Source organism: Corynebacterium glaucum (genome assembly GCF_002287505.1).
Taxonomy (GTDB): Bacteria; Actinomycetota; Actinomycetes; order Mycobacteriales; family Mycobacteriaceae; genus Corynebacterium; species Corynebacterium glaucum.
The window spans coordinates 2377525-2490682 of record NZ_CP019688.1; the positions used below are offsets into that span (position 1 = coordinate 2377525).

Sequence of the window (113158 nt, forward strand, 5' to 3'; positions counted from 1 at the left end):
CCACGATGCAGGGCAACCTGGTGGCCTCCGAATCCATGATGGCGCAGCTAGCACGCATGGAAGACCGCGGCACCGCAAACAACGAGCAGTCTGCGCTAGCGAAGGCATTCACCTCGAAGCTCATGCGCGAGACCGTTGCACTGGGTCGGGAAGTCATGGGCGGCAACGGCCTGATCTCGGACTACCGCATGGCCAAGATCTTCAACGACGCTGAAGCCATCTACTCCTACGAAGGCACCTTCGACATCAACCAGCTCATCGTTGGGCGCGCGCTCACCGGCGAGTCCGCGTTCGTGTGAGGAGCTGCCATCCATGACACATTCAACGGCACACTCAGCACCATTGGCTGGCATCCGAGTCCTTGACTTGTCCCGCGTGCTGGCTGGCCCCTTCTGCGGAATGCTCCTGGCCGACCTCGGCGCGGAAGTGATCAAGGTGGAGTCACCCTGGGGCGACGACTCACGCCAATTCGGACCCTTTGTCGATGGCACTTCAGCCTATTACCGCCTGTTCAACCGTTCGAAGAAGGGCATCACGCTTGACTTTAAGAAGGACGAAGACAAGGAGGTACTGCGAGAACTGGTCCGACGCGCAGACGTGGTTGTGGAAAACTTCCGCCCAGGTGTCCTTGAAAAACTTGGGCTCGGCCCTGCGACGCTCCTCGAGCTCAACCCCAACCTTGTTGTCACCAGCATCTCGGGTTTTGGACAGACCGGAACGATGGCCAAGGAGCCCGCCTACGATCTTGTCGCCCAGGCCATGAGCGGGCTTATGTCCATCACGGGTTGGCCCAGCGGCAAGCCAACCAGGGTAGGTATTTCCCTCGGTGACCTCATCCCCGGGCTCTACGCGGCACTCGGCACCGTCTCCGCCTTGTACCAACGCAACAACACCGGTAAAGGCCAGCACATCGACTTGGCTATGTACGACTCGCTCATTTCCGTCATGGAGTCTGTCGGCATGCGCGCGCTGTACGACGACACGCCGCCCACCCGCATCGGCAACGACCACGGCCTTTCCGCGCCATTTTCCACTTACGCGACCAAGGACGGAGACGTAGTCATCGCGATTACGACCAATCGGCTGTTCGAGCGGCTCGCAGCCGCTCTGGGAATGCCCGAGCTCGCTACCGATTACCGCTTCGCCGAACCTCTAGACCGCTCTGAGAACCGGGTTGCGCTGCGCGAACTGATCGAAGAAGCCCTCAGTACAAAAACAATGGACGAGACCATCGCGCTTTTCGGTGAACACGGAGTTCCCACCGCGAGGGTATATGAGCTCGACGACGCCCTGGCAAGCCCGTTGGCAACAGAGCGTGGCGTGGTTGTAGAGGAGCCTGACGGATTCCGCACCCTGGCCTCCCCCCTCAAGCTCGAGGGGATGGGGCTGCCTCATCCGGCCCCAAGTCTGGGGGCGAACAATGACGAAATTGATTCCTGGCTTAGCGAGGATCCCCGCACTCGATTGGAGGACCGTGATGAGTGAAAACACCGACAGCCGCGTGAGGGGAATTTCACGGCGCATCGACTTTGAGAATCTGGCAGCTGTCCCCTCTCCGCCCCAACCGCACCCGACAACGGATCCCGGTGAGCCGAGCCATAAATGGCGGTTCTTTGTCTACAGCGGCATTGGCATCTTCGCATTTTTCGTGCCGTTCACCATCGGCGAGAAGAACACCATTTTGCTGGATCATATTGTTGGCCTGCTGCAATCCTCTCTCGAAACAGCTCTTCCATACATTTCGCTGTTCATGATTGCGGCGGGCGCTGTCTACCAGTTCATCTCGGGCAGGTGGAAAGAGGACTTTGCCCGCGGAGTGTTCGCGTTTCTCAGCGCGCTCGCCGTGCTGCTCTGCGCAATGCTGGTGTTTGGTTTTGGTCCAGCCTTCCTTTTCGAAGACCGCCTGGGGCCGTTCATTCTGAACAAGTTGGTCATCCCGGTGGGCCTGCTAATCCCGGTAGGCGCAGTCTTCCTCGGGCTCCTCGTGGGCTTCGGCCTCATGGAATTCATCGGAGTCTTGGTGCAGCGATTCATGCGGCCGGTGTATCACACCCCAGGCAAGTCAGCCGTTGATGCAGTGGCATCGTTCCTCGGCTCATACTCGCTCGGACTTTTGATCACCAACCGTGTCTACCGGTCCGGCGGATACACAGGCAAAGAGGCAGCAATCATCGCCGCAGGCTTTTCGACGGCCTCTGCCACCTTCATGGTCGTCGTCGCCAGAACCCTCGATCTGATGCACATCTGGGGCGTGTACTTCGGCGTCACCCTGATTGTGTGCTTCTTGGTGTCAGCCGTTATCGTCCGTATCCCACCGCTGAGCACCATTCCGGATGACTACTACCCGGGAGTAACTCCGCAGCCGGAGGAGCGCGCTGAGGGCAACATCTTTGCCGCGGCATGGAAAGAAGCAAAGGCTTTCCTGGCCCAGTCCGAATCGTTGGCAACAACGATCTGGCGCAACTTCAAAGACGGCGTGTTGATGACCATCCAGGTGATCCCAGGCATCATGGCTGTCGGCATCATCGGTCTGGCGCTCGCCTTCTACACACCGGTATTCAGAATCCTGGGCCTCGCGTTTTATCCACTGGCCTGGATCATGCAGATCCCTGATCCCGGGCTTGCATCCGAAGCGTTTGCCATCGGACTTTCGGAGCTGTTCTTGCCAGCCACCTTGGTTGCCGGCAACGAATCCGAAATTCTGCGCTTCACCGTCGGAGTGGTTTCGATCAGTCAGGTGTTCTTCTTTTCCTCGATGATCCCGGCGGTGCTGGCCACCGACATCCCTCTGAGCATTGGGAAGATGGTTGTGATCTGGTTCGAGCGCGTGGTGCTCTCCGTGATCCTGACCGTGCCGATTGCGTACCTGATCTTTTAGCGATGCAGCTTTTCGACGCCCACTTCCACATCATCTCCCCCGACCATCCGCTGGTCGAGAACAACGGGTTCATGCCCGAGCCTTATCCGGTCGCCGATTACCGCGCCGCCACCGAAATATTGGCTGAGCGCGGCTACGAGGTCCGCGGCGGAGCCATCGTCTCCGGCTCGTTCCAGGCATTCGACCAGGGCTATCTCACCGAGGGGCTTTCAATGCTTGGCGACGGCTACGTCGGCGTCACCCAGCTGCCCGCCGACGTGCCTGATTCCCAAGTGCTCGAACTCGACGCCGCGGGTGTGCGGGCGGTGCGCTTCAACTTCAAGCGTGGCGGATCCGCCGGTGTCGAAGACTTGGAGTTGCTGGCTCACCGCGTCTACGACCTCGCGGGCTGGCACACCGAGCTCTACGTCGACTCCCGAGAGCTGGACGAGCTCGCACCTGTTCTTGCACGCCTTCCTCGGATCAGCATCGGTCACCTCGGTATGCACCAGGACGGCCTCGACGCGATGCTGCGCCTCGTTGAACGCGGCGCAATGGTGAAAGCGACTGGTTTTGGGCGGGTGGAACTCGACCCGGCAAAGACTATGGCCGCCGTGCTGCGTGTGAACCCGGGGGCGTTGATGGTGGGCACCGACGTGCCGTCGACACGCGCGAAGCGCCCGTTTGAGATCTCGGACCTGGACCTGATCGCGCAAACCGTGACCGATGCACTCGGCGCGCACGCGGTAGAAGATGTGTTCTGGAACAACGCGGCGCGCTGGTATCTGCATCGAACCTAGCAGCTCGCGCCGCCTGCTCCCTCTGGAAGCCGCGTCACCCAGCGCCGCTGCCAGGGGGTTTCTACTGCCCTGGGGTGGTAGTTTTCGCGTATGTACTTAATAGCAGCGCGGGGCTCGATGCCGTCGAGGACGGCCAGTACCGCCAGCGCCGTGCCCGTGCGGCCGATGCCGCCGCGGCAAGCCACTTCGACCCGTTCAGCAGCTGAGCGCTTCCACGCCTCAGTAAGCGAGGCATAAGCGTCGGGGCGGGAACTCGGGATCCAGAAGTCAGCCCACTGAATCCAACGCGAGTCCCACGGAGTATCCCGGGGAGGGCGGAAGGAAAGGTAAATACCCAGCTCGGGATCGCGCTGCAATGGTCGCGGTTTGCTCAATGCGCGGCCGAGCACCACACGGCCTGAAGGCAAAACAACCGCACCCGGGGCGGTGTGGTCCCAGGTGCGGTTGTTCATCATGCAGTAGAGCGTCCGGTTACGGTGTGACTGCGGTGCTTCCGCCCGCAGAGCCAGTGCCGTTGGTGGTGACCACGGAACCCTCAACACCAGGCCAAGTGCCAGCCTCGATCATTTCGCGCTTGCGCTCCTCCCAGAACTCGGCGTTCTTGATGCCCAGTGCCTCCGGATCGAACTGCGGTTCCAGCCCCGCCTTCTTCTGGCGACGGTAGTCCCACAGGCACTTCATTGCCGGTACCTGGAGGAATAGGATGGCCACGATGTTGAGCCACGCGGTCGCGCCCACGCCGATGTCACCCAGTGCCCAAGCAGTGCCCGGAGTGGAGGTCGCACCGACAAATACAGCGACAACGATGAGCACACGCAGGATCCAGATGATTGCGCGGCGAGCGGTCTCGTTCTTTACCCAGCGGTTGAGATAGGTGAAGTTCACCTCTGCCAGGTAGTAGTACGCCAGTACGGTGGTGAAAGCGAAGAACATGATTGCCAGTGCCACGAAGCTCGGGCCAAGACCGCCCGCGAGCGTGTTCAGACCCTCCTGCACAAAGCCCGGACCGACCGGGGTATCTCCAGGCAGCGAGCCCTCATAGAGCACCGCTCCGTCCTCGGACTGTCCTTCAAACACGCGGTACATGTCGGTAGAGATGATGATGAACGCGGTCGCCGAGCAGACAAACAAGGTGTCCACGTACACCGCGAAGGACTGCGCGAAGCCCTGCTTCGCCGGGTGGGAAACCTCGGCTGCGGACTGGGGGCCGGTGCCCTGGCCAGACTCGTTGGAGTAGATGCCGCGCTTAACACCCCACATGATCGCCGCGCCAAGCATGCCGGAGAAGATCGCCTCCTGGTCGAATGCGGAGCGGAAGATCAGGCCGAAGACCTCCGGGATCTGCGAGAAGTTCATGAACAGGACAACAAGCGCGATCAGGATGTAGATGCCAGCCATGAACGGCACAACCAGGGATGCAAAGGTCGCGATGCGCTTCACACCACCAATGATGATCACGCCGAGCAGCACGGCCATGATCGCGGCGGAAATCCAGGTCTCGATGCCCCAGGCGTTCTGCACCGCAGCTGCCACACCGTTGGCCTGGATGCCAGGCAGGAAGTAGGAGGTCGCAATGATCATGCAGATGGCAAAGAAGATCGCGTACACCAGAGCGAACGGGCGCACCGCAGTGTGCGAGTACGCCTTCTCGATGTAGTACGCCGGGCCGCCGCGGTACTCACCGGTATCGCGGTCCTTTTCCTTGTAAATCTGTGCCAAGGTGCACTCGATGTATGAGGTGGCAGCACCGAGGAACGCCACGATCCACATCCAGAACACCGCACCCGGGCCACCGAACGCGATGGCGGTGGCTACACCGGCGATGTTGCCCACGCCGACGCGGTTGGCCAGCGACATCATCAGCGACTGGAAGGAGGAAATACCCGCCTCGGAAGATTCACCTCTCGAGAGCTGGCGGAGCATGTCTGGCAGGCAGCGCACCTGCATGAACAATGTCACGATGGTGAAGTACACGCCCGCGCCCAAGCAAAGGAACACGAGCCATTGGGACCAGATAATGCCGTTTAGCGTTGAAAGAAAGTCCTCCATAGCGCCTCCTTGAAGTGGCAAGACAAACGGAAACCTGTAGGTCAATAGAGAATCTAGGCCATCGCCGTGTGTCCCGCGTCACTTTCAGCCAAATTTGTTGCTTAGGAAATGGCGGAGGCGACAACTTCTTCGATGAGTCGCGCTGCTGCCTTGGCGGTGCGTGAGTCGATGTCAAAGTCAGGGTTGAGCTCCACCACATCGAGAAGTGCTACTCGCCCGGTTGCCGCCACTGCGGACACCATTGCCAACACGGTTTCCATCGCCACTCCGTAACCAGCTGGAGCGGACACCCCCGGCGCGACTGCTGCGGGCAGTACGTCCAAGTCGATGCTCAGATGGATCGGCAGCGTACTTCTCCCCACGATCTCATCGATCAACTTCGAAGCATCGTGCACCGACAGACCCGCAAGCTCGGTATCCAACACAGTTCGCGCACCGAGCGATTCTGCCGTGTCGAAGAGCACCGCGGTGTTGTTCGGTCGGGAGATTCCCAGCACGGAGTAATCAAATTCTCCCCCGACCAGCTCAGCAATCTGCAGGAACGGGGTGCCTGACGTCGCTCGGTCCGCTTTACGGAGGTCAAAGTGCGCGTCGAAGTTGATCACCTGCATAGGGCCGTGCGCTTCGAAGACTCCCCGGTGGGATGCGAACGAGGTTTCATGCCCGCCGCCGAGAACAATCACCATGTTTGCAGCCTCGGCGAGTTGGCGAACACGATCGCTGAGTTCACGCTGGCCCCCCTCCAAGTCGTCGCCCTGGGTGGTCACGGTTCCTGCGTCGACAAGCAACCGCTCCTCGTGCACCGCTAGACCTCCCAACGCGGTGCGGAGAGCTTCCGGGCCCGCCGCCGCGCCTTGCCGGCCGCCGTTGCGAAGCACCCCCTCGTCGGAGGCGAAGCCAATAAGCGCGACGCCGTCGCGGGGTGTGTCTGACGCGTCGGCGAGTTGAATCACGCTGTGCCAGCGCGCATGCTCCGGGCCGGGGCCGTCATCACGCCCGCTCCATGCTTTAGCTGGGGTGTACAGGGGCGCGCTGACTGTATTCATGCGCCCCAGCCTAGCTGTGTGCGGGTATTGCATACTTGGGTTCATGACTAAGCCGCAGGTACCCGCCGCGCATAATGTGCTGCGGATTCTGACGCTACTGTCAAACACGGACGCGCCAATTTCCGCCACCCGCATTCAGCGCGAGTTGGATTTGCCCCGTTCCACCACGTACCACCTGCTCCACGAGTTGGAGGAGTCCGGTTTCGTGGTTCGCTTGGATAAGCCGGCGACGTACGGCCTGGGGCTGGCGGCATACCAGATGGCGCAGGCATACACCGTTCAGCAGCCGCTTGTGCGAGCGACGTCGAAGGACATGCAACGTATCGCGAAGCTCGCGGGCGGCTCTTCGCACCTATCTAGGCTTGCGGGGTCAGAGATTGTGTACCTCCAGGAAATTCGCGCCCCTGGCACGATGTCACTGTTGACAGAGGTCGGTGTTCGCCTCCCTGCCCTGACCACCGCCTCGGGGCGGACCATGCTTTCCCATCTCCCGGAGGCCGAGCTGCGCACGGTGTTTGACGCTTCGGGCGAGCGGGGGAAGTACCGGGAGCTCAAGGAACTAATTGACACGGCCCGCGACCAGGGCTGGGCTTCGGAGCATCAGGAGGTGTCTCGCGGGCAGGAGTCCATCGCGGTCACCATTGTGGATCACCTCGCCCGCCCCGCCGCAGCACTCGCCGTCACATTCCCCGTCGGTAAGTCCAGGGAGGAAAAATCCAGGCTTATCGACGCACTTACGAACGCCGCGACCCAAATCTCGCAACGATTCTTTGGAAACGGATTAGGTTGACTTCCATGACTGAAATTGCTGACCACATTGTTTCCGTCGGCGTAGGCGCGCTTTCCATCGCCGACGTCGTTGCTGTTGCGCGCTACGGCGCGCAGGTTGAAATTGATTCCGCTGCGATTGAGGAAATGGCCGCCACCCGCGCGCGTGTCGAGGAGCTGGCGAACGACCCCACCCCGGTCTACGGGATCTCCACCGGCTTCGGCGCGTTGGCGCGCCGTCACATCCCCGAAGACATGCGTGCCAAACTGCAGGTCTCATTGATCCGCTCGCACGCCGCGGGCACCGGACCGGAAGTTGAGGAAGAAGTCGTCCGCGCACTCATGCTCCTGCGGCTGTCCACCTTGTGCACGGGGCGCACCGGCGTGCGACCGGTGGTCGCTGAGACGTACGCGGCGGTGCTCAACGCCGGCATCACCCCGGTCGTGCGCGAATACGGCTCACTGGGGTGTTCAGGCGACCTCGCTCCGCTGGCGCACTGCGCACTCGCCTTGATTGGTGAAGGCGAATGCCGCGTTGATGGCGGCCCGATCATGGCATCCGCGGATGCACTCGCAGATGCAGGCATTACTCCGCTGGTGCTGCAGGAGAAGGAAGGACTGGCACTGATCAACGGCACCGATGGCATGCTCGGCATGCTTTGTCTCGCCATCACTGATCTCCGCCAGGCCGCGAAGGTGGCCGATATCGCGGCCGCCATGACGGTAGAAGGCCTCACCGGCACACTCTCGGTGTTTGACGACGATCTTCAGCAGCTACGTCCCCACCCTGGCCAAGCCGCCTCAGCGGCGAACATCCGCACTGTCGCCGCAGACTCTGCGATCCTCGCGGCAGCAGCAGAAGAGTTTAGGGAAAAGCAGGTCCAAGACGCCTACTCGGTGCGTTGCGCACCCCAGGTAGCTGGCGGATTCCGCGACACGCTCACTCACGCGGAGCAGGTCGCGGTGAGGGAGCTCGCCGCCGCGGTGGACAACCCCGTGGTGGCGCTGGATGGGCGTGTCACCTCGAACGGGAACTTCCACGGCGCGCCCGTGGCGTATGTACTCGACTTTCTAGCGATTGTCGTCGCGGATTTGGCGTCGATAAGCGAGCGGCGCACCGACCGTTTTCTAGACACGGCGCGCAACCGTGGGCTGAATGCTTTTCTTGCCGATGACCCGGGAGTGGATTCTGGGCACATGATTGCACAGTATTCGCAGGCCGGAATCGTGCACGAGCTGAAGCGCAACGCGACGCCGGCGTCGGCGGATTCGATCCCGTCTTCGGCGATGCAGGAAGATCACGTCTCCATGGGCTGGGCAGCCGCACGGAAACTGCGTCGCAGTGTGGACGGTCTGCAGCGCGTGCTGGCCGTGGAAGTTCTCACCGCAGCCCGCGCGCTGGATATGCGCGAAGGTGCACCCGCTCCGGGAACTGCCGCTGCGGTGGGTGCGTTGCGCCAGCGGGTTAGCGGCCCCGGCCCGGATCGTTTCCTTGCACCGGAAATTGAGCACACTGTCGAGCTGGTTAAATCGGGAACTTTAGTCACCGCAGTAGAGAATGCGGTGGGGGCGCTGCAGTAAGAGCACGGGTTGAGTCTGGGATCTCAGACTATTCGTCATATCTAACGCTAGATATCGTGCCCTACGCCGCAATATGCTCTCCTATGTAACTCAAGTCACAGGAGGCATTGTCATGAAGTGGCACCCAAAAACCGAACCGAACCCGTTGCCTTACTCTCCGTTCAAGTCCAGCACGGTTCCCCGCCCTATCGGTTGGCTCTCCAGCGTCGACCCCGAGGGGCGCGAAAACATTGCCCCGTACAGCCAGTGGCAGAACCTCACCTTCGATCCGCCGATGGTGATGTTCTCCGCAAACCAATACCCGGATGGGCGTAGAAAGGACACCGTCCTCAACGCGGAGCAAACCGGTTGGTTTGTGTGGAACATGGCGACTTACGACCTGCGTGAGGAGGTGAACAAGTCCGCTATGGCTCTGCCGCACGAGGAAAGTGAGTGGGACCACCTCGAGGTGACCAAAATCTACGCCGATAACTACCCGGTTCCGATGATCGCCGAGAGTCCGATCAAGTTCGAATGCCGTTACAAGACCACTCTGCGCATCCCCGGCAATACACCGGTGGGCACGATTGATCTGGTCGTGGCGGATGTGGAGACGATTCACATCAACGAAGACTTCCTCGACGCGGACGGCAAGATCGGCGTGTTGAAAATCCGCCCTATCGCACGCATGGGCTACTTCGACTACACCGTGGTCACCGAGAAGTTTGAAATGCGAGTACCCGGATCCGATTCGGCAGCCCAGGCAGGCTTGGAAGGCTCGGCATGACAACCGCACAAGTGGGCAGGCCCTCTCCCACTTGGCCGGCTGCGCCACAGCAGTCGCGCGTTCGCGACATGATGGTTGCCAACCTGGGTAACGTGCTGGAGTGGTACGACTGGAACGTTTACACGATCTTCGCACCTATTCTGGCGATCCAGTTTTTCAACCACGACAACCCAACTTCGGCGTTGCTGAGCACCCTCGCAGTGTTCGCGGTCGGCTTTGTCGCTCGTCCCATCGGCGGATTCGTCTTCGGAGCCTACGCCGATCGGGTCGGCCGCAAGCAGGCGTTGGTGGTTGCGATGATGACCACTGCGGTCGGCTCGCTGGTGATTGGTTTTGCTCCCGGGTTTGACGCTGTCGGAGTCTGGGCATCTGTCATTTTGGTGGCCGCCCGCCTCATCCAGGGTCTTGCGCACGGCGGCGAAATGGGCACCGCGGTGACCTACTTGGTGGAGCGTGCACCAGAAGGACGCCGTGCATTCTTCGGCTCAACGTCGTGGACCAGCGTTGTCATCGGCACCATGACGGCAACCATGACCGGTCTGCTCATCAACGCCCTACTGACCGAAGAGCAGGTTGGGGCGTGGGGCTGGCGCATCCCATTCATCATCGGCGGTGTTCTCGGGCTCTACGCCCTGTGGCTGCGGCGCAGCATGTCTGAAACGGACGCGTTCAACACCGAGAAAACCGACGGTGTAGTAGCCGCGACGGGCACTGCACGCACCCAAGACTCCATCTGGTCACACTGGCGCGGCCTGGTGCGCATCTTCCTTATCTCTGCAGGCGGGTCGTTGTTCTTCTATACCTGGTCGATCTATCTGCCCACGCACGTCCAAGTGGTGCACGGCCAATCTGCGAACAGCGCGCTCAGCGCGAGCCTAATCGCAGAGTTCATTTTCTTACTCGCAATCCCCCTGATGGGCATGCTCGGCGACCGCATTGGAAGGAAGCCGATGGTGATGATTGCGGGCACCCTCTTCGTCTTGATCACCATCCCGATCTACCGCTTCCTCGACGGCACTTTCATCACGCAACTGGTTGGCCAAATAGCAGCGCTAGTGTCACTGTCGTTTCTTTTCGGTGTGAACGGGGCAATCTGGACGGAGGCGCTGCCCACTCGCTACCGCGCCGTAGGCGTAGCCACCATGCTTTCTGCCGCAACAGCCATCTTCGGCGGCACGGCGCCCTACCTGAACACGTGGCTGTCTAAAGAGGGCTACGGTCACCTATTCCCCTACTACCTTGTGGCAATGGCAGCAGTCACACTGCTCACCGGTGCCCTGATGAAAGAAACAAAGGATCTCGACCTGAAAGCATAGGCCCAACGGTCATTCACGTCTCGTATCCGAGACGAAAGCGAGCAGAAACGCCCGCTCTTCGTTTTCTCGGTTTCTAACCTTGAACCAACAACCACCACACCCCACGGAAAGGAACCACCATGGCAAAGAACTGGTCTGAGGGCGCGCGCGAGGTGCGCTCCCCGCGCGGCACGGACATCACCGCAAAATCCTGGCAAACTGAAGCGCCGCTGCGCATGCTCCACAACAACCTCGACCCAGAGGTCGCTGAGCGCCCCGATGACCTCGTGGTCTACGGTGGCACCGGCCGCGCCGCGCGGAGCTGGGAGGCGTTCGACGCGATCGTCGATACGCTGCGCGACCTCGAAGCTGACGAGACTCTCCTGGTCCAATCCGGCAAACCGGTCGGCGTGTGGAAGACCAACGAATGGGCACCTCGCGTCCTGATCGCCAACTCTAACCTCGTCGGCGACTGGGCCAACTGGGAGCACTTCCGCGAACTCGAAGACGAAGGCTTGATGATGTACGGCCAGATGACCGCAGGCTCCTGGATTTACATCGCTACCCAGGGCATTCTGCAGGGCACTTACGAGACTTTCGCCGCGGTAGCCAAGAAGCGCTTTGACGGTACGCTTGCCGGCACGTTGACCCTCACCGGCGGCTGCGGCGGCATGGGCGGTGCGCAGCCACTTTCCGTCACTCTCAACGGTGGCGCCTGCCTGATCGTCGATGTCGACGAGGCTCGGCTGAAGCGCCGCCAGGCCAAGCGTTACCTCGATGAAGTCACCACCGACATCGAAGAGGCCATCAAACTGGTCACCGAGGCGAAAGAGGAAAAGCGCGCGCTTTCCGTCGGCCTCGTTGGCAACGCCGCAGACGTCTTCCCTGAGATGCTGCGTCGCCAGCGCGCAGGCGAGTTCACCGTTGATATCGTCACCGACCAAACTTCGGCGCACGACCCGTTGAGCTACCTGCCAACTGAAATCACCTTCAGCGACTGGCACACCGAGGCGGCGGCCGACCCGACCACCTTCACCAAGAAGGCCCGCGAGGCAATGGCCACCCAGGTCCAGGCGATGGTGGAATTCCAAGACGAGGGCGCCGAGGTGTTCGACTACGGCAACTCGATTCGCGACGAAGCCCGTAAGGCCGGCTACAACCGCGCCTTCGAGTTCCCCGGCTTCGTCCCGGCCTACATCCGCCCGCTGTTCTGCGAGGGTCTCGGCCCGTTCCGCTGGGTTGCGCTTTCCGGCGACCCGGAGGACATCAAAGTCACAGACCAGGCAATCAAGGAGGCGTTCCCGGACAACGAGCACCTGCACCGCTGGCTCGACGCCGCTGAGGAGTACGTGGAGTTTGAAGGCCTGCCGGCGCGTATTTGCTGGCTCGGTTACGGCGAGCGCGCCAAGGCCGGCGTGATCTTCAACAACCTGGTCAAGGAAGGCAAGGTCAAGGCACCAATCGTTATTGGCCGAGACCACCTGGACTCCGGTTCGGTGGCCTCGCCGTACCGTGAGACTGAGTCCATGCTCGATGGCACCGACGCGGTTGCGGACTGGCCGCTGCTCAACGCCATGACCGCCGTTGCCGGCGGCGCTACCTGGGTGTCCATTCACCACGGCGGTGGCGTGGGCATGGGCCGCTCCATCCACACCGGCCAGGTAACGGTGGCTGATGGCACCGAGATCGCCGAGGCGAAGCTCAAGGCTGTCTTGACCAATGATCCGGGCATGGGTGTGATCCGCCACGTTGACTCCGGCTACTCTCGCGCGTGGGAAGTGGCACAGGAGCGCGACGTGCGCATCCCGATGGCATTCCAGGCCCGCGACTAACAACTGCTACCCGCGCTGAAAGGCAATTATGCACACCCTCATCACCGGCATCTCCGAGCTCCGCACCGTCTCTGAGCTTGGAACGATCAAAGACGCCTCTTTGCTCATCGACGGCGGCGTGATCGCTTGGGTCGGCCCCGCCGAGGAAATACCCGCCGGGGCGGACGCTGCAGAGCGTGTCGATGTGGGTGGGCGCGCGGTGTTACCGGGATGGGTCGACTCGCATACTCACATGGTGTTCGACGGCAACCGCGCCGAAGAGTTCGAGGCGCGCATGGCCGGCGAATCTTACGCGGCGGGCGGCATCGCTGTGACGATGGAGGCGACCCGCTCGGCAGGTGCTGCGCGACTTGACCAGCTGCTCGCGGAGCGTGTCGCTGCGGGCCGTGCAGGCGGGACAACCACGTTCGAGACGAAAACGGGCTACGGGCTCAACGTGGAATCCGAGTTGGAGGCCGCGCGCGTGGCTTCGCGCCACGTTGATGACGTGACGTTCCTCGGCGCTCATCTCGTGCCGCCAGGTGCGGAAGTCGAGGCGTACGTGGACGAGGTCGTCGGCCCCATGCTTGACGCGGTGAAGGAACATGTCCAGTGGATCGACGTGTTCTGCGAGCGCGGTGCGTTCAACGATGAGCAATCCCGGCGGGTCCTCGAAGCCGGCAAGGCTGCGGGCCTCGGAGTGCGGGTACACGGCAACCAGCTCGGTGAAGGTCCCGGTGTCAGGCTCGCGGTGGAGATGGGCGCAGCCAGCGTGGACCACGTGAACTACTTGTCTGATGAAGATTTTGAGTTGCTGGCGGGTTCACAGACCGTCGCCACGCTTTTGCCCGCGTGCGACCTTTCAACCCGAGAGCAACTCGCACCGGGCCGACGGCTGATCGATGCTGGGGCGACCGTAGCGATTGCCTCGAACCTGAACCCCGGCACGAGCTTCACCAGTTCAATGAACTTCTGCGTGACCACCGCGGTGTTGCAACAACACCTCACGCTCGACGAGGCCATTGGGGCAGCGACCACCGGTGGTGCCAAGGCTTTGCGACGCCACAACGTGGGCGAAGGCAAAGACCCGCAGGGCCGCCCCGCGAAAGGCACGCTGGTTCCCGGCGCGGCCGCAGACCTGCACATCCTGGATGCGGAAAACGCGATCAATCTCGCCTACCGGCCCGGCATGCCCATCACCTGGCAAACCTGGGTGGCCGGTGAGCGGGTGTACGGCTAGGCCTCGACGATAATCCCACAGACGCGTTTGAGTTGTTGCAGTGCGTCGACGTGCATCTGAGCCGTCGGAGCAGAGCATGCGTCCGCAAGCACACTGATGCGGTACCCGAGATCCGCACCGGTTACCGCAGTCTCGATGATCGCGTGGGCAGTGGAGAAGCCCACCAGCTCAAGCTCGTCGATCCTCATCGCCTGCAGTACCGAGTCAAGTTCGGTCCCGGCGAACGCATCCACCCCGAACTTGTCGGTCACCACATCACCGTCGATCAAGCCGCAGCCATCAGCGATCTGTGCAGCCCCATCCGGGCCACCGTCCGAACCGTCTTGGCGAAGGAAACGCACCCAGATGATCGGCACATTGCCGGCACGGAACTGCGCAACCCGGCGCGCTATCGCGCTGATCAGCTCAGCTCGCGAGAGCGGCCCACCGGCAAGGTCGAGGATCCAATCTTGAGCGTCGATGACGACGAGACAGGAAGACATCGGTTCTCAGCGCTGACCTAGTACCGGGACTCGACCGGCTCCGGCAGCGAGGTGATCGTTTCCATCTCCTCGCTCGTGAGGCGGATGGTGCCCGCGTCACGGTTCGACTCAATGTGGCTGAGGCTGCGGCTGCCAGGGATCACGGCCGTCGACTGGCTGAGACCGAGCACCCATGCCAGGGCAATTTGCGACGTAGCGACCCCGCGCTGGTTAGCAATCCGCTCGAGCGCTTCAACGATCTGCGCATTCCGCTCCTGCGCATCAGGGGTGAACCTGGGCATCCACGTCCGGAAATCACCCTCCATGAGTTTCGAGGTATCCAGCTTGCCCGTGAGGTATCCCCGTCCCAACGGTGAAAAAGCCACAAGCGTCGCACCATGTTTTTCGCACCAATCCAGGACACTCAGCGGCTCGGCGCCTTCCTTCGCCTCCTGAGGTTTGAGAGGGTCCCGGGTCCACACGGAGAGTTCGGACTGCACCGCGGCGATTTGAGCGACCTCGGCGGCCGCGGCGAGTTGCTCTACCGTGGCCTCACTGACACCGATGTGGCGGATCTTTCCGGCTTGCTGCGCCTCCGCGAGCACCTGCACCTGCTCTTGCACGGGGACCTCGGAATCTAACCGGTGCAAGTAGTACAGGTCGATGTGGTCTCGATTGAGTCGGCGCAGCGACTGCTCGAGCGCGTCCGTCAGATGTGCACGCGTGCCGTCGACGTGCATGGACAACGGTTCAACGCTGTCGACGACGATGCCGCCCTTCGACGCCACAAACGCGTCCGGACAACCGACAAGCGCTCGACCAACGAGTTCTTCGTTGTGGCCTGCGGCGTACATATCACTGGTGTCGAAGTGTCGCACCCCTGCTTCGTAGGCACGTCGGATTGTCTCGGCGCTCTGGCCGTCGTCAAGCTGCCCTGGCCTGCTGTACCCCCAACTGAAACCCATGCAACCGAGCCCAACCCTGGAACTCGACGGAAACAATCTACCGATGTTCGTGCTCATAGTGACCCCTTTGCTGAGCGCGTCTGTCCGCGGTTATGCGCGCGAGTATAGACCTAAAATGTGGGCCATGAGCTCCGCCGTTGTCAGCCTCATCCACACCATCCTTTTCTCGTTCCTTTCCCTGTTCGGCCTGACCTCGCCGATGTCGAGTGTCCCGGAGCCGTCATCAAGCATTTTGCCCAGCTCGAGCTCGCTCTCGGACATGCGCAACTTCCCCTTCGAAGTGATCAAGCATGAGCGGCATGCGGAGGGCTGGGCGATGGAGTTCCTCCCCGGCACCGACTACCTGCTGATTTCCGATCGCTCCGGCCTGCTGCAGCTGCGCGACCAGACCACCGGCGAGCTGCGCGAGGTAAGCGGAGTGCCGGAGATCTTCCACCAGTCCGAGGCCGGCCTCCACGACGTAGTCGCCGCGCCGAGCTTCACCCAGGACGGTGGCCTGTACGTGTCGTGGGTGCGCCCGCACGACAAAGGTGCGCAGGGTGTTGTGGGTTGCGGCCACCTCGACACCGCCACCGCGCAGCTGAAAGACCTCAAGGTCATCTGGGAGCAGGACCCCGACGAAAGCGACGGTCACTTCTCGCTGCGCATGTTGCTTATCGACGGCTTCTTGTACGTCACGTCCGGCGACCGGCGCGATTTCACCCCAGCGCAAGACGTGCGTACGAACCAGGGCAAGACCCTTCGGTTGAACCTCGATGGAACGCCCGCTGTTGGCAACCCGTTCGCGGGTCAGGGCGGGCGCTCGGCGGAGATCTGGTCGATGGGGCACCGCAACCCGCTTGGCATCGCGGCAGATGAGAGCGGCCGCATCTGGGCCTCCGAGATGGGGCCCAAGGGCGGCGACGAGCTGAACCTGATTGTCGGCGGGGAGAACTACGGTTGGCCGAACGCGTCGATGGGCAGCCACTACGACAACCAGCCGATCCCCGACCACGGGCCCGGCGACGGGTACCAGGCGCCTGCCGCGTACTGGAAACCGGCGATTTCACCTGCCAACCTGATGATTTACACCGGCGAGCTGTTCCCGGAGTGGAAAGGCAATGCGTTCCTCGGCGGGTTGAGCGGCCAGACGATCGTGCGCATGCAGCTGAACGAGGACGGCACCGCCACGCAGCTGGACAAGTGGGACATGGGCCAGCGCATTCGGGCGCTGGAGCAAGCCCCCGACGGTGCCATCTGGGTGATGGAGGACAAGGGCGGGTACCTGCTCGAGCTGCGCCCGCGCTGATTCGTTGCACTTGGCCGGAATGGCAAGGGGCGCCACCCCGGTTGGGATGACACCCTGAGCCTCGCTTTGGTGTGGCGGGCTAGTGACTACAGGTAGTCGTAGTTGATCTCGGTCTCCGGATCGAAGAAGACGGAGCCGCCCTCCATCGGGCGCAGGTAGATGGTGTCGCCCTGATCGATGTCAATGCCGCGCGGCACCTTGACCGTGATGCGGTCACCGCGCACGGCGACCTTGCTGTCCGCCTGTTCCTGACGGCTGCCGTAAACGTAGAGCTCGGAACCGAGGTGCTCCACGATGTCGACGTGCACCGGCAGGCCGTACTGCTCGCCCGCATGATTCACACCAGCGATCTCCCAGTTCTCCGGGCGCACGCCAACAACCACGCGGTCCGTCTTCACCTTGGCCGCAAGCTCACGCGGCATGTAGTAATCCAGCGCGTGATCCTTACCGCCGACAACGCGGCCGTCGATGAACGGCACGTTCTCGATGATCGTCATGGCCGGTGAACCGATGAAGGTGGCCACGAAGGTGTTACCCGGGTTGTTGTACAGGGTGTCCGGGGTGTCTACCTGCTGGAGGATGCCCTTCTTCAGCACGCACACGCGATCGCCCATGGTCATCGCCTCGGTCTGGTCGTGGGTGACGTAGACCGTGGTGGTACCCAGCTCGCGCTGCAGCGCGAGGATTTGCGCGCGGGTGGACACACGCAGCTTCGCGTCCAGGTTGGACAGCGGCTCATCCATGAGGAAGACCTTCGGCTGGCGCACAATTGCACGCCCCATGGCCACGCGCTGGCGCTGACCACCGGACATTGCCGCCGGCTTCTTATCGATGAGGTCCTCGAGATCAAGCATTTTCGCCGCGAAGGCGACACGCTCCTCGATCGTCGCCTTGTCCACCTTGGCGTTCTCAAGCGCGAACGCCATGTTCTGGCGCGCCGTCATGTTCGGGTACAGCGCGTAGGACTGGAACACCATCGCGACATCACGCTCGCGGGGACGGGTTTCCGTCACGTCCTGGCCGTCGATAAGAATCTGCCCCTCATCGACCGGCTCGAGACCTGCGAGCATGCGCAGCGTGGTGGACTTGCCGCAGCCGGACGGGCCGACGAGGACCAGGAACTCGCCGTCTGCGATCTCCAGGTTGACACGGCTCACCGCTGGCGGACGCGCTGGGTCATAAATGCGAGACGCTTGGCGGAACTCAACGGTTGCCATGTGTGACTCCTTTTCTCCTAATCGGACTGGGGCTAGTTCTTCAGGTTCGGGGTGATGTCACGGTCGATGACCTGCTGGGTCTCCTTGTCCAGGTCAGCGAACACCTTCTCCACGTCCTGGCCACCGTTGGTGATCTTGTCCAGGGCGCCACCGATGCGCTTGCCGCCACCCGGCACGAAGACGCGGGCGTAGTCCTGCGGCTTGGTGTTTTCGTTGAGCTGCTTGATCGCGGTCTCAGCGTTCGGGTTCTCATCCAGGAAGGTGCGCTCCTCCGGATCCTCCAACGCGTCCTTGCGCACCGGCATGTAACCGGTCTTCTGGCTGAACATGATGGTGTTCTCGGTGTTGGTGATGAAATCGACGAACTTGATCGCGTTCGACTTGCGGGTGTCGGAGATGCCGTTCGGGATAGCCAGACCAGCGCCACCGGTTGCGGCGGACGGGCCCGGGCCAGGGAGGTAGGTGGTGATGAACGGGATGGTCGCGGAGTCGGTCAGGCCTGCGAGGGAACCGGTCGACTGCAGCAGAGACGATGCGTTGCCGTTGCCGAAAGCGACGGTCGGGTCGGTGCTGATCTCGATGTGGCCCTTGTTCACCTGGTCCTGGAGGAACTTAGCTGCCTCAAGCGTCTTCGGGTCGGAGAAGGACGGCTCCCACTCGTTGGAGTACGCGCCGCCGAATGCCCACACCATGCCCTGGAAGTACCAGTCGAGGTAGTTCGAGCCGTCCGGGATGACCAGTGCCGGGTTACCGGTCTGCTCCTTCAGCTTTGCAGCCCACTCATCGAACTCTTCCCAAGTCTCCGGGCCACGATCTGCCGGCAGGCCAGCAGCAGCCAGATCGTCGGTGTTCCAGTACATCAGGTTGGTGGAGCGGGAGTACGGGGCACCGTAGTGCTTGCCGTTGTACTCGTAGTCCTCGCGCAGGGTGTCAACGTAAGAATCCGGGTCCAGGCCTTCCTTCTCCCACAGCTCATCGAGCGGGGTTGTTGCCTCGTTGAGCGCGAAGTTGAACCAAGTCACGTCAGAAGCGACGATCACGTCCGGCAGGTCAGAGCCTGCAAGCGCTGCGTTGAACTTCTGGGCAAGCTCCTCGTAGGACGAGCCAGCGGTAACCAGCTCGACGGTGAGGTCCGGGTTCTCCTCCTCGAACGCTGCGATCAGCTCAAGCTCAAGGTCGCGGGAGGAACCCGGGTGGTTGGACCAGAAGACGATCTTGTTTTCGTCGCCGCCAGCGTTGCCGCCGCCGTTGCCAGCGTTATCACCGCCGGTGGTGCTGCCGCCAGCGCAAGCGGTCAGGGTCACAGCGGTCAGGGCAGCGACGGTAGCTGCACCGATGCGCTTGCGAAGAGAGTTGGATGCGAACATGGGGGACTCCAATCTTTGGGGGTTAATGAGGGGTGAGGTTGTGGGGTCTCTGGACGGCGGTTAGCCCTTGACCGCGCCAGCGGTCAAGCCCTTAATCATCTGCTTCTGCAGGAGCAGGAACACGATGATCATCGGCAGGGTGGTCAGCACAGTGCCGGCCATCACCGGTGCCCAGTTGGTCAGACCCTCTGCGTCCTGCAGGCGGGTCAAACCGACCGGAAGCGTCGTCGCCGCTGGGGTGTCCGTGATCAGGAACGGCCACAAGTACTCGTTCCATTCGTTGACCACGGTGATCAGGACGAACGCGGACAAGGTCGGCCAAGACATAGGCAGCACCACGCGAAAAAGCTTGGTAAAGAACCCGGCACCATCCATGTCAGCGGCCTCCATGATCTCGCCCGGCAGCGACTGGAAATGGTTACGCATGAGGAAACAACCGAACGCCACACCTGCGAGCGGGATGATCACGCCCTGCCAGGTGTCGCGCCAGCCGAGCGAAGCCGCGAGCGCGTAGTTGGAGATGATGGTGATCTGGTTCGGCACCATCAGCGCCGCGATCACGAGCAGGAACAGCGCGTTGCGGCCCGGGAAGCGCAGGAACGCGAACGCGTAAGCAGACATCACGCCGAGCACCACCTTGATCACCGTGAGGATCAGGGTGATGCCGATCGAGTTGCGCAGGTAGTTCTGGAACCCGGAGGTCTCCCATACGCGTGCGTAGTTGCCCGGCTCGAACGGGTTCGGCCAGAAGGTGATCGGGTCCGAGTACACGTCCTGGTACGTCTTGAAGGATGTGATGACGATGAAGTACAGCGGAACCATGATCAACAGCACGGTGAGCACGAGCGCGAGGTAGCCAAACACCTTCATCCCAGGAGAGCTGTAATCTGCGCCTCCGCCCTTGCGCTTGCGCTGGGCTTCTGAAATGACCGGCTCGCCCTCTGCTTGGCTGCCCGGCACCGGGGGCATATCACGCTCTTCGTGGGTTGCCGCCGACGCAGACACTGCTTTTGGAACCTTGGCGGTCTTTTTGCCCTGAGTAAATTTCGTCGACATTTACTTGTCCAGCCTTTCCTGCAGCTTGATCTGGGCGACGGTGATGATCAGGACAACGATGAACATGATGGTGGCCACAGCGGCGCCGTAACCAGCGCGGTTGTTCACAAAGGTCTCGGTGTAGACCTGGAACACCATGGTGGTGGTGCCGTAGCCGTACGGGCCGCCACGGGTCATGGCGTTGATCACGTCGAAGACCTGGAACGAGTTCAGCAGCACGGTGATCAGCAAGAAGAAAGTTGTGCCGCGCAGCTGCGGCAGCACCACCCGGAAGAAGTGGCGCACCGGCGATGTGCCGTCGATTTCCGACGCCTCGTCCAAGTCCGCGCGACGGCCCTGCAATGCAGCCAGGTAGATCACGAAGACGTAGCCAACGTTCTTCCAGATGTAGGTGACCGTGATCATGAACAGCGCCCAGCCCGACTGCTGGTAGAAGTTCGGCACCTGGATGTTCAGCAGGCCCAGGAAGTACTGGATCAGGCCGTACTTGGGGTCGAATACGAACTGGAAAGCCACACCGATCGCCGCACCGGCGATCACGTACGGCGCGAAGACCATCGAGCGCACCGCGGAGCGACCGATCAGCTTCTGGTCCAGCAGAATGGCCAGGAGCAACCCGATGACCATTGAACCCGCGACTGCGAAGAACGTGAAGATTACGGTGTTCCACACCACGGTCGGCGTTTCCGGCGCTTGGAGCCAATCCGTGTAGTTCTTCAACCCGACGAACGTCATGTTCGGCGAGGAGATGTTCCAGTTGTAGAACGAGATTCGGATGTTATCGATCAGCGGTCGGTAGGTAAACAGAATCAGCAGCGCAAGATTCGGCAGAATCAGCAGGGCTGCGAGGCCAACTTGGTGCCAGTCGATCCGGCCCTTCCGGTTCTTATAGGTTGCTGCATATTCCTCGTAGACCTCCGGTTCCACGGAGACTGCAGGAATCATCGTGCTCATGAGGAATGAAATTAAAGTCCCTGCATGAACAGACGGTGAAATTGGATTTGTATTACAGGGAACTTAACTTTGCCTGATCGTTACATTGGTAAACAACTGTCAAACTCTCGTTGCGATGTCAAGCTTCTTTCCTTTGCGGAAAGTGCGTCCCCGCAAACACCTCAACCGCGACGTGCGGCAGATCGGTGCCGATCAGGCTCGCTCCGTGCTTGCGCAACCACAACATGTCCTTCGGCAAGTTCACCGTCCACACGTAGCTTGGCGCTTCGCCGCCTAGCAGCTCCGGCTCCGCCTTCGCCTGCCACATGGACGGCCCCACGCCACAATTGCCGATCCGCTCAAACGACGCTGCACCTTGGCCGGTCAACAGCGGCTCAGGGTCAAGGAGTAGGAAAGACTGCAACTCCGGCAGCAACTCTTCGAAGCGCTCAATCGCCTCGGCATTAAAAGAAATCAGCTGCACCCGCTCGTCGGCCTCCATCGCGCGCGCACGCAGCACCTCCGCCACGGCCTGTTCCAACCGCTCACCGAAAGGCGACGGGTGCTTCGTCTCAATCAGAATCTTCTTGCCCGGGTGCGCGTCGAGCAGGTCCAGCAGCTCGTCGAGAAGCAAAAGCTCCTGCGGGTCACTCTCCGTGCCAAAGTTGAGCTTCTTAAGCTTATCGACGCTCATTTCAGCGACCTCACCACTACCGTCCGACGTGCGATCCACCGACTGGTCATGGATGACCACGACTTGGCCATCGGCGGTGAGGTTCACATCGCATTCGATGCCGGCGACGCCATCGAGCTTGAGCGCCTCCTCGAATGAGCGGCGGGTGTTCTCGGGGTAGATGCCGTTAAGGCCGCGGTGGGCGATGATGCCGGTGGTGGTGTGTGTGGACATTTTTGCTGCGCTCCCTGGGGTGGTGGAACAACGATGAATATGGCGTACCACCGCTATTCCTACCTTGCCCCGAGCTGTCGCGATACTTATCGTTTTGGCTATGGCCCAGACTGCGGACGACGTTTTGCTGCTCGCCCTGCGTTTTGCGACGGATTCCGGAGAGCGGACAGAACTCGATCAAGCCCTAGAAATGTTTGGGATCAATCGAGCCGAGCTGGAAGCAGAAACCTAGATCGTCACCTGACGGGATTTGATGTTGTCCAGCTGCTTGCGCTCGTCGGCGGAAAGCTGTGCATCGGAGGCGTACTCCGCCTCGATCTTCTCGTTCAGCGTGGTCAGCGCGTCGGCGTAGGAGGCTGCGTCCACGGCCGGGTCGAGGTCCCACACCGGCACGACCACGCCGTGGGTGCGGAAGGCGCCGGCAAACTTGGTGCCTTCTCCCAGGTTCAGCTCCCCGCGGGCGGCGATGCGGGCCAGGGCGGTGAGCATCTGGTTTTCGCTCTCCTCGGGACGCACCCAACGGATGTGCGCCTTACCGCCGCCCGGGTTGACCCACCAGATCGAACCCGGCAGGTCGACCTTGACCTGGGTGGACGGCAGGACCGCCTCGTTGGCGCGGCCCAGGGCCTGGCGGATCTCCGGAGGCACGGTCGCGCCCTCGGCGAACCACCAACCGAAGTCGTTGTGCTCGGTGATCTGCAGATGGGACGAGGCGTCGATAAGCGAATCAAGCTCTGGCTGCGAGCCATCCGCAACCGTGGAGCCCAAGGTCTCTCCTGGCTTGGCCTCGAGCACCCAGTTAAGTGCGTACGCCAGGTCGCGGCCCGGGTTCTGCGAGTGGGATTGCACCTGAAGTGCGACGAAGCGCTCGCCGCCCTCCTCCTCAGCGCGCACCATCGCGGCGCCGGCACCGGGCAGCACCGTGACGATGTTCACCGGCGTGCCCTTGACCTCCACCTGCGCGACGGCGGACGGGACGAACTCCTGCAGCGCGATGAGGTCGGACTCCATGGCCAGGCCGCCGTAGGGGCGGGGATCCTTGGCAAACTGCTCGCGCTCGGCAGCGCGGGCGGCAAGCTTCGCCTCGCGGCGGGTCATGCCCTCGGGCAGCTGGTTCTTTTGCTTCTTCGGTTTCCTAGGTGGCATGCGCTTTAGGCTAGCGCACGCCGTCGACGCCACCTCGACCGCGCTCGAACGTGTCCAGCGCCAAGTTCGGCAGGTCGGTGGCCATCACGTCCACGCCATTCTCTGCGCACCAGAGCATCTCGCGCGGGGTGTTCACGGTCCAGGTGTAGGTTTTCAGCCCCTTGAAGCCCAGCAACTCCTGCTTGGACTGCAGGTGGGAAAGCGCAGGGCCGACGCCGAAGGGTTTCGAAAGCATCGTGTTGCCCGGGTTCCAGGTTCGCTCGCGCAGGTGGAACAAGTAATAGGTCTCCAGCTCCGGCGCTTGTTTGGCAAAGTAGCGCACCGCCGAGTGGCTGAAGGAGACCACGTGCACCCGCTCCGAATCCTGCAGGCGGTTGTAGCGCAGCACGCGCAGCGTCTGTTCATCCACTTCTGGACCGAAGCGGGTGGGGTGCTTGGTCTCTATATAGATGTGCTTGTCGGGATAGTCGGATAAGAGCTCCAACAGCTCGTCGAGAAGCAAAATGTGCTGCGGGTCGTCCTCGGTGCCGGAGTTGAACTCGCGCAGGTCGCGGTAATCCATGGTGGCCACGCGCCCGCGGCCGTTGGTGGTGCGATTCACCGTCGCGTCGTGGAACACCACAAGCTTGCCGTCGCGGGTCAGGCGCACGTCGCACTCAATGCCGTGGATGGGCAGCTTCAGCGCTTCCTCGAACGCGCGCTGCGTGTGCTCCGGGTACAGGCCGGAGAACCCACGGTGAGCGATGATCTGGGTTTGCACTCGTTTGTCCACGACACCCAACGTACAGCTGCCCCCTCGCCCGCTCGATCTTTGCCAGAATGAGCGTGTGCTTTTCGACGACCAGGTACAACCCATGTCCAGCTTCCGCCAGCTGCCATCCCCGTTGGGCGACAAGGCCGCCGAAACGTTCAACGCGGTGCGCAACGCGCGCAGGCGCTACTCGATCGGCCGAGACGGCATCCTCGCTGCTCCCGTGGCGGCGTTGGAAGTGTTCGCGGATCTTACGCCGGGGCTGCGGCTGCGCGGGTTGCAGCGCCTGCCGCAGAGTTTCCGCGTGGGCGCCGTCGGTGCAGAGGTGGCCACCTGGGGTGCGGTCTCGCCCTCGCTCTTGCCGCACAAGTGGTCCACCACCGCGGCGAACACGGCGGTGCTCCAGGGCATCGGCCACGCCGTGACCACCGCGGTGTCGCAGGCAGTGCGCCCCGGCAAGCAGCGCGAGGGCGGCCCGCTGTCCACGCCCGCCCGCCTGGGCATGACGGCCACCACGCTGGGCGTGTACGCGATGGCACTGTACCGCCGCCGTGATCAAGAAGAACTGGTCGAGGTCGAAGGCGAGTACTCGGTGTGGGACACCATCGGCGGCCTTGCGCTGGGTTCGCTCGGCTACGGCGCGATGCTGACGGTCGGCGAAGCGATCCAGTCCTTCATTGACGCGATCAACGCCGTGCTGGGCAAGCGCTTGCCGCCCGTCACCTCCTGGCCGCTGGCCATCGCTGTGGGTGGCGGAGTGATCTTCCTGTTTGCCGACCGGGTTGTCGTGCGCCGCTTTTTCTCCCACGTCTCCCAGAGCGCTCAGGAGCTCGACCGCGCGTTTATGAAGGGTGCAGACCAGCCGGTGGAGCCGCAGCGCTCCGGCTCGCCTGAGTCCAACGTGAACTGGAGCTCCATGGGCCGCCAGGGCCGTGCCACCGTCGCGGGCGGTCCCCGCAAGGCGCAGCTTGCGCGCGTACTCGGAGTCGGCGAGGACGAGGTCAAGGAGCCGATCCGCATCTTCATCGGCCTGCACGGCCTCGACCCGGACGAGTCGCCGGACTTCGACCAAATGGCGCAGGAAGCCGTCGCCGAGATGCACCGCACCGGCGCGTTCGAGCGCAGCCACATCGCCGTCATGTCCGCCGCCGGCACCGGCTGGATCAACGATTTCCACACGTCCGGCTTCGAATTTGTCACCCGCGGCGACAGCGCCATCGTCGCCGTACAGTATTCGTTCCTCCCCTCGGCGTACTCCTACATCGCCGACCACGACTCGCCGGTCCGCTCCTCCCGCGCACTGGTGCGCGCCATCCGGGAGGAGCTTTCGCTTATCGACGAATCAGTGCGCCCGAAACTCTACGTCGGCGGCGAATCGCTCGGCGCCTACGGAGTGTCCGACGTGTTCCGCAGCGTGGAGGAGTTCCTCCAATCCACCACTGGCGGTGTGTTCACCGGAGTGCCAGGTTTCGCCCGCAACCACTCGGAGTTGACCCGCGCACGCGAGGAGGGCTCGCCGCAGCGCCTCCCGCTTGTCGACGGCGGGCGTCATGTCCGTTTCACCGCCCACCCGGACCACATCACGCACGATTTCAAGGGCGACGACTACGCCCACGAATGGGAGTCGCCGCGCTACGTCTTTGCCCAGCACGCTTCGGATCCGGTGGTGTGGTGGGAACCTAGCTTGATCTGGAAGATTCCGGACTGGCTGAAAGAACCCGGCTCGCGCGGCGACGCCGCCCCCGAAGCGCAGAAGCTTGACGTGCTGCAGACGTTGCGCTGGATGCCGCTGATCACGTGGTGGCAGGTCGGGATCGACCAGCTGGCTTCGCAGGATGTGCCGTCCCCGCACGGGCACAATTACCACGACGAGACGGTGGCCTATTGGAATGCAGTGGTCCACGGTGTCAACGGTGTCGACGGTGACGGGGGCTTGAGCGACGCAGAGATGGACCGCGCTGCCGAATGGATCCACAACGACGCGGTGAAGCTGCGCAAGCCCCCGGGCGGCTTTCCGTCCAAGCACGGGTACTAGATGGCTAAACCACGGATGCGCTCGGAGATTTACCGCGACTATTCGTCGCTGGGCATCGCCGCTGTGATCACCACCGCCGCGCTCAACTGGGTGATTCGCACTGGCCGACTCGATTACGAAGTCGCCGGAGCCATCGGTTTCGGGTTGACGTATTACTTGGTCCTGTGGGTGCTCTACATCGGAATTTATGTCTGGTGGACAATCCGCATGCTCCGTCCATGCACCATCGAAGAGCTGCGCGCCTACGCCAGACGCGAGTCTCGCTTGTCCGAAAAACGCTGGGTTCGATGGAGTGGCTCCAAAGGGGCTGCCACGGTCTCGATCACCGCGGCTGGCGCTGCACTGGGTATGGCCGTCATGGTCGCGCGCGTCCCCTGGTCGCGCCACGATCCAATCATGCTGGCGCTCGGCACCCTCGCGGCCGCCGCGTCGTGGGCGTACCTCGTGGTTGTCTACGCCGCCTCCTACGTCGAGCTCGACCTGGGAGGCGACAAGCGTCAATTCCACTTTGCGCACACCGACGAGCCGCTTTTCGACGACTACCTCACCCTGGCCACCACCACCTCCACGATGGGCTCGGCAAGCCCAGCCGTGCCCATCACCCGGGAGGGGTGGAACCGCTTCCGCGCGAACAAGATCGTGGCGTTCGCGTTCAACACCCTGGTAATAGCCGTGGTGGTAGCGATGGTCACGACCGGCCTGATGGCCTAGATCCCGCAGGCAACGCCCGTGGAGTGATGCGGGCAGTAGCCGTTGGGCACCTTGTGCAGGTACTGCTGGTGCTCGTCTTCAGCCAAGTAGTAGTCCACCCCACTTGCGATTTCCGTGGTAGGCGCGCCAAACCCTGCGTCGATAAGCGATTGCCCATACTCCTCAACCCAAACCTTGATGGCTTCCGCTTCCTCGGCTGAGTCTGTGTAGAACGCAGAGCGATACTGGGTGCCGACGTCGTTGCCCTGGCGGTAACCCTGGGTCGGGTCGTGCGCCTCGAGCGCGGCGCGGACCAGCTCCTTGAGTTCGACCTGGGCGGGGTCGTAGACCACCTCGACCAGCTCGACGTGGTTGGTCTGGCCGGAGCAGACCTCGCGGTAGGTGGGGTTCGGGGTGACGCCGCCGCCGTAGCCGACGGACGTCGATTCGACGCCCGGCATCTGCCAGAACATTTTCTCCGCACCCCAGAAGCAGCCGATGCCGATGAGCAGGCGTTTCTGCTCGGACTTCCACGGGCCGGTGATCGGGGCGCCTAAGACGGCGTGCGGGCGGGGGTTGGCTAAGACGGGCTCATCGCGGCCGGGAAGCGCGCGGCCGGGTTCGACGAGTTCAGGTTTCGGTGCGAAAAGGAATCCCATACCAGTGCTAACGCCCGGAAAAGTCGCGGTGTTCCAAATTTCATTACCATGGGGTGCCGTAACTTGATCTCCAACGAAAGGACTCATGATCATGGCTGTTTACGAGCTTCCGGAACTTCCTTACGCATACGACGCGCTGGAGCCGCACATCTCCGCCGAGATTATGGAGCTGCACCACTCCAAGCACCACGCCAACTACGTCAAGGGCGCAAACGCAGCGCTTGAGGCACTCGAGGCGGAGCGGGGCGGCGAGGCAGATGCCGACAAGATCCGTGCGCTGTCCAAGAACCTCGCGTTCAACCTTGGTGGCCACACCAACCACTCCATCTTCTGGAAGAACATGGCACCGAACGCTGGCGGCAACCCGACCGGTGAGATCGCCGCTGCGATCGACCGCGACTTCGGTTCCTTCGAGGCGTTTAAGAAGCACTTCGCCGGTGCAGCCAACTCCCTGCAGGGCTCCGGCTGGGCAGTCCTGGGCTACGACCACATCGCTGGCCGCCTGATCATCCAGCAGATGACCGACCAGCAGGGCAACATCTCCGTTGACTTCACCCCGGTCCTCATGCTGGACATGTGGGAGCACGCGTTCTACCTGCAGTACAAGAACGTCAAGGCTGACTACGTCGACGCTTGGTGGAACGTTGTCAACTGGGACGATGTGAACGAGCGCTACGCAAAGGCAGCAGCGTAAGCCCAGTTCGCTTTCGCTTAACGCTTAACGACGGCGGCGGCACCCGGCCCGGCTTCAACCGCCGGGCCGGGTGTCGTTTCGCGTGGTGGCGGTTTCGCGCCCTCCCGCTCCGCTACTCTCCTGCCCCGCCACTCTCCTGCCCCGCCGCCTATCCGCCCACCCACGCGACCACCCACCGGGCCGCCCGCTTCGCCACCTATCCACTCAGCCAAACCCGGACAATGGTGCCAAACCCGGATAGTTGCACCCCTTTATGCCTGAACTATCAGACATAAACCCTCGTAGATATCCGGGTTTGGCACCATTGTCCGGGTTTGACCAGAGATGGATGTACGAAGAGCGGTTTTTGCGGCGGCACCGGCGGTGCGAGAGCATAGGGACATGAGGAAGGGAACGCCGGAGTACCGCAGGGCGACAATCGCCATGCTGTTCGTCGGGTTGGCTGTCTTCTCTTCGCTGTATGCGACCCAGGCGCTGCTGCCGACGCTGACCATCGAGCTCGGCATTACTCCGTCCGAGGCCGCGTGGACTGTCTCGGCCGCCACTGGCTCACTCGCGATCTGCGTGGTGCCAGCGTCGATCCTGTCTGAGAAGTTCGGCCGTGGGCGGGTGCTCGTCATTTCGGCGGTGGCCGCCACCGCCGTTGGTCTGCTTCTTCCGCTGACTCAGAGCATCGAGCAGATGGTGCTGCTCAGAACGCTGCAAGGAGCGCTTCTGGCGGGGACACCCGCAGTGGCCATGACCTGGCTGTCTGAGGAGCTCGATGAGCGCGACCTGCCCGGCGCGATGGGTCTCTACATCGCCGGCAACACGGTTGGCGGAATCATGGGCCGCATCGTGCCCGCATTCGTGCTGGAGGTAGCCAGCTGGCGGTGGGCACTCGCAGTAGGCACGATGGTCAGCTTCGCGATGGCAGTAGCAACCTGGGTGCTCCTGCCGGAGCAACGCAACTTTCACGCCAAGGACACCATCCGTCCTGCCGCAGAGTTCCGGGCTGTGGCTGGCCACCTGCGCAACCCGCGCCTCGTGGCGCTCGCGGTGACCGCATTTCTGGGCATGGGCGTGTTCGTGTCCATGTACAACTTCTTCGGGTTCCGCGCGGTCAACGATTTTGGATTGCCGCCGTCGCTCGCCGGCCTCGCGTTCCTCATGTACCTCTCCGGCACCTGGTCGAGCGCCCGTGCTGGCTCGTTTGTGAAGCGCTTCGGCCGCGGCCGGGTGGTGCTAGCTGGTGCAGCGCTCATGCTTGTCGGCGCGCTCATCGGGGCGAGCCCAAATCTGTGGGCGACGCTGTTCGGCCTGCTTGTTTTCACCGCAAGCTTCTTCGCAATGCACTCGACGGCGTCCGGCTGGGTGGGCCAGATCGCGGAGCGCGACCGCGCCGAAGCGTCGAGCCTGTACGTGTTCTCCTACTACATGGGCTCGTCAATCCTCGGCGCGGCGACGGGTCGCGCCTTCGAGGCTCTGTCCTGGGGCGGATTCGTTGGAGTGCTCGCCGCGCTTCTGGCAGCGCTCACGGTGATCACGGGCTGGTTGGCCGTGACGGAGAAGCGTCGTCAAGCGTGAAGCTCCGGTAGCCCCGGCGCACCTGCGGTGAGGAGTTCGCGCACGGCGCGGGTGGCGCGGCAATCGTCCTCGTTGTAGCGCAGCAGCATGTCGCGGGCGCGCTGGTCACCGAGGCGGGCCGCGCGGCGCAGGGCGACGGAGCGCTCACCGTCGACGTCGTCGTCCTCCCACTCGAAACCCACCACGGGTCCGAGTACCTTCAGCCCCAGCCCATCGGTACCGACGAGGTGGCGGCGGGCATGCGCGAACACGTCGATCCATTCGTCAGAGCTGATGAACGCGTTCACCTCCGCCGCATCGATGGAGTCGAAGCGCTTCGCAGAGGCCTTCAGCCAGTAGTTCTCGCCACCGGAGGCGTAGCAGTACGCGGCGAACGTCTTCCCGGCCGCGTGGGCCTCGGCGCGCACGCCCATGAGCCAGGTCCAGAACGCGTTGAAGTTCGCCTCTTCAGCGGTCACAGCTGCATCGGCACCGCGCGCGCCAGCACCCCCGCGCCCGCCAGCACCCCCGCGCCCGCCAGCACCCCCGCACCCAGTCGGCGCTTCCAGCTCATCCCAGGTCACACACGCCCGGTAGGTCTGACCGTCGAACGCGCCCCACAGGTACGCCCCTTGGTCCAGGTACGCCTCCATGTCCACGTCGATTTCCACGTCGGCGCGCGGCATCGCAATCTCGCCGGGGCGACGAAGCACCGGCACACCCTCGCGCCACGCGCGGGCGACGGCGCTGGGCTCGCCCACGCCTGCGTCGATAAGCGATTGCACCGTCGCATACCCCCGCTCGCGCCAGGTGTCGCCGCGCCCGCCAGGCAGCACCAGCGAGATGTCGTCGAGCTCCTCCAACCGCGGCTCGCACAGCGGCCAGAACCGGCAGGTCGCACACTGTTTCAGCCGCTTCGGCTCAGTCGGTACCGGCGCTGCGAGCGCGTCCAGCAATGGCGGGATGAAACGGGTGACATCGTCGACATAAGCGCGGGAGCGGTCTTGGCCGATGATGCCTCCGCGCCCCGTCGCTAAGCCGCGCTCGCGCAACAGCAGCTCAGCGAGCGCGAGCCGGTACCCGTCGGTGGTGTGATGGCGCGCTTTCGCGTTCACTACCAGCGGTTTCGACAGCCCGAGCCGGTTTGTGGCCACCATCTCGAGCGTGGCGGTAGGGTGCGGCCGTGCGACGCGATGGTTCGAGATGATGACGGGGGCGTAAGCGTCGTCGACACGCACAAGAACATCGACCTCCGCGACCGTTTCAATCCCTGCGACCGTGCCGCGCAGCGTCGCGTTCGTGATCAGGTGCGCGCGCCGCGCGAGGGCTTGCTCGGTCTCACGCTCGGTGCCAAAAGCAGGGTCCAAGTCAATTCGCACGAATGCTTTTCGACGCCCGTCCCCAACCGCTCGTTCCACCGGCAGCGCATCAAACACAACGGCCCGAGCAGCGTCAATCTGCGGCTGTCGGGCGAGTGCGTCGGGCAACGGCGGGACATCCGGGTGCGCCGCACGCTGACGCATCCGAAACCTGCAGCCGACCAGATCGGACGCACGCACCGTATCCACAATGTCAGCGAGTGTACCTGGGAGCCGGGTACAGTTGTGGGGCGAAGCGAATTTAGCCGAAGTTACCTATGCAACTTGAGGAGCCCGCACCCCATGGGAATTTTGAAGAAGAACCGCCGCCGCAAGAACGTGAAGGCCACCAAGGCCAAGGCCGAGCTGAAGAAAGCTGAGGCACGCGCACGGAAGTTCGCCCGCGACGAGGCGAAGGCTGACCTGCGCACCATGGAACTTCTGGACAAGGCGGAGCAGCGGCTGGTCAAGGAGGAGAAGAAGGCCCTGAAAAGCAAGCGCAAGCACGAGAAGCAGCTTGCGCAGGCGCACCTCAAACGCATCGAGGAGTCCGGCCTGACCAAGAAGAAGGCGAAGCAGTGGACCGGTGCCGCCCGTGCGCTCGTGCCGGTACTGCTGCCGCTGATCTACAAGGCTTGGACCTCCTACCGCCAGGGCGAGCTGGACAACCGTGCCGCAGGCATGGGGCTGACGTCGCAGGATCTTGCCCGCCACTCGGGCCGCGGTGCGGAGCTGAAGGCGCGCATTGAGGCACTGCGGGCAAACGTCGACAACGAATCATCGCTGCCGCGTGGCTTTGCCGACGACGCGCGTGTGCGCCTGGCCGACCTGGATCAGGCAGTGCGCAACGCGGAGCACGCGAGCCCGGAGCAGCAGCGCCTCACCCACAACGCGATCGAGCAGGACCTCACCGACCTCGCTGCGGAGATCCACGCGAAGCAGCGCGGCTAGACGCTCTATTCGCTAGAGCAGCCCGAGTTCGCGAGCGCTGGCCACCGCCGAGGTGCGTGAGCGCACGCCGAGCTTGTCGTAGATGTGCACGAGGTGGCTTTTCACCGTCGCCTCGGAAAGCATGAGCTCGTGGCCAATCTCTCGGTTCGACGAGCCGGCAGCCACCAGCTGCAGCACCTCAAGCTCACGCGGGGTGAGCGAGGTGCGTGGGGTGCGTTCACGAACTTCCAAACGGTCGCGCACCACCGCCGACATCGGCTGCTCCTCCACTTCACCGAGCGCCACGGAGCGCACCGCAGCAACCAGCTCGTCCGGCGGTGCGTCTTTGAGCAGGTAGCCCACCGCACCGGCCTCGATGGCGCCGAGGATGTCCGCGTCCGTGTCGTAGTTGGTCACCACCAGCACTTTCGGTGGGGTCTCCATTGCCGCGTTGATCTCGGCCGTCGCCTGCGCACCCGTCATCACGCGCGCGCCTTCCGCGCCGGCGCCGAAGCGCAGGTCCATCAGCACGACATCCACACCGCCTGCTTGCGCGGTTGCAATCGCGGCTTCGGCGGTGGCGACTTCGCCAACCACCATGATGTCGTCGGCGTCTTCCAGTACGGCGCGTAGGCCGAGGCGCACAATCTCGTGGTCGTCTGCCAGCAACACGCGAATCATGGCTCTATCCTATCTCCGCCTCATCCTTTTGATTGACAGCACCCGCAGGCGACTCGGCGGGCACCTCATCAGGCACCGCCACGGACAACGCCGTCGGCCCACCTGGTGCGGACTCAATCACTAGCTCCCCGCCCAACTCCGCCGCCCGCGAGCGCATCGCGTTTAACCCTAAATGCCCGAGCCCGGACGGTTTGCCCGCCTGCGCAGCAACGTCGAAGCCGACGCCGTTGTCCACCACATCCAGACGCACCCCGTCCGGCTCATATGTCAGCGTCACGCGCACCCGCGATGCCCCAGAGTGCTGCACCGCGTTCGATACCGCCCCCTGCGCAATTCGCAGCAGTCCGGCCTCGGTGCGCATCGGCAATTCAGCGACCTCCCCGTGCGCCTCTACCTCGATGCTCATGTCAGCGGCCTGCGAAAAGTCGTTCGCGATGCGCCCCAGCGCCTCCGACAGCGACGCCTCCCGTAGCCCCGCCGGCGTCAGCGCCGCGATCATCGCCCGCGTCTCCGCCAAGTTATTCGATGCCGCCCGCCGCGCCGCCTCCATTCGCCGCAGCGGCGCCTCCACCTGCTCCTCACCCAACCCAAGCGCCTGCACATCGCGCTCAGCGGCATGCAGCAGCATCTGAATCGACGACAGGTTCTGCGCCACCGTGTCGTGAATCTCGTGCGCGAGCCGTTCGCGTTCCTGAGCCACGCCCGCCTCCCGTTCAGAGTTGGCGAGCTGCTCTCGCGTTGCCAAGAGCTCGTCGATAAGCGCCTCGCGCTCCCTGCTGACCCTGCTGACCGTGGTGAATGCATAGTTCGTGGCCACGACGACCACCGCGGCGAGCGTCGGCCCCATGATGCCGCCGAGCGTGAGCCCCGCGGGTACCTGGAATGCGATCGCCGCGCCGAGCCCGAGCACAACACCGAGCAGCCCGCGCCAATCGTTGAACGCGCGCAGGTAGACGAAAAACAGAATGAACACCCAGTACACGGCCACCGGCGAGATCGTCATATCCGCCACCCACACGGCCGTGAGCCCGACGAGCCAAATCACCCGGTTCCACGCGCCCCACCTCGGCATCTCGACGATCCCGTAGAACAGCAGGAAGGAAAACGCTGTGACCAGCATGATGTGCAGCAGCGCCGAGTTCAGCGGCATCCGCGCAAGCACCCCAAGCGAGACCAGCACCAAGCACACCGACAGCACGGTGATACCCGCGTCCAGCGCCTTGTTGTCGGGGATGTCGGCGGGATCGCGTTCCAGCATCACTAATCTGGAGCTCATGCGCTTGAGACTACTCACCTCACTGGTCGCGGTTTGTGCACTGGCTGCGGGTTGTTCACAGGGCTCAAGCTTGACGACGCCCACGTTATCCCCACCCCCGCAATCCTCGGACCCCCAGGCCGCCCCGGCTGCGCCTGCCGGAGACGGCCTCCCGGTCGATGCCGTTCCGGACACCTCGCGCGATGCTTCGGACACGTGCCCGTACCTGGAACCCCAGTTTGTCGCGGAGACGAACGGGCAGGTGGTCACGGGTGTTGGCATAGATGGGCGTTTTGACCCGCCGGCGTGCCAGTTCTGGTCCTACCCGGAAGAGCCGCAGCTGACGGTTACCGTGCGGCGCATGGACTCCTTCGACGAGGCGATGGCCGTGGTGGATTGGGCCGCGCCGATCGAGCAGACCGCACCGGCAGACGAGCCGGAAGGCTGGGACGGCGGCCGCTTCGGCGGCGGCGAGGTGCCGGGGCGAAGCGGCGCAGGCTATGCGGTGGCCAAGGACAACGTGGCTGTGGTGGTGCTCACTAACCAGGACGAATCCTTCAAAGCGGAGGTGGTCGCGCAGCACGTAATCGCTACGCTGGGGTTGTGAACTCCGCAGCCTCCACCATCAATGTCGCCGCCGTGGTCATCCGCAACGCTGCCGGTGAGGTGCTCTGCGTTCGCAAAGCCACGAGTCCCCGCTTCCAGCTGCCCGGAGGCAAGCCGGAGCCGGGCGAATCGATGGTGGACGCCGCGATCCGCGAAACCCGGGAAGAAATCGGCGTTAACGTTCCGCGCGAATCGCTGAGCTTCCTCGGACGGTTCTCCGCCGAGGCTTCCAACGAGCCGGGACACACCGTGACCTCGGCGGTGTTCACCAGCTCCGTGGTTCCAACCGACCCCGCACCCGCGGCAGAAATTGCCGAGATCGCGTGGATTGACCCATCCGATCCGCAGGGCCACGAACTCGCCCCGCTGCTGGCCACGCGCATCTTCCCGGCGCTCGCACCCCGCGACATCGGGGCGGTGGCTGTGTTCGCTGGCGCGCGCCCCAGCTCCGATACGACGACATCGCAGCTCGCCTTCGAGTTCGGCGCCGCGCTCGCCGAGGCTGGCATCACCTTGGTTTACGGCGGTTCGAAGCTGGGGATGATGGGTGAAGTGGCCCGCGGGGCGTCGTCAAGCAATGGCTCCCTGGTGGGTGTGCTGACCACCCACCTTGCGAACTACGAACTGAAGTTTGATGAGCTGGACCGGCTTGAGGTGGTGGGCACGATGGCCGAGCGCAAGGCGCTGATGAGCCAGCTTGCCGACGCCTTCGTGGTCCTGCCCGGCGGTGTCGGCACCCTAGACGAGCTGTTTGATGAGTGGACGAGCCAGCAGCTGGGGATTCATTCCAAGCCGATCGGGTTGCTGGGCGTGGAGTTTTGGACGCCGTTTCTGACGATGGTGGATCACATGGTCGAGCACGGGTTTGTGCGCGCGACGGACCGCGAGCACCTCATCGTCGCTGATGAGCCGGGGGAACTGCTGGCTGCGCTGCGAGCGTGGGTGCCGCCCGTCCCGCGCTGGATTTAAGGAGAGCCGCAACCTTAAACCGCGACGTCGTTGTAGGGCATTTGCGCGGACACCCAGGGAAACACCACTTCCATCAGCAGGAAGAACACCGCCGCCGCAATGATGAGGGTGAGCAGCCATTTCACCGGCGGCGGGCCGGGCAGAGTGCGCCAGAACAATCCGTAAAGTCCCATACCGTTTCCTAAGTACGCTCCGTCATCGCCGCGGGCAGCGGCCCGCCATCTTCCGTCTTCGGCAGTACCTCAGTGCGCACCGCGTGGATGACCATGCGCTCCGCGTTGGAGAACTGCGGGTGGCACGTGGTCAGTGTGATCAGCCCCTCTGCGCCATCAGCGACCTCCATCGAGGCATCACCCGGAAGCGGGTTGAGCACCTCGACGTCATTCGGCAGGGTGATGTGCCTGCCCTGCACTGCTGCGTAGTCGCCCGCCGCGACGCGCTCGTTCAACGCCTCCGGCAAACACGCCGTCCCCTCAGCGCGCCGCTCCTCCGCCGCAAGACCCATTGGCAGCACCCGGTAGGTCACCCACGACGAACGCGTCTCCACCACAATCGCGTCACACGCATGCAGCGCACCGAGATCGTTGAACGGCGCGCCCTTTCCCACGCGGTGCCCAGCCACTGCGAAGTTGCCAGCTTCGCCGGGCAACTGCGTATCCGGGTAGCGCCCGGGGCCAGCCAAGAGCGTCTTTTCATCCACACCTTCGAGCACGACGAACTGGTAATCCGCGCCGAAGGCTGGGATGAACAGGCGGGCGAAGGCGTCGCCAAGCATTGGTCTTTCTTGCGACCTTGGGTTGGTCCAACCTTCTTCTTGCCACTGACCCTCAAGCCGCGACTGTGCCTCGTCCTGCATCCGGCCTGAAGCGATGTTGGTCCAAAACGACTCGTAAAACGCGAAGAGCAGCAGCAGTGCCCCCGCTGTGACCAGCAGCTCTGCCACAACTTGCCCGATGCGCAGCGGTTCCGTATCGGGCGAGGTCATGGCCTAACATTAACGCACATGCTGGAAATGTTCGTGTACCCGGTCTCTGCCGTGATGAAGTTCTGGCATTGGCTTTTGGCCGAGCAGTTCAATATTCCCGCCAACGCGACATGGATCGCGTCGGTGATCCTGCTGGTGTTCACGGTGCGCGGCATCATCCTCCCGTTCGCGTGGCAGACGTATAAATCCGCGCGCACGACCTACCTCATGCGCCCACACCTGGAGGCGGTGAAGAAGCAGTACGGCGAGTCCGTCACCCCGGAGGAACTTCGCGCGGAGGACGAAGAACGCAAGCGCATTCAGAAGGAGCACGGCTACAACCCGCTTGCCGCGTGCGTGCCGGCGCTGATCCAGATCCCGGTCTTCCTCGGCTTGTACCGCCTGCTGCTCTGGATGGCGGTGCCCGATGCCGCCGGCGGCCGCTCGCTCGGCGTGCTTTCCGAGCCTGAGATCGAGTCCTTCCGTAGCGCCGTCCTCTTCGGCGTCCCGCTGCCCGCCTACGTATCCATGTCGGATGAGCAGTTCGAGTTTCTGGGTACCACGCAGCATGATGTCCGCACCCTCGCCATTCCGCTCATCGCCACCGCGATCGTGCTCACCTCCACGAACCTCCTGGTTAACCAGCTTCGCAACCGCGCCACCCTGGAGTGGGAAAACACGATGACGCGCCAGACCTACTACATGCTCTACTGGCTCATCCCGATCGTCGCCGGCGCCCTGCTCACTGCCGGACTCACCGGCCTCGTCCCCATCGCGCTGCTGATGTACTGGGTGTGCAACAACCTCTTCACCACGCTGCAGACCGCCGCGTTCTCGGTGCTCATTGTGCGCCGCTACCCCTCAGAAGAGATCCACCACCGGTCGCAGGCAGAAGCTAAGGCCGCGGTCGACACAAGGAAGAGGGAAAACAAGGAGCGCAAGCTTGCTTTACGACGCAAGCGTCTCACCGCCATCACGCGACCCCAGTCCTTCAACGAGATTCGACGTGAAATCAAGGCCGAGAAGCAGGCGCGCAAGGACGCGAAGGCCGCGGAGAAAGCTGACAAGAAGGCGCTGACGAAGGAGCGCAACCAGGCACGCAAGGAGCTCAACCGGCAGATTATGGCCGAGCGCAAGGCAGCCAAGGAAGCAAAGAAGGCTGGTAAGGCGGGTCAGGCTGGAAAGGATGAAGCTCCAACCATCGCTGGGTCGACGCGCTGGACGCCGCCGGCTGCGCCTGGGTCGGCGAAGAGCTAAATCGAGTAGTCCGCCGCCGGTGCGCCGAGAGCGCTCTTCGCCAACTGGCGCGCGGTCTCGAGCGGGGCGACGCTGCGGGTGAAGCGCGCGCCGGCCAGCCCACCGTCGAGGTAGATGAGCATCTCGTCCGCTTGTTCAGAGGATTCGTACCCGTTCTTCCGCGTGAGCAGCTCGGTGAGCGTGGTGTGCATCCAGCGGCGGTGGTTCAGGCTGGTCTCCACAATCCGGCGCTCAGACTCGCTCTCTGGGCGCGGGTACTCGGTGGCCGCGTTGAAGAACGGCGAGCCGCGGAAGTTCTTGCCCGGCTCCTCATCGATCGCCATATCGAAAAACGCGATGATCTTGCCGTCGAGGTCATCCGCCTTCGCGGCGCGTTCCTCCCAGCGCGCCCGGTACTCCTCGTCCAGACGCTCCAGGTAGGCCACAACAAGGTTGTCTTTCGATCCGAGCAGCGAGTACAGCGAAGCCTTGGCCACGTCCGCTTCACGCAGTACACGGTCAATGCCAATAACGCGGATGCCCTCTTCGTTGAACAGCTTCGTCGCGGCGTCAAGGAGGCGCTCGCGCGGGCTCGGGCGGTTTCGGCGCCGTGCACTTGGCTTCTTCTTGCCCGCGTCTGAGCCGGTGTTTGAGCTGGTCACTGGGCGCCTCCTTCGCATACTGAGCAGTAATAGACAAACCGGTATGACTATCCTACAACGGGCGGTCTTAAAACGGTGTCCCGGAATGGCAAAATCCCCCTGGCGGCAATGCGCCAAGGGGATCCGTCGTCAAGCAAAATGCTTGTGTTTAGCGGCGGCGGCCAGTCACCAGGTTGACGATCCAGAGCAGGACGACTGCGCCGAGCACGCAGGTGAACAAGCTAAAGATCCAGTTACCGCCGGCGACATCAACACCGAACAGGGAGAGGAGCCAGCCGCCGAGCAGGCCGCCGATAATACCGACGACGATGTTGAGGCCGATACCCATTTGCGCGTCGCGGTTCTGAATCATCGATGCGATCCAGCCCGCGATACCGCCGAGCACGATCCAACCAAGAAAACCGAGTGTAGGAGTCATGAAAAAGGTCCCTTCAATATGTACGTAATGCTTCCAGGCCCATTATGCCGAAAAACGGTCAGGATTGGGGACGTACCACCATCATCGGGCACGGTGCGGACTGCAGAAGCGCACGCGAGGTCGAGCCGAGCAGCATGCCCTTGAAGCCGCCGCGGCCGTGCGATCCGGTGATCAGGAGCTGCGCACCCTCGGCTGCTTCGGTGAGTGCGCGTACCGGACGGTCGCGAGTAATCACCTTCTTCACCTGCACCTCAGGGTAGGTGCGACCCAGTTCACGGAGGTAGTTTTCCAGCAGCTCAGACTTTTCGTCGTGCGCTTCTTTCCAGCGGTCCTCGCTAACCGTGAAGCCGGCTCCTGGAGCCTGCACCTGGGTGTCAATCCAGGTGTGCACCGCGATCAGCTCAGCTCCGCGAGCCTGCGCTTCTTCGAAGGCGACCTCTGTTGCGCGACGTGACACCTCGGAGCCGTCGATGCCGACCACGATCGGGCCGTACTTCGTCTCCTCGGTGACGTTGTTGTCCTCGCGCACCACCACAACCGGGCAGCTGGCGTGAGAAACCACAGCGCCGGAGACAGAGCCGAGGACCATGCCCGACAACCCGCCGAGCCCGCGCGAGCCCATCACGATCATCCCGGCATCGCGCGACATCTCGAGCAGCATGTCGATCGGCGAGCCCTCCGCCACAGCGTGACCAATCGCCAGGCTCGGCGCAACCTCTACGGCAAGTTCACGGGCCGCGTCGATCTTGCGCATCGTCTCGCGTTGCAGATCGTCATACAACTCCTGCGGCGGCACCATGCCCTCCGCGTAAAGGAATTGCGGCATGGTGTAGCTGGATGCCAGCCGCAGCGGCACGTTGCGCTTCATCGCGGTGTTTGCCGCCCACCGGACCGCGTTGTCGGAGGCCGGGCTGCCGTCAACAGCGACAACCACATCTTTCACGTCGTGGCTTACAGAGTCTTGAGCTGCGTCAGCTTCGTTGCTCACGATCCCGCCCTTTCAGGTAGAAGACTGGTTATACCATGTATTCTACGCCCGCCCAGACCGGTCTACTTCGGTATTTCGATCGGCTGCGCCGCCTCAGCATTCGACGGGTACAGCAGCTGGTAGAGCAGGCTGGCAAAGTCGGCAATCAGTTTGCCAATGCCCTCGCCGAAGAACTTCTGAATAGGTTCAAGTAGTGCGCCAAGATCCATGCCGGATAATCTACTACACATCATGGCCCGCAAGAAGCACCCCCGACAACCATTACCGCCGCGTGGCGGCCTTTCCGCTTCGCGCATCCGCCACCCGGGCCCCGATCCAACTACAGCCTTCGAGTTCGTCGTTCGGGTCATTGCAGAGCAGCGCCACCGCCACCCGGAAGACACCGAAGAGGCAGTCATGGAGCGGTTTGCTCAGGGGCAGGTCGTGCTTATCGACGCCTCCCCCGTGAACCCCGACGACCTCATCCAACCAGGGACCGACGTCTTCTTCTACCGGCGTCCCGCACCTGAGACTCCAGTCCCCTACGAGATCCAGACGGTGTACGAGGACGACGATCTCTTGGTGGTGGACAAGCCGCCTTTCTTGGCAACGATGCCGCGCGCCGCGCACATCACCGAAACCGCGACTGTCCGCCTGCGCCGCGCTACCGGAAACGAGGAACTCACGCCGGCGCACCGGCTCGATCGCATGACGTCTGGACTGCTGCTGCTTACGAAGCGCAGGGATATCCGAGGCGCGTACCAGGAGCTCTTCGCCGCCCGGCAGGTGTTCAAGCGCTACACCGCAATCGCCCCGGAGCTGGATCTCGCGGTCCCCACCGTATGGCGGAGCCACATCGAGAAACGTCATGGCGAAGTGGCCTCTAACAACGTCAAAGGTGCGCAACCAAATGCGGAGACCATTGTCCGCTCGGTTGAACGGCTGCAGCCGGCGCAGGAGGATGCGCTTCACCGAGTCCATGAAACAGAGGGGCCTCTCGCCCGCTATCTCCTGGAACCGGTGACTGGGCGTACTCATCAGCTTCGCGTCCACATGTGCGCAGCGGGTGCGCCGATTCTCGGCGACCCGGTCTACCCGGTGGTCAAAGCGTTCGGCGACGAGGATTACAGTGTGCCGATGCGGTTGAAATCGATCGAGATTGCGTTCGAGGACCCGTTGAGTGGGCAGGCGCGCCATTTCGCCGCCCAATCCGATGTCGTATAAACCCGATCTAAATCCAGAAATGCCGCGAACCCGGTACCTGGATTGTGCTTCCAGGTACCGGGTTCGCGGTTGTTGTGAAGTTGTTGGGTCGGCGGTAACCTACTCTCCCACACCCTCCCGGGTGCAGTACCATCGGCGCGGGCGGGCTTAGCTTCCGGGTTCGGAATGGGTCCGGGCGTTTCCCCGCCGCTATCAACTACCGACACATTTTGTGGTTGTTGGCCACACACTGTGTTGTCCCCAGGGTTGGGGTCCCCCCTGTTGGTTGGGGTGGTGTGGTGTGTCAGATACCGGAGAATGGACGCGTTGCGGTGCAGGTTTGTTCTGCTGGTTTGTGTTGGTGTTTTGGTTTTGGTGTATTAGTACCGGTCGCCTGACCACATTACTGTGGGTACAGTTCCGGCCTATCAACCCCATCGTCTTTGGGGAACCTATGAAACCTCATCTTAAAACAGGCTTCCCGCTTAGATGCTTTCAGCGGTTATCCTTTCCGTACGTAGCTAACCAGCGCTGCTCCTGGCGGAACAACTGGCACACCAGAGGTACGTCCGTCCCGGTCCTCTCGTACTAGGGACAGCCTTTTTCAAGTTTCAACGCGCGCGGCGGATAGAGACCGAACTGTCTCACGACGTTCTGAACCCAGCTCGCGTGCCGCTTTAATGGGCGAACAGCCCAACCCTTGGGACCTACTCCAGCCCCAGGATGCGACGAGCCGACATCGAGGTGCCAAACCATCCCGTCGATATGGACTCTTGGGGAAGATCAGCCTGTTATCCCCGGGGTACCTTTTATCCGTTGAGCGACACCACATCCACAAGTAGGTGCCGGATCACTAGTCCCGACTTTCGTCCCTGCTCGACTGGTAAGTCTCGCAGTCAAGCTCCCTTGTGCACTTACACTCTTGCACCTGATTGCCAACCAGGCTGAGGGAACCTTTGGGCGCCTCCGTTACATTTTGGGAGGCAACCGCCCCAGTTAAACTACCCACCAGGCACTGTCCCCAACCCAGATCATGGGCCAAGGTTCAGGTATCCACTACGGTCAGAGTGGTATTTCAACAACGACTCCACGGGCCACTGGCGTGGCTACTTCACAGTCTCCCACCTATCCTACACAAACCGCACCGAACACCAATACCAAGCTGTAGTGAAGGTCCCGGGGTCTTTTCGTCCTGCCGCGCGTAACGAGCATCTTTACTCGTAGTGCAATTTCACCGGGCCTGTGGTTGAGACAGCAGGGGAGTCGTTACGCCATTCGTGCAGGTCGGAACTTACCCGACAAGGAATTTCGCTACCTTAGGATGGTTATAGTTACCACCGCCGTTTACTGGGGCTTAAATTCTCCGCTTCGGACAAAAGTCCTAACAGGTCCTCTTAACCTTCCAGCACCGGGCAGGCGTCAGTCCGTATACATCAACTTCATCGTCTTCGCACGGACCTGTGTTTTTGATAAACAGTCGCTCCCCTCTCTTCTCTGCGACCACCACCAGCTTGAAACCGCATGTGTTTCGCACCAGGTGTGGTCCCCCTTCTCCCGAAGTTACGGGGGCATTTTGCCGAGTTCCTTAACCACAGTTCACCCGCTCGCCTGAGTATGCTCTACCTGACAACCTGTGTCGGTTTCGGGTACGGGCCGTCTATCCACATCGCTAGAGGCTTTTCTCGGCAGCACAGGATCACCAACATCACCCCTTTTGGGCTACGCATCACGCCTCACACCTTCTAACGGCCGCATTTGACAAGCCGTCGTGCTGCACGCTTGCACCACAATCCAAATACGTGGCTTGGCTACCACTCTGCGTCACCCCATCACTGACCTACCACGGATCAGGCCCCACGCATCACCACACCACAGGCACCCACAAGGATGCTGTCAGTACGGCTCTGGGTGGTTAGTCTCACCGCTTCGATACTGGGCGCGGATACACGGGTACGGGAATATCAACCCGTTGACCATCGACTACGCCTGTCGGCCTCGCCTTAGGACCCGACTCACCCTGGGAAGACGAACTTGACCCAGGAACCCTTCGTCATTCGGCGGGCAAGATTCTCACTTGCCATTCGTTACTCATGCCTGCATTCTCACTCGCACACAGTCCACTGCCCCTTCCAGTACAGCTTCACCCCATGCACGACGCTCCCCTACCCAACGCAAAAACGTTGCCGCGGCTTCGGCGGTGTACTTGAGCCCCACTATATTGTCGGCGCGAAACCACTCGACCAGTGAGCTATTACGCACTCTTTCAAGGATGGCTGCTTCTAAGCCAACCTCCTGGCTGTCTTCGCGATCCCACATCCTTTTCCACTTAGTACACCCTTAGGGGCCTTAACCGGCGATCTGGGCTGTTTCCCTCTCGACTATGAAGCTTATCCCCCACAGTCTCACTGCCGTGCTAGGTTTCACCGGCATTCGGAGTTTGGCTGACATTGCTAAGATGATAGTCCCGCTCAACCAACCAGTAGCTCTACCTCCGGCAAACACACACAACGCTGCACCTAAATGCATTTCGGGGAGAACCAGCTATCACGGAGTTTGATTGGCCTTTCACCCCTACCCACAACTCATCCCCTCAGTTTTCAACCTAAGTGGGTTCGCGCCTCCACAACCTCTTACAGCTGCTTCACACTGGCCATGGGTAGATCACCCCGCTTCGGGTCTAGGACATGCCACTAAAAGGCACCCATTTCGGATTCGCTTTCGCTACGACTCCCCAACCAACTGGTTAATCTCGCGACATGCCGCTAACTCGCAGGCTCATTCTTCAAAAGGCACGCCATCACACACAAGAGGTGCTCTGACGGATTGTCAGCGCACGGTTTCAGGAACTCTTTCACTCCCCTCCCGGGGTACTTTTCACCATTCCCTCACGGTACTTCATCCGCTATCGGTCACACTGAGTATTTAGGCTTACCGGGTGGTCCCGGTAGATTCACAGCAGATTCCACGAGCCCGCTGCTACTCGGGGCAAAATGACCACACCACGCATGTGCGCCTTCACGTACAGGACTCATCACCTACTCCGGTGTGCCATCCCAGACACTTCCGCTAACACACAACACATGATGCGACAGTTGACAGCCTGCCACGGTCATACCCCACAACCCCACGCATGCAACCCCTGCCAGGTCTCACACACACATGGTTTAGCCTCATCCGCTATCGCTCGCCACTACACACGGAATCACACTTGTTTTCTTCTCCTACGGGTACTGAGATGTTTCACTTCCCCGCGTCAACCCCCACACAGGCTATGCATTCACCTGCAGGTAACCGCCCACAACGACGGCTGGGTTTCCCCATTCGGACATCCTCGGATCAACGCTTAGTTGGCAACTCCCCGAGGCATAACGCAGCCTCACACGTCCTTCATCGGCCCAGCATGCCAAGGCATCCACCGTACGCCCTTAAAACAAAACACACTAAACAACACCCACACACACCCCACCACCACAACAAAAGGTGACAGCAGAATATGCGCGGGCAACACACAAAAAAGAAAGAAAAAAACACTACCCAACCAACCCCAACCCCACACAAGGAGCCAGGCAATTGATTGGTTCATGCTCGCGTCCACTCTCCAGTTCTCACACACCACACCCACACACCCCACACACAACCACCGGCTGCGTCCAGGACTATGCGGGCCACAAGAACACCACACCATGCACACACAGTGCACACAAACGGTGTGTTGTTCCAGACACCCAACAGCATGCCAACGCGTATGTTTATGAACCCCCGTTGATACATCGGTGCACTCGTGACATCTCCAACGCGGGCGACGTTTCTGAAGCCACCCGCCGGTATGTGACCACCCGGATATTTTGCAAATGTATTCGGTGGCAGGCGCACCCACGGCAACCTCAACCACCACACCCTGCAACTGCAGGGTTTGTTTAAAGTACTGCTCCTTAGAAAGGAGGTGATCCAGCCGCACCTTCCGGTACGGCTACCTTGTTACGACTTCGTCCCAATCGCCGATCCCACCTTCGACAGCTCCTTTTGACAGGCCACTGGCTTCGGGTGTTACCAACTTTCATGACGTGACGGGCGGTGTGTACAAGGCCCGGGAACGTATTCACCGCAGCGTTGCTGATCTGCGATTACTAGCGACTCCGACTTCATGGGGTCGAGTTGCAGACCCCAATCCGAACTACGACCGGCTTTAGAGCGATTCGCTCACCCTCACAGGCTCGCAAGCGCGTTGTACCGACCATTGTAGCATGTGTGAAGCCCTGGACATAAGGGGCATGATGATTTGACGTCATCCCCACCTTCCTCCGAGTTAACCCCGGCAGTCTCTCATGAGTCCCCACCATCACGTGCTGGCAACATAAGACAAGGGTTGCGCTCGTTGCGGGACTTAACCCAACATCTCACGACACGAGCTGACGACAACCATGCACCACCTGTACACCAACCACAAGGGAAACCACATCTCTGCGGCGATCTGGTGTATGTCAAGCCCAGGTAAGGTTCTTCGCGTTGCATCGAATTAATCCACATGCTCCGCCGCTTGTGCGGGCCCCCGTCAATTCCTTTGAGTTTTAGCCTTGCGGCCGTACTCCCCAGGCGGGGCGCTTAATGCGTTAGCTACGGCACGAACCCCGTGGAAGGGACTCACACCTAGCGCCCACCGTTTACGGCATGGACTACCAGGGTATCTAATCCTGTTCGCTCCCCATGCTTTCGCTCCTCAGCGTCAGTTACTGCCCAGAGACCTGCCTTCGCCATCGGTGTTCCTCCTGATATCTGCGCATTTCACCGCTACACCAGGAATTCCAGTCTCCCCTACAGCACTCAAGTTATGCCCGTATCGTATGCAACCCCGAAGTTAAGCCCCGGTATTCCACAAACGACGCGACAAACCACCTACGAGCTCTTTACGCCCAGTAATTCCGGACAACGCTCGCACCCTACGTATTACCGCGGCTGCTGGCACGTAGTTAGCCGGTGCTTCTTCTCCAAATACCGTCAAAATTCGTCTTTGGCGAAAGGAGTTTACAACCCGAAGGCCGTCATCCCCCACGCGGCGTCGCTGCATCAGGCTTGCGCCCATTGTGCAATATTCCCCACTGCTGCCTCCCGTAGGAGTCTGGGCCGTATCTCAGTCCCAATGTGGCCGTACACCCTCTCAGGCCGGCTACCCGTCGACGCCTTGGTAGGCCATTACCCCACCAACAAGCTGATAGGCCGCGAGCTCATCCCACACCGAAAAAACTTTCCACCACGATCACCACACCGTGGTCCTATCCGGTATTAGACCCAGTTTCCCAGGCTTATCCCAAAGTGCAGGGCAGATCACCCACGTGTTACTCACCCGTTCGCCACTCGAGTACCAAAGCAAGCTTCGGCCTTTCCGTTCGACTTGCATGTGTTAAGCACGCCGCCAGCGTTCATCCTGAGCCAGGATCAAACTCTCCACAAAAACACCAAACAATAACTGCCCAGTGCGTGTTTCAGAAGAAACAGGCCGTGAAAAGCCCAATACCCAACCAAAACAAACCACCCAACACAAAACCGTGCTGGACTGGCTATCCAAAAATTACCTTCGTGTCTGCTTGTTGTATCCGACGAGGAAAAACCAACAAACAACACAGTTTTAAAAAAACTACTCGTGAAACCATCACACGCATGATGCTGTGTAGCTTTTCACCAGCACACCACAAGCCCCAATCATTGGTTCAAGGCCATGGCGACCGGCACACACCAACCACCCCACACAAACAGCTAGGGGCAGCAAGCACCAACCACAAACACACCACACAACGCAAAAGTTCACAAACAAAAAATGCATTGGCACACTATCGAGTTCTCAAACAACACACGCACACCCCCCAAACAACCCACAACAAAGCAGATCATCCAGAAGGAGACGTAAGATTCTTAGCCGTTAGCGCTCGTTTTCCTACCGCTCACACAATCCTGAAACCACATCCAGGCGGGGCGTTGTCGGTCGCGCTGACTCACATAAACCTACACACACCACCACAACAACACAAACCCCCAGCACATTCCGGGTTTTGGGGCATCTATAGATGATGTGGTCTGCGGGCTATTCGACCCCGAAGAAGCGTCGGGAGCCAGAGGAAATGTCCGCCCTGCCGGTCAGGTACAGCAGCAGAGAAACTACTGCAGCGACTCCGCCAACGGCGGCGATGATCTCGACGCCGCGAATCACATCCGGATCGAATGCGAGATTGCGGGTGTCCATGAGTTCCCGAAGTGGAAGCACGAACAGGAACGGCACCATGAACGCGAAGTACTCCGTGCGCGGTGTGAGGCTCAACGCGATGGCACACACCGCGACGCCGATTACGGAGGCGGCGAGGTAGGCGCTGGCCGGGGCGTCGATAAGCAATGCGATGCCGACCGTGACCAGAGCGAACACTGCGTTAGCGACAACCGCAACCACTAGGGCGCGGATGGCCCATGTTCTCCTGGTTAGCCCGAAGCTGGAAGCGGTGGTCGGGAGCAAGCCCGGGCACGTGATGATGGAGTACCACGTGACCAGGATCGGGGTGACGGCGACGAACTGTCGAGCTGTGTCGTGGCCAATGAACGTGGCAAGCCACCCGACCAGGATGCTGACGAGGCCGAACCCCGCTGCGCGGGTGAGTACGGGCCGCCATATGACCGCCCATGCGAACGAGCCGCCAGAGGATGGTGCGCCCGCCAGAAGCGGAGCGCTCCCAGAGGAATCAGAACGCTCGCCATTGGGCAAGCACACCAGGCCCATAAAGATGCTCAACGCAAGGCTGGTCGCCGCGCAGGCAATACCGACCACATCAGCGCGTTGGGACAGGGCAATTGCACCGCAGATGGCTGCTGTGAACAGCACAGGCCAGATGATCACTTTTGCCGCTTGCGCGCGCGTCATCCCGAATGACTGCGCCATGTCCATCTCCGGGTAGAAGGCGATGAACACTGCTGGAGCTGCCACAGCAGCGGTCACCACTGCCACGATTGGCCTGCTTTGCGTCACGTTTATGAACAAAAAGGCGGCGAATACCGGGAGCGGGATGAAGCGGAGCCAAGGCCCGGCGCGGAACTGGTGCAAGAAGAACTGCATGCTAGGACACCTCCAGGTAGTGCTCGATGAGGTCGTCAAACCCAGCGGCGGTCACGCGGGCGCTTTGGCCGAGATCTTTGGCATCGGCCTGGGTCATGAGGTTGCGGGAAAGTGTGGCGCCCTCGCTCGCGCTAGCGACCAAGACGTACTCGTCGGCGTCGTCCGCGCTCACGTGCGCGGCCACGCGCCCATCACGGCCGAGGATGGCCGCGGTGTCGAGTACCTTGGCCGCGTCCTCGATGTGGTGGGTGGCCATGATGATCGTCCGCCCCGAATCCGCCTGTTCCAACAGGTGCCGGTAAAAGACGTCGGTGTTGTGCAGGTCTAGGCCGACATAGGGTTCGTCGAGAAGCAAAAGCTCCGTGCCCGAAGCCAAGCCGACGATGATGGCCACCATCGCACGCTGCCCGCGGGAGAGTCCGCCGTATGGGGTGCTCAGTGCGCCGTCGAGGGAGAAGTCGGCGATGAGGGTGTCTGCGATTGTCTGGTCCCAATGCGGGTAGCGCAGCGCCGCGCCCTTGAACACGTTGGCCACCGACCATGTGGGGTACGAAGTGTCGACGCCCGTAAGCGCGGTGCGGTCCATCGCCCGCGCGTTGTCGAATGGGGTTTCGCCGAAAACCTCGACCTGACCGCCGGAGGGTTTGAGTTGGCCGCCGATGATGGAGAGCAGCGTCGATTTCCCGACGCCGTTGCGGCCGAGCAGACCGTGGATGCCGGGACCGAAGTTGAGATCAATGCCGTTGAGTACTGGTTTCTTGCCGAAGCTGCGCGTGAGGTCGCGTGTGTGAACGACGACGTTCGGGGTGGGGTTCACTGGTACATTCCTCTGCTTTCTGCGACGCGGTCGATGAGTTGGTGGAGGTCGGAACGGGAGTAGCCGAGGTGCACGGCTTCGTCGATAAGCGGCGCAACGAATTCGCCCGCGAATGCTTCTCGACGGCCCTTCAGAATGCGTTCCCGAGCCCCATCTGTGACGAACATGCCGAGGCCACGACGTTTTTCCAGCACGCCCGCGTCGACCAGAAGGCTCAAGCCCTTGCGCGCGGTAGCCGGGTTGATCTCGTGGAACTCCGCAAGCTGATTCATCGAGGGTGCCTGTTGACCAGGCTGCAGAGTCCCATCAATGACGAGGTCTTCAACGAATCGGGCGACCTGGACGAACAGCGGTTCAACGTCACTGTTCATTGATTTCCCCTTCCGATGGGCTCTCAGGATTTCTGTTGGTTGGTTAGTTACTGCAGTAACTAACTATATAACAATCCGGTAGGTGCATTGCAAGAGGGTTTTCAGCGTTTCGTTTCGAAATCGACGTGGAACCTCATGGGAGATTCAGGCAAACTGGGGGTATCTAGACCCACGTCCGGGCCCAGAAATACGAAATTAGAAACGAAAAGAATCGGAATTTAGGAGCCATGCTTGAACGAACATTGGTGTTCGTGGACACGTCGTACCTGCTCGCGAGTTTTTACAACTCGTGGGAGATCGGCGCCCGCGCACAGTTAGAAATTGACCTTCCCGAGGTGGTCGCTTGCCTCGGAACCATGATCACCCAACAACTCAACCAGCCTGTCCACAGACAGTATTGGTACGACGGTATCCCGGACTCCGGCCCACACCGTTACCAGCGGGCATTGCGCGCCTGCGCAGGCGTGCAGCTGCGTACCGGCCAGCTCATTGAGTGGGGCGAGCGACGCACCCAGAAAGGCGTGGACACACGCCTGGTCGCTGACCTGGTACTTAATGCAACGCGCGAGCAGTTCAGCGACTTCGTGCTGGTCTCCGGCGACGCCGACATGATTCCCGGCGTGCAGGAAGCCGCAGACATGGGCGTACGCGTCCACTTGTACGGATTCGGCTGGGACTCAATGTCCTCGGCATTGCGCCACGCCTGTGACACCACCACGATCATCGATCCGCGCGAAGACTTCACCGATGCGATGCAACTCCAGGTACTCGAGGGCCCGCTGCCGCCAACGATCCGGGAGCGCCCGCTGAACGACGCTGAGCCGGTGGACCAGGACCAAGGTCCGACTGCGGTTCCCGGGTACGGCCCGGACCCATTGCGAGCGCCCGAGACGGGTTCTGACCGAGCTAGTGGGGATGACGCGGCTAGTCAACAAATGCCGCGCGATCTCGCCCCGAGTCAGCGCAACATTGATCGCGCCATGCACGCAAGACCCGATGACGGCGATTGCGGCGAGTCAGAGTCGCCGGCACAACAGGCGGCGGACAGCGCTTCCGCTCACCCCTCCCCTGCCACCGTCGCTGAAGCCGCGCGTCGCTCCGAAGCTGCCCCGATTACCGGTACGAAGCCGTCGGATCAGCGCACGCATCCGCCGGCTGAACCAGAGTCCAACGAACCCACCGAGGCGCAGGTTGAAGCAAACAATGAGACCAACCAGCCGGGCAACCAATCGCTGACCAACCCGGAAACGGCAGATCGACCCAAGCCGGGCCCCAAACCGGCGCCCAAGCCGTCCATGATGGCCCCACGCAGGAAACTGCGCTCGCGCTACGTTCCGCTGCCGGAAGAGGTCTGGAGCTCAGCCGGGTTTCAAACCCCCTACGACGTGGGGCAACAGTACGCCACGTGGTGGTACGAAAATGCCGCCACTTCGGAGCAGCGCGACAAAGCGCACATGCTTTCCGGTGGCGGCTTACCGCCGGAGATTGATCGCCCGCTGCTGCAGTTCGCCTGCGAAACGCTCCACGAATACACGCTGAGCGAAACTCAGCGGGTGAACCTGCGCGACGGATTCCACTCCGGCATCCGCGGAGTGCTTATCAACATCCAGCGTGGCTAACCACGCGGCCGAAATGGCTGACGTGGCTAACGCGTCCTAGCGGTTGTCGCGGTCGGAGCGATTGTCTTCGTCGGCCACCGGCTGAGCGTCTACGACCTCGGCATCGTTAGCTTCGGAGCCCGCTTCCTGGGAGCTGGCTGGCTTGCTGTCGCCGGACAGGTACGCCTCCGCCTCAGAAAGCGTCGCGTTCTGATCCGGGCTGCCCTGCTGAGCGGCCTGGCCTGCCTGCGCCGCCTCCGCGTCGTCACCGGTCTCGATCGCACCCTGGGACACCACCTTGGTAGAGCCAGACTCCAGCTCACCGGCCATTGAAGCACGGATCTCCTCCAAACGGCTGGACGCTGCGACGTCGGTGCCAGCCGTCTCGATCTCCGCCATCCGGTCGCTCATGGAGTTCTTCGCAATGTCCTGGGCGCCAAGAGCGTCGGCGTAGCGGCGCTCGATCTTGTCACGCACTCCGTCCAGGGTCGGCACACTGTCGTCGCCACCGAACTGGTTGATGGAGTCCATCGTACGGGTGGTCTGCTCCTGCATCTGTGCCTGGTTCAGCTGGGACTCGAGCTGGCTGACCTGGGACAGCTGCTCTTGCAGACGTGCCTCGGACTGCTGCTGCTGGGCCACTGCCTCGCGTGCCGCCTGGTCCGCCGCGGTATGAGCCTCGCGAGTCTGCGCCAGTTCCTGCTCAACAGCCACGAGCTGGGAAGCGAGCACCTCTGCGGTCGCGTTGAACTGCTGCGCCTTGTCCGCGTCACCCGAGCTCGTCGCTTTATCGGCCGCCTGCAGCGCAGTGCGGGCCTTGTTCTGTAGATCTTCCTGCTGCTTGATCAGGCGCTCCAACTTCATCTCCAGCTGGTTGCGGTTACCCACAATCGACGCAGCGTGCTGGGAAATCTCCTGGTGATTCTTCTTCGCAGCCGCGACCGCCTGCTGGATCTGCACCCTCGGGTCAGCGTTCTGATCGATCTGGTGCTCGAAGTTGGCCATGAGGTACTTCCAGCCCTTGGAAAACGGATTCGCCATTGGTCTAAGTCCTTCCACTCGTCAAAAGATTGCGACCCAGTGTACGCACCACTTCCTGGCTACAGCATGCAAAAAGCCCCGCAAGCAGCGGGGCTTTGCTAGGTCAAATCGACGTAGTACTGGCGTTTACTGCACAGCTTCGTCGTCATTGTCGTCTCCGGCCTGCTGTGCCTCGACCTGGCGGCGGACATCGTCCATATCCAAGCCCTTCACCTGCTGCACCAAGTCTTCCAGCGCGGCTTCCGGTAGCGAACCGGCGTTGCGGAACACCAGGATGCCGTCGCGGAAGGCCATCAGTGTCGGAATCGCCTGAATCTCCAGGGCCGCGGCGAGCCCCTGGTTCGCCTCGGTATCAAGCTTCGCAAAGGTTACGTCAGGGTGCGCCTCAGAGACCTTCTCGTAAACCGGAGCAAACTGGCGGCAGGGGCCGCACCAGGATGCCCATGCGTCGACCATAACGATGCCGTCGGCACCCACTGCCTGCTCAAAGGTGTTTTCGTTCACGTCAACCGTGCTCAACTTATTCTCCTTCGCGTCTATTTGTTATCGTGCCAACTACTTAAACGGTACCAGGGGCGAAGAGATTCCCCGCCGGGCATTTTCCGCCCTTTACCAGAGAGGACGCAGTTGCAGTGACCAAGAACTACCGCATCACAGGTCCGTCGACCGAAGCCGCTGTCGATTCGCTCATCGACGAGGTCACGCTCATCGAAGGCACCCACACCGTCGATGTCGACACTGACCGCGGGGTCATGACCGTGATGGGCGAGGACTTCTCCAGCGAGGAAATCGCGCAGGCTGCGAAAAACGCAGGGTTCGCACTCGCCGAGTAGCATCGGGAGCAGATTGCTTCACGACGACTACGAGGAGGATCACTAATGGCTACCCAGACCTACAACGTTGAAGGCATGACCTGTGGCCACTGCGAGCTGAGTGTTCAGGAGGAGATCTCCGAGATCGCTGGCGTGACCGGCGTCAAGGCTGACCACGCTTCCGGCAACGTCGAGGTGACAGGCGAGGGCTACACCGACGAGCAGATCGCTGCAGCCGTCGAAGAGGCTGGCTACAAGCTCGCGTAGTGATTCCCCGCCGAAGGCCCGTTTCGCTCAGCGCGAACGGGCCTTGTTCATATAATTTTGCGGGCATATGGTGGGAATATGACCACACCCGAGAGCACAGCGCTCCAGCACATCGAGCTGGGCGTGACGGGTATGACCTGCACGTCCTGCTCGTCGCGTGTGCAGCGCAAACTGAACAAAGTTGACGGTGTCGATGCCACGGTGAACTACTCCACCGAGACCGCCACCATTGATTACGACCCGGGCAAGACATCCCCGGACGAACTGATCGAGGTCGTGCGCCAGTCCGGCTACGACGCGTACGACATGACGCCGAAGCCTGAGATGGACGCTGGCAACGAGGCGTCGATAAGCGATGAAGCTCGAGACAACGAAGCTGAAAGCTTGAAGCGAACCATAATTTGGTCGGCGCTGGTTGCTGTGCCGGTGATGCTGGTGTCGATGATTCCGGCGCTGCAGTTCACGTACTGGCAATGGGCGGTGTTCGCGGCAACGACTTTGGTGTATTTCGCGGCTGGGTCGGTGTTTCACCGTTCGGCGCTGCTGAATCTGCGCCACGGCAGCTTTACGATGGACACGCTGGTGTCGCTGGGCACGACCGCGGCGTACCTGTGGTCGATTTACGCGCTGTTTTTCGGCGGCGCCGGCGAGCCGGGCATGACCATGGAGATGGCGATCCTGCCCGAGGACACGCACATGAACGAGATCTACCTTGAGACAGTGTGCGTGGTGATCACGTTCCTGCTGCTCGGGCGTTGGTTTGAGGTGAAGGCGAAGGGGCAGAGCTCGGAGGCGCTGCGCTCGCTGCTGGACATGGGCGCAAAGGACGCGGCGGTGCTGCGCGACGGCAAAGAGGTGCGCGTGCCCATTGGGCAGCTGGCTGTGGGTGAGCAGTTCGTGGTGCGTCCAGGCGAGAAGATTGCCACAGACGGGCGCGTGGTGTCCGGGCACTCGGCGATCGACGAGTCGATGCTCACCGGCGAATCGGTGCCCGCCGAGGTGGCGGAGGGCTCGCTGGTCACCGGCGCGACGCTGAATACGTCGGGTCGCCTGGTGGTCGAGGCGACGCGCGTGGGTTCGGACACCACGCTGGCGCAGATGGGCCAACTGGTCAAGGACGCCCAGTCCGGTCAGGCTCCGGTGCAGCGGCTGGTGGACCGGATTTCGCAGATCTTCGTGCCGACGGTGATCGCAATTTCGCTGCTTGCGCTGGTGGGCCACCTGTTGGCCGGCCACAGCACGGCGCACGCGTTCACCGCGGCGGTGGCGGTGCTGATCATCGCCTGCCCGTGCGCGTTGGGTCTGGCCACGCCGACCGCGATTCTGGTGGGCACCGGTCGCGGCGCGCAGTTGGGGCTTCTGATCAAAGGCCCCGAAGTGCTCGAATCCACCCGCGAGGCTGACACGATCGTGCTAGACAAGACCGGCACCGTGACCAGCGGGGAGATGCAGGTGACCGATGTCGTGCCGGCTTCCGGCTGGACCGCTGAAGCGGTGCACCGTCTCGCCGCGGGCGTCGAGGCACAGTCGGAACACCCGATTGCCCAAGCCATCGCGGCGGGTGTCGCGGCACCCGAGGCTTTAGGTTTCGAAAACGAGCCAGGTGTTGGGGCCAAGGCGCTTGTCGACGGCACTTTGGTCCGCGTCGGCCGCCCCCAGGCGGATCTGGGTTCCCTGCGCGGCGCATTCGAGGACGCGGAGACCGCCGGCGGTACTGCCGTTGCCGTGGAGGTGGATGGCGAGGTGGCCGGCGTGATTGCGGTACGCGACACGGTGAAGCGCGATTCCGCTGCGGCCATCTCGCGGCTACGCGAGCTGGGGCTTACCCCGCACCTACTCACTGGCGATAACGAGGGCGCCGCACTGGCGGTCGCCCGCGAAGTGGGCATCGACGCCGCAGACGTGACGGCAGGTGTAATGCCGTCCGACAAGGTCGACGTTGTGCGCGGGTTGCAAGACAAGGGCCACAACGTTGCGATGGTCGGCGATGGCGTGAACGATGCCGCTGCCCTCGCGACCGCCGATCTCGGCCTTGCAATGGGTGCCGGTTCGGACGTTGCTATTGAGGCATCCGACATCACGCTCATGCGCGACTCGCTCGGCTCGGCGGTTGACGGCATCCGTTTGTCACGCAAGACGCTGCAGACTATCAAGGGCAACCTGTTCTGGGCTTTCGCCTACAACGTGCTGCTCATCCCGGTTGCCGCGCTCGGGTTCCTGAATCCGATGCTGGCCGGGATTGCGATGGCGTTCTCGTCTGTGTTCGTCGTCACAAACTCCCTCCGGTTGCGGGGCTTTAAGGCAGAATTTGGCGGGTGACAAACCCTGAGCAACACCTGTCAGCTGCCGCGGCCGATGGCCGCGCGCTGACCCGCACCGAGCGCCTCGACCGGCTGCCCGTAACACCTAAACACAAGCGCCTTCTCCTCGGATCCGGTCTCGGCTGGGCGCTGGACGCGATGGACATCGGCCTGGTGTCCTTCATCATCGCCGCACTTGCCGTCCACTGGGAGCTGGGCAAGTCCACGACCTCTTGGATCGCCTCCGTCGGCTTCATCGGCATGGCCATTGGCGCGTCTCTCGCAGGCCTGCTGGCGGACAAGATCGGCCGCCGCCAGGTGTTTGCGGCGACGCTATTGATCTACGGCATCGCCACCGGTGCATCGGCACTCGCTTCCTCCGTGGGCATGCTCATAGTGTTCCGCTTCATCGTGGGTCTCGGCCTCGGTGGCGAGCTGCCCGTGGCCTCCACGCTGGTCAGCGAGTTCTCACCCCGCCGCGTGCGCGGCCGGATGGTGGTCATCCTCGAGGCGTTCTGGGCCGTCGGGTGGATTTTGGCCGCGATCATCGGCACCTTCGTCGTGGCCCAGAGCGACAACGGCTGGCGCTGGGGTCTCGCGCTTGGCGCGGTGCCAGCGCTCTACGCGATCTACGTCCGCGCGGGCCTTCCTGAGTCGGTGCGCTTCCTCGAGTCCAAAGGCCGCCATGAGGAAGCCGAGCAGATTGTTCGAGAGTTCGAGGCGGAGGCCGACCAGGCGGAGTTCGACACCTCTACCCCGCCGGAGGAGAAGCCGATTCGCGGCGGCATCTGGGGCCCCGACCTACGTAAGCGCACTACCGCGTTCTGGGTGGTGTGGTTCTGCGTCTCGCTCTCCTACTACGGCGCGTTCACCTGGATCCCGTCGCTGCTGGTCGGCCAAGGTTTCACGCTCGTGCGCTCGTTCAGCTTCACACTGATCATCACCTTGGCCCAGCTGCCGGGCTATGCCGTGGCTGCATGGCTCATCGAGGTTTGGGGGCGCCGGATGACCCTGTCGGTCTTCCTCGGAGGCTCAGCAGCCTCCGCCCTGTTGTACGGAATGGTGGCGGCGGAGTGGCAGATCATCGCAGCGGGCTGCCTGCTGTCTTTCTTCAACCTTGGCGCGTGGGGCGCGCTTTACGCGATTGGCCCGGAGCTCTACCCCACCCACATCCGCGCCACCGGTACAGGCGCTGGCGCTTCCTTTGGCCGCATCGGGTCGATTCTCGCGCCGCTGATTGTCCCGCCGGTGCTCGCCTTCGGCGGCAACATTGCGGTGTTCGGGGTCTTCGCCGCAGCCTTCGCGGTGGCGTGCATCGCCGCCTTCACCCTGCCGGAGCAAAAAGGCGTGGCACTGGCCTAAGCCGAGCCGTCGCTAGGCACGCTTATGCGAAGAGCTCGCGCAGACGGGTGCCGAAGCCCTTGGGCGCTTCTGCGGCCTTTTCAATCTCGGCGATGTCGCGCGGCAGGTTCAGCAGCATCGTCGATTCGCCGGTACGCGCGACGGTGATGCTGGGGTCGAGCTTCGCCACGGTGTTGGCGCACGCGGCGGAGGCGTTGATGGAACGCACGGTCATGGCTTACTCCTTCGGTCACTGACAGCGGGTTCAAGCGGATTGAACAGTGTTGCTGACTGATCATAAACGCCATTGACCAGCGTGTCACCGATGGAAAGCCACTCCTAACAGTGGTCTGGCAAACCTAACTGGATCGAAAACTACCCGTGGGCCATGTTCACGAAGCGCGAGTAGTGCAGCTGGTGCGCCACCGGAATGGTGTCAATCGGGCCGCCGCGGTGCTTCGCCACGATGATGTCGGCCTCGCCGGCGCGCTCGTCGTCGCGGTCCTGCGAGTCCGGGCGATACAGCAGGAACACCATGTCCGCGTCCTGCTCCAGCGAGCCCGATTCACGCAGGTCAGCAAGCTGCGGACGCTTATCCGTACGCGCCTCAGGGCCACGGTTCAGCTGGGAAATCGCGATCACCGGCACCTCAAGCTCCTTCGCCAGCAGCTTCAGGTGACGCGAGAATTCCGACACCTCCTGCTGGCGCGACTCCACCTTTTTGCCCGAGCTCATCAGCTGCAGGTAGTCCAGCACCACCAAATCCAAACCGTGCTGGCGTTTCAGCGCCCGCGCCTTCGAGCGGATCTCCATCATGGTCAGGTTCGGCGAGTCATCGATGAACAACGGCGCGTCCTGAATATCAGTGAGGCGCTGGGTAAGCTTCTCCCAGTCCCGCTCCTCCATCTGCCCGGAGCGCATCGCGGAGAGCTTGATCTCCGTTTCCGCAGACAGTAGCCGCATGATGATCTCGGACGCACTCATTTCCAGCGAGAAGATCACCGACGTTTTGTTGTTGTGAATCGAGCAGGAGCGCATGAAGTCCAGTGCCAGCGTCGACTTACCCACGCCCGGACGCGCCGCGATAATCACCATCTGACCCGCATGCAGGCCGTTGGTCAGGTTGTCCAAGTCGATAAAGCCCGTGGGCACACCTTGATCCAGTGCGCCGCCGGCGGCAATCTGCGTCAGCTCATCAATCGTCGGCTTCAGCAGGTCAGACAGTGACTGGTAATCCTGGCCGCGGTCGTTCTTCGTAATCCCGAAGACTTCCTGCTGCGCCATATCAACCAGCGCCTCGACCTCCATACCGTCTTCGCCCTCGTAGCCAAGCTGTGCCACGTGCGTGCCGGCGTTGACCAGCTGGCGCAGGATCGACTTCTCCTCCACGATCTGCGCGTAGTACTGCGCGTTTGCGGCGGTCGGCACCTCTGAGATCAGCGTGTGCAGGTACGGCGCCCCACCCACGCGCTCGAGCTGGTTCAGCCGGTCCAGACGTCCGGAGACAATCAACACATCGATCTCACTGGCGTCGGAGTACAGATCCACAATCGCCCGGAAGATCAGCTGGTGCGCGGGGAAGTAGAAGTCCTCTGCATGCAGGCGGTCCACGATGTCCACCACCACGTCCTGGTTGAGCAGCATCGCACCGAGCACACTGCGCTCCGCCCGCTCGTCATGCGGCGGCGTGCGGTACTCACTGAGGTCGTCGCGCCCCCGGCTAAAGTTCGATCGGCCCCCGCGCTCGAACCGGGTCGAACCGCCGCTCTCCGGGCGGTCACCGAAGCTCAGCTCCGCCGGTTCGGGCGGCAGCACGTAATCGTCAAAGCTCTCGTCGGCACTCATGAGGTCCCCTTTCAGCCCCGCTCACCATACCGCGAGACCCCATCACAAAAAGAGTTCAGAAAGAAGGTATCCACAGGGGTTGTGGAAAAGGACGATGCTTATCGACGAGTTCTCCACAGCGACCTACCCCACCTTGTGGAGAACTTGTGGAACGGTCCCAAGGAATGCCCTGCGAAATCCCACAATCCACCAGTTAGTGGCACTAATATTCACACTCCTCCGGCTTCTAAAATGCTGGGGATATCTCATCGTATTTTGAGTTGACACAGTTCGCTTTGGGCTATAAACCGGCCATTCTCAAACCGCGAACTGGCATTCTTATCCCATACTTATGCACAGGGTTGTCACAGATTAAGGTTCATGCATACTGGACTTCATGTTTGTTGATCGGGTGCGCATTGATGCGGAGGTGCGGGGGTACGCTGCGGGGTTAGACGTCGTCAAGCATCTTGCTTCTTCCCCTCTGACCTTGACTTCTCAGGTGACCGTATTCACTGGCGACAATGGCTCCGGCAAGTCCACCCTGATTGAGGCGATCGCTGTGGCGCGCGGCGCAAACGCTGAGGGTGGGTCCCGCAATGCGCGCTACGCAACGAGAAAGTCTGTGTCTGCCCTGTGGGAAGCGCTGACGATCACGCGCAGCGAGAACCCTAGCGACGTGTTCTTCCTGCGAGGTGAGACGTACCTGGGGCTCAGCGAGTACTACCAGTCGTTGGGAGCCAATCCGCTTTCTGACCTTGTGGAACTCAGCCACGGGCAGGGGCTCATGCGCATCTTTCGGGATCGATTCGGGCAGGGAGCACTCTTGCTTCTCGACGAGCCCGAGGACGGACTGTCGGTGTTTGCCCAGCTCGAGTTGATGGGGATCCTTTGGCACCTGGCGGATGCGGGGTCGCAGATCATCATGGCGACCCATTCCCCTGTGCTGCTGGGAATTCCGGATGCCGCACTGCTTGAGGTCAGCGAGGACGGGATCCATCCGATCCGTTTTGAGGAGTGTGAAGCGGTGACTGCGCACCGCGAGTTCATTGCCAACCCGAACGCGACAGCGAATTTCCTAATCCAATGATGCGATTCATCCGATCTGTTGAGCGTCGGCCGAGTTCTGGGGCTAGCAGCGTAGAGCCGTGGGTGCTCGATGTGGCTGCAGTGCGGAATCTGGATCGCATTGAATTTACGGCCCCAATTACGGTGTTCACCGGAGACAACGGCGTGGGCAAATCAACGTTGCTCACCGGCATCGCCCGTGCATACGGCTTCCCCATCGACGGCGGTGTCTACGACCCGCCCGCGGGGCCGCTCGATCCCCTGTCTCCGCTGCTTGCCGTGGTTGAAGGACGTGAGGCGAAGCGGGGATATTTCCTGCGCGGCGATGCGCACTTTGAAGCTGGACGCAAGATGGGTGCGGCTGGCCCGAGCGCGCATCACCTGCACGCGATGAGCCACGGCGAATCCGTGATGTTGCTTGTCGAGCACTTCCCGCCCGATGGGATCTACTTCCTCGACGAGCCTGAATCCGGGTTGTCCGCCGTGCGCCAGATGGCGCTGCTCGTGCTGCTCCACGACTTGGCCGCAGCAGGAGCGCAAATCATCATGGTCACGCATTCCCCGATTCTGCTGGCTATTCCGGGCGCGGAGATCATCGAGATTGGCGAAGATGGTTACGCGCGCGGCCTGGGGGTTGAGGAGACGACGGCGTTTCGAGCGATGCGGGACTACCTGGCGGATCCGGAGGGCATCGCCCAATACATGCTCGAGGTTACGCGCGGTTCTTCCTCACACCTCGGATGATCATGTAGATGCCCGCGATCCAGCTCACCACCGCGGTGAGCAGAGAGAGCGAGCTGGTGGCAAAGCCGAGTGCGAGGAACCCCGCGAGAAAGACGATGACTCCCAGGATGATGTCCTGTTTACCGGTCGTGTTCGTATTCATGAGTGACCAGTTTAGGGAACTTCCGTGCGCTGTCTCGCCCTGAGCACCGACGTAAACTCGTCCCATGTCTTTGCGCAGGAAGCTGATCAGCGTTGTCATTGCCACTGCATTGATTCCGGCGGTGACCCTGATCGCCGAACAGCTCGCCGTCGCGCTTGGCGCGTCGTACGGCGCAGGCAAGATTCTGCTGGCGGTAGGTTTCACCGTGACAGCCCTCAACGCGATCTTCGGCGCAGTGTTCTGCGCCAGCGAAGCGCGCACAACGACCCACGACGCTGCCGTGGGCTACGGCATTACGGGCTCGCTGCTGCTCACTTTCGGGTGGCTCACCACGGCGCAGTTGGCGCTGGCCCAGCGCGGTGTCGGCGAAGCGGGAGAGATGTCGCTGTTCACCATTTGGACGCTGCTTATCCCAATCGGTCAGGTGTTGCTGATCATGGCTGCGCTCACCGCGCCCAGAACCGCCCTCAAGGCATAAGAAAACGGCGCGGGCCTCAAGAGCTCCTCACAAGCTCGTAGGGTGACCCGCGCCGTTTCCTCAAAAGCGCTGTTGTCGTTGGATTGCGGTGCTAAGGGTGCACGCAATCGTCGTGAAGCGAATTAAGCTCCGACGACCTCGAAGTTCACTTTGCCCTCCACGTCGTCGTGAAGGTTGACCTTGACCTGGTAGCCACCGGTCTTGGTCACCAGGCCCTTGGGCACGGTGATGCGACGCTTGTCCAGGTTCGGGCCGCCAGCGGTCTTGACCGCGTCGGCGATGTCCGCAGCGGTGACGGAGCCGAACAGCTTGCCGCTGTCAGAGGTGCGCACTGCAACCTTGACGCCGGTGAGCTGGTCGAGCTGGTCACGCAGCTCCTTTGCGTGCTCAAGGTCGCGGACCTGGCGGTCGGCCTGAGCGCGCTTGATGTCTTCAATCTGCTTCTCTGCGCCGCGGGTAGCCGGGATAGCAAGGCCGCGCGGGAGGAGAAGGTTACGTCCGTAGCCGTCCTTGACCTCGACGACGTCGCCGGGCTCTCCAAGGTTCTCAACGGCAGCGGTGAGGATCAGCTTCATTTGAATCCTTACCTTCCTTCGTTTGTGAAAAGTTTGAGTGTGGGTTGTAGCTGTGTAGCTAGCTCAACGTTTAGAACGGAGGCTCGTCGTCCATGCCCCCGAAACCTTCGGAGGACGGAGCGGAATTCCACGGATCGTTGTCAGGCTGGTTCTGGCTGTTCTGGCCGCCTTGGCCCTGGCCAGCGGCAGCACCTGCGCCGAAACCACCGGCCGCGCCAGCAGCTCCGCCGCCAAAACCGCCCTGGTTCTGGCCGCCTTGGCCCTGGCCGCCGCCGAAACCGCCACCCTGGTTGCCGCCGCCAAAGTTCCCGCCGCCGTCACGCGACGTGCGGTTCACATTTGCGGTGGCGTACTTCAAGGACGGGCCAACCTCGTCGACCTCAACCTCGAACACGGTGCGGTTTTCGCCTTCGCGGGTCTGGTAGGAGCGCTGCTTCAGGCGGCCGTTGACAATCACGCGCATGCCCTTGGTCAGGGACTCTGCGACGTTCTCTGCCATCTGGCGCCAGCAGTTGCAGGTCAGGAACAGTGCCTCGCCGTCTTCCCACTGGTTCGTCTCGCGGTTGAACGTGCGTGGGGTGGACGCGATGCGGAAGTTCGCAACGGCCGCACCGCTCGGGATGAACCGCAGTTCCGGGTCAGCAACCAGGTTGCCAACAACGGTGATGGGAGTATCGCCTTGAGCCATGAGCGTTCCTTTACCTACGTGTACCTACTGATACCTGCTGAACAACAATCGTTTTCAGGTTCGAGCCTAGCTGGTTCTACTTGTCGGTACGCAGCACCTTGGTGCGCAGTACGTTCTCGTTGAGGTTCATCACGCGATCCAGCTCATTGACCGTGTCAGACTCGCACTCGAGGTTGACAACGGCGTAGATGCCTTCGTCCTTCTTGTTGATCGGGTACGCAAGGCGCTGCTTGCCCCACACATCAACCTTCTCCACCTTGCCGTTATCCTTGCGGACAATTTCCAGGAAATTATCCAGGGACGGGGCAACGGTGCGCTCATCCTGCTGGGGATCAAGAATGATCATTACTTCGTAGTGACGCACGGACCTCATCACCTCCTATGGTCTGTTTGGTTCGGCCATCACCCTCGTGGTGATGGCAGGAGGGTCGCTTGGCGTCAAGCAACTCGACCAGCGTACCGCAGCAGCTCGCCTGCAAGAAATTGAGCTTTTTGCTTATCGACGGCTACGTCCTACCGATCCGCCTCAAGCACCATGCCCTCCGGCGTGATGTCAATATCAATGTCTTGGAACTCGATCTCCCAGTAGCCATCGTCCTCCCACTCGACTTCAACTCCGGCTTCCTGGTTCCGCGCGGCGGTGAGCACACGTTCAACGTCCGCTTCGCTGATGCCGTCATCCGCCATATCTTCACGGGCTTCGTCGGAGTAACCAGTGACGGCTTCCGGAATCTCGTGTTCGCTGGAAGCACCCGCGACCGGTGCCGCCGGGGCCGAAGAAGCGGCCTCCCTGTCGGCAGTCAGAACAAACGGCTTTGAGTTACGCATGTCCACGATGTTACGTGGTTTACGAGGGATTTGGCACCGCGAAGAAAACCGCCAGGATGACCGGCAATAGGGTACAGAATGTAGACGCAGCGATGCCGAACCCGATCGCCAGCCGGTAACGGTCCTTCCACAGGGCGATAGCCGCGGCCCCGACGAGGCTGAAGCCGATCGCTATCGAGACGATGCCGAGCAGCGTGGTCATGGCGTTGTTGGTGCCGGGACTGGGTCGGTTGGGCTGGGCGTGCCGTCGTCAAGCTTTGTGAGCCACTGGTCTGGAGTGGTGAGGAGCGGGTCGTGGCCGTTGTGAGCAGCGGCGACTTTGTCCGGGGTTTTGCCGAACATTTGGCGGACGACCACGACCATGATCGCGATGATGAGCACGTCGCGCGCGATGACGATGAGGTTGAGTGCGCCGCCGGGCAGGCCGAGGTTCTGCACGCCGTGCATGTGCCACATCAGGATCGGCCACACCATCATGTCCACCGTCATCCAGCTCAGCAGGAGGCGCCAATATGGCGCGGCGAGCACGGCGGGCACGATGAGCCAGATGGAGTACTGCGGGCTCCACACCTTGTTGAACAGCAGGAAAAAGCCGACGATGAGGGTGAGCAGCTCCGCGACGCGCGGCTCCTTGGGTGCGCGAAGGCCCAGGATGAGCACCGCGAGGCACCCGAGGGCGAAAAGCACGAACGTGACGGTGTTCAAGATGACCGGGGCGCCGGAGCCATCATCGAAGCCGGCCCAGCCGGTGGCGCGCGAGATCACGGCGTAAATGGTGGTCCACTCCCAGCCGCGGTCGGTGTTCAGGCGGTTGAACTCGGACCAGGCCTCGGGGTTGCGGAGGTACACCGGCGCGTTGACGGCGACCCACGTGACTGCCGCAGCAACCGTCATCTTGAAGAAAGGCACGAGGTTGCGCTTGCGGATCGCGATGGTGAGGTACGCGCCGAGCACGAACAGCGGCCAAAGCTTGAACGCGGTGCCTGCGCCGATGAGAATGCCCGCGAGCCAGAATTTCTTGTTGCGCGCCGCGAGCATCGCAGCGACGAGGAAGAAGATCGACGGGATGTCCCAGTTGGTGAAGGCATGCATGATGAGCAGGGGAGAGCCGACCACCAAGAGGGTGTCCCAGATGCGGTTGCCGGCGAGTTCAGCAACCATGCGCGCAGTGCAGACCCAGAGGATAGACATCAGCAGCGCGGTGACGGCGAAATACCAACCAACTTCGGGCAGGAACCGGTCCGCCAGGAAGTAGGTGTTGCGCGAAATCGTGGCTGCAAACTGTTGGAACAGGCCAGCGAGTACCGGGTATTCCATGTAGCGGGTCAGCCCGTCTTCCACCCAGGAGTAGTCGTAGACGAACCCGGGGGAGTCGAGACCGCGTGCGCCGTAGAGCGGGACGATGTCGTTGTAACAGAACGACGTGTACTGCCGGGACCCGCCCCAGTTCAGCTGCAAGACGCCGTTGTCGTCTGGTTTGCCCATGGTGCAGTTGGCCTTGGACAGGTAACCGAGGGAGAGGAACACGTAGGCCACGGCGATGATCGCGCGCAGCGGTGTCCAAAACGCCGCGCGACCGACCTGGGCGAAGCGCCCCATCGGGCCACCGAGGAAGTTCACCCACCCTTGCGCGACGGGTTCGGTGCGGCCCGGCTGCACCCGCTTAGCAGGATCGGACCAGGTAGTCGGCTTGGTAGCTTGCGTCACGGTTTCACCCTCGCTATTGGAACGCTTCATTGATGCCTTCCAGGAATTCATCAATGGTGTCCTGGATCTCCGGATCAGGTGCAGGTGCAGGCGCCGGGACCGGCTCGGGGGTGGGAGCCGGGGCCGGTTGCTGCTCAGGCTCCGGTGCTGGCTTGTTGGCCGGGTCGGCCGGACTCGGTGCCGGGGCATACGTCTGCTGGTAACCGTACGTCGGTGCCGATGCAGAGCCGCCGAGGCTCGTTCCACCGGAGTACGCGTTCACGCCCCAGAACACGGGAGAGGCGGCGGGGAATGCCTCCGCCTCCTGATTCTCCAGGACGGTGTCAAGCACGTTCTTCCAGATCTTCGACGGAGTGTTGGAGCCGTACATGTTGCCGCCCCACTCGTTGAAGATCGGGGAGGTGTTGTCAGCAGTTCCCACCCACACGGCAACCGCGAGCTGCGGGGTGCCGCCGACCATCCAAGCGTCTTTGTTCTGGCCGGTGTCGCCCATCTGCGCGGTACCAGTCTTTGCAGCTGCGGGGCGTCCGCCGGCCAGCGTCGCGTTGGAGTAGGCGACCACGGGCTGCATCGCCTGAATGACGTTGTCGGCAACCTGCTCGGACACGCGACGCTCGGAATACTCGCTGTCGACGGCGTAAAGAACCTCACCGTTGGCATCGACGACGCGCTCGACGAAGTGGGTCGGGTGGTACACACCGCGGTCGATTAGAGTCGCCGCCGCGGTGGCCATGTCGAGCACGCGCGATTGATACTGGCCGAGCACGATGCCTTCGTAGGGCTGGCCGCCGTTTTCGCGCAGAGTCACGCCTGGCACGCCCGGGATGTGGCGCGCCACGCCGAGTGCGTGCGCCATATCGGCCGTGTCCTGGGTGGTGTTGTCCAGATCGTCCTGGATGCGCATGAACGCGGTGTTGGACGAGGTGCGGGTGGCTTCCGCCATGGACAACATGCCGCCACCGCCGCCGTCCCAGTTGGTCACAACGTGGTTACCCGGCAAAGTCACCGGCGATGAGTCGAACATCGCGGTCAACGGGATGCCCTGCTGCAGCGCCGCAGCGAGAGCAAAGATCTTGAACGTCGACCCGGTCTGTAGGCCGGCGTTGGCGTAGTCCCAGCCGCTGGCATCGTCGCCGCCGTAGTAGGCGCGCACCGCGCCGGTGGCCGGGTCGATGGCCACAACGCTGGTGCGGGCATCGTCCTGCAGGGGAGTGAGCTGTTCTTTCGAGATTCGCTCCACCTCAGCCTGCATGTTCGGATCGATCGTGGTGGTGATTTGCAGGCCGCGGTTGGTCAGATCACCCTCGGTAATGCCGAGGGCCTCGAGCTCCGTCATGACCTGGTTCTTGATCAGGCCGTTCGGTCCGGTGGCTTCGGTGTAGGCGGAGTAAGACGCCGGGTCGCGCGTTTCCGGGTAGACCAGCGCGGCGCGCTCGGCTTCGGTGATCTCGCCCATTTCCACCATGCCGTCCATGACGTAATCCCAGCGCTGGTGCGCGCCTTCCGGGTTAGTCCATGGATCGAGCTGGCTTGGCAGCTGAATGGAAGCAGCGAGCACACCGCCTTCTTCAACTGTGAGCTGGTCGGCGGACTTGCCGAAGAATGCGTGCGCTGCAGCTTCGACACCGTAGGCGTTGCGTCCGAAGTACACCGTATTCAAGTAGGCGGTGAGGATTTCTTCCTTGCTCCACTCGTTGGTCATTTTGACCGAGTAGACCAGCTCACGGGCCTTGCGCTCGTAGGAGTGCTCGTTGCCCACGATGGCGTTCTTCACGTACTGCTGGGTGATGGTCGAGCCACCGCCGGCGGACGTATTGCCAGTGACCTGTCCAAGCGCCGCGCGGATAAAGCCGGTGAAGGAGAAACCGGAGTTGTTCCAGAAGTCGCGATCCTCCGCCGCAAGCACTGCGTTTTGGACTGCAGGAGGCACGCGTTCGAGTTCGACTTGGACGCGGTTACCCTCCGGGGGCACGATGCGGGCGAGCTCGGTTGCGCCGTCGTTGGAGTAGATGTTGGAGATCTGCGCCGTTTCAATCTCGTCCGGCTGCGGCACTTTGGCCTGAGAGTAGCTGTAGAAGAACCAGGTCAAGGGGATAGCCGCGAGCAGCAGGAGAAACAACGCGAACGCCAGAAGCCACTGGGCCCAGCGACGCTTCCGCTTTTTCGCTACCGCACTGCTTCCAGCTGCGGCCCGGCCGCTCTGGGCAGGTCGCTCGGTCCGCTCGGTCCGCTCGGTCCGCTCCGTCCGTTTGGTCCGGTCGGATCGTTCGGAACTTTCGGACCCGGCTGCGCGCGCCGCACGGGTCGAAGGAGTTGAACGGGTCGCGCGAGTCGACTCAGTGGGCCTTGTCGACGGCTTTGTAGACCTCGCCGACTTCGGTTCACGGCGGCTGTTATTACTCTCTGTCACACGCTTGTCCTGCTCGTACCGACACTTGTACAAGTGGACACCCTACCTTGGCGGGGCTTGTTCACACTACTGGTGCAGCTGTGACTTCTTTAAGCAAAAAATTCCACTTGCACACTGGGCAGACCTCTACGAAGTGCACGGTGATTGGACCGACCTCGCCCACGAGCTGTTCGATCTCATCCTCCGAACGCGCGGTATTGCTGCGCCGCCCGAGTTTTTCGCTGTGCACCCACTTGACGACGCGCAGGGAGCCGCCACAGATGGGGCAGGGGTATTGCGCGTCTTCACCGTGGTGCGTCGCGGCCGCCCGGAGGAGGAAATCGGCGTCGCACAGGTCGTCGATAAGCAAACTGCCCTGGTGAAACTCGCGGACGGTGACGCGGCGCTGCCACTCGTGTGAAACCTCGTGTGTGTATGCGATCATGTCAGCAAATATGAGTAAAGTGGTTTTTTAGGCAGTTCAAACTATCAATCGACAGGCGACAAGGAAAGACCGTCTCATGGCACGCCCCGATCCACTTGAGTTAGCCCGGCAGATCCGGCCGGCGATGACCAAACTCTACGTCACGTATTTTCGGACTGCGGATCAGTCCGAACTGACGGGGCCGCAGCTTTCCATCATGCATCGAATTCAGGATCACGGACCGAGCCGGGTGCGCCAGCTTGCCGACGCCGAGGGCGTGCGCATGCCCACCGCATCTAACACCATCAACCAGCTGGAGAAGCAAGGGCTGGTCAGGAGGCTGCGCGCGAACGAAGATCGACGCGGCGTAACGGTGGAGCTCACCGAACTCGGGGAGCTGACCCTTGAGCGGGTAGGCGAGGAGCGCACGCAATTCCTTGCGGAGATGCTGGACTCGCTTGACGACGGCAACCTGGGCCAACTCGCCGAAGCAGCGAACGCCATCATGGCGCTGGCGGAGGCGTATGCGGAACCGGAAAAGGCAACCAGCGGTTCCGCGAGGCGGAATGCTGGTCAGGTGGGGGAATAGGTCTAGCAATAATTCGGTGTTCGGTGAACAGGGTGCGTAAACTGTTTGCCGATGGTTCACCGTTCGTTTACTAGCGACCTCGCAGAGCTACCCGATAGCGGGCGTGCTCTGCGCGTTATTGTCGGCTGGGATTCGCTGAACACCGAAGCGGTGGAGTTTGCGGCGTGGCTTGGACGCTCGCTGCCGGTCAAGGTCCAAGTGGTTTCCGCTGTGGAAAGCAAGTGGAAGAAGCCGCTTTCGGAGAAGAAGTACCGGAAATGGTTCAAGGAGCGCGCCACGGAATTTGACCACCAAGCGCGCAAGGTGCTCAAAGAGTACGTGCCGAGGGCGCAGTGGGCGAAAGACGCTTCGTGCCTGACCGACCGCGCCGATGTCGCGGGATCGTTGTACCAATCCGCAGAGGAGTTCACCGCGGATCTGATTGTGCTGGGTTCGCGCGCGAAGACGGCCAAGAACCGATTCCGGCCATCGTCGGTGGCTGATGCGCTGATGCACTCCTCGCCGGTGCCGCTTGGACTGGCGCCGAAGGGCGTGAGCTTGTCACGCAAGGGCATTACGCGGGTGACGTATGCGCTGGTGGAGTCGTCGAAATCTGCGGCACCGAAGGGTGCGGGTGGATTCTCCGGGTTGCCGTACGCGACGACGTTGGCGTGCGTGCTGGGCGTGCCGCTGCGCATCATCGCGTTCTCACCATCTGAGCAGGTTACCGATATTTCGGACGCAGCTGCGGAGTGGAACGAAACCACGCTGGGGTTGCTCGATCGCGCCCGTGACCAGGCGTTTGGCGTGGCCACCGCTATCGACCCGCGGTTTGCCGACACCTTCGACGTAGAAAGCTTCGTCGCCTCGGGCAAGGGGTGGAAGCGCTCCATCGATTCGGTGAAGTGGAAGAAAGGCGACGTGATGTGCATCGGGTCGCAGCCGTCTGACAACCTGAAGCGGGTGTTTGTGGGAACGCGCGAGGGCGAGTTCATCCGCTTCGCGCCAGTGCCCGTAATCATCTACCCGCGCGGCACCAACTAAGCGGCCTAGTGGCATTGCACGGAGCCGGGATAGGGTGAGAACCATGCGCGACCATCCGGAAAACGACCTCCACTCCGGCGCGGACAGGTTCAGCCGCGTCCGGCCCGAGCCGCAAACCTTCGACGAGCTCGCCGACGAACCGGATCCGCTGGTCACCGCCGAGCGCAACCGTCAATCGACGCGCCAAGCAATCTGGTATGCCGTGGCTACGGTGGGTATTACCGTCGGGTTCGGGTTCGTGCTCGCACTCATCTCAAGGTTGCAGGGCGGCCCGCTTTGCGACGACGGCGCGACTTGGCTGTGCACCCCGCAATGGCGGACCTGGTGGGCGATCCTCACTTCCATCCCGCCGGTCGCCATGTTGATCGGCTGCGCAGTAATCATGGTGCGCAAACTCAACCGCTACGAGCGGTGGATGCCCTGGATGGGCGTGTTCTGGCTACCCATCGTACCGTTCACCATGATTTGGCTAATTATCACGGTGGGCATCCTCGCGTTCGACGCGACAGAGGGTGTGAGCGGCTAGCCGGAGATCTGCGCAGTGGCGCAATCGGCGCAGTACGGCTTCGCCTGCCGGCAGTCCTCGCAGCTCAAGTACTGGTGGCGGCATTCCGGCTCGTTCGCGCAGTTGTAGAACTGGTTCGTCGGCGCATCGCAGTGCACACAGTGGCCGAGCTGCACAAAGTCGGGATCTCCCGGCGCGCCGAACTCGGTGTGCATTCGCTTGTCAAAGACGTACAAGGAGCCTTCCCATAGCCCCGAGTTGCCGTACTTCTCTCCGTAGCGGACGATGCCGCCGTCAATCTGGTACACCTCTTCGAACCCGCGGTTTTTCATCAACGGAGTCAGAATCTCGCAGCGGATCCCGCCGGTGCAGTACGCTACAACCGGCTTATCTTTCATCCAGTCGTACTTGCCGCTTTCAATCTCTGCGATGAAGTCGTGGGTGGTTTCCACATCCGGCACGACGGCGCCTTTGAAGCGCCCGATCTCGGCTTCGCGGGCATTGCGGCCGTCGAAAAACACCACGTCGCTTCGCTTTTCGACGAGCTCATTCACCTGCTCGGGGGTCAAGTGGGTGCCTCCGCCGACGACGCCTCGCTCGTCGACTTCAAGCTCATCCGGCGCACCGAAAGCGACGATCTCGTCGCGCGCCTTCACGCTGAGCTTGGGGAAGTCGTCTGCGGAGCCCTCGGACCACTTGAACTCGATGCCCCGGAAGTACTCCTTTGTCTTGCGGGCATAGGTCTTGCAGGCCTGGATGTCTCCGCCGACGGTGCCGTTGATGCCGTGCGGGGAGATGAGAATCCTGCCGGTCAGTCCCAGCGACTCACACAGGTCGCGCTGCCACAGGCGCACGGCGTCTGGGTCCGCGATGGGCTGAAACTTGTAGTAGAGCAGGATTTTTCCGGTCATAGCTCGGATTGTATTGCCGCTGCGTGCCGTGACAAAAGCTCGGCTAGGAACGGTCCATGCGAGTTTTGAAGTCGATCGCGTCGCGCGTGTACACGCGGCGGTGAGTGCCCACCTTGTGGCCCGGCAAGCGGCCGTCGTCAATGAGCTTGACCACGAACGGTCGCGAGACGCCAAGGAGGTTGGCTACCTGCTGGGTGGTCATCTCGTCTTCGGGTTCAGGCGAGCGCACGAGGCGGCCTTCGGCGATATCCTCGAGCACATTGCGGATCCAGATGGCTGTTTCTTTCGGCACCGTGACCGAGTCTTTCGCTTCGGTGCGCGCGCTTGCGAGGTTGTCGTTCAAGGCTGAGAGGGCTTGTTCCACCGGCGAGAGCTGCGACTTACTGTCCATAATGGTGCAGTGTAGGAAGCATCCGCAACGAGCGCAATAGATGAATTAAACGAAGAGAGGATGACTTTTGACTGAGCTAGCTGCACAAACGACACAGACCTCCAGGCTCGATCCGTGGCACACGCGGCGAGTCGAGCCGATGGATCTCGTGGCGGCGTTCTTCTAGCGCTTGTGGTACAGCGCCTTGCGCCAGTACTGAGGTTCGGTGGTGGCCAGCACGCCCAGGGAGCGGAAGATGCCCTCATCCACCGAACCCAAGATGGTGGTCACGTGCGCATCGCATCCACGCAGGTACTTCAGGTGATCAAGCGCGGCCGCAGCCTGCGGGTCCGACGACGCGGACACCGACAGCGCGATGAGCACCTCATCAGTGTGCAGGCGCGGGTTCACCGAACCCAGGTGCCGGGTTTTCAGCGACTGGATCGGCTCGATCGAAGCGGGGGAGAGCAGGTGCACATCGTCCGGAATCTCCGCGAGTGCCTTCAGCGCGTTCAGCAGCACCGCCGCTGACGGCCCGAGCAGGTCTGAGGTCTTGCCGGTGACTATCTGCCCGCTCGGCAGTTCCAGCGCCGCACCCGGGTTGCCCGTCTGCTCCGCAATCGCAAGCGCCGGCGCGACCACCGCACGATCGGTCACGGTCACGTTGGCCTTGCGCATCACATTGGCCACACGATCAGACACCGTCGAATCCGCATCGGTACGCCGCTCCGCCACCAACGCGTGGAAGTACCGGCGGATGATCTCCTGTTCCGCGGCGTATCGGCACGCAGCGTCATCGGAGATGCAGTGGCCGACCATGTTCACACCCATATCCGTCGGCGACTTGTACGGCTCCGTGCCCGTGACCTCTTTCAACAGTGAGCGCAGCAGCGGAAAGACATCAATATCCCGGTTGTAGCTGGTCACTTGCTCGCCGTACGCGTCGAGGTGGTACTGGTCGATCACGTTGATGTCGTCAAGGTCCGCCGTTGCCGCTTCATATGCCAGGTTCACCGGGTGCGACAGCGGCAAGTTCCAGATCGGAAACGTCTCAAACTTCGCATATCCTGCGGGAATGCCCCGCTGGTTGTCGTGGTACACCTGCGACATGCACGTCGCCAGCTTGCCGGAGCCCGGACCCGGCGCGGTCAACACAATCAGATCCCGCGACGTTTCTACATAGTCGTTGCGCCCGAAGCCGTTCTCACTCACCACAGCGGAAGTATCGTGCGGATACCCCGGGATCATGTAATGCCTCGACACCTTCAGCCCGAGGCGAGCGAGCCGCTCCAAAAACGTCTCCACCAGTGGATTGTGACCCTCGATCTGCGTGCACACCACGTTTTCCACTAAGAATCCGCGGTCACGGAAGACGTCGACAAGCCGCAGCACGTCGTCCTCGTAGGTGATGCCGAGATCGGCGCGCACCTTTTGCCGCACCAAGTCCAGCGCCGAGAAACAGATGACAATCTCAATGTCGTCTTTGATCCGGTCCAGCATGGCGATCTTGTTGTCCGGAGTAAACCCCGGCAGGACGCGGGAGGCGTGGTGGTCGTCGAAAAGCTTGCCACCCATCTCGAGGTAGAGCTTGCCGCCGATCTCCGCACGCCGGGCCGTGATGTGCTCCGACTGCATGTCGATGTATTTCTCGCGGTCGAATCCGATTTTGTACGGCATGTCCCTTAACCATACCGGCGTACGCTGGTGCGCCATGTTCGCCACAACCTTTACCGCCAGCCAAATCCGCCAGGCAGAAGCAGTATTGCTTGACGACGAATCCGTCCCCGACCAACTCATGCAATCCGCAGCCCATGCGGTGTATCAGGTGGCAGACGTATTGCTGCGCGGGGATACAGGGGATGCAGGCGAGGCTGAGGACCGGGTGCTGGTGCTTGCCGGGGGCGGGGGCAATGGGGGCGATGCGCTGTACGCGGGCGCGGAATTGGCGTTGGCGGGCCACGGCGTGGATGCGGTGCTGGTGGCCGACGAGGCGCACGAGCGGGCGCTCACTGCATTTCGCAACGCGGGCGGGACGGTGCTGGACGAGCTGCCTGAGTACCTTTGGTCGCACCGCCTGATCATCGACGGCATTGTCGGCTTAGGCGGCGGTGCTGGCCTGCGCGCGGAACTGGCGGAAGTGGTGGAGTTCTGCCGCAGTCGGGCCCGGCTAGACACGCAGATCCTGGCGGTGGACGTGCCATCTGGTGTCGACGCAGACACCGGGGAAGCCGGAGACCTACACATTCCCGCCGATGTGACGGTGACCTTCGGCGGGTGGCGCCGCGCACACGCCCTTTCCCCGGACTGCGGGCTGCAATTGCTCGCGGATGTCGGCCTACCCGGCCGTCCGCTGCAGACCCTGCTGATCGATACCCTGCCCGAGTGGGCAGCCGATGGCCCGCCGCTAGTCGTCAGCGCCCGCGCCGTCGTCCCGGATCTCGCGCTTCCGGAGGGAATCACTACCATGCCCCCTGGCTGGCGCGTGGATGTCGAACCCGGCGCGGCAGACGACAAGTACTCAGGTGGTGTCGTCGGCATTTTCGCGGGCAGCGGCACGTACCCCGGCGCGGCGATCCTGTGCACCGCAGGCGCCGTGAACGCCACCCCGGCGATGGTGCGCTACGCCGGACCGCAGGCGCTCGAGGTGGTGCGCGCGCACCCGGAGGTGGTGGCCACCGAGTCACTTGCCGATGCCGGCCGCGTCCAGGCCTGGGTCTTCGGCCCCGGCGCAGACCCAGGCCTGGACACGGCTGATCAACTGCGCTGGGTGCTGGAGCGGCAGGAGCCCGTGCTTATCGACGCCACCGGCCTCACGTTGTTGGCCACCCACGAGGACCTGCGGGAGCTGGTGGTAAAGCGCGAGGCGCATACCGTGCTCACCCCGCACGATGGGGAATTCACTCGGCTGCGGGAGGCGGTCGGGCTGCCGGAAGGGTCGCGATGGCAGGAAACCCGTGCACTCGCGAGTGAGCTGCAGTGCGCCATTGTGCGCAAGGGGCGCATCACTCTCGTCGCGACGGAGGAGCTGCTGGAACCGGTGGCCGCCGTGGACGCTGGGCACTCCTGGGCGGCCACACCGGGTTCGGGGGACGTGCTGGCCGGGGTTGTGGGCGCGCACCTGGCGAGCGATCCCGAGTCGCACGCACTGCAGTTCTTGTTGGCACAGGCGGTGGCGGTGCACGCCTCCGCTGCGAAGCTCGCGGCTGCCACCCCGTTCGGCGACGCGACGGCGCCGGCTAGCCGCATTGCGAGCTTTGTGCGCGAAGCCACGGCGCGGTCCGGGGCAATCTAGGAATTCCTGGTGGTCAATTGCCCTGCTATCTTTGGGCGCATGTCGTTTTCCTCTTTCCTGTCCTCGATCCCTGCCGCGCTCATCGCCCTGGATAACCTCTCTCGCTCCGTGCTCCGCTTCCTTGACTGGGCGAAGTACTTCAACCTGATCTAGATGCCAGAGCATCCGGTGCAGATGTAGACATCAGCGACCAAGGCTCCGCATTTGCCCAGGTCGCGTGTGACTAGTGTGGCGCCATGACGGCTGACGTCTACAAAGACCCGTGCGTCACAATCCCGCATCGCGATCGCGCACTTAATCCACGGGTGCCGTATGGTGCTCGCGTGACTGAAACGCGACAAGTCCAGCCCAAGAGCATGCAGATGGTGCCGTTGGCGGCGATGAGTTTCGCGGCCTTCGTCTACGTCAATTTTGAGATGTTTTCGGTCGGCCTCATCTCGCCGATGGCCCAGGACCTCGGCGTGTCCGAGGGCCTGATCGGCCTGCTGATGACGGTCTACGCCGGGCTTGTCGCCGTTGTGACGATCCCGCTGATGTCAGCGACTCGACACATGGACCGGCGGCCGGTGTTCATCGCCACTCTCGGGTTCTTGCTCACCGGCATAGTGCTCCAGGCCAGTGCGCCGAACTACGCCGTACTGGTCGCGGGCCGCGTTACAGCGGCGGTTACACACGGGCTGTTCTGGTCCCTGATCAACCCGATGGCTGGGCGGCTTGCCCCACCCGGCCAGATGGGCCGAGCCGTTGCCACCGTCTCGCTCGGGGCCACTATGTCCACCGTGATTGGCGCTCCGCTGACCACCGCCCTTGGTAACCAAATCGGTTGGCGGGGCGCAACGTGGGTACTCGGCGCCGCCACTGTCATCGCGTTGCTGCTTCTGCTGCGCACCCTGCCGTCGCTGCCAGCCCGCCCCGCAGCTGAGATTGGGGTGAAGCGCAAGGCGAAATCGGCGATCCCATCGCTGGTTTTCTACCTCACGTTCGCCGTGACCGCTGTATTTGCGACGTTCACGTACCTCGCGCTGATCATCGAAACGACAGCGGGGCGAAACTGGGTGCCAATCGGCCTGTCGCTATACGGCTTCTTCGGCCTTTTGGGTGTGGTCATCGCTGGTCGTCGCGTGGATCAGCGAATGATCCGCGTTAACGGCCTCGACACGGTCCTGCTCATGGTCGCGGCCATGATTGGGCTTCTGGCGCTGCAGACGGGATCCAGCTGGATCACGCTTATCGCGGTGGCAGTGCTTGGCACGGCCGCCGGTGCGCTTCCCACCGCCGGAACAACGATCTTCCTGCACGCCGGCCAACGCAACCAGGATCTCGCGAGCTCCATTTACGTGGTCACGTTCCAGGTCGGTATCGCGTCCGGATCAGCGCTGGGCGCTGCAACAGTCGATGCCGGATACCTCCCCGGCACCCTACTGATCACGCTCGTACTCGGTGCGGCCGCACTGGTTGCGCTTGCGGGCTTTTCCCGCCCGCTGCTGCGCTGACGTTATTGGCCGCGCGTGAGGTAGTGGGAAATGATGAAGTTCAGGATCATGCGGCGCAGCTGAGCCAGCAAGGCGTTGCCGCGCGAGGACTGCCTGGGGCGATCCGAGGCGGGCTCATCCGTAGCGGGGGCAGAGCTCGGGCGCTTGGGCTGCGCGGCGGGTGCCGACGACTCTCCGGCTGGCAGCTTCGGCTCCGGTGACGGCGCACCTGGCGCACCTGGCGCAGACGGTGCCGGGGCAGGCGACACAGGCGCGCCACTTTCTACGGGCAGGGGCGGCACCGGAGCAGGGGTCGGCGCAGAGATCGGCGCAGGGGCAGGAGCAGGAGCAGGAGCAGGAGCCGACGGCAACGCCGGCGCAGGCGCCGGTGCCGGTGCCGACGAACTCATGGCATTAAGGCGCTCATCCAGCAACGCGGGGAAGTCGTACTGGTAGTGGTCGGTATTGGGCAGCACGCGAATGCGGGAATCGGTAAAGCCAGCGTTTTCGTACTCGGTGCGCGATTCTTTCGAGGACTCGAGCGCGGACCAGGTGGGGTACAGGAGACTGTACGTGTCCCGCTCGCCCACAATCCACAGCAGCGGCGTTGTCTCTTTGCCCGCCGCAGGCGGGGTCACTGGGTTGCCGGAGGTGCCGCCGCCGCCCACCATCGAAGCGGAGAAGTTCTCCGGCGTCCAGCCGGTGTTGGTGCGCAGCAGGTGGCGCCCAATGAACTCGGCACCGCCGGAGTAGCCCATCACTTCCACATTGTCGGTCTCTAGCGAGTTGATGAACTCGCGCACGGCCACACACCACGTCTCGAGCGTGTCAAAGGATTTGCCCTGCCACCAGCTGTGGTCCTTGTTCGGCGGGACCAGGAAGTAGCCACTGACATCGTGACGTTCGGTGACGGAAGACATCGTGGTGGTGAACGGGCTGCCCGGCTTCATCTGCGCGACCGTGCCATCACCGCCCAAAAACACGTAGGCGCCGTTGTCGCCCTCGGAGCCTTTGACGTACTGAATGGTCACGCCGTTCGAGGCGGTAAACGCGCCCTGCTCAGCGGCGAACGAGTACACGGGTGCGTGAATAGCGGTCATGGTGAGCGCCGCTGCGGTGCCAAGTGCAATTGGCCTGCTCAGTTTCATTTGGATGTGCTCCACGGTCCAGAGGCGGGTTTTATGCCACGTCTACAACTTCTCTTAGCAGGCTCTTAGGTTAAACCATCGTGGTTATTGACGCCAGCTCGCCCTATGCTGGAGCGGTATGGACAACACTGACCTCGGCAAACAGAACGACAACTCCATCCTCGTCACCGAGGACGGCGCCCAGCTCGTCGAAACCCGCGAGGAATTCGCCGGCGAAGGCGACACCGACATCCACATCAGCCACTCATCGATTAACTACAAAGACGCAATGGCGCTCGCAGGAAATCGCGGGGTGGTGCGGACCTTCCCGCTCGTGCCAGGCATCGACGCAGTGGGCACGCTTGACGACGGCACGCTGGTCACCGTCAACGGCCACGGCATCGGCGAGCGCAGGCACGGCGGGTACACGCCGCACATGCGCATTGACGGTTCCCTGATCACAAAGGTCCCGGAGCGCTTCAGTGCCGCCGAGGCGGCCGCCATTGGAACTGCTGGATACACGGCGGCGCTTTCAGTAGCGGCGTTGGAAGAGGGCGTCGATAAGCAAGCTGGCCCTGTGCTGGTGACTGGAGCGACCGGCGGGGTGGGCTCGATCGCGGTGCAGCTGCTCGCCGCTCGCGGGTACGAAGTCGCCGCGGTGACGGGCCGAGTCGAAGAACACGGTGCGTGGCTGCGCGAGCTTGGGGCGGCGGACGTGATCGATCGCGCCGAGTTCGAGGGCGAAGGAAAACCGCTGGCCAAGGCTCGCTTCGCGGGCGCGGTGGACACGGTTGGTTCGCAGGTGCTGGCCAACGTGCTCTCGCAGATCGAGTGGGGCGGCAGCGTCACCGCGTGCGGCATGGCGGCCGGCGCCGACCTGCCCGCAACCGTGATGCCGTTCATCCTGCGCGGCGTGCGCCTGCTTGGCATCAACTCGGTGGATACCCCGCGCGAGCTGCGCGAGCAGGCGTGGGCGCTACTCGCCGAATCCGTGGACACCGACGCGATCCGCACCGAGACCGTCGGCCTTGACGGGGTCATCGAAGCTGGCGCGGAGCTGCTGGACGGCAAGCGCAGCGGCCGCACCGTCGTCGAGCTTTAGCTTGTGAGGCTCTAGCTTGTCGACGGCTTCGTCGTCAGCGCCACCACCGCAGCCAGCGCAAACGCCGCGCACGTGAGTGACGCTGCCGCCATGGCGAGGGCGTGATTGCTGCCCAGGCCCGCCACCGGGGCGACGGCAGCAGCGACGACGAACTGCAAGAAGCCCATGGCGCCTGAGCCCGCACCTGCACCGATGTCGCGGACTTCTTCCACCGCCAGCGCGTTCGCGTTCGCGCCGACGAAGCCGGCCATGACGACCAGGCCCGCCAGGAACGGAAGGATGATGCGGGTGGGGCCGGTGACGGAGAGGGTGAGGACGATGGCGGCTATGAGGGCGTCGATAAGCAAAGCCCTGCGAAGCAACTTGCGGGGCGGAACGTGCTTGACCAGCCGCATGTTGAGCACGTTGGAGAGCGGGATGAGCAGCGAGATTGCGCCGAATGTGAAGGCGAATGCGGTGGGGGAGAAGCCGAGCTGGCGCTGGAGGACGAGTGGGGATGCCGCGATGTAGGCGAACAGCGCGCCGAAACCGAGCGCTCCGGCGAGCATATAGCCGACGTATGCCGGGCGGCGCAGGCATCGCCCGATGCGCGGGAAGAGGTTGCTCAGCGCGCCTGAAGTGCGCTTCTCCGGCGGGAGGGATTCCGGCAGGCGCAGGGAGAGGAGCACCTGGATGAGGTTGATGGTGGCGATGAACCAGAAGAGGCCTCTCCATCCGACGAGCGGGAGCAGAATGCCACCGAGGGCCGGCGCAACCGCCGGCATGAAACCGGTGAGCGCCATGAGTGCAGAGAATCCGCGGGCGGCTTGTGCGCCACGTGCGAGGTCCGGGACGACCGAGCGCGAGACCACGACCACGCACCCGCCGGCGAGGCCCTGGATCGCGCGGGCGGCGATGAGCAGGTGGATCGACGGGGCGATAGCGCACAGCACCGAGGCGACGAGCAGCACAGTCGCAGCGACAATGATGGGGCGTTTGCGGCCCGTGGCGTCCGAGATCGACCCGAAGATTAGGTTGCCGATGGCCATCCCCACCATGAACCCTGAGATAGTCGCCTGCGCCGCGGCGGGCGAGGTGGCCAGCTCGGCTTGGAGTTCGGGAATGCCGGGCAGATAGAGGTCGATGGACAGTGGCGCGGCCGCGGAAAAGAAGGCCAGCGCGAACAGCAGCCCGGCTGAAAGTTGTTGCACGCAGGTACCATAACGCACATGGATAACCGCTTGAACTCGACCGAGAACCGCCGCAGCGAGCAGGGGCGGATCGGCGCCTGGGATTTCGCCGCGGTCTTCAGCAGTGATGGTGACGGCGGTGGTGCCCGCGTCGCGCCGCGCGCCGGGCACCAGACCGTGGTGTGGGTCATTGACGGCGAGGTGCGCCACGCAGGCCCTCACGGGTTGGAGGAGCGCGTCGGCGCGGGCGCAGCCAGTGTGGCGACGTCACCCGCCGGCGGTTCGGCGCTTCGCACTACTGCTGGCAGTGGCGCCGTGGGCGTGTGCCTGGACGCGGCGGTGCCGCAGGGCGCAAGCGGCCGGCTCGAGGTGTACGCGCCGGAGGTGTTCACGCTGCGCAGCGTCACCACCGCCGTCTCCGGCGAGGCGCGGGTCTTCGTCGGCGAGCTGTTCGGCCAGTCGTCTCCGGTGGAAACCCACACGCCACTCGTGGCCGCGGAGCTGCGGCTCGAACCCGGCACGGAAGTGGCGCTGGTGCTCAACGAGGCGTTCGAGTACGGCCTGCTCGCCGTCACCGACGGCATCGAGGTGCAGCGCGTCGCGGTCCCGCGCGGCGAGGTCGGCTACACCGGCACCGGCAACAAAACCTGGGGCGTAAAGAACACGTCCAGCACCCCGGCGCGCGCCGTGCTCTTCGGCGGCGAGCCGCTCGCGAACTAGCGCCCCTACCATCCGCACGCCCGCGTTACGCTCGGCGTGCGGATTTTAATGCGCACGCCTTACCCAACCAGGCGCGGCGATCAGCCGTATTGTGTCTGGCATGATCGTGACGCTGCTGATGACGCTGGAAGGCTCCCTGCCCGAAATTTCGCGCTGCGTCAACGTGGACGACTCCATGGACCTCGGCGAACTATCCCAGGTCATCGATGCCGCCTTCGGCTTCTCCGGCGCCGCGACGCACCTGTACGCCACCGGCTCGGGCGAGTTCCGCCACATCTTCGCCGAAATCCCCAGCGCCGGCGAATCCGACGAGACCGAACTCACCGTCGCCAGAATCTCCGAAATCACCTATATCTACGACCCCACCGCGAACTGGACGGTGCAGGTCGCGGTCCTCGGCGAGTCCCAGCTTGACGGTCCTACACCATTGCTTATCGACGCTTGCGGGCCCGACATCGTCGAATCCGCCAACGGCCCAGAGTTGATGACGAAGTTCCGCAACGAGGCCCGTCGCATCGCCGCAGGTCTGCCGCCGGACATGGAAGTCACCCCGCTGCTGCTGAGCTTCCTACCCGTGATGTCGCCGGAGCGGATGTTGCAGCGCCTCACCGTTGTAGACCCGGTTTCGGTGGCCACCCGCATCGGGTTTGTGGCCGAGGAGATCTACTTCGACCAGCCAATCCCCGGCATGCCGGACGTGGACACCCCGGACCTCGCCCACGAATTCGAGGACTTTTTGGATTCGCGCCCGGAGCTGCGCCAGATCATGCAGGACGATCCGAACCCGGATCTGAATCCGACGCTGCTTTCTGCGGTCGCGGAATTCTTCGAAGACAAGTTGGGCCCGGACGGCAGCGCCACGTACCGGTGGACAGTTGCCGCGCCGCTCGAGCTTGCCGACGTGCTGTATAACGCCGTCAACCTGTTCAGCGAGCCGGTGGTGCTGACCAAAACTGGCAACCTCCCGGTTGCGGCAGTGCGCATGCTGGCGGAGCTGTTAGGAAGGAAGCACACGGGCGGGCAGCCGCGGGAAAATACCTTCCCTGAGGTGCGCCAACTGCGGCAGTTCTTGGAAGGCGCGGGCCTCATCGCGTTAGGCGACGAGGCACTCCAGGTCTCTGAACGCGGCAGGTTCTTCCTCCAGTCGGAGGATCCGATCGCGGATTTCCACACGGAGCTTCTCGTTGGCTTCGAAGCCGTCTTCGGCAAAGCAGAGTTCGCGGAGAACATCGAGCACCTGGCGGACTTCGCCGGCATCCGCGACCTTGAGCCAGGTTGGCACGCATTACCGGAGAGTTTCCGCGACGTAGTGATGTTCATCAGGCAAATCGGCGGGTTCTACACCGGCCCTGAGGGTCCTGTGTCAACGCAGAGCGGCGAGGCACTTTTGCGATACATCCTGCGGCACTACGGCTACGAGAGCTAGGTTTGGCGCGGGCTGGGATCACGCAATCGTCGTTAATGCTGCGAAGATTGTGAGCACAATGGCACTGCCTGCTGCGATGACCCAGTATGACTCGTAGGGCCGCCAGCGGCTGGCGAGAGCTGCCCCGACGAGCGCGCCGAGGGTGTTCGAGATGATGTCGTCCAGGTCGGAGAATCCGGCCGCGAAGATGAACTGGCCTGTCTCGATGCCCAGGCTGAGCGCGAAACCGATGGCCGTGGCGCGCAGGATGGAGTCGCGGTAAGCGATGAACCCGATGGGCGCGAAAAGCGCCATGTTGCCAATCAGGTTGACCCACGGGGCCCACCAGGCCGCTCCAGTGTGAAACGTTTGCAACGGGTTGATGCGGATCTGGCGGCGTTGGTGCACCGCCGACTCCCACACTCCGGGCAGCTCAATGTAGGCCTTGCCGAATGTCACGAGCACCACCAAAGTGGCAACGAGCAGCGCCGCCACAAGTTTCAGAAGTGTCGGTGCTGCTCGGTGTTGGGGGAGTGTCAAAGTGGAGAAAGTGCTTACGGATTAGGCCGCAGCGGCCTCGTGAGGAACCGGACCGCCGGAAATCTGGCGGTACGCGTGCGCCTGCACGAGGTAGGTGTACGGCGTGACAAAGACGGTCAGAATGATGGTGATGATAGCACCGACCGCCGCCATGCCTTCGCCGGAGCTGAGGAAGAGTGCGGGGGCCGACACAGCCATATTCACGATGGCAAGGAACAGGATCAGCAGAAGTACCGGGAAGTAGTTTCGTGCGCCGCTGCGCATCGCACCACCGAAAGCGTTGCCGAACGAGCCGTTGTTGTCAGCCGCGTAGTAGATGATGAACAGGAAGAACGGTGCCAGGAGGAGTACCGGAATGAAGAGGCTTGCCAAGAATATCCCCCCTGCCTTCATCACATTGGGATCCGAAAGCAGCGCCTCCGGCGAATCTGCGTACATCGCGATGTTCTCGTCGATGAGGCCAGTTGCGGCCGTGATGATTCCCGCAATGATGCTCAGAATGATAATTCCAACGACGACGATGACCACGAGGATGGCCGCAACTCCCAGCGTCTTGCCGTAAGCCGGGGCCTGCCACTTTTGGAACTTCTTCACCAGCGTCTGCTGCAACACACCGGAGGCGAAGAGCGGCGCGAGCAGGAACAGCGCAACGAGGGCGAGGAGTCCGAGAACCACGAACTCAGAGTTCGACACCGCGGTAAGCACTGCTGAGGAAACGCCGATGAGCAGCATCTTGCCCGGGTTTGCCATGAGACCCTTGAAACCCCACGAAATCGCCTCGCCAAGGCGGAGCTTGCCGGTGCCCTTTGTGTGGCGCCAGCCGTTGGCGGCCGGGTTGTTGATCGGGTGAGGCTGGGTGCCGTCGCCGAAGGTGCCGTCGGTCAGCTGGGAGCCGTGGAAACGCATCGCGTCGCCCCCGGCAGCGCCGGCAGCGGAGTTGACGTCGAACTGGGAGTAGTCGCCCGGCTGGCCGTAAGCCTGCTGGCCATACGGTTGCTGATCATAAGCCTGCTGACCGTACTGATCCTGACCGTACTGATCCTGGCCATACTGGTTCTGGCCATACGACGGGTAGTTGCCATACGACTGCTGGCCGTACGACTGGTTCGGGTCACCGCCTTGGTTGCCGTAGCCCTCAGGATCGTTGCCGTAGGGCGGGTAGCCGCCGGAGTTCGGGGTGCTCATGGTGTCTTCTTTCATAGAGTCGGAGACAAAAACACCTGAGACTTTACCTAGAAACCCGCCGCCGGCGCACGATTAGACACCGGGGGTTAGTACACCGCGGACTCGTGAGGCACTGGGCCGCCGGATACTTGCCGATACGCATGGGCACCAACCAGGTAGCTGTACGGCGTGATGAACAGGGAGAGCACGATGGTCAGGAACGTGCCGAGTAAACCGTTGAGCATCCCTTCGCTCGCCAAGTATGCGGGGAGCTGGGCAATGATACCGAGCACGATGATGAACACAGCAATAGCTAGCGTCGACAGATAGTTGCGCGCAGCCGCGCTGAGCCCCGCTCCGAGCGCGTTGCCAAAACTGCCGTTGTCGTCGGCTGCGAAATAGGCAGGAAGGACGAAAAACGGCGCGATTAGCAGGCACGTCACCACGAACGAAACTACAAGGATCATCTGCCCGCGCCGCGCCGCCGGATGATCCACCGCCGCCTCAGGGTCGGTGGGGAAGAGGCTGATGTCCATCCCTGCGACCGCAAACACCAGTGCGATGAACGTCAGCAAGAGCACGATGCCAAAGGACACTGCGATGAATACACCAAGCATCCCCAATGCTTTGCCGTAGGCGGGAGCCTGAACATGCTGAAACCTGGTCTTCAGCGTCTGCTGCAGCGCGACAGAGAGGATCACCGGAATGATCAGCAGTGAGCCGATCGCGGCGAGCGGTCCAACCCACGGCAGCACCGTCATTTCTTTAAGCACAGCTATTACGAGACCGATCACCAGCATCGGGCCAGGATTAGCGGCAATCGCCTTGAACCCCCACGCAATCGCCTGACCGGGGTGCAGTTTTCCGGTTCCCTTTGTATGCCTCCAGCCGTTGGCCTCCCGGTCGCCCCGGTCGCCCCAGTCACCCCGGTCGCCCTGGGGATCGCTACCGGAGGGCGGGTAACCGCCAGGATACGTGGTGCTCATTGTGCCTATTCTTCTACTTCACCACGAGGTTCACCATGCGCCCCGGTACGACGATGGTCTTCACCACGGTCTTGCCCTCGGTAAGTTCTGCCACGCGCGGGTCGGCCAACGCCACCGCCTCGATCTCGTCCTGGCTGGCCTCGGCCGGCACGTCGACGCGCGCTTTGACTTTACCGTTGATTTGGACGGGCAGTTCAACGGTGTCATCGACAAGCAATTGCTCATCAAAGGTGGGGAACGGCTCGAACGTGATGGTGCCTTCGTGGCCGAGCTTGGCCCAGAGCTCCTCAGCGAGGTGGGGGGCAAGCGGGGAGACCATTTGCACGAGAGGGGTGACGGCGTCGCGCGGGGCGCCGGACGGGTAGGTCTTGGTCAGGTAGTTAACGTACTCGATCAGCTTCGCGGCGACGGTGTTCAGGCGCAGGGCCTCGTAGTCCTCGCGCACGCCGGCGATGGTGCGGTGGAGCTGCTTGGCGTCGTCGGTGGTCAGATCCGCGTCGGTGACTGCGAGTTCGCCGGTCTCCTCGTTCACTGCGAGGCGCCACAGGCGCTGCAGGAAGCGGTGCGCGCCGACAACGTCCTTCGTCGCCCAGGGGCGCGAGGTGTCCAACGGGCCCATCGACATCTCGTACACGCGCAGGGTGTCCGCGCCGTACGCGCTCACCACATCATCCGGCGCGACGGAGTTCTTCAAAGACTTGCCCATCTTGCCGTACTCGCGGTTGACCTCCTCGCCGCCATAGAAGTACTTGCCGTCGCGCTCTTCCACCTCGGCCGCCGGCACGTACACACCGCGGGAGTCGGTGTAGGCGTACGCCTGGATGTAGCCCTGGTTGTACAGGCGGCGGTACGGCTCCTGCGAGGTGACAAAACCAAGGTCATAGAGCACTTTGTGCCAGAAGCGGGCGTAGAGCAGGTGCAGCACCGCATGCTCCACACCGCCCACGTAGAGGTCCACGCCGCCCGGGTCGTTTGCGCCGTGCTCCTCGGGGCGCGGGCCGGTCCAGTAGCGCTCGTTTTCGATGTTGCAGAATTCGTCGTTATTCGTCGGGTCGATGTAGCGCAGCTGGTACCAGGAGGAACCGGCCCACTGCGGCATCACGTTGGTGTCGCGGTAGTACTTCTGCGTGCCGTGGCCCAGATCCAGCTCGACCTCGACCCAGTCGGTGGCCTTCGCCAGCGGGGGAGCGGGCTCGGAATCGGCGTCGTCCGGGTCGAAGGCGACCGGGTTGTAGTCCTCAACCTGCGGCAGCTCCACTGGCAGCATGTCCTCCGGCAGGCCGTGCGCCTGGCCGTTCTCGTCGTACACAATCGGGAACGGTTCGCCCCAGTAGCGCTGGCGGGCAAACAGCCAATCGCGCAGCTTGTACTGGATCTTCTCGTCGCCGTGACCGCCCGCCACCAGCCAGTCAATGGCTCGCTCGATCGCCTCAGCCTTGCCCAAACCATTCAGGTCCAGGCCTTCGCTATTCGACGAATTAATGTGCGCGGCATCTCCAGTAAACGCAGCTTCGGTGACGTCACCGTCAAGCACCGCCGTAATCGGCAGGCCGAAGACGGTGGCGAACTCGTAGTCGCGCTCGTCGTGCGCCGGCACCGCCATGATCGCACCCGTGCCGTAGCCGGTGAGCACGTAGTCCGCGATGAACACCGGCACCTGCTCGCCGTTGACCGGGTTGGTCGCGTACGCGCCCAAGAACACGCCGGTCTTTTCCTTGTTTTCCTGGCGCTCCACATCGGACTTCGCCGCAATCGAGCGCTTGTACGCGTCGACCGCCTCGCGCGGGGTCGCGGCGCCGTTGGTCCAGCGCGCGTCGGTGCCTTCCGGGTAGGCGTCGGTCAAGAGAGCGTCGACAAGCTCATGCTCCGGAGCAAGCACCATGTAGGTGGCGCCGAAGAGGGTGTCCGGGCGGGTGGTGAAGACCTCGATCGGGCCGGCGGCGGACTGGAAGGCAACCTGCGCGCCGCGCGAACGGCCGATCCAGTTGCGCTGCATCGAGATGACCTTTTCCGGCCAATCCAAAAGCTCAAGGTCGTCGAGCAGGCGGTCGGAGTAGGCGGTGATGCGCATCATCCACTGGCGCAGGCGTTTGCGAAAGACCGGGAAGTTGCCGCGCTCCGAACGCCCGTCCGCGGTGACCTCCTCGTTCGCCAGCACCGTGCCTAGGCCGGGGCACCAGTTCACCATGGATTCGGAGAGGTAGACCAGGCGAAACTCATCGATCGCCTTGTGCTTCTCCTCGGTGCTCAGCTCGCGGAAGTCGCGGCCGTCCTTGGTCTTGCGCGCTCCGGTGAGCAGGTCGCGCACCAGCTCCTCGATCGGGCGGGCTTTCTGCTGCTCCTGGTCAAACCACGCGTTATAAATCTGCAGGAAGATCCACTGCGTCCACTTGTAAAACTCCGGGTCCGTCGTGGCCACGGAGCGTCGCGGGTCATGGCCCAGGCCCAGCATGGACAGCTGGCGGCGCATGTTGGCAATGTTCTGCTCAGTCGTGGTGCGCGGGTGCGTGCCCGTTTGAATCGCGTACTGCTCCGCCGGCAGACCGAAGGCGTCATAACCCAGCGTGTGTAGCACGTTCTTGCCCAGCATGCGGTTGTAGCGCGCGTACACATCCGTCGCGATGTAGCTCAACGGGTGACCCACGTGCAGGCCCACGCCCGAGGGGTACGGGAACATGTCCTGCACGTTGAGCTTGTCGGCGGGCAGCTCCGTCTGGCTGTCTGACGCTTGGGGAGCAAGGTCACCCACCGGGTTCGGAGCGTTGAACGTGCCGTTCTCGCGCCAATAGCCCTGCCATTTGCCTTCGATATCGTTGGCCAGCTCAGCCGTGTAGCGGTGCGGGTTCGCCGGGGTCGCGGAGTTCGCTTCAGTCATGGTTAGACAGTCTAATAGGGCATCGTTTGTCACGGTCGCAGGGAGCTTTTGCTTATCCGACGCCTCGTTCACCCCGCCAAGGTGCACCCCTAACGCCCGAGCGACTGGGGGAGATATGGAAGGTGTGGGTCGTTACCGCCCACAGCACTCGTCCTCAGCATTCGTCCCCAACTGAAAGTGCCTTAATGCTCATGTTCACCCGCAAACGTCTTGCCCCCGCCTGCATTGCAGTTGCCGTCGCTAGCGCCGCCATCGTCGCACCTGCCGCCAACGCTGTCGAACTTCAGGTTGAAACCCGCAGCGGGCATTCCCTCAACGCCGTTGAGCTCAGCTCCGCGCTCATCCAGCCGTACAAGGACCTTTCGTCCCTCGGGTCGTCGGAATACTTCTTCCCCAGCCCGGAGAACCGCACCCCTGGGAACCCGGGCCTGCTCTCGTCGACTTTGGGGAGCATCGTCAACCTCGTCCTGCCGTTCTACGCGCTCTTTGAACTCACCGGATCGTCGATTAAGTAGTCGCTCTAGCACTAGATCCACGAAGGCGACATTGTTCACATATCCGCGAAATCGCTGCGATAGATGAAACCTTCGGGCGATATTTAAAGCATGCTTTATGTATTGCTCGCGGTCGTGGCGATTGCTGCGGTCGGTTACTTCATCTACAAAAAGGTGCACGCGGCCTCGGCAATCTTCGCCGTGGGCGTGCTGCTGCTCATGATCGCCGCGGCGACCGGCCGCGTGACCCTTTCTACTCAGGACATCGAGTCCAGCGGCAACGCGTTTTACGACGAGCTGCTGATCATCGAGTCCCTGTTCAAGTCCCGCTTCTCCGGCACCGGCATGGCGATCATGGTGCTCTTCGGCTTCGTCGGCTACATGCGCCACATCGGTGCTGACGCGAAGACCGTGGTTGCGCTGTCCCAGCCGCTACGGCGCTTCGAAGGCTCGTACTGGCTGGTGCCCGTCGGGTTTGCGGTAGGCACGTTGTTGTCCTTGGTCGTGCCGTCGGCAAGCGCTCTGTCCCTGCTGCTAGTGGCGACGCTGATGCCTGCGCTGATTGCTGCTGGCCTGACTCCGCTGACGGTGGGCGCGATTGTGGTGACTTCCTCGACGATTGCGCCCTCGCCGCTCGAGGCTGGCCTGATTCAAGGTGCCGACCTGGTGGGGATGACGGTGACGGAGTTCACCTTCGGCAACGTGGCGTATGCGACGGTGCCGGCGCTGATTGTTGTCGCGTTCACGCACATGTGGTGGCAGCGGCGTTGCGATCTTCGCGATGTGGCGAAGGTGACCGCCGCGACCACTGCCGGAGAGGTGGAGGAAGCGAAGGAGAGCGAATCCGATAGGCGCATCCAGGAAGCCGTGGAGCGCGCCGAGGGCCTGCCCGGCTTCTACGCGCTGCTGCCGCTGTTGCCGCTTTTGCTCATCGTGATCTCCGCGATCCTGAACCGGATGGGCGTGGTGGGTTTCGAGGCCGACATTCTGCCGGTGACCGTGGTGTCGCTGATGGTGACCATGATCATCGAGGCGATCCGGCTGCGAAACGTCACCGAAGCGGTCGATGCGCTCCAGGACTTCTTCAAAGGTCTGGGCGAAGGCGCCGCCGGCGTGGTCTCGCTGATCGTCGCCGCGGCGATTCTGGTGGAGGGCATCACGCAGATGGGCGTGATCGACGCGCTGACCAGTCTTGCGCAGGCGTCGTCGGGCGCGGCGGCGCTGATGGTGATCGTTTTCGTGCTGGCTACCGGCTTGATGGCGGTGCTCACCGGCTCCGGTGTGGCACCGTACTTCGCGTTCTCCGAGATGGTGCCAGGCTTGGCTGCAGAATCCGCTGTGCACGCGCCGCAGATGCTCGCGTCTATTTGGTCCGCCTCGAATCTGATGCGCCAGGCTTCGCCGGTGAACGCCGCGGTGCTCATCGTCTCCGGCGCGCTGAAGATCAACCCGGTTGAACTGGTCCGACGCACGTTCGTGCCCATGCTCGTCGGCACGATCAGCGCAGTCATCTTCGCGTTCTTGTTGATCGGTTAAGCGCGTTGACTCGGGCGGGGGTTGGTAACGGCGGGTTACCTTATGAGAGATATAAGAACTGTCACCGTCCGAGGAACCTAGGAGACCCCATGCGCACCAACACCCGAACCGGCCGCGTTGGCATTCTCGCCGCCGCCGTCACGCTGACCGCCACTTCGATTGCCGCCACCACCCCGGCAATGGCAGACAACGCTCCGACGTACACCGTGAAAGAAACGAAGAGCCCGTTCGACGAGCATGCGGGCCCGCTGTCGTCCAACACCTTCTTCTTCCCCAGGACTGAGCACCTCACGGAGCAGGAAAAAACCACGATTGCCGTCCAACCGCTATCATCCCGGTACCTGCTTTTCACCGGCCGCCTCGCGATGTTGCTCGCGCCGATCGCGTGGCTGAGCTCGCTGGGCCGCTAGCTCCGTCTCACGGCAGCGAACTCGTCCAACAGCTCGAGAACATCGGGGGAGCGCCAAGCCCTCCGCCGCCGATCCAACTGCCCACCAATAACGATGCCGTCGGCCTCGAGGCGCTCGAGAGCGTTGCGGGCAGTTTCTACCGACGCGTCGAACTCCTCAGCAACCACCGCCGCAGTGAGAATCGGGCGTTGCACAAGCAGGTCGAGCACCTGCCATGCGAGGGCGTCGGCGCGCGCGGTGAGCTGGCCGTTCCATTCGTCGCGCACGTCGATCAGCTCGTTCGCAAGCCATGTTCCGCGTTCGGTAGCCGCCAGCGCGCTGCGGGCGAATAGCGCCACCACCGGCCCAACGTCCCCATCCCGGTACGCGCTCAGCGTGTCAAAGTAGCCGGCAGTATCGGAGAGCAACCCCACCGATATCGGTAGCGCCGCAGAAGTAGTAATGCTGCGGTCACGCAGGATCACATGTATCAGCGCCCGACCGGTGCGCCCGTTTCCGTCGGCAAACGGGTGGATGGTCTCAAACTGTGCATGCGCAACCGCCGCCTGCACCAAAGCCGGCAGGTCATCGCGCTGCATGAAGCGCTCGAGATCGCGCATTGCATCCGCCAGACGGGTGTGATGCGGAGGTACGAAATCCGCATCACCCGGGTGCAGATCGCTCCCGCCGATCCACACTTGCTGCTCACGGAACTTGCCCGCGATCTCCGGAGCTGACTCTTCCAGCAGCACGCGGTGCATCCCCAGTATCGATTCAAGCGACGGCACACCTAGATCCACCGCCTCCGCCATCTGCCGAGTATTCGCCGCAATGAGTCCAGCGTTGCCACTGGCGCGAACGGTCATTTCCGCCTCAAGCACCTTCCGCGCTGACGAGGTCAGCTGCTCAATCCGGCTCGAAGCGACAGATTCGCTGCGAAGCAGTAGGGGAGTAAACGGCAGCAGGCGATGCGCCTCCGTCGCATCGAAGCGCACTACCTCAACGGTCGCCCGCTCCACCAAAGCAAGGGTTTCCTGGGACAGCTCAAGGGGCAGTTCGCTTATCGACGGCACCTTTGCAGCGCCATACTCACGAGGTTGCGTCTTAGCAGCCCGGCGCGAAAGCGGCTGCGCAGACGGTGTCCACGGCAGCGTTTCGTATTGGATTGCGGGCCAACTCATGCCTTTACCTTAGCGCGAGAGCGAAAGTTCACGCCTTAAGTTTGATGTAGTCATCGCTTGACCAAACTTAAGGACTTATCTTTGGCCCATTAGTCTGAACACGAAACTTATGAGCGCCGGACTCAGTCCCCAGATCGCCCTCATCGCCCCTTGCTAGATCCGCAGGAAGTTGCGCAGCTGAGCAGCGAGTGCAGAGAGGGCACCACCGAGGACCCCAATGATCTGGGAGATGATCGCGCCGACACCGGACAGGAACTTTGAACTCCCCGCAGTAGTAGTCGGTTCAGCCGGCGCGGACGAAGCAGACGGCGTGGACGAAGCGGGTGCGTCGGTGGTTGGCGCGGTCTTCGGTGCGCGGGCGGTAAGCCACTGATCCTCACCGATCGGGCGATCCACAATGCGGATCTCACCGATACTGCCGAACCAGCCGTCTTCCATCTCGTCTTCCCACGCGGAGGTGCCGAGCAGCCACTTGTACTCCTCGCCCGCCATGCCGATTGGGCCGTAGCCGTCGCGAAGAATCGGGGAGCCGTCGACGTACATGGTTACCGACTTGTTCTTCGGGTCGTTTACCACTGCGACGTGCATCCACTCGCCCTTCGGCACCTCGTGGGTCCAGTTGGAGAAGCCCTTGCCGTTCTCACCGAGGGAGTACCAGCGCAGCTCACGCAGGTTGGAGACGCCGAGCATCTGGATCGGGTCGCCGTCCGGCTCGTTCGGGTTGACCTTGGTGCCGGAAGCGTCGCGGATCAGGGCGTTGGACCAGCCGTTGTCGTCGCCGTCGAAGTCCTTGTCCAGTTTCAGGAAGGCCTCCATGGTGTAGCCGTTCTCGAAGTTCATCGAGTTGATCTTCGCGCCTGTGGCGGTCTCGAACCAGGCGACGGCACTCTTGGCGCTCGGCTCGGCGAACTTCAGGGAACCGGAGTCGGAGGACAGCGGGTGGATGTCGGTGGAGTAGGTGACCAGGTTGTCGGAGACTCCTGCGCGGTGCTTCACACGGGTCATATCCTGGCCGCTTTCGACGTCCGGGATGACGGAACCGGCCGGGGCGGCCTGGCCGTCGTTAAGCAATTGCCCCTCGAAGGTGGTGCGACCTGGCCGCCAGTGCACCGCTGTGCCCTCGACCTTGACATAGTCGTCCGGGCCGGCAGGCTTTTCAGTCTCCGTGATGGTGTAGGGGGTGTAGCCCTTGGAGACGGTGTCACGCAGGACGGCGCTGTAGTTCGGGTCGTTTTCATCGCCCTTGGTCCAGGCTTCGTTGAAGCCGGCGAAGCGGGCATCGAAGTCGATGTCGATCGCGTAGGAATCGCCGCTGCCCTCCGGGAGGAGGTGGTCGAACGCGGTGAGCTTGGCGCTGTCCTTCTGCTGGACCCACGGCGAGAACGCGGTCATCTCGAGCTGGTTGTTGGTCAGGTCGAACTGCAGCAGGCCCATGAGGCCGTTCCCGCCGAGGTAGGCCATCTGGTAATCCTGCAGGATGTTGATCACGTCGTGACCAGCGTCGTTGGTGGTGACGTGGTAGCCGGCGCCGTGGTGGTGGCCGGCGATGGTGAGGAAGATCTGGTCGTTCTTGCGAATCAGCGTGTCCCACAGGTGCTGGCCGTACTCCTCGGTGAAGTAGGTGGAGCCGTCGCCGCTAATGCCCGTGATCTCGTGCGCCGTGAGGATGACGGGCAGCGTCGGGTGGGCGTCAATGACTTCCTGGGCCCACGCGAGGGTGTCGTCGTTGGCGCGGAATCCGAGCGCGAGGACGACGTACTCCTGGCCCTCGGCCTCGAAGATATGGTACTCCGAGTCGACCGTCTGGCCTGGGAACTTGTAGTCCTTGCCGCCGGCGTAGACGTCGGTGGACTGGTGGCGACCCTTGAAGGTGGACAGCTGCTCTGCGCGGGAGACAGGGAAGTAGGTCTCGAACGCGGAGGCGCCGCCGAGCATCGCGTAATCGTGGTTGCCCGGCAGCACGGAGTAGTCCAGGTTGGCCTGGTCCAGCACGGCCATGGCGCGGTCGGCGATGTCCCAGCTTGCGAGGTCCTCCGGCTGATCCACCAGGTCACCGAGGTGGGTGACAAACTCGGTACCGAGGGCCTCGTGGTTGTCGGCGAGGAACTTGGTCTGCACGTCGAACGGGTTGGAACCGTAGCGGGAGCCGAAGATGTCGCCCGCGGCTTCGGTGCCGTAGCGGGCGTAGAACTGGGTATCCGGCATGACGCCAAGGGTGAAACGGGAAGCGAGATCGTCTGCCGCGGCGACGGGCAGCGGCAGCTGGGTCAGCGGGGTGAGCAGGGCAAGAGTGGTGAGGGCGGCAACTGGTTTACGCATGAGAGTCCTTCGCGGTTGCGGTGCGGGCGCGGGTAGTGCGGGTGCGGTGGGGATGCTGCGCCGCCGACGATAATCCTCGCAGGTTTCTTTTACGTAAATTTCATGTGAAGCCTAGATTTGCTGCACTTCCACCCACTCCACAATCGGGTCGAGCCTGGCGAAGTCAACCCGATCGATGTCCTTGCCGTAGGAGTCGATCATGTTGCGCTCGTTTTCGTTCTTGCGCGGCTTCATCTTCACCGCGGTGATCAGCCCGCGCATCACGTTGCGGTGCGCGGCAGACAGTTCCGAGTAGTTCAGCCGCCCCGGCAGGTAGAACCGCGTCACGGAATCGGCCAGATCGCCGAGTAGGCCGCCGGTGGGGTCGGCCGTGGTCACGAAGTCGTCGATAGTCATGCCTGTTGTGGCGACGGCGGCCGGGCGGTTGCGCAATGCCTCACTGCCCAGCGAGCGTACGAACTTCACGCCCTCATGCATGGGGCCGTGCGCCGGCGCGAGCACCACAATCGGACCCGCGGCGGTACCGGCGCTGACCTCCCCGGCCTCGGCGATCGGCACCGCATCTACGCCGACCCGGCGCGCCAACTCCTCGGCGTATTGCTTGGTGGAACCGTAGGTGCTGGCGTAGTAAATGCTGGTCATGGTGCCATTGTGGCACCTGTTACCGCACCATGTCCCAGATAGTGACGCACACGATAACCACACCCATGATGCCCACAAAGATGGTGTCCGGGCGGTTCGCGTAATGCTTGAACGCAGTCGCCTTGCGGAACAGCAGCGACGGCACCAGGTACACCAGGAAGGCCACAAACACACCGCCGACCACAGAGATCAGGGTCATAATCGACGGATTGAACACCGCGATCACCGTTCCAGTGACGAACACGAAGATGTTGATCATCCAGCGCAGCACGTTCTCGTTGACGCGCTGGGCGAAATTCGGTGCAGCGACGCGCAGGAGGTACGTGGTGCCCTCCTCGGTGCCCAGCATGTGGCCGAAGTAGGACGAGGCGATCGCGCAGATTGCCACGATCGGGCTGAGCCACGCGAGCAGCGGCGTACCGGTCTCGTTCGCCAGGTAGGACAGCACCGGGATGTTCTGCTCGGCAGCCTCGTCGAGGCCGTCGGCGCCGAGCGCGAGGGCGCACGACCAGACGAAGAACATGGTGAACAGCACCAGCGCGATGACCGCGGTGAGCTCGATCTTGGTCACGTCCTTTTCGGTGGCGGCCACGTCGCCGTCGTGGTTCTTCTGCACGTCGAGCGCGAGCTTGGACATCGCCGCCATGTGGCTGAACGAGAACACCAACACCGGCAAGATGAGCAGGAGCGACTGCCACAGCGGTGTGTCCGCCTCGTACGACATGAAGCTCTCGATGTCCCATCGCGGAATGAGGTACAGCGAGACTCCAGCCAGCGCGACGATCAGCGGATAGACCAGGAAGTTCGCAATCGCGAGGGTGATCTTCTGTCCGAGGGCGAACGCGCCGGTGAGCACGCCAACGCAGATCGGCGCGAGGATCCAGCGGCTGATCTCCGGGCCTTCAAACTGGTTGATGATGAAGCTCTCCAGCGTGTTGGTAATGGAGATTGCGTAGATCAGTACCGTCGGATAGACCGCCAGCCAGTACACGAGCGCCGTGGCGAACCCTCGTTTGCGCCCGGTGAGCGCCGTGACCACCTGCAGCACGTCCATGCCGGGGATCGGGGAGCCGGAGACGATGCGCGCGTACGTGCGGTGCGAGAAGAACACCAGCGGCCCGATGAACAAGGTTGCGATCATCAGCGGCCAGAAGCCGAACGTGCCCGCATCCAGCGGCAGGAACAGGATGCCCGCGCCAACGGCGGTACCGAAGAGCGTCATTGCCCACGACATCACCGAGCCGTCGGGGGTGGACTCCGTCTTTGCTTCCTCCTCGATCTGCTCACGGTCCGCGTCGGAGAGGTGCTCCATCTCGAACTCGTCGCGGGCCTGCTCGAGGTGCTCGTCGCTGTGGAGCTCCGGGAGCTCGTCGGCGTTGCCACCGCCTGAAGAATTGTTGGAGTTGGATCCGCCATAGGCAGTGGACATCGGTGGCCTGCTTTCGTCAGTGGGCACGGGATACTTCAACAGTAGGGAAGCGGCCACCCCCGCCATGCACCGACTGCCCCTAGTACCGCGCGCGAAACACCTGGGTTGTCTCAGAGGCCAAGAGGTCGTCGGTAAGTTCGACCACTTCGAGGGGCTTGAAATCACTTATCGACGTCACCCAGTCCCCGGGAAACGCCTCACCATTCCCACCTTCTGGCTCGTAGAATACGGCGACGGTGCGGCCGGGAATGGCGGCTGAAAGGGCGTCGATAAGCAATTGCGAATCCTCCCTCTGCAGACGAGGCGGCACCATCGAGCGGATGTCTAGTGGCAGCCACTGTGCGGCAGGTTTGAGTTCGCCGCTGTCCACGAGGTGGGCGAAGTATGCGAACTCCCCGCGCGCGGCGGTGAGGATGCGCGCGGCGCGCTCTAAGTTGCGCCGGACCTCTTCGCGAAGTTGCTCGTTGTGCTCGTAGGCCTCGCTTTGGGCCAGCTTGAGCAGCGTCGTCGCGTGGGCGAGGGCCTGGTAGAACTCGCGTGCCGACGGCCCCGCAACCTCATCCACGTACTCCTCCGCCGCCCGCAGCATGGCGCGCAGCACCCCGTAGACCGGGCGTTTCGCGCGTAGGTGCACCCTCACCTCGAGGTCGCCGGCCATGAACTGGGCGAACATATCCGGACCCGGCTGCGCGGGCAGAGGCGGGGTTGGCGGGAGGGCGTCTTCGAGCGCGTCGCAAAACTCCTCGACCTGGTAGAAGTGCAAGTTGTTCACGTGGTCGCGCAACGACCGTGCCAGGTAATACGCGAAGGTAAACTGCGGCCCCTGCTCCATCGCTGGCCGGCAGACATCCGTGAGCGCCTTCGTCACCGCCACCGCCTGCTCCACACCGGGAGAGCTGCGAAGCAGCTGCACATTCCGCCGCGCGGAATGTGCTGCCTCCGCTAATCGCTCAGCCTCCGGACCTTCGAGCACCTGCGACTCATCCGCGGGCCGGTACGCAGCAGCCGCAGCCTTAATGCGTGCGACCAGCGTCTCGCCGAGATCGTACGCGGTGCCGTTCAGACCGCCGCGGTAATCCGCGCCGATGATGACACTGCCCCGTACCCGCGTGCCCGAGGCTTTTACCGCGAACCTCCATGTCTTCATGATCCCTCTGCCACTGCCCGAGCTACCGCGAGATCCTCCCAAGGCATACCGACCGTTTTGAAGACCACTCGGCGCCCCGGGTCAAGCTCAACGTCGCCGCGGACCACATCACGCATCGAGATCAGATCAGTACCCGTAATCGCCGCAGCTTCAATCGCCTGTACCACGTCGCCAGCTTCACGCTTGGCGGCAGCGATGTCCTCCACAATGACCTGCGCACCCCGTAGCACGTCTTCATGGAGCTCACGTGTGTCCGCGGTATGCGCTCCCACGGCGAGCACGATGGCGTCGTCAAGCAATTGCTCCGATGTAACGACAGGTTTCGGGGATGATGTCGCGGTGATTACCAGCCCGGCGCGGCCGACGATCTCGTCGGACTCAGCTCTGCCCGCGGCGACCGAAGGCCACGGCAGGTCGGCGGGTTGGGTGCGGGAGACGAAGGTGCAGTGCACCTCTCGGATGCCCTGAAGAGCATCGATGAGCGTTTCGGCATGGGCGCGACCCTGCACGCCGGTGCCATAGATAGCGACTTCCAACGGTTCCGACGAAGCCCGTAGCAAGTCCAGCACGCCTGCGACGGCTACCGCTGGGGTGCGGAGTCGGGTGAGGGATGCGGCATCGAGGAGGAGTTCGGGCGTGAGGGTTCGACCGCCCATGAGCAGGTAAGACCCTTGTACTAGGGGAACCTGCTCGGTAGATCCAGGCGGCTGGATGCCGAGGATTTTGACTCCCGCATATTTCCCGTCCGATGAGGGCAACAGGTGCATCTCACCGTGCGTTAACCCGACTTTGACTCGGTGCGGATCTTCAGCTGGGTCGAAACCTTCAAGCAGGGGCTTGCGAATGGCTTCAACCGCAGCACGAGGGCTAAGGAGTTCAAGGACTGCTTCACTACCGAGGTAACGCATGATCGCAAGGGTAGGGCAGCTTGTTAGGGTTCGCCCCCAACCAGCAACCATTAGGCGCTAGCGCGTCCGGCCGCGGGTTACTAGTGTTCAGATGCTGAACGTTGAGCGTCTAGCAAAGCGTTCCTCAGTTCCTCGTCCTGCGCGTAAATGTACATACCCTTGGTGCCGCGGGTCAGGAGTACGTTGAGCTCATTCTTAATGAGCTGTTCACCAAACGACACCTTCGAGCCATCGGCCATCTGTCGCCGTTGCACGGCTTTGCCGTGTGCAGACTTCGATGGATCGATGACTATCCTCCCGTCTCTGTAGGTGATGGAGGGACCAAGGATGACGCCTGAGTAGTTCAAATCGAACCCTTGGATGGTGTAGGTCGAACCGACTTCATTTATGGTTTCTGGAGTCTCAGACCACGCTCTCCGATATGCAATGCGTCGCTCTTGATTTCCCCTGCTCAGCTGTAAGTTCCACGGCATTCGGATTTGCTTGGTTGGATGATGGACGTCGACATACCAAAGGCCATCATCTTCCTCAGCGTTCTTGTGCTGGCTGCTGTATTTCCAGTCAAAGGTCGCGATGACTCGGGCCAAACTGTTCTCAACTTGGGAGTCCTTCCTGCGTATTGCCTTCTCGAGATCAGCTGGGTTTTCAAAGATCCTGAGGTCATAACCTTCCGGGTCAACCGGTATTTCTGTAATGATGCCCGGATCGACTAGGTTTCGGATCCATTCGACGGTGGCATCCCCGGCATTGAGACGGAGTTGGCTTCCTAGACGGATCGGGGGTTCAGCCAATCGGTGTTGGAAGTGTTCCTCCAGCGGAGTCTCCCAATGCTGAGGAGTTTCGAGCACCTGCTTGGCATCGTAAACTGCGATGACTACCTTGGCTCTTTCGAGAATTGCTTCAATTTGAGGCTTGTCGTAGAAGTAGCCGAGTGATTTCTGAGTCAGTAGAAGGTGCGCTTCGTCAATCAGCACAACGTCCGCAGGATTATCCGGCGAAAACGAGTTAATGAACGATGTTGGTTTATAAACCCTGTTTCGCTTCTTGTCTTCGCCTTCGGGCGCGGGTATACCGAGCTTCCGGATGATTTCTTCGTAAACAGCGTATTGACCACCCTCGTTTTTGTGGCCAGAGATTAGGTAAGCGTCGACTGGAGCACGCTCGCCGTCAGGCCCTGCGGCGAGCTTGCGAAAGCGCTCATCCTCATCTCTTACCCCGCTTACCAGCCCATTAAAGACGCTGCTAATGAGGACTGACTTTCCTGAACCCGCCTCCCCGGAGACAATGATTAGTTTGTTTTCGCTTTCGGTTCCGTGCTCCGATCTCGCCTCTAGGGCCGCATTAACCGCTTCGAAGATTCGGTTTTGAGCATCGAGTTGCTCCTCGCTGAGCTTGTGGAACGGTGAAGCTTTGAAGATCGCTGAGGTCTTTATCGCTTCGCGATCATCAAAGAGTTCGGGCTCCATACCGCGTAACTCATCCCAGACCATCTCGAAGATCGGATCGAGATGATCGAGCGTGAAGTACTCGCGTTGCTCGTTGGTGCGACGGTTATTGTGGTGTTCAACGCTCTGGCAAGCCTCGAGATAGTGCAGGAAGCGGTTCTCGAGATCCAGAGTGAGCGACTTGTTGAAGTACGGATGCCCGATTACGTACATCTCAACGTCTGGATTCTTCGCCAACTCCTTCCAGTCATCGCGTCCCCTTGGATCTTGGTAGAGGTGTTGCCGTGTTCGCTTCTTAATGTCGTTGGTTTCCCCAACGTAGACGGTGTATCGAGACCCGTATTTCACTTTTCGACGGCTACGGATGACGTAGACGGTCGGAAAACGCAACTGATGGCGAACCCAGTCATCACGATCCGATTCGTCGCGTTCTCCATGTGCAGTAGCAAGCGCCGTTTCGAAGTCACCGTTATAGGGGACACGTTCGATGAATGGGGCAGGGAATTTGTTCATGGCTATGTCTCACTCCGATTTGTTGGGGTGAGGACATATCCGGCAGGAAGTCCGTTGGGCCCTAGTGACTGGTTTGATGCGTTAAGTCAGAAGCTGACGCAAAGCGTCTCTCGTCTGCTCATCTGGTGAGTAGATTACGGTGCCGATCATCCCTCGGGTGAGTAGCACCTTGTAGACGTGTCGGACCAATAGGTCGAAGCGAACGTCCGGCACCTGACTAGCACTTCGAAACTGAGGGTCCTTATTGGCCGATCGCACTGTTTCGAAGCGGCCATCGCGCCAGAGGATATCCGGCCCGAGAATCACGCCAGCCCAGTCGAACTCGAATCCCTGAGCTGTGTAAATGCATCCCACTTGATCAAATCCGCCCTCTTCAGTCGCCCAAAGTGCCGATGGGGGAGCGGTGCCGATACGGCGGTCTGATTTGTTGTTCCAAGGGCGAGCCCACTCGCCAAGGACTACGTCATCAGCCAAACCGTCGGAGTTTGGATCCGACCAAGGCCAGCAAAACCCTGCTGTCATCCTGGAAGTGAAGCCGTTCGCTTGCTTCTCCTTGAGCAAGTGCTCGAGCTCCCATGGAGAGTCGACTACAAGAACCTCGAAGGGATCTCCTACAGGCAGGGCCGCCTCTGCAGGATCGGCACCGCTGAGCCCGAGAATCTGCTCCACCCATTCGACGTAGGCCGCGGACCCACCGCATCTGAATTGCTCGCCGAGTTCAATGACCGTGGCTTCGAAGCCCTGCATTCGCGCGAAGTTAGCGATATCGGTTGTTGAACCAAGCTCCCCGTGTCTCACAACCTGCTTGTCGTCAAGTAAGAAGACTGGGACTTTGGCCGCTGAAACCAGTTCGTCAATCTGCAATCGGTCCGTTCGATTCGTAGCCTTGGTAAACCGATTGTTAGAAGTCTCCCGAATGCGATGCGCCTCATCGGCGATTAGTACATCAATCCCGTCCGCTTCTGCCTGAGCGAAGCTGTTGAAATATTTGAAGAGACTCTGAGTCGGCCGACTGCGGTGCCCAGCGACCTTCCTCATGGTTTGTGTGAATGAGCGGGATCCGGTGGCGTGAAGCACTGATCTTCCATCACGCGCTAGATCGCCCAGCGCTGAAAGAGCTATCGCAGACTTTCCACTCCCGGGTCCGCCCTGGACGACGATGACGCGCTTCGAACTACCTTGCTCTGCACGCTCGATCTCGTGGGTGATCATGTCCGCTGCCAGCTGCTGGTTACCGAGTAGTGTGAACCGCTCCCTCTCGCGGATCTCCTCGGCGGCAACTTGCATCAGCTTGGTAGACGGTGCGACGGGCGATTCCTGCAACAGGGAAGCTGCTCGGCTCTCCCAGTCGGGGGATAGATGCTCAGCGAGGTGCGCGCGGAGTTCTTGTCGGCTCGTTCCGGTGAAAACGGGAATCTCGTCTGCACCGCGGGACAACTCCGTCGCAGATTGTTCATTCATCACGCCGTGGACGTAAGCCACCGCTCTGACCCAGCTTTCGTGGTCGTGCAGCCTGGTGAGATAGCTCCTCAAATAGTCCTGGTATCCAGCGACCTGCCTGGAGGGATGCAGCCTCGGGTGCGGTACCCCAGGGACTGTCAGAAGATGCGGGTCATCCTCGAACACCCAAGCTTCAGACCACCGTTTCAGTTCCACGAGCACCATCGATGGTTCCCCGGTTCGGGGATGCGAACCCGCTAGGATGACATCCACCCGTTGTGATGTCAGCGGCAGCCTGTATTCCAGGAGGACTTCGATTCCGTCCAAACCGGCTGCTTGAAGATCCTCCGCCAAGACCGGAAGGCTGTTCTCCCACGAGCGCTGTTCAGAGGGCGATGGCCTTGAGTTTCCTGACTGGAGCCTTTCCTGCAGCATTTTCTCCACAAGCGAAGTGGGATCCTCCGCAGCGCGAGTGAATTCGCTTCCGCTTAAGCGTAGAGCTCTCACTACCGCCTCCGTGCACGATGAATCGTGCGACGTGGAGGCATGTCAGCGAGGATGCTCGAGGAAGCCTGTCGGGTCGCGCCTTTTTGACTAAGGCCCCTATTTTAGCGCTGAGAACCTCGTCCGCAACCGCGCTAACCTGCGAGTATTGCGTTCAGTAGACATGTCACACAAACGCGCGTATACTCTCGCGCGTAGGTCCCCTCGCCCACGGCCCATCCCCCCCGAGGCCGGTAGAGCACTCACCCACCCCCCCATTTAGAGTGCGAGCGCGCGAGGGGGCCTCACTTTATCCCCGCACCGTAAACGCCCCAAACCAAGCACGATTCGCCCCTGGGAGGGCGCGCGAGGCTGGTGGGACGTAGGGGCGTCGATAAGCAAAAGCTCCTAGTAGGAGCTGGAACCGCCTGCTCCTGAGAACCCCGAGCTGTAGGACGTGTTGATGCTGGAAGAGCTCGACGACGCGGACGACTGGGCCTGCTGCTCCGCCGCCACATTCGAGCTGTGCCACGTACTCATGTGCACGTACGGCACGTAGGTGCCGTAGATGAAGCCCGGCTGCGTGATGGTGGGGGAGTCGAGCTGGGTGTGCTCGGGGACGTCGGAGAATTCGCGGCGCTTGACCTCGTCGAGCAGGGTCGAATAATCGCGCAGCAAGATCACGAACTGGTCGATGAAGTCCGGCGCGGCGGCGTTGCGGTCCAGTTCCTCGATGCGGTCCTCGAGCGCCCGCAGGTCGCGCTTGATCTCCTTGTCCTTCACCTCGCGGCGCGCGTTCTGCGCATCGGTGCGAATGTCCAGCAGGATCGAGCGGCGGGTAGCAACGTCGCCGCGCTCCGCGTTGAACAGGCGGTTGATGTTCTCCTCCGCGTGGCCCGTGTCGGTCACCGTCGCGGCAGCCTCCTCCAGCGCTTCGCGGTTCTCCCACGCCTGGCGGTCCGTGTCCACACCCAGCTGCTTCACCTCGTGCAGCCTCAGGAAGCGGTCACGCACCTCCTCCCACTGGTCGCGCAGCTCAGCGTCGGCAAAAGCGGAGGACACGGAGTTAGCTCGGATGTCCAGCTCATCCAATCGCTGGCTCAGCCCAGTAAATTCATTTGCGACGATTGCGTGATCCTCCCGAGCCTGAGCAATCTGCTTCCGCCGCTTGTTTCGACGAATGGCGGTCATCGAGCCACCTGCAAGACCGGCAGCGCCGGCGGCGAGGCCGTAGCCGACCGTCGCATTGCCCTGCTCAGATTCGGCCCGCTCGACTGGGTAGTTCTGGGCGGCCTCGATGTCGGTGGCGACGTTCGCGCCGGCGAAGAAGCCGCCCGGGATGTTGTTGTCGCGCAGCCCCAGTTTCATAGCTTCGAGGGCGTCTCCGAGGCGCTGGCCATCGCGGATGTAGAGCTGGTCTGCAACGTCCTCACCAGCCAGGATGAAGTGGTGGCGGCCAACCACGTCCGTGCCGACGATGAGCACGCCGTCGGCGTATTTGTCGTTGCCGATTTGGTCGGGGAAGTTGTCGCGGAGGAAATTTTCGACGGAGTCGTTGACGTTGTCGCGGTTCTCAGTGAGCGCGATGTAGTGCAGCGTTTTGACCGTATCCGGGCGGTCTAGGCGCTCGGCGTCGCGTTTCAGGCGAGCTTCGTCGTCGGGTGTGAGCACGTCGCCAGGGTCGGAGATCATGACCTCGGGCATTTCCGCTTGGGTGGCGATCTGTGAGTCGGCCGCGTCGGGGACCTCGGTGCTGGCGTAACCAAGCGCGCCGCCCCCGAGACCCAGCAGTGCGGTGATCCCGAGCACGGCGGCCCAGTCCTTGAACGAGTTGCTCTTCGAGCCGCGGAAGCCTTTGCCTCTATCTGCCATAGGCAAAATTCTACGAGAATTTGGCTAGTAGCAGTCCCAGGCGAAAGTAACGTTGCTGAAATCCCTGCGCGCGAGATCCTCCGAGGTGATGAACCAGTGGGCGAGGCCGACATCGCCCCACATCACATCGGGCATGTCTGAGTCGAGCTGGAGCAGCTGGATTGAATCGGCGAACGCAGGCCTTGGATCGGTCTGCGTGAAAAATGGGTAGCCGCCAACGCGGTGCCCAGCATTGAAGTCAATGAGGATTGTGACGACTCGGCTGAACGCCTCGGGGTATTCGACGAAACCGTCGCTCAATGCTTCCTGCTTGAGCTCATCGATACGCTCATTGGTTTTGTTCGCGGTGAACTCTATCTGTTCCTCCCATTCCCCGCCGGGTGTGCCTTTGCGCCAGTGCAGCTCCCTGCCGTGGGCCTTGATGATTGTCAGCTCGTCTCCCCGCCGAAGTATCTCGGTGCGTGATGCGAACATGTCGCGGTCATTCTCATCCGGGTATGGGCCGCCCACGGCCCAGTTTCGAATCCGCGACATTTCGCTGCTGGGGAGGGCGGTTTCCAGCACACCGCGTAAGGGGAGCACCGTGTCCTGATTAGTGAACGGCCCATCGTCGCAGAAGGCGCCCTCGGGCCGAGTGCCCACCGAGGGCGCAGTCGTGTCTTCAATCCAGCGCACGAAGCAGCCGTCAACATCGTCCGAACCGAAGATCTCATCCGTGCCGCCGAAGAACTGCACGATGCCGCGCTCGGGGAACCCCGGCAGAGGTGGAAGCTCGTCGAAGTTCAGCTGCGCGTAGAACATCATCGGGCCGTGGGTGTAGGTCGGCCATTCCACATGTGCAGGCAGGTAGGGGAGCCCGCCAATCTTGGTAGCAGTCGGCGAATCCGGGACGGACGGGTCGTGCGTCAAAGTAATGGTGGGAATGGGGGGCGGAACGTCGAAGTCGAACATCGCCGCCTGGTACGTCGTCATGGCACTATCCTGCCCCGGATTCACCCCGGCTGCGAACGCTGCACCTCTCGTCTGCCGCGCACAAGCGCGATAAGAGAGCCGATCAGCAAGCCAAGAAAACCAAAGCCAACAACGCTCTTCCCACGGTGATGTCCGGGGTGTACTCGAAGTGGGTCTCCATCACGCCGGCGCCTCCGGAATCATCGAGGCTGACCAACAACACTCCGTCGATAAGCTCTTTGCCCTGAACTTGCTTCGGGTGATGGGTGGCGAGGTAGCTGACGGCGGACCGGCCGAGGTTATCCCTGCTTTCTTCGCCGTCGTGCAGCACCAGGTAGTGGACCACCTCAACCGAGTCGGGCGGCAGAGTGATTGCGGTGCGGTCCGTCAACGTGGCCCTATCCTCCGGACCCATGCGGCTGGCGGGATCCGAAACCATGATTTCGGGCGCGTCGGTGCGCATGGAAACTTTGAGCTCTTCTTTGGTGGGAACGGGGTTTTGCAGGTGCGCGAGGCCGACTCCGCCCGCGCCCATGACGATGGCGAGGCCGCACACGCCGAGGAAGCCTTGCAACTCTTTGCTGACCACGGTGCCGATTCTAAGGCGGAAGCGGGGGCAATGAGAGGGGAGCGGGGGCGCTCACACCGCCGCGCGCGGAGTAATATTCCCAGAATCAACCCCCACAACGGATCGTTCGGCACGTTCCTGCCGATGGAGGAGTGCATCTCACATGGCATCAGTGACTTTCGACAACGCAACGCGCGTCTACCCCGGCGCGGACAAACCGAGCGTGGACAAGCTCAACCTAGAAATCGCGGACGGCGAGTTCCTCGTGCTCGTCGGCCCGTCTGGCTCCGGCAAATCCACCGCGCTGCGCATGCTCGCCGGCCTTGAAGACACCAACGAAGGCCGCATTTTGATTGACGACCGCGACGTCACCGGGCTCGACCCGAAGGAACGCGACATCGCGATGGTGTTCCAGAACTACGCGCTGTACCCGCACATGTCCGTGCGCGAGAACATGGGCTTTGCGCTGAAGCTCGCGGGCAAGAGCAAGGCGGAGATCAACGAGCGCGTCGAGGAAGCCGCCCGCACGCTCGACCTGGTGGAATACCTGGACCGCAAGCCAAAGGCACTCTCGGGCGGTCAGCGCCAGCGCGTGGCGATGGGCCGCGCGATCGTGCGCGAACCGCAGGTCTTCCTGATGGACGAGCCGCTGTCCAACCTCGACGCGAAGCTACGCGTGCAAACCCGCACGCAGATCGCCAACCTGCAGCGCCGCATGGGCGTGACCACCGTCTACGTCACGCACGACCAGACCGAGGCGCTGACCATGGGTGATCGCATCGCCGTGCTCAACTTCGGCGAACTCCAGCAGGTGGGCACCCCGCGCGAGCTGTACGAGCACCCCAACAATGTCTTCGTCGCCGGCTTCATCGGCTCGCCAGCCATGAACATCGCCACGTTCGATGTCGAAGGCAAGGTCGCTCGAGCAGGTCAAGCAAGCATCTCGCTTGACGACGCCCACGTTGCTGCCCTCACCCCCGAAGACAACAACCAGGTGATCCTGGGCTTTCGGCCGGAAGCGCTGGAGATCGTGGATGCGGGCACGCATGGCGCTGGCGGGGATTCGTTCCCAGTGGAGGTCGACTTCGTGGAGGAGCTCGGTTCCGACGCGTACGTGTACGGACAGCTTGCCGGGGGTGGCTGGAACGAGGCGGGCGCGCGTGCAGACGATGAGCGCGAAACCGTGTCCAACCAGATTGTTGTGCGCACCCCGCCCTTGACTGAAGCGAAGCGCGGCGACGTCATTCACGTGCAGGTCCGTGAGGGCGGGCTCCACGCGTTTGCTCCGTCGACGGGCAACCGGATCTAGCTGGTTCTCTAGCGCGTTTCACGTGAAACGCGCTAGTGGCAGTCTCAGCAGAAGCGTGCTTCGCTGAAGTCCCTCCGAGCCAGGTCCTCTGGAGTGATGAACCAGTGGTCTCTCCATTCGCCGTCTCAATCTGACAAATAAAAGCGGTCTATTTCGGCGGGCGCATCAGTGTACGGACTGGCGTTACAGTGTAACCGGCGGACGTTACAGTGTTCGAGAGATATGGCAAACTCCGATGAAGAGTGCCAAAGTCCTTGCGATGCCCGCTTTACCGCTTGTGATCACAAGCTCTCCTTAAAACTCTTAAGTGAAGCTGCAAGGCGTCATCGCTGATGCTCACTGATATGTCTCTTAACACCACTGACGGCCTACAATCACTGTTTCTGCTTCACTGATGCGTCATTCACTATCACTGATGGTGCCAACGAAAAAGGCGCCGCCCGCGAGGGGAGGCGCCTGGAGGGGGAGCGGTTACCGGGAAGCCGCTACTTCACCGCGGTGGAACCGGAAGCCGGGTTCACTGTGGTATCCGGCACGACAGCCCCGCTTTCATCCAACACGTCCGTTTCACGTGAAACGAACGGTATGGGAAGGCTCAACGCTGTCGTCGTTAAGCGAATCGCCCTTGATGCGACCTGCCGCGAACTTGTTAACGATGAGCGCGATCGCACCGTCGCCGGTGACGTTGGCCGCGGTGCCGAAGCTGTCGACGACGATGTAGGACGCGATCATCAGCGAGATCATGGACTCGTCGAAGCCGAGGTTCGCCTGGAGTAGGCCGACCGCCGCCATGATCGCGCCACCCGGCACGCCCGGAGCCGCGATCATCATGATGCCCAGCAGCAGGATGAAGCCGAGGATCTGACCGCCGGTGACGTCCATGTTGGCCATGTAGACGATGGAGAGCGCGTAGAGCGTGATCTTCATCATCGAGCCGGACAGGTGGATCGTGGCGCAGAGCGGAACGACGAAACCAGCGACATCCTCGTCCACTTTGTTCTTCAGCGTCGAGCCGAGCGTGACCGGGATGGTCGCGGCAGAGGAGGAGGTGCCCAGCGCCGTGAAGTACGCCGGCAGCATGTTTTTCAGCGCGGTGAACGGGTTCACGCCTGCGATGACGCCAGCAACGAGGTACTGCAGAAGGACGATCACGATGGTCATCACGATGGAGAGGACCAGCACCACGCCCATGGCGGCCATGGTGTCTCCGAAGTTCTCGTTCATGCCCAGGTTGAGGAAGGTGCCGAAGATGAACACCGGCAGCAGCGGGATGACAAACGTGGTCACCACCTTGAGCACGACGTTGTTCAGCTCTTCAAGCACGTTGTAGAGGTTGTTCGACTTCACCGCAGTCATGGCCAAGCCGACGACGAAGGCGAGCAGCAGCGCGCTCATCACCTCGAACGGCGGGGGCATCTCCACTGCGAAGTAGGGGGCGAGGCCGCCCTCCGACGGGTCCACAACGCCCGTGACCAAACTGCGGCCGTCGAGCAAGCTGGGGTAGAGCGCCACCGCCGTGCCCCAGGCGATCAGCCCGGAGATGATCGTCGAGCCGTAGGCGATACCAGCGGTGATGCCCAGCCACTTGCCGGCACCGCGGCCCAGGCCCGCAATCGCCGGCGTGATCAGCGCGAAGATGAGCACCGGCACGAAAAAGCCGAGGAAGTTGGAAAACAGGCCGTTGAACGTGACAAACACGCGCGCGAGCCAATCGGGGAAGAACATGCTGCATAGGTAGCCCAGGATGATGGCCACGACCACCCAGAGCAGCAGCGAACGCAGGAGCTTTGATCTCATACCGCTATTCTCACCCACCGATGTGCTCGAGGCGGAATCGGCGCGGGCAAGTCGCACACATCACACCGGATGCGGATTCGGCGCCTGTGCAGCCGGAGTTTAAGCTGGACCCATGTCTCCGTTTGCAGCCATGACCACCCTGAACATCGTTATCGGCATCCTCTTCATCATCGCTGCGGTCGTACTGGTGGTCCTCGGCGGAGTCGCCGCCGCAGGCAAACTCCCGGGCAACAAAGCCATCGGTCTGCGCGTGCCTGAGGTGCGCAAGGAAGAACGGATCTGGGTGCAGGCACACCGGGTCGTCGGCCCGTTCTGGATCCTCGCCGGCGTCGGCATGGCCATCGGCGCAGCGTTCAGCTTCATCGCTCACGGCTGGCTATGGGTTGCGCCGGTCATCGCGTTCGTCGCAGGTCTCGTCGCACTCTCCATCGGCGGCAACTACGGAGCCAAGACAGCAGCGCTTATCGACGAACAGTTGACCGCCGATGCCGAATCACCCGCACCATCCAAGCCGGCGCCAGCAGTGGACGTGGATGCCCTGCGCCGAGCAGCCGGCAAAGCCGACGAACGCTAGCGCACTTCCTTATCCCAGTGCAGCTCGCCTCAGTGAGAGCTCCCGCTCGGCGCCGTAAATAGGGGAGCCGGTAAGGGGCAGTCGCGTGAGGTCCACCGCGGCGACCGCCTTCAGAGCGACGACGTTGGCGCTTCGCGCCGCCTTCTTTGGCAATCCAATCGAGTCGGCGAACTCATCCCAGTGGCGAAGCTTCAGGTCCTTTGTTCGACCACTTACCGGCAGTGCCATACTGAAGTCGCGGTAAAGGGCGGTGCTGGGGACATCGTAGATGGGGGAGAGGTCCCATGCGCCGTCCCGGCGTTGAAGTATGGAGATGTTCTTCGCGTGGAGATCTCCGTTGCCGGTCAACCAGGCGAAGACGAACTGGAGATACAGCGCGCGCGTCGCCACTCGCGGCATCGCGGTTTTCGACGCCATGGTGAGAGTCACGTCCTCAGCTGACACGTTGTACTTAGCGGCGGGCGCGATGCCCATCACTTGGGCCGCGTCTTCCATGGCGTAACGTTCTCCACCTGCCCCTCGGTCAAAGCGGGTAACAAGCAACCCCGTAATCCCGTTGCGGTCGGCCACTAGCTTGGACTCCGCTACGGGCAAGCCGAGCTGTTTCGCGGCCTGCAAATGGAGAAACTCATTCTCCACAAGAAACGGATAGTCGTTCGGCGAAAGCTTGAGTATCGCGGGGGCGCCGGGGAGTGCAAGCGGCACGTTGATCATGGACGCGGAGACCTTTTCCTGGACCCCTGCGATCCCTTGAGAATCGACTTCAGAGAGAAGTTCCCAGAAGTCCAGTTCTTCGAGCTCGCGCGATGCCAGAGGCGGCTTCGAATGCGGCTGTTCACCCGCTGGGACAACTTGGACATCACCTGGGAGATCGTTACCGATGGGGAGGAGCAAAGAAAGCTCGTCATCGAACGAGGTCTTTACTGCCTGCCGCAAGATGCTGAGCCTGCGCCCCTCGGGAAGTAAGCCAGTGAAGAACGGAGGCAGTGAGCCTGCAGGGGTCACGACTGGCTCGGGATCGCGGGGGAGTGAAAACGCTACGTCCGGTCCTGAATACTCTTCGCGGTAGGAAAATGTCGTTGTCGCGTCGTCGCCCCGCGTGAGGTGACCAGCAACCACCCCCTGCTTGTAGACGTCAGCGCGTGCAACTGACCGATACCGTTCCAGATTGCTCACTGAGTCACCTCAAGCCTCAGACCAAGGACGTCCAGAGTTTCCAGCACAGCCCGAAGGCTCGGCGAGCCAGACCCGTGCTCGATATCACGCAGCGTGGCGTCCGAGATCCCCGCGAGCTCCGCAACCTGCACTTGCGTGAGACCAGCAATCTTCCTCGCGTCGCGGATCGTAGTCCCGATCAACTCCGCGCGAGGCCCAACTTCAGTCCTTGGCCCATCCATGATTACCGACTTCCGATCAGAGATATTCTTCGGATTTCAGACATATCATGTGGAGTATAACCCGACAGTAGTAGTTTTCCGAGGAATAGTTGGGATTCCACTCAAAACCACCCAGCAACCACGCGATATCGGGTCAATCCGTAGGATCTCTCGGATTCCAACCCGCCGTTGCCCACCTCACACCCATGCGCTACGCTTAATCCCGTGACTTTCTCCGAGAACCAAAACTGGTGGTGGCGCGCGTAGACGGCGTGCCTTGAGAAGTCATTTCACCGGCCCGCCGGCTTGGAACCCAACCAAGCACCGCGGGCCTTTTCGCTCTTAAGATCCTCGGTGCAAAGCAGATACGACCAAGGACCACAGATGAGCAAACCCCCACCACGGTTCACGCGCCACGAGGTGCGCTACCACGAGGACGCTTCGAGCCTCTTCGCGCACCTCGGCGGACTCGAGACCACCGACGCGGTGCTATTGGAATCGGCCGACATCACCACCAAGTCCGGACTCCAGTCGGTCGCGGTCCTCGCCTCATCGCTGCGCGTCACGTGCAACGGCACCCGCGTCACGGTCGAGCCCCTCACCGATTCCGGCCGAGTGCTCGCCGATCAGGTCCGCTCGGAGCTCGCCGAGCATATGCTTAACGACGCCGCGGGGGAGCAGGTCTACGAGTTCCCAGCCTCCACCGCCGCGGACGAGCGCGAACGCCTCACCGCAATCAGTTCGGTCGAGGTCCTGCGGGCACTGACCACCCACGCCAACTACGGCAACGAAGACTTCCCGATGCTCGCGGGCGGTTTCGCCTTCGACTACTTGGAAACCTTCGAGGAGCTTCCGCGTGTCAGCGAAGGCGTGAACACCTACCCCGATTACCAGTTCGTGCTGGCCGAGGTTTTGCTCCGCGTCGACCATCAATCCAAGACGGCGTACCTCGCGGGAGTCGACGCAGCTGGTGACGGTATCGACCTCACCGCGCTCGCCGCCGCGATCGACGCTGCCGAGCCTGCCGATGAGCACGCCTACACAGCGGCTCCCAACCCGTCGAATGCGCTCACGGCACGGCCGAATGTTGGGGATGCGGCGTTTGGCGCAGACGTCGAAAAGCTCAAGGGTTCCATTGAGTGCGGTGACATCTACCAGGTGGTGCCGTCGAGAAGCTTTAGCGCCGAGTGTCTGGACGCGTTCGCGGCGTACCGGGCGCTGCGCGAGACCAACCCCTCGCCGTACATGTTCTATGTGCGCGGAGTGGGGCGCGACGGCGAACCGTATGAGCTTTTCGGCACCTCGCCCGAGTCGAACCTGAAGTTCGATGCGGAGACGCGCGAAGTGCAGCTGTACCCGATTGCCGGTACCCGCCCACGCGGTCTCAACCCCGACGGGAGTGTGAACCACGAGCTGGACACCCGTATGGAGCTGCAGCTGCGCACCGACGCGAAAGAGGTCGCGGAGCACACGATGCTGGTCGACCTAGCGCGCAACGACATGGCTCGGGTGGCTGCGCCGGGGACGCGCGAGGTGGCGGAGCTGCTGCAAGTGGATCGCTACTCCCGCGTCATGCACCTGGTCTCGCGGGTGACCGCGACGCTGGCGGATGACCTCGACGCGCTCGACGCGTACCGTGCGTGCATGAACATGGGCACGCTCACCGGCGCCCCCAAACTGCGCGCGACGGAGCTGCTGCGTGACCTCGAGGGAGTGCGCCGCGGTTCCTACGGCGGGGCGGTGGGGTACCTCACCGGCTCCGGCGACTTCGACACCTGCATCGTGATCCGTTCGGCATATGTTTCACGTGAAACGGCCGTAGTTCAGGCGGGCGCCGGCGTGGTGCGCGACTCGAACCCGCAAGCAGAAGCCGACGAAACACTGCACAAGGCATACGCCGTCCTGAGCGCCCTGGCTAAGGCCGCGGACGCTGAACTGGAGGTCGCGAAATGATCGTGCTGCTGGATAACCACGACTCCTTTGTCTACAACCTCGTCGATGCGCTTGCGGGTCTAGAGGGCCAGAACACCGTGGTCTACCGCAACACCGTCAGCGCCGACAAGGTGCTCGGTGCCGGGGACGGTGCGGACGAAACGTCACCCGACCTCATCGTGCTCTCGCCCGGACCCGGCTACCCGCGCGATGCGGGCTGCATGATGGAGGTCATCGAGCGCGCACAGGGCCACATCCCTATCCTCGGTATCTGCCTGGGCTACCAAGCCCTGGTAGAGCACCACGGGGGACGGGTGGAGCCGTGCGGGCCGGAGCACGGGTCGTCGATAAGCATAATGCTCACTGATGCCAGCCTGGACTCGCCGATCTTTGCTGGACTGACGACGGACGGTGTGCCCGGCGAACCGGGTCGGGCCGTACCGGTGGCGCGCTACCACTCGCTCGGCGCGACGGACGAGCCGGATGGCATGCGCGCGCTCGCGTGGACGGAGACGCGGATCGGTGATGTGATCATGGCAGCGGAGACCACCGATGGCATGAGCATTGGCCTGCAGTTTCACCCCGAATCCATCCTGACTCCTGCGGGTCCGCTCATCCTTCAGCGCTGCGTGGAGCAGCTCCTCAACCAGACGACGAAAGCGAAGAAAGGCGATACCGATGGCCAGCGATAGCTCACTGGAAATCCTGCGGCGCTTCTTGGACAACCCGGCGCCAACTCTCGACGAGGCGGTGGAGGCGTTCACGCCACTGACCGTCGGCGACTACGACGACGTGCACATCGCCGCGCTGCTGGCCACGATTCGCACCCGCGGCGAGACCTTCGAGGACATCGCGGGCGCCGCGAAAGCGTTCCTGATTGCGGGTCGGCCGTTCCCGGTGACGGGGGAGGGGATCATGGATTCCGCCGGCACTGGCGGCGACGGCGCGAACACGATCAGCATCACCACCGCGGCCTCGTTGGTGGCGGCCGCAGGTGGGGTGAAGATGGTCAAGCACGGCAACCGCTCGGTGAGTTCAAAGTCCGGCTCCGCGGACGTGCTCGAGGCGCTCAACATTCCGCTCGACCTCGACCCGGATCGCGCGGTACGACAGTTCGAGTTGTCGAACTTTACCTTCCTCTTTGCGCCCGCCTACAACCCGGCGGTGGCTTTTGTGCAGCCGGTGCGCAAGGCGCTCGGCGTGCCCACGTTGTTCAACACGATGGGCCCGCTGCTCTCGCCAGGTCGTCCGGAGGTCCAAATTATGGGAATTGCGAATCCTGCGTTGGGGCAAAATATTGCGGAGGCCCTGCGTGAGCTCGGGCGCTCTCGCGCGCTGGTCGTCCACGGCGCCGGCACCGACGAAATCGCTGTTCACGGCGACACGCTCGTCTGGGAGTTGCGCGACGGCGAGATCACGCACTACACGCTCACCCCGGAGGAGCTCGGTGTTACCCGCCACCCGTTGGAAGAACTCATCGGTGGAGACGGCGCCGAGAACGCCGCGATGATGCGTGAGACCTTCGCCGGGCGAGGCCCAGATGCGCATCGCGACGCCATCGCCCTCAACGCCGGTGCAATGTTCTATCTCAACGGCACCACCGGTTCCATCGCCGAGGGTGTCGATCACGCGCGCACGCTGCTTGCCGACGGCACTGTCGAGCGCTGGCTCCAGCAACACGAGGAGGCGGACTACAGTGCCTAAACTTCCCACCGTCCTCGAGGGAATCGTGGAAGGGCGGAAACGTCACCTTGACGAAATTCGCCAGCGCGTGGCACATGTCGATTTCGACACGTTACCTAAATCAGAGCGCTCGCTTTACGACGGCCTGCGCCGCCCCGGCACATCGTTCATTCTCGAGTGCAAGGCGGCTTCCCCTTCACTCGGGTTGATCCGCGAACACTACGAGCCCGGCGCGAT

At 62.3% G+C, this 113158-nt stretch carries 107 protein-coding genes and 3 rRNA genes (2 of these 110 running past the window's edge); 46 read left to right on the forward strand and 64 right to left on the reverse strand.

Translation table 11 applies throughout. The features are described 5' to 3' along the window. The 4 genes in view from CGLAU_RS11510 to CGLAU_RS11525 are tightly spaced (at most 13 nt apart) and all read left to right on the forward strand, a layout consistent with a single transcriptional unit that may run on beyond the window. Positions 1-299, forward strand: the final stretch of a protein-coding gene (locus CGLAU_RS11510) for an acyl-CoA dehydrogenase family protein (RefSeq protein WP_095660827.1). Its footprint begins 868 nt before the window's first position; 299 of the gene's 1167 nt are visible here — the last part of the coding sequence; its start codon lies beyond the left edge, outside the window; its stop codon occupies positions 297-299. Positions 300-312: 13 nt separating this feature from the next. Beyond that, a complete protein-coding gene (locus tag CGLAU_RS11515; RefSeq protein ID WP_095660828.1) occupies positions 313-1485 on the forward strand; it encodes a CaiB/BaiF CoA transferase family protein in 1173 nt (390 codons plus the stop codon). Then, positions 1478-2878 (forward strand): YjiH family protein, encoded by a 1401-nt coding sequence (locus CGLAU_RS11520; RefSeq protein WP_095660829.1) that lies wholly within the window; start codon positions 1478-1480, stop codon positions 2876-2878. The genes CGLAU_RS11515 and CGLAU_RS11520 overlap by 8 nt, the downstream gene beginning before the upstream one ends. A gap of 2 nt (positions 2879-2880) precedes the next feature. Further along, positions 2881-3657 (forward strand): amidohydrolase family protein, encoded by a 777-nt coding sequence (locus CGLAU_RS11525; protein WP_095660830.1) that lies wholly within the window; start codon positions 2881-2883, stop codon positions 3655-3657. On the opposite strand, the gene CGLAU_RS11530 is transcribed toward CGLAU_RS11525, so the two are convergent. From CGLAU_RS11530 to hutG, 3 genes are all read right to left on the reverse strand, one after another. After that, on the reverse strand, positions 3654-4109 hold the full coding sequence (locus tag CGLAU_RS11530) for a protein-tyrosine phosphatase family protein (RefSeq protein ID WP_415877161.1): 456 nt from the start codon (positions 4107-4109) through the stop codon (positions 3654-3656). The genes CGLAU_RS11525 and CGLAU_RS11530 overlap by 4 nt on opposite strands. 19 nt (positions 4110-4128) lie before the next feature. After that, positions 4129-5706 (reverse strand): alanine/glycine:cation symporter family protein, encoded by a 1578-nt coding sequence (locus tag CGLAU_RS11535; RefSeq protein WP_095660832.1) that lies wholly within the window; start codon positions 5704-5706, stop codon positions 4129-4131. A gap of 101 nt (positions 5707-5807) precedes the next feature. Beyond that, positions 5808-6752, reverse strand: coding sequence for a formimidoylglutamase (gene hutG, locus CGLAU_RS11540; RefSeq protein WP_095660833.1), 945 nt, complete (start codon positions 6750-6752; stop codon positions 5808-5810). 43 nt (positions 6753-6795) lie between these two features. On the opposite strand from hutG, the gene CGLAU_RS11545 reads away from it, so the two are divergent. From CGLAU_RS11545 to hutI, 6 genes are all read left to right on the forward strand, one after another. Then, complete coding sequence (locus CGLAU_RS11545; RefSeq protein WP_095661199.1) at positions 6796-7542, forward strand: IclR family transcriptional regulator; 747 nt, start codon at positions 6796-6798, stop codon at positions 7540-7542. 5 nt (positions 7543-7547) lie between these two features. Continuing rightward, positions 7548-9101, forward strand: coding sequence for a histidine ammonia-lyase (hutH, locus tag CGLAU_RS11550; protein WP_095660834.1), 1554 nt, complete (start codon positions 7548-7550; stop codon positions 9099-9101). Between the two features lie 112 nt (positions 9102-9213). Then, the gene (locus CGLAU_RS11555) at positions 9214-9867 is read left to right on the forward strand and encodes a flavin reductase family protein (protein ID WP_095660835.1); all 654 of its coding nucleotides are present in this window, start codon (positions 9214-9216) and stop codon (positions 9865-9867) included. Then, on the forward strand, positions 9864-11183 hold the full coding sequence (locus CGLAU_RS11560) for an MFS transporter (RefSeq protein ID WP_095660836.1): 1320 nt from the start codon (positions 9864-9866) through the stop codon (positions 11181-11183). The genes CGLAU_RS11555 and CGLAU_RS11560 overlap by 4 nt, the downstream gene beginning before the upstream one ends. A 119-nt stretch (positions 11184-11302) precedes the next feature. Further along, complete coding sequence (gene hutU, locus CGLAU_RS11565; RefSeq protein ID WP_095660837.1) at positions 11303-12994, forward strand: urocanate hydratase; 1692 nt, start codon at positions 11303-11305, stop codon at positions 12992-12994. A 28-nt stretch (positions 12995-13022) separates the two neighbouring features. Then, entirely contained in the window at positions 13023-14213 is a 1191-nt protein-coding gene (hutI, locus tag CGLAU_RS11570) for an imidazolonepropionase (protein ID WP_095660838.1), read from the forward strand. On the opposite strand, the gene CGLAU_RS11575 is transcribed toward hutI, so the two are convergent. Both CGLAU_RS11575 and CGLAU_RS11580 read right to left on the reverse strand, forming a co-directional pair. Beyond that, on the reverse strand, positions 14210-14695 hold the full coding sequence (locus CGLAU_RS11575) for a cysteine hydrolase family protein (RefSeq protein ID WP_095660839.1): 486 nt from the start codon (positions 14693-14695) through the stop codon (positions 14210-14212). The genes hutI and CGLAU_RS11575 overlap by 4 nt on opposite strands. 17 nt (positions 14696-14712) lie before the next feature. Then, positions 14713-15696: an aldo/keto reductase gene (locus CGLAU_RS11580; protein ID WP_095660840.1), complete on the reverse strand. Its 984-nt coding sequence runs from the start codon at positions 15694-15696 to the stop codon at positions 14713-14715. A 67-nt stretch (positions 15697-15763) separates the two neighbouring features. On the opposite strand from CGLAU_RS11580, the gene CGLAU_RS11585 reads away from it, so the two are divergent. After that, a complete protein-coding gene (locus CGLAU_RS11585) occupies positions 15764-16927 on the forward strand; it encodes a PQQ-dependent sugar dehydrogenase (protein WP_232507120.1) in 1164 nt (387 codons plus the stop codon). 86 nt (positions 16928-17013) lie between these two features. On the opposite strand, the gene CGLAU_RS11590 is transcribed toward CGLAU_RS11585, so the two are convergent. From CGLAU_RS11590 to CGLAU_RS11610, 5 genes are all read right to left on the reverse strand, one after another. Next, a complete protein-coding gene (locus tag CGLAU_RS11590; RefSeq protein WP_095660842.1) occupies positions 17014-18144 on the reverse strand; it encodes an ABC transporter ATP-binding protein in 1131 nt (376 codons plus the stop codon). 32 nt (positions 18145-18176) lie between these two features. Beyond that, positions 18177-19511 carry an ABC transporter substrate-binding protein gene (locus CGLAU_RS11595; RefSeq protein WP_095660843.1) on the reverse strand — a complete coding sequence of 445 codons (1335 nt, stop codon included), beginning with the start codon at positions 19509-19511 and terminating at the stop codon, positions 18177-18179. A gap of 60 nt (positions 19512-19571) precedes the next feature. Next, positions 19572-20480, reverse strand: a complete 909-nt coding sequence (locus CGLAU_RS11600) for a carbohydrate ABC transporter permease (RefSeq protein ID WP_095661200.1) — start codon at positions 20478-20480, stop codon at positions 19572-19574. 87 nt (positions 20481-20567) lie between these two features. After that, positions 20568-21521, reverse strand: coding sequence for a carbohydrate ABC transporter permease (locus CGLAU_RS11605; protein WP_095660844.1), 954 nt, complete (start codon positions 21519-21521; stop codon positions 20568-20570). A 118-nt stretch (positions 21522-21639) separates the two neighbouring features. Further along, complete coding sequence (locus CGLAU_RS11610) at positions 21640-22407, reverse strand: glycerophosphodiester phosphodiesterase (RefSeq protein WP_095660845.1); 768 nt, start codon at positions 22405-22407, stop codon at positions 21640-21642. Between the two features lie 100 nt (positions 22408-22507). Here CGLAU_RS11610 and CGLAU_RS12575 point away from each other — a divergent pair, with 100 nt between their 5' ends. Next, positions 22508-22639 (forward strand): hypothetical protein, encoded by a 132-nt coding sequence (locus CGLAU_RS12575; protein WP_269768546.1) that lies wholly within the window; start codon positions 22508-22510, stop codon positions 22637-22639. Here CGLAU_RS12575 and CGLAU_RS11615 read toward each other — a convergent pair. Then, the gene (locus tag CGLAU_RS11615; RefSeq protein ID WP_095660846.1) at positions 22636-23553 is read right to left on the reverse strand and encodes a DUF5926 family protein; all 918 of its coding nucleotides are present in this window, start codon (positions 23551-23553) and stop codon (positions 22636-22638) included. The two genes, CGLAU_RS12575 and CGLAU_RS11615, sit on opposite strands and share 4 nt — an antisense overlap. Before the next feature lie 10 nt (positions 23554-23563). Then, positions 23564-24325 carry a glycerophosphodiester phosphodiesterase family protein gene (locus CGLAU_RS11620; RefSeq protein WP_232507121.1) on the reverse strand — a complete coding sequence of 254 codons (762 nt, stop codon included), beginning with the start codon at positions 24323-24325 and terminating at the stop codon, positions 23564-23566. An 82-nt stretch (positions 24326-24407) separates the two neighbouring features. Here CGLAU_RS11620 and CGLAU_RS11625 point away from each other — a divergent pair, with 82 nt between their 5' ends. Together CGLAU_RS11625 and CGLAU_RS11630 are read left to right on the forward strand one after the other, a co-directional pair. Then, the gene (locus CGLAU_RS11625; RefSeq protein ID WP_095660848.1) at positions 24408-26339 is read left to right on the forward strand and encodes an alpha/beta-hydrolase family protein; all 1932 of its coding nucleotides are present in this window, start codon (positions 24408-24410) and stop codon (positions 26337-26339) included. After that, a complete protein-coding gene (locus tag CGLAU_RS11630; RefSeq protein ID WP_095660849.1) occupies positions 26340-27050 on the forward strand; it encodes a DUF1345 domain-containing protein in 711 nt (236 codons plus the stop codon). Here the strand turns inward: CGLAU_RS11630 and msrA are convergent. Beyond that, on the reverse strand, positions 27047-27688 hold the full coding sequence (msrA, locus tag CGLAU_RS11635) for a peptide-methionine (S)-S-oxide reductase MsrA (RefSeq protein ID WP_095660850.1): 642 nt from the start codon (positions 27686-27688) through the stop codon (positions 27047-27049). The two genes, CGLAU_RS11630 and msrA, sit on opposite strands and share 4 nt — an antisense overlap. A gap of 91 nt (positions 27689-27779) precedes the next feature. Between msrA and CGLAU_RS11640 the strand changes: the two genes are divergently transcribed. Together CGLAU_RS11640 and CGLAU_RS11645 are read left to right on the forward strand one after the other, a co-directional pair. Further along, positions 27780-28382, forward strand: coding sequence for a superoxide dismutase (locus CGLAU_RS11640; protein WP_095661201.1), 603 nt, complete (start codon positions 27780-27782; stop codon positions 28380-28382). Between the two features lie 381 nt (positions 28383-28763). Then, entirely contained in the window at positions 28764-29948 is a 1185-nt protein-coding gene (locus CGLAU_RS11645; protein WP_232507122.1) for an MFS transporter, read from the forward strand. On the opposite strand, the gene CGLAU_RS11650 is transcribed toward CGLAU_RS11645, so the two are convergent. Next, positions 29939-31495 carry a ribonuclease H-like domain-containing protein gene (locus CGLAU_RS11650; RefSeq protein WP_415877134.1) on the reverse strand — a complete coding sequence of 519 codons (1557 nt, stop codon included), beginning with the start codon at positions 31493-31495 and terminating at the stop codon, positions 29939-29941. The two genes, CGLAU_RS11645 and CGLAU_RS11650, sit on opposite strands and share 10 nt — an antisense overlap. 93 nt (positions 31496-31588) lie before the next feature. On the opposite strand from CGLAU_RS11650, the gene CGLAU_RS11655 reads away from it, so the two are divergent. Further along, positions 31589-32236, forward strand: coding sequence for a DUF6474 family protein (locus tag CGLAU_RS11655; RefSeq protein WP_095660853.1), 648 nt, complete (start codon positions 31589-31591; stop codon positions 32234-32236). 12 nt (positions 32237-32248) lie between these two features. Here the strand turns inward: CGLAU_RS11655 and CGLAU_RS11660 are convergent, their stop codons facing one another. After that, entirely contained in the window at positions 32249-32896 is a 648-nt protein-coding gene (locus CGLAU_RS11660; protein ID WP_095660854.1) for a response regulator transcription factor, read from the reverse strand. Between the two features lie 4 nt (positions 32897-32900). Further along, positions 32901-34172, reverse strand: coding sequence for a sensor histidine kinase (locus CGLAU_RS11665; RefSeq protein ID WP_095660855.1), 1272 nt, complete (start codon positions 34170-34172; stop codon positions 32901-32903). 70 nt (positions 34173-34242) lie between these two features. Here CGLAU_RS11665 and CGLAU_RS11670 point away from each other — a divergent pair, with 70 nt between their 5' ends. Then, complete coding sequence (locus CGLAU_RS11670; RefSeq protein ID WP_415877135.1) at positions 34243-34758, forward strand: DUF2020 domain-containing protein; 516 nt, start codon at positions 34243-34245, stop codon at positions 34756-34758. Next, complete coding sequence (locus tag CGLAU_RS11675) at positions 34755-35726, forward strand: TIGR00730 family Rossman fold protein (protein ID WP_095660857.1); 972 nt, start codon at positions 34755-34757, stop codon at positions 35724-35726. Before CGLAU_RS11670 ends, CGLAU_RS11675 begins: the two co-directional genes overlap by 4 nt. A 14-nt stretch (positions 35727-35740) precedes the next feature. Here CGLAU_RS11675 and CGLAU_RS12410 read toward each other — a convergent pair whose 3' ends face one another. Both CGLAU_RS12410 and CGLAU_RS11685 read right to left on the reverse strand, forming a co-directional pair. After that, on the reverse strand, positions 35741-35899 hold the full coding sequence (locus CGLAU_RS12410) for a hypothetical protein (protein WP_095660858.1): 159 nt from the start codon (positions 35897-35899) through the stop codon (positions 35741-35743). Positions 35900-35907: 8 nt separating this feature from the next. Then, on the reverse strand, positions 35908-36711 hold the full coding sequence (locus tag CGLAU_RS11685; RefSeq protein WP_095660859.1) for a class E sortase: 804 nt from the start codon (positions 36709-36711) through the stop codon (positions 35908-35910). 18 nt (positions 36712-36729) lie between these two features. Here CGLAU_RS11685 and yidC point away from each other — a divergent pair, with 18 nt between their 5' ends. After that, positions 36730-37947, forward strand: a complete 1218-nt coding sequence (yidC, locus tag CGLAU_RS11690) for a membrane protein insertase YidC (protein WP_095660860.1) — start codon at positions 36730-36732, stop codon at positions 37945-37947. Here the strand turns inward: yidC and CGLAU_RS11695 are convergent. The 4 genes from CGLAU_RS11695 to CGLAU_RS12415 all read right to left on the reverse strand — a co-directional run bounded on the left by CGLAU_RS11695 (position 37944) and on the right by CGLAU_RS12415 (position 40203). Beyond that, positions 37944-38606: a TetR/AcrR family transcriptional regulator gene (locus CGLAU_RS11695; protein ID WP_095660861.1), complete on the reverse strand. Its 663-nt coding sequence runs from the start codon at positions 38604-38606 to the stop codon at positions 37944-37946. The two genes, yidC and CGLAU_RS11695, sit on opposite strands and share 4 nt — an antisense overlap. Positions 38607-38736: 130 nt before the next feature. Beyond that, entirely contained in the window at positions 38737-39006 is a 270-nt protein-coding gene (locus CGLAU_RS11700; protein WP_095660862.1) for a GlsB/YeaQ/YmgE family stress response membrane protein, read from the reverse strand. Between the two features lie 58 nt (positions 39007-39064). Next, positions 39065-39994, reverse strand: coding sequence for a universal stress protein (locus CGLAU_RS11705; protein WP_232507124.1), 930 nt, complete (start codon positions 39992-39994; stop codon positions 39065-39067). 62 nt (positions 39995-40056) lie between these two features. Further along, the gene (locus CGLAU_RS12415; RefSeq protein ID WP_198304939.1) at positions 40057-40203 is read right to left on the reverse strand and encodes a hypothetical protein; all 147 of its coding nucleotides are present in this window, start codon (positions 40201-40203) and stop codon (positions 40057-40059) included. 22 nt (positions 40204-40225) lie between these two features. Between CGLAU_RS12415 and CGLAU_RS11710 the strand changes: the two genes are divergently transcribed. Further along, positions 40226-41197, forward strand: a complete 972-nt coding sequence (locus CGLAU_RS11710) for a pseudouridine synthase (RefSeq protein ID WP_095660863.1) — start codon at positions 40226-40228, stop codon at positions 41195-41197. 86 nt (positions 41198-41283) lie between these two features. On the opposite strand, the gene rrf is transcribed toward CGLAU_RS11710, so the two are convergent. The 6 genes from rrf to CGLAU_RS11740 all read right to left on the reverse strand — a co-directional run bounded on the left by rrf (position 41284) and on the right by CGLAU_RS11740 (position 49457). Then, positions 41284-41401: ribosomal RNA gene (gene rrf / locus CGLAU_RS11715) — 5S ribosomal RNA — on the reverse strand. Positions 41402-41535: 134 nt separating this feature from the next. Then, positions 41536-44615 (reverse strand): 23S ribosomal RNA (locus CGLAU_RS11720). Positions 44616-45112: 497 nt separating this feature from the next. Next, a 16S ribosomal RNA gene (locus tag CGLAU_RS11725) occupies positions 45113-46625 on the reverse strand. Together the 16S, 23S and 5S rRNA genes form the textbook arrangement of a ribosomal RNA operon. A gap of 627 nt (positions 46626-47252) precedes the next feature. Then, a complete protein-coding gene (locus CGLAU_RS11730) occupies positions 47253-48269 on the reverse strand; it encodes a hypothetical protein (RefSeq protein WP_095660864.1) in 1017 nt (338 codons plus the stop codon). 1 nt (position 48270) lies between these two features. Next, positions 48271-49086, reverse strand: a complete 816-nt coding sequence (locus tag CGLAU_RS11735) for an ATP-binding cassette domain-containing protein (RefSeq protein WP_157731384.1) — start codon at positions 49084-49086, stop codon at positions 48271-48273. Next, positions 49083-49457: a GntR family transcriptional regulator gene (locus CGLAU_RS11740; protein ID WP_095660866.1), complete on the reverse strand. Its 375-nt coding sequence runs from the start codon at positions 49455-49457 to the stop codon at positions 49083-49085. Before CGLAU_RS11740 ends, CGLAU_RS11735 begins: the two co-directional genes overlap by 4 nt. Before the next feature lie 227 nt (positions 49458-49684). Between CGLAU_RS11740 and CGLAU_RS11745 the strand changes: the two genes are divergently transcribed. Then, the gene (locus CGLAU_RS11745) at positions 49685-51076 is read left to right on the forward strand and encodes an NYN domain-containing protein (RefSeq protein ID WP_095660867.1); all 1392 of its coding nucleotides are present in this window, start codon (positions 49685-49687) and stop codon (positions 51074-51076) included. A 36-nt stretch (positions 51077-51112) separates the two neighbouring features. Here CGLAU_RS11745 and CGLAU_RS11750 read toward each other — a convergent pair whose 3' ends face one another. Beyond that, complete coding sequence (locus CGLAU_RS11750) at positions 51113-52096, reverse strand: PspA/IM30 family protein (RefSeq protein ID WP_095660868.1); 984 nt, start codon at positions 52094-52096, stop codon at positions 51113-51115. A gap of 126 nt (positions 52097-52222) precedes the next feature. Then, the gene (trxA, locus tag CGLAU_RS11755) at positions 52223-52615 is read right to left on the reverse strand and encodes a thioredoxin (RefSeq protein WP_095660869.1); all 393 of its coding nucleotides are present in this window, start codon (positions 52613-52615) and stop codon (positions 52223-52225) included. 113 nt (positions 52616-52728) lie between these two features. On the opposite strand from trxA, the gene CGLAU_RS11760 reads away from it, so the two are divergent. From CGLAU_RS11760 to CGLAU_RS11775, 4 genes are all read left to right on the forward strand, one after another. After that, positions 52729-52929 (forward strand): transporter, encoded by a 201-nt coding sequence (locus tag CGLAU_RS11760; protein WP_095660870.1) that lies wholly within the window; start codon positions 52729-52731, stop codon positions 52927-52929. Positions 52930-52974: 45 nt separating this feature from the next. After that, positions 52975-53175 (forward strand): heavy-metal-associated domain-containing protein, encoded by a 201-nt coding sequence (locus CGLAU_RS11765; RefSeq protein WP_095660871.1) that lies wholly within the window; start codon positions 52975-52977, stop codon positions 53173-53175. A 78-nt stretch (positions 53176-53253) separates the two neighbouring features. Further along, positions 53254-55494, forward strand: coding sequence for a heavy metal translocating P-type ATPase (locus CGLAU_RS11770; RefSeq protein ID WP_095660872.1), 2241 nt, complete (start codon positions 53254-53256; stop codon positions 55492-55494). After that, complete coding sequence (locus CGLAU_RS11775) at positions 55491-56837, forward strand: MFS transporter (RefSeq protein ID WP_269768547.1); 1347 nt, start codon at positions 55491-55493, stop codon at positions 56835-56837. Before CGLAU_RS11770 ends, CGLAU_RS11775 begins: the two co-directional genes overlap by 4 nt. Before the next feature lie 22 nt (positions 56838-56859). Here the strand turns inward: CGLAU_RS11775 and CGLAU_RS11780 are convergent, their stop codons facing one another. Beyond that, positions 56860-57051, reverse strand: coding sequence for a hypothetical protein (locus tag CGLAU_RS11780; protein ID WP_095660873.1), 192 nt, complete (start codon positions 57049-57051; stop codon positions 56860-56862). Between the two features lie 140 nt (positions 57052-57191). After that, positions 57192-58661 carry a replicative DNA helicase gene (gene dnaB, locus CGLAU_RS11785; protein ID WP_095660874.1) on the reverse strand — a complete coding sequence of 490 codons (1470 nt, stop codon included), beginning with the start codon at positions 58659-58661 and terminating at the stop codon, positions 57192-57194. A gap of 376 nt (positions 58662-59037) precedes the next feature. On the opposite strand from dnaB, the gene CGLAU_RS11790 reads away from it, so the two are divergent. Then, entirely contained in the window at positions 59038-59730 is a 693-nt protein-coding gene (locus CGLAU_RS11790; protein ID WP_095660875.1) for an AAA family ATPase, read from the forward strand. 71 nt (positions 59731-59801) lie between these two features. Further along, a complete protein-coding gene (locus tag CGLAU_RS11795) occupies positions 59802-60452 on the forward strand; it encodes an AAA family ATPase (protein ID WP_198304941.1) in 651 nt (216 codons plus the stop codon). Here the strand turns inward: CGLAU_RS11795 and CGLAU_RS12335 are convergent. Further along, positions 60421-60594 carry a hypothetical protein gene (locus CGLAU_RS12335; RefSeq protein WP_157731386.1) on the reverse strand — a complete coding sequence of 58 codons (174 nt, stop codon included), beginning with the start codon at positions 60592-60594 and terminating at the stop codon, positions 60421-60423. The two genes, CGLAU_RS11795 and CGLAU_RS12335, sit on opposite strands and share 32 nt — an antisense overlap. 64 nt (positions 60595-60658) lie before the next feature. Between CGLAU_RS12335 and CGLAU_RS11800 the strand changes: the two genes are divergently transcribed. Then, a complete protein-coding gene (locus tag CGLAU_RS11800) occupies positions 60659-61072 on the forward strand; it encodes a hypothetical protein (RefSeq protein WP_095660877.1) in 414 nt (137 codons plus the stop codon). 122 nt (positions 61073-61194) lie between these two features. Here the strand turns inward: CGLAU_RS11800 and rplI are convergent, their stop codons facing one another. The 8 genes from rplI to CGLAU_RS12420 form a co-directional block, all read right to left on the reverse strand. Then, positions 61195-61647, reverse strand: a complete 453-nt coding sequence (rplI, locus tag CGLAU_RS11805; RefSeq protein WP_095660878.1) for a 50S ribosomal protein L9 — start codon at positions 61645-61647, stop codon at positions 61195-61197. 70 nt (positions 61648-61717) lie between these two features. Beyond that, positions 61718-62335: a single-stranded DNA-binding protein gene (locus CGLAU_RS11810; RefSeq protein ID WP_095660879.1), complete on the reverse strand. Its 618-nt coding sequence runs from the start codon at positions 62333-62335 to the stop codon at positions 61718-61720. 76 nt (positions 62336-62411) lie between these two features. Then, positions 62412-62708 carry a 30S ribosomal protein S6 gene (gene rpsF, locus CGLAU_RS11815; protein WP_095660880.1) on the reverse strand — a complete coding sequence of 99 codons (297 nt, stop codon included), beginning with the start codon at positions 62706-62708 and terminating at the stop codon, positions 62412-62414. 140 nt (positions 62709-62848) lie between these two features. Beyond that, positions 62849-63163, reverse strand: a complete 315-nt coding sequence (locus tag CGLAU_RS11820; RefSeq protein ID WP_157731388.1) for a hypothetical protein — start codon at positions 63161-63163, stop codon at positions 62849-62851. Between the two features lie 19 nt (positions 63164-63182). Further along, entirely contained in the window at positions 63183-63365 is a 183-nt protein-coding gene (locus tag CGLAU_RS11825; RefSeq protein ID WP_095660882.1) for a hypothetical protein, read from the reverse strand. After that, positions 63362-64900, reverse strand: coding sequence for a glycosyltransferase family 87 protein (locus tag CGLAU_RS11830; protein ID WP_095660883.1), 1539 nt, complete (start codon positions 64898-64900; stop codon positions 63362-63364). The genes CGLAU_RS11825 and CGLAU_RS11830 overlap by 4 nt, the downstream gene beginning before the upstream one ends. Next, on the reverse strand, positions 64884-67280 hold the full coding sequence (locus CGLAU_RS11835; RefSeq protein ID WP_415877137.1) for a transglycosylase domain-containing protein: 2397 nt from the start codon (positions 67278-67280) through the stop codon (positions 64884-64886). The genes CGLAU_RS11830 and CGLAU_RS11835 overlap by 17 nt, the downstream gene beginning before the upstream one ends. A gap of 61 nt (positions 67281-67341) precedes the next feature. Then, on the reverse strand, positions 67342-67704 hold the full coding sequence (locus tag CGLAU_RS12420) for a DUF5318 family protein (protein WP_198304943.1): 363 nt from the start codon (positions 67702-67704) through the stop codon (positions 67342-67344). Between the two features lie 76 nt (positions 67705-67780). Here CGLAU_RS12420 and CGLAU_RS11845 point away from each other — a divergent pair, with 76 nt between their 5' ends. Genes CGLAU_RS11845 through CGLAU_RS11855 form a run of 3 tightly spaced genes read left to right on the forward strand, consistent with a single transcriptional unit; the run spans position 67781 to position 69821 of the window. After that, positions 67781-68272, forward strand: coding sequence for a MarR family winged helix-turn-helix transcriptional regulator (locus CGLAU_RS11845; protein WP_095660885.1), 492 nt, complete (start codon positions 67781-67783; stop codon positions 68270-68272). 51 nt (positions 68273-68323) lie between these two features. Beyond that, a complete protein-coding gene (locus tag CGLAU_RS11850; protein WP_095660886.1) occupies positions 68324-69295 on the forward strand; it encodes a universal stress protein in 972 nt (323 codons plus the stop codon). A gap of 43 nt (positions 69296-69338) precedes the next feature. Continuing rightward, positions 69339-69821, forward strand: a complete 483-nt coding sequence (locus CGLAU_RS11855) for a hypothetical protein (protein ID WP_095660887.1) — start codon at positions 69339-69341, stop codon at positions 69819-69821. Here the strand turns inward: CGLAU_RS11855 and trhO are convergent. The 3 genes from trhO to CGLAU_RS11870 all read right to left on the reverse strand — a co-directional run bounded on the left by trhO (position 69818) and on the right by CGLAU_RS11870 (position 72758). Then, positions 69818-70711, reverse strand: coding sequence for an oxygen-dependent tRNA uridine(34) hydroxylase TrhO (gene trhO, locus CGLAU_RS11860; protein ID WP_095660888.1), 894 nt, complete (start codon positions 70709-70711; stop codon positions 69818-69820). The two genes, CGLAU_RS11855 and trhO, sit on opposite strands and share 4 nt — an antisense overlap. A gap of 43 nt (positions 70712-70754) precedes the next feature. After that, complete coding sequence (locus tag CGLAU_RS11865; RefSeq protein ID WP_095660889.1) at positions 70755-71102, reverse strand: helix-turn-helix domain-containing protein; 348 nt, start codon at positions 71100-71102, stop codon at positions 70755-70757. A gap of 162 nt (positions 71103-71264) precedes the next feature. Then, positions 71265-72758 (reverse strand): DUF1846 domain-containing protein, encoded by a 1494-nt coding sequence (locus CGLAU_RS11870; RefSeq protein ID WP_095660890.1) that lies wholly within the window; start codon positions 72756-72758, stop codon positions 71265-71267. 34 nt (positions 72759-72792) lie between these two features. Between CGLAU_RS11870 and CGLAU_RS11875 the strand changes: the two genes are divergently transcribed. Together CGLAU_RS11875 and CGLAU_RS11880 are read left to right on the forward strand one after the other, a co-directional pair. Next, positions 72793-74373: a bifunctional ADP-dependent NAD(P)H-hydrate dehydratase/NAD(P)H-hydrate epimerase gene (locus CGLAU_RS11875; protein WP_095660891.1), complete on the forward strand. Its 1581-nt coding sequence runs from the start codon at positions 72793-72795 to the stop codon at positions 74371-74373. Positions 74374-74753: 380 nt separating this feature from the next. After that, positions 74754-75866, forward strand: coding sequence for an MFS transporter (locus CGLAU_RS11880; protein WP_095661204.1), 1113 nt, complete (start codon positions 74754-74756; stop codon positions 75864-75866). A gap of 2 nt (positions 75867-75868) precedes the next feature. Here CGLAU_RS11880 and CGLAU_RS12425 read toward each other — a convergent pair whose 3' ends face one another. Further along, a complete protein-coding gene (locus CGLAU_RS12425) occupies positions 75869-76993 on the reverse strand; it encodes a hypothetical protein (protein WP_198304946.1) in 1125 nt (374 codons plus the stop codon). A 118-nt stretch (positions 76994-77111) separates the two neighbouring features. Between CGLAU_RS12425 and CGLAU_RS11890 the strand changes: the two genes are divergently transcribed. Further along, on the forward strand, positions 77112-78074 hold the full coding sequence (locus CGLAU_RS11890; RefSeq protein ID WP_095660892.1) for an acrylyl-CoA reductase family protein: 963 nt from the start codon (positions 77112-77114) through the stop codon (positions 78072-78074). Between the two features lie 11 nt (positions 78075-78085). Here the strand turns inward: CGLAU_RS11890 and CGLAU_RS11895 are convergent, their stop codons facing one another. After that, entirely contained in the window at positions 78086-79264 is a 1179-nt protein-coding gene (locus CGLAU_RS11895) for a Bcr/CflA family efflux MFS transporter (protein ID WP_095660893.1), read from the reverse strand. On the opposite strand from CGLAU_RS11895, the gene CGLAU_RS11900 reads away from it, so the two are divergent. Next, on the forward strand, positions 79259-79963 hold the full coding sequence (locus tag CGLAU_RS11900; protein ID WP_157731392.1) for a pirin-like C-terminal cupin domain-containing protein: 705 nt from the start codon (positions 79259-79261) through the stop codon (positions 79961-79963). The genes CGLAU_RS11895 and CGLAU_RS11900 overlap by 6 nt on opposite strands. A gap of 100 nt (positions 79964-80063) precedes the next feature. Next, positions 80064-81389 (forward strand): IS1096 element passenger TnpR family protein, encoded by a 1326-nt coding sequence (locus CGLAU_RS11905; RefSeq protein WP_095660895.1) that lies wholly within the window; start codon positions 80064-80066, stop codon positions 81387-81389. Positions 81390-81407: 18 nt separating this feature from the next. Here the strand turns inward: CGLAU_RS11905 and CGLAU_RS11910 are convergent, their stop codons facing one another. From CGLAU_RS11910 to leuS, 4 genes are all read right to left on the reverse strand, one after another. Continuing rightward, positions 81408-81863, reverse strand: coding sequence for a VanZ family protein (locus CGLAU_RS11910; protein WP_157731394.1), 456 nt, complete (start codon positions 81861-81863; stop codon positions 81408-81410). Between the two features lie 66 nt (positions 81864-81929). After that, positions 81930-83093, reverse strand: a complete 1164-nt coding sequence (locus CGLAU_RS11915; RefSeq protein WP_157731396.1) for a hypothetical protein — start codon at positions 83091-83093, stop codon at positions 81930-81932. Positions 83094-83179: 86 nt separating this feature from the next. After that, positions 83180-84058: a DUF2189 domain-containing protein gene (locus tag CGLAU_RS11920; protein ID WP_095660898.1), complete on the reverse strand. Its 879-nt coding sequence runs from the start codon at positions 84056-84058 to the stop codon at positions 83180-83182. A 13-nt stretch (positions 84059-84071) separates the two neighbouring features. After that, the gene (leuS, locus tag CGLAU_RS11925; protein WP_095660899.1) at positions 84072-86933 is read right to left on the reverse strand and encodes a leucine--tRNA ligase; all 2862 of its coding nucleotides are present in this window, start codon (positions 86931-86933) and stop codon (positions 84072-84074) included. Between the two features lie 191 nt (positions 86934-87124). On the opposite strand from leuS, the gene CGLAU_RS11930 reads away from it, so the two are divergent. From CGLAU_RS11930 to CGLAU_RS11940, 3 genes are all read left to right on the forward strand, one after another. Then, positions 87125-87448: a hypothetical protein gene (locus CGLAU_RS11930; protein WP_157731398.1), complete on the forward strand. Its 324-nt coding sequence runs from the start codon at positions 87125-87127 to the stop codon at positions 87446-87448. 90 nt (positions 87449-87538) lie between these two features. Next, positions 87539-88963 carry a C4-dicarboxylate transporter DcuC gene (gene dcuC / locus CGLAU_RS11935; protein WP_095660901.1) on the forward strand — a complete coding sequence of 475 codons (1425 nt, stop codon included), beginning with the start codon at positions 87539-87541 and terminating at the stop codon, positions 88961-88963. Between the two features lie 89 nt (positions 88964-89052). Beyond that, a complete protein-coding gene (locus tag CGLAU_RS11940; RefSeq protein WP_095660902.1) occupies positions 89053-89373 on the forward strand; it encodes a hypothetical protein in 321 nt (106 codons plus the stop codon). Here CGLAU_RS11940 and CGLAU_RS11945 read toward each other — a convergent pair. The 11 genes from CGLAU_RS11945 to CGLAU_RS11995 all read right to left on the reverse strand — a co-directional run bounded on the left by CGLAU_RS11945 (position 89370) and on the right by CGLAU_RS11995 (position 104271). Beyond that, positions 89370-90533: a Fic family protein gene (locus tag CGLAU_RS11945; protein ID WP_095660903.1), complete on the reverse strand. Its 1164-nt coding sequence runs from the start codon at positions 90531-90533 to the stop codon at positions 89370-89372. The genes CGLAU_RS11940 and CGLAU_RS11945 overlap by 4 nt on opposite strands. Before the next feature lie 153 nt (positions 90534-90686). Next, the gene (locus tag CGLAU_RS11950; protein ID WP_095660904.1) at positions 90687-92852 is read right to left on the reverse strand and encodes a LamG-like jellyroll fold domain-containing protein; all 2166 of its coding nucleotides are present in this window, start codon (positions 92850-92852) and stop codon (positions 90687-90689) included. 111 nt (positions 92853-92963) lie between these two features. Then, positions 92964-93494: a flavodoxin domain-containing protein gene (locus tag CGLAU_RS11955; protein ID WP_095660905.1), complete on the reverse strand. Its 531-nt coding sequence runs from the start codon at positions 93492-93494 to the stop codon at positions 92964-92966. Positions 93495-93513: 19 nt separating this feature from the next. Continuing rightward, on the reverse strand, positions 93514-94923 hold the full coding sequence (locus CGLAU_RS11960) for an aromatic amino acid transport family protein (protein WP_157731400.1): 1410 nt from the start codon (positions 94921-94923) through the stop codon (positions 93514-93516). Positions 94924-95002: 79 nt separating this feature from the next. Next, positions 95003-96070: a hypothetical protein gene (locus CGLAU_RS11965; protein ID WP_095660906.1), complete on the reverse strand. Its 1068-nt coding sequence runs from the start codon at positions 96068-96070 to the stop codon at positions 95003-95005. Beyond that, positions 96067-96978 carry an ornithine cyclodeaminase family protein gene (locus CGLAU_RS11970; RefSeq protein WP_157731402.1) on the reverse strand — a complete coding sequence of 304 codons (912 nt, stop codon included), beginning with the start codon at positions 96976-96978 and terminating at the stop codon, positions 96067-96069. The genes CGLAU_RS11965 and CGLAU_RS11970 overlap by 4 nt, the downstream gene beginning before the upstream one ends. Positions 96979-97058: 80 nt before the next feature. After that, entirely contained in the window at positions 97059-98936 is a 1878-nt protein-coding gene (locus tag CGLAU_RS11975; protein WP_095660908.1) for a DUF2075 domain-containing protein, read from the reverse strand. 81 nt (positions 98937-99017) lie between these two features. Then, positions 99018-100811, reverse strand: coding sequence for a DUF2075 domain-containing protein (locus CGLAU_RS11980; RefSeq protein ID WP_095661205.1), 1794 nt, complete (start codon positions 100809-100811; stop codon positions 99018-99020). A gap of 456 nt (positions 100812-101267) precedes the next feature. Continuing rightward, complete coding sequence (locus tag CGLAU_RS11985) at positions 101268-102731, reverse strand: DUF5129 domain-containing protein (RefSeq protein ID WP_095660909.1); 1464 nt, start codon at positions 102729-102731, stop codon at positions 101268-101270. Between the two features lie 24 nt (positions 102732-102755). Further along, a complete protein-coding gene (locus CGLAU_RS11990; protein ID WP_095660910.1) occupies positions 102756-103703 on the reverse strand; it encodes a YwqG family protein in 948 nt (315 codons plus the stop codon). An 82-nt stretch (positions 103704-103785) separates the two neighbouring features. After that, the gene (locus CGLAU_RS11995; RefSeq protein ID WP_157731404.1) at positions 103786-104271 is read right to left on the reverse strand and encodes a hypothetical protein; all 486 of its coding nucleotides are present in this window, start codon (positions 104269-104271) and stop codon (positions 103786-103788) included. A gap of 142 nt (positions 104272-104413) precedes the next feature. On the opposite strand from CGLAU_RS11995, the gene CGLAU_RS12000 reads away from it, so the two are divergent. Next, a complete protein-coding gene (locus CGLAU_RS12000) occupies positions 104414-105559 on the forward strand; it encodes an ABC transporter ATP-binding protein (protein WP_095660912.1) in 1146 nt (381 codons plus the stop codon). Between the two features lie 567 nt (positions 105560-106126). Here the strand turns inward: CGLAU_RS12000 and CGLAU_RS12005 are convergent. Next, positions 106127-107356, reverse strand: coding sequence for a dicarboxylate/amino acid:cation symporter (locus CGLAU_RS12005; protein ID WP_095660913.1), 1230 nt, complete (start codon positions 107354-107356; stop codon positions 106127-106129). 112 nt (positions 107357-107468) lie between these two features. Between CGLAU_RS12005 and CGLAU_RS12010 the strand changes: the two genes are divergently transcribed. Continuing rightward, a complete protein-coding gene (locus CGLAU_RS12010; RefSeq protein WP_232507126.1) occupies positions 107469-107930 on the forward strand; it encodes an SdpI family protein in 462 nt (153 codons plus the stop codon). Positions 107931-107939: 9 nt separating this feature from the next. Here CGLAU_RS12010 and CGLAU_RS12015 read toward each other — a convergent pair whose 3' ends face one another. Both CGLAU_RS12015 and CGLAU_RS12020 read right to left on the reverse strand, forming a co-directional pair. Then, a complete protein-coding gene (locus tag CGLAU_RS12015) occupies positions 107940-109106 on the reverse strand; it encodes a type II toxin-antitoxin system HipA family toxin (RefSeq protein WP_095660914.1) in 1167 nt (388 codons plus the stop codon). Beyond that, entirely contained in the window at positions 109103-109327 is a 225-nt protein-coding gene (locus tag CGLAU_RS12020) for a helix-turn-helix transcriptional regulator (RefSeq protein WP_095660915.1), read from the reverse strand. The genes CGLAU_RS12015 and CGLAU_RS12020 overlap by 4 nt, the downstream gene beginning before the upstream one ends. Positions 109328-109690: 363 nt before the next feature. On the opposite strand from CGLAU_RS12020, the gene CGLAU_RS12025 reads away from it, so the two are divergent. The 4 genes in view from CGLAU_RS12025 to trpCF are tightly spaced (each overlapping or abutting the next) and all read left to right on the forward strand, a layout consistent with a single transcriptional unit that may run on beyond the window. Next, the gene (locus tag CGLAU_RS12025; RefSeq protein ID WP_095660916.1) at positions 109691-111259 is read left to right on the forward strand and encodes an anthranilate synthase component 1; all 1569 of its coding nucleotides are present in this window, start codon (positions 109691-109693) and stop codon (positions 111257-111259) included. Next, positions 111256-111930 carry a glutamine amidotransferase-related protein gene (locus tag CGLAU_RS12030; protein WP_095660917.1) on the forward strand — a complete coding sequence of 225 codons (675 nt, stop codon included), beginning with the start codon at positions 111256-111258 and terminating at the stop codon, positions 111928-111930. Before CGLAU_RS12025 ends, CGLAU_RS12030 begins: the two co-directional genes overlap by 4 nt. Continuing rightward, a complete protein-coding gene (gene trpD / locus CGLAU_RS12035) occupies positions 111917-112942 on the forward strand; it encodes an anthranilate phosphoribosyltransferase (RefSeq protein ID WP_095660918.1) in 1026 nt (341 codons plus the stop codon). Before CGLAU_RS12030 ends, trpD begins: the two co-directional genes overlap by 14 nt. Next, positions 112935-113158, forward strand: the 5' end (the start) of a protein-coding gene (gene trpCF, locus CGLAU_RS12040; RefSeq protein WP_095660919.1) for a bifunctional indole-3-glycerol-phosphate synthase TrpC/phosphoribosylanthranilate isomerase TrpF. It continues 1201 nt past the right edge of the window; the window shows 224 of its 1425 coding nt (coding positions 1-224); the start codon lies at positions 112935-112937; the stop codon falls past the right edge of the window. Before trpD ends, trpCF begins: the two co-directional genes overlap by 8 nt.

Bases quoted from the DNA above. Each gene is read 5' to 3' on its own strand.
- CGLAU_RS11515 (WP_095660828.1), top strand. From the start codon at position 313: ATGACACATTCAACGGCACACTCAGCACCATTGGCTGGCATCCGAGTC.
- CGLAU_RS11520 (WP_095660829.1), top strand. From the start codon at position 1,478: ATGAGTGAAAACACCGACAGCCGCGTGAGGGGAATTTCACGGCGCATC.
- CGLAU_RS11525 (WP_095660830.1), top strand. From the start codon at position 2,881: ATGCAGCTTTTCGACGCCCACTTCCACATCATCTCCCCCGACCATCCG.
- CGLAU_RS11530 (WP_415877161.1), bottom strand. From the start codon at position 4,109: ATGAACAACCGCACCTGGGACCACACCGCCCCGGGTGCGGTTGTTTTG.
- CGLAU_RS11535 (WP_095660832.1), bottom strand. From the start codon at position 5,706: ATGGAGGACTTTCTTTCAACGCTAAACGGCATTATCTGGTCCCAATGG.
- hutG (WP_095660833.1), bottom strand. From the start codon at position 6,752: ATGAATACAGTCAGCGCGCCCCTGTACACCCCAGCTAAAGCATGGAGC.
- CGLAU_RS11545 (WP_095661199.1), top strand. From the start codon at position 6,796: ATGACTAAGCCGCAGGTACCCGCCGCGCATAATGTGCTGCGGATTCTG.
- hutH (WP_095660834.1), top strand. From the start codon at position 7,548: ATGACTGAAATTGCTGACCACATTGTTTCCGTCGGCGTAGGCGCGCTT.
- CGLAU_RS11555 (WP_095660835.1), top strand. From the start codon at position 9,214: ATGAAGTGGCACCCAAAAACCGAACCGAACCCGTTGCCTTACTCTCCG.
- CGLAU_RS11560 (WP_095660836.1), top strand. From the start codon at position 9,864: ATGACAACCGCACAAGTGGGCAGGCCCTCTCCCACTTGGCCGGCTGCG.
- hutU (WP_095660837.1), top strand. From the start codon at position 11,303: ATGGCAAAGAACTGGTCTGAGGGCGCGCGCGAGGTGCGCTCCCCGCGC.
- hutI (WP_095660838.1), top strand. From the start codon at position 13,023: ATGCACACCCTCATCACCGGCATCTCCGAGCTCCGCACCGTCTCTGAG.
- CGLAU_RS11575 (WP_095660839.1), bottom strand. From the start codon at position 14,695: ATGTCTTCCTGTCTCGTCGTCATCGACGCTCAAGATTGGATCCTCGAC.
- CGLAU_RS11580 (WP_095660840.1), bottom strand. From the start codon at position 15,696: ATGAGCACGAACATCGGTAGATTGTTTCCGTCGAGTTCCAGGGTTGGG.
- CGLAU_RS11585 (WP_232507120.1), top strand. From the start codon at position 15,764: ATGAGCTCCGCCGTTGTCAGCCTCATCCACACCATCCTTTTCTCGTTC.
- CGLAU_RS11590 (WP_095660842.1), bottom strand. From the start codon at position 18,144: ATGGCAACCGTTGAGTTCCGCCAAGCGTCTCGCATTTATGACCCAGCG.
- CGLAU_RS11595 (WP_095660843.1), bottom strand. From the start codon at position 19,511: ATGTTCGCATCCAACTCTCTTCGCAAGCGCATCGGTGCAGCTACCGTC.
- CGLAU_RS11600 (WP_095661200.1), bottom strand. From the start codon at position 20,480: ATGCCCCCGGTGCCGGGCAGCCAAGCAGAGGGCGAGCCGGTCATTTCA.
- CGLAU_RS11605 (WP_095660844.1), bottom strand. From the start codon at position 21,521: ATGAGCACGATGATTCCTGCAGTCTCCGTGGAACCGGAGGTCTACGAG.
- CGLAU_RS11610 (WP_095660845.1), bottom strand. From the start codon at position 22,407: ATGTCCACACACACCACCACCGGCATCATCGCCCACCGCGGCCTTAAC.
- CGLAU_RS12575 (WP_269768546.1), top strand. From the start codon at position 22,508: ATGGCCCAGACTGCGGACGACGTTTTGCTGCTCGCCCTGCGTTTTGCG.
- CGLAU_RS11615 (WP_095660846.1), bottom strand. From the start codon at position 23,553: ATGCCACCTAGGAAACCGAAGAAGCAAAAGAACCAGCTGCCCGAGGGC.
- CGLAU_RS11625 (WP_095660848.1), top strand. From the start codon at position 24,408: ATGTCCAGCTTCCGCCAGCTGCCATCCCCGTTGGGCGACAAGGCCGCC.
- CGLAU_RS11630 (WP_095660849.1), top strand. From the start codon at position 26,340: ATGGCTAAACCACGGATGCGCTCGGAGATTTACCGCGACTATTCGTCG.
- msrA (WP_095660850.1), bottom strand. From the start codon at position 27,688: ATGGGATTCCTTTTCGCACCGAAACCTGAACTCGTCGAACCCGGCCGC.
- CGLAU_RS11640 (WP_095661201.1), top strand. From the start codon at position 27,780: ATGGCTGTTTACGAGCTTCCGGAACTTCCTTACGCATACGACGCGCTG.
- CGLAU_RS11645 (WP_232507122.1), top strand. From the start codon at position 28,764: ATGAGGAAGGGAACGCCGGAGTACCGCAGGGCGACAATCGCCATGCTG.
- CGLAU_RS11655 (WP_095660853.1), top strand. From the start codon at position 31,589: ATGGGAATTTTGAAGAAGAACCGCCGCCGCAAGAACGTGAAGGCCACC.
- CGLAU_RS11660 (WP_095660854.1), bottom strand. From the start codon at position 32,896: ATGATTCGCGTGTTGCTGGCAGACGACCACGAGATTGTGCGCCTCGGC.
- CGLAU_RS11665 (WP_095660855.1), bottom strand. From the start codon at position 34,172: ATGAGCTCCAGATTAGTGATGCTGGAACGCGATCCCGCCGACATCCCC.
- CGLAU_RS12410 (WP_095660858.1), bottom strand. From the start codon at position 35,899: ATGGGACTTTACGGATTGTTCTGGCGCACTCTGCCCGGCCCGCCGCCG.
- CGLAU_RS11685 (WP_095660859.1), bottom strand. From the start codon at position 36,711: ATGACCTCGCCCGATACGGAACCGCTGCGCATCGGGCAAGTTGTGGCA.
- yidC (WP_095660860.1), top strand. From the start codon at position 36,730: ATGCTGGAAATGTTCGTGTACCCGGTCTCTGCCGTGATGAAGTTCTGG.
- CGLAU_RS11695 (WP_095660861.1), bottom strand. From the start codon at position 38,606: ATGCGAAGGAGGCGCCCAGTGACCAGCTCAAACACCGGCTCAGACGCG.
- CGLAU_RS11700 (WP_095660862.1), bottom strand. From the start codon at position 39,006: ATGACTCCTACACTCGGTTTTCTTGGTTGGATCGTGCTCGGCGGTATC.
- CGLAU_RS12415 (WP_198304939.1), bottom strand. From the start codon at position 40,203: ATGGATCTTGGCGCACTACTTGAACCTATTCAGAAGTTCTTCGGCGAG.
- CGLAU_RS11710 (WP_095660863.1), top strand. From the start codon at position 40,226: ATGGCCCGCAAGAAGCACCCCCGACAACCATTACCGCCGCGTGGCGGC.
- CGLAU_RS11730 (WP_095660864.1), bottom strand. From the start codon at position 48,269: ATGCAGTTCTTCTTGCACCAGTTCCGCGCCGGGCCTTGGCTCCGCTTC.
- CGLAU_RS11740 (WP_095660866.1), bottom strand. From the start codon at position 49,457: ATGAACAGTGACGTTGAACCGCTGTTCGTCCAGGTCGCCCGATTCGTT.
- CGLAU_RS11745 (WP_095660867.1), top strand. From the start codon at position 49,685: ATGCTTGAACGAACATTGGTGTTCGTGGACACGTCGTACCTGCTCGCG.
- CGLAU_RS11750 (WP_095660868.1), bottom strand. From the start codon at position 52,096: ATGGCGAATCCGTTTTCCAAGGGCTGGAAGTACCTCATGGCCAACTTC.
- CGLAU_RS11765 (WP_095660871.1), top strand. From the start codon at position 52,975: ATGGCTACCCAGACCTACAACGTTGAAGGCATGACCTGTGGCCACTGC.
- CGLAU_RS11770 (WP_095660872.1), top strand. From the start codon at position 53,254: ATGACCACACCCGAGAGCACAGCGCTCCAGCACATCGAGCTGGGCGTG.
- CGLAU_RS11780 (WP_095660873.1), bottom strand. From the start codon at position 57,051: ATGACCGTGCGTTCCATCAACGCCTCCGCCGCGTGCGCCAACACCGTG.
- dnaB (WP_095660874.1), bottom strand. From the start codon at position 58,661: ATGAGTGCCGACGAGAGCTTTGACGATTACGTGCTGCCGCCCGAACCG.
- CGLAU_RS11790 (WP_095660875.1), top strand. From the start codon at position 59,038: ATGTTTGTTGATCGGGTGCGCATTGATGCGGAGGTGCGGGGGTACGCT.
- CGLAU_RS12335 (WP_157731386.1), bottom strand. From the start codon at position 60,594: ATGAATACGAACACGACCGGTAAACAGGACATCATCCTGGGAGTCATC.
- CGLAU_RS11800 (WP_095660877.1), top strand. From the start codon at position 60,659: ATGTCTTTGCGCAGGAAGCTGATCAGCGTTGTCATTGCCACTGCATTG.
- rplI (WP_095660878.1), bottom strand. From the start codon at position 61,647: ATGAAGCTGATCCTCACCGCTGCCGTTGAGAACCTTGGAGAGCCCGGC.
- CGLAU_RS11810 (WP_095660879.1), bottom strand. From the start codon at position 62,335: ATGGCTCAAGGCGATACTCCCATCACCGTTGTTGGCAACCTGGTTGCT.
- rpsF (WP_095660880.1), bottom strand. From the start codon at position 62,708: ATGAGGTCCGTGCGTCACTACGAAGTAATGATCATTCTTGATCCCCAG.
- CGLAU_RS11820 (WP_157731388.1), bottom strand. From the start codon at position 63,163: ATGCGTAACTCAAAGCCGTTTGTTCTGACTGCCGACAGGGAGGCCGCT.
- CGLAU_RS11825 (WP_095660882.1), bottom strand. From the start codon at position 63,365: ATGACCACGCTGCTCGGCATCGTCTCGATAGCGATCGGCTTCAGCCTC.
- CGLAU_RS11830 (WP_095660883.1), bottom strand. From the start codon at position 64,900: ATGAAGCGTTCCAATAGCGAGGGTGAAACCGTGACGCAAGCTACCAAG.
- CGLAU_RS12420 (WP_198304943.1), bottom strand. From the start codon at position 67,704: ATGATCGCATACACACACGAGGTTTCACACGAGTGGCAGCGCCGCGTC.
- CGLAU_RS11845 (WP_095660885.1), top strand. From the start codon at position 67,781: ATGGCACGCCCCGATCCACTTGAGTTAGCCCGGCAGATCCGGCCGGCG.
- CGLAU_RS11850 (WP_095660886.1), top strand. From the start codon at position 68,324: ATGGTTCACCGTTCGTTTACTAGCGACCTCGCAGAGCTACCCGATAGC.
- CGLAU_RS11855 (WP_095660887.1), top strand. From the start codon at position 69,339: ATGCGCGACCATCCGGAAAACGACCTCCACTCCGGCGCGGACAGGTTC.
- trhO (WP_095660888.1), bottom strand. From the start codon at position 70,711: ATGACCGGAAAAATCCTGCTCTACTACAAGTTTCAGCCCATCGCGGAC.
- CGLAU_RS11865 (WP_095660889.1), bottom strand. From the start codon at position 71,102: ATGGACAGTAAGTCGCAGCTCTCGCCGGTGGAACAAGCCCTCTCAGCC.
- CGLAU_RS11870 (WP_095660890.1), bottom strand. From the start codon at position 72,758: ATGCCGTACAAAATCGGATTCGACCGCGAGAAATACATCGACATGCAG.
- CGLAU_RS11875 (WP_095660891.1), top strand. From the start codon at position 72,793: ATGTTCGCCACAACCTTTACCGCCAGCCAAATCCGCCAGGCAGAAGCA.
- CGLAU_RS11880 (WP_095661204.1), top strand. From the start codon at position 74,754: ATGAGTTTCGCGGCCTTCGTCTACGTCAATTTTGAGATGTTTTCGGTC.
- CGLAU_RS12425 (WP_198304946.1), bottom strand. From the start codon at position 76,993: ATGAAACTGAGCAGGCCAATTGCACTTGGCACCGCAGCGGCGCTCACC.
- CGLAU_RS11890 (WP_095660892.1), top strand. From the start codon at position 77,112: ATGGACAACACTGACCTCGGCAAACAGAACGACAACTCCATCCTCGTC.
- CGLAU_RS11905 (WP_095660895.1), top strand. From the start codon at position 80,064: ATGATCGTGACGCTGCTGATGACGCTGGAAGGCTCCCTGCCCGAAATT.
- CGLAU_RS11915 (WP_157731396.1), bottom strand. From the start codon at position 83,093: ATGAGCACCCCGAACTCCGGCGGCTACCCGCCCTACGGCAACGATCCT.
- CGLAU_RS11920 (WP_095660898.1), bottom strand. From the start codon at position 84,058: ATGAGCACCACGTATCCTGGCGGTTACCCGCCCTCCGGTAGCGATCCC.
- leuS (WP_095660899.1), bottom strand. From the start codon at position 86,933: ATGACTGAAGCGAACTCCGCGACCCCGGCGAACCCGCACCGCTACACG.
- CGLAU_RS11930 (WP_157731398.1), top strand. From the start codon at position 87,125: ATGTTCACCCGCAAACGTCTTGCCCCCGCCTGCATTGCAGTTGCCGTC.
- dcuC (WP_095660901.1), top strand. From the start codon at position 87,539: ATGCTTTATGTATTGCTCGCGGTCGTGGCGATTGCTGCGGTCGGTTAC.
- CGLAU_RS11940 (WP_095660902.1), top strand. From the start codon at position 89,053: ATGCGCACCAACACCCGAACCGGCCGCGTTGGCATTCTCGCCGCCGCC.
- CGLAU_RS11945 (WP_095660903.1), bottom strand. From the start codon at position 90,533: ATGAGTTGGCCCGCAATCCAATACGAAACGCTGCCGTGGACACCGTCT.
- CGLAU_RS11950 (WP_095660904.1), bottom strand. From the start codon at position 92,852: ATGCGTAAACCAGTTGCCGCCCTCACCACTCTTGCCCTGCTCACCCCG.
- CGLAU_RS11955 (WP_095660905.1), bottom strand. From the start codon at position 93,494: ATGACCAGCATTTACTACGCCAGCACCTACGGTTCCACCAAGCAATAC.
- CGLAU_RS11960 (WP_157731400.1), bottom strand. From the start codon at position 94,923: ATGTCCACTGCCTATGGCGGATCCAACTCCAACAATTCTTCAGGCGGT.
- CGLAU_RS11965 (WP_095660906.1), bottom strand. From the start codon at position 96,070: ATGAAGACATGGAGGTTCGCGGTAAAAGCCTCGGGCACGCGGGTACGG.
- CGLAU_RS11970 (WP_157731402.1), bottom strand. From the start codon at position 96,978: ATGCGTTACCTCGGTAGTGAAGCAGTCCTTGAACTCCTTAGCCCTCGT.
- CGLAU_RS11975 (WP_095660908.1), bottom strand. From the start codon at position 98,936: ATGAACAAATTCCCTGCCCCATTCATCGAACGTGTCCCCTATAACGGT.
- CGLAU_RS11980 (WP_095661205.1), bottom strand. From the start codon at position 100,811: ATGCTGCAGGAAAGGCTCCAGTCAGGAAACTCAAGGCCATCGCCCTCT.
- CGLAU_RS11985 (WP_095660909.1), bottom strand. From the start codon at position 102,731: ATGGCAGATAGAGGCAAAGGCTTCCGCGGCTCGAAGAGCAACTCGTTC.
- CGLAU_RS11990 (WP_095660910.1), bottom strand. From the start codon at position 103,703: ATGACGACGTACCAGGCGGCGATGTTCGACTTCGACGTTCCGCCCCCC.
- CGLAU_RS12000 (WP_095660912.1), top strand. From the start codon at position 104,414: ATGGCATCAGTGACTTTCGACAACGCAACGCGCGTCTACCCCGGCGCG.
- CGLAU_RS12005 (WP_095660913.1), bottom strand. From the start codon at position 107,356: ATGAGATCAAAGCTCCTGCGTTCGCTGCTGCTCTGGGTGGTCGTGGCC.
- CGLAU_RS12010 (WP_232507126.1), top strand. From the start codon at position 107,469: ATGTCTCCGTTTGCAGCCATGACCACCCTGAACATCGTTATCGGCATC.
- CGLAU_RS12020 (WP_095660915.1), bottom strand. From the start codon at position 109,327: ATGGATGGGCCAAGGACTGAAGTTGGGCCTCGCGCGGAGTTGATCGGG.
- CGLAU_RS12025 (WP_095660916.1), top strand. From the start codon at position 109,691: ATGAGCAAACCCCCACCACGGTTCACGCGCCACGAGGTGCGCTACCAC.
- CGLAU_RS12030 (WP_095660917.1), top strand. From the start codon at position 111,256: ATGATCGTGCTGCTGGATAACCACGACTCCTTTGTCTACAACCTCGTC.
- trpD (WP_095660918.1), top strand. From the start codon at position 111,917: ATGGCCAGCGATAGCTCACTGGAAATCCTGCGGCGCTTCTTGGACAAC.